Here is a 115,343-nt window from a genome sequence, read left to right on the forward strand (position 1 = left end):
TGCCAGCGGCTGGCGGGCCGCGCCAGCGCGACCGGCTCTGGCTGGCCCTGCACGGGCTGCGCGCCGGTGGGCGCTGGCCGGGCATGGACGCAGTGCGTCCGCTATGGGAACGCATCGCCGCACACACCCTGGTGCTGTCGATTGGCGACGGCTTCGACGAAGAACTGGTCGGCGCCCTGGAAAAACTCGCCGCCGCACGCCGCGAGGTGATGCAGCTGCAGGTGCTGACCTGCGACGAACGCGATTTCCCTTTCGACGGCGGGCATCGCTTCCGCGACCCGGAAACCGGCGAAGAACTGCTTGGCGATGGCGCTGCGATGCGCGCGGCGTATCTGCAACGCTTCGGCGCGGCCCAGCGCGCGCTGCAGGCACGCTGGCAGGCGGCCGGCATTGCGCACGCGGTGCATTATCTGGATGCGCCACCGGATGCGGCATTGCGCGCGTTGTTTGCGCACGGTGCGCGGCGATGAGCCGGCGCACCGGCGCGACCGCCGCAGCTGAGGGGGCGCAGCGGTGAACCTGCTCCTGCTGTTCCCCGCCGGCCTGGCCGCGTTGGCCGCGTTGCTGCTGCCGTTGCTGATCCATCTGGCCCGACGCAGCGAACACCGCCCCACCGACTTTGCCGCACTGCGCTGGCTGCGCGCGCTGCCGCGCCCCCGGCACCGCGTGCGTTTCGACGAATGGCCGCTGCTGCTGGTGCGCCTGCTGTTGCTGGCCGCCGTGGCGCTGCTGCTGGCCGAGCCGGCGTTGCGCGAGCACCGGCAGGCGCGCCCGCGCATCGCGGTCAGCCCCGGCGTGGATCTGGCCGCCGCCCGGGCACTCACCCACGCGGCCAACGCGCAGTGGCTCTGGCTGGCGCCGGGCTTCCCGCCGGTGGATGCCGATGCGGCACGCCCACCCGCCACGCCCGCCGGCACCGCGCCGCCGGTCGGCAGCCTGCTGCGCGAACTCGATGCCAGCCTGCCGCCGGAGACCGCGCTCAGCGTGATCGTGCCCAGCCAGTGGGGGCCGCTGGATGCGCAACGCCTGCAGCTGTCGCGCAACGTGCAGTGGCAGGTGCTGCCCGGCCAGTCGCCGGCGGCCGCTGCGGCGGCCGTTCCACCGTTGCGGCTGCAGGCCATCGCCGACGCTCCCGCCGACCCGGCCCTGCGTTATCTGCGCGCCGTCCATGCCGCCTGGGCACTGCCCGGCGCACTGCCCGGCGCACTGCCGGTGGGCACGCCCGCGGACGCCGCGCCGGCACGCTGGCCGGCCGGCACGGTGGTGGCCTGGCTGTCGCAGCGGCCACCGCCGGCGCCGGTCATCGCCTGGGTCGCCGCCGGCGGGCAACTTCTGCTCGCGGCGCAGACGCCGGCCCCACCGGCTCTCGCCAACCCGCTGCAACCGCTGCTGCAGGATGCACACGGCGCCCCGCTGATCGACGCCAGCGCTGTGGGCCGCGGTCGCCTGCTGCGCTGGGCCGCGCCACTGCAGCCGCAGCAGCTGCCCGCGCTGCTGGAGGCCGATTTTCCCACCCGCCTGCACGACGCGCTGCAGTCGGTACCCGCACCGCAGCGCGCGCTGGCGCAGACCCAGCAGCCGCAACGCGGCCCCGCCATCCGCCTGGCCAATGCCCCCCGACCGTTGGCGCCGTGGCTGATCGGCCTGGTGCTGCTGCTGTTTGCGGTCGAACGCTGGCTGGCCACCGCGCCACGCCGGGGCACCGCCGCATGAGCACGCCTGCCCTGCACCAGGCATGGCAGGCCGCGCGACGACGGCAGGCCGCAGGTGTGCTGCTGTGCGGGCTGCCGCTGGCCGTGCTGCCGGCGCTGCTGGCCTGGCGCGCCGGTGCGCAGCCGGCGCTCCTGCCGCTGCTGCTGGGCCTGCTGAGCCTGCTGATGCTGCTCGGCGTGGCAGTGCTGGCGGCACGCCGGCTCGACCAGGTCTGGCTGATCCGCCGGCTGGATCGCGATACGGATCTGGAAGACAGCAGCGACCTGCTGTTCGCCCCGCCCGGGCAGCTCGGCCCATTGCAGGCCCTGCAACGCCAGCGCCTGGAACAGCGCCTGCGCGGCACGCCGCGCGACCTGCGCCCGGCCTGGCCCTGGCGGCGCGGCTGGCCGTGGAGCCTGCTCGGCCTGCTCGCCTGCGCCGCCGTGCTGCTGTGGCCGCACTCCGCCCACCGGCCCACGGCAAGCAAGGACCGGATCGCCGCCGCCGGTGCCAACACCGGCGCCCCCACGCTGGGTCAGGCCCGGCTGCACAGCACCCCGCCCGCCTACACCGGCCTGCCGCCCACCCGCCTGCCCGGCCTGGATGCGCGCGTGCCCGCCGGCACCCGGCTGGATTGGCAGCTGCAGGTCAGCCCCGCCCCGCGCAGCGTGGCGCTGCGGCTGACCGACGGCCACCTCATCCCCCTGACCCGGCAGAGCGGCAGCGACCGGTGGCAGGGCCAATGGGTCGCCACGCGCGCCAGCCTGTACCGCATCCTCATCGACGGCACACCGGCCGACCGCCAATTGCACCGGCTGGACGTGCTGCCCGACCGCCCACCGCAGGTGCGCGTGCTCGCCCCCGAGCAGAGCCTGGTGCTGTGGACACCGGCCAATGGCGCCTGGGCATTGCGCTTCGAAGCCAGCGACGATTACGCCGTGGCCGCCAGCGCCGAGCTGCGCCTGACCCTGGCCCAGGGCAGCGGCGAGAACATCACCTTCACCACCCAGCGCCGCACGCTCACCGGCAGCGGCCCGGCCAACCACCGCAGCTTCGCCACCACGCTGCAGCCGCAGGCGCTGGGCATGGCCGCAGGCGACGACCTGATCGCCCAGCTCATCGTGCACGACACCCGCCAGCCCGGCCCGCAGGAAGGCCGCAGCGCCAGCGTGATCCTGCGTTGGCCGCCACCGGAACAGACCATAGCCGCCGGCCTGGAGGCCAGCGTCAAGCAGACCTTGCCGGCCTACTTCCGCAGCCAGCGCCAGATCATCATCGATGCTGAGGCGCTGCTGAAAGAAAAACCGCGCCTGGACGCGGCCACCTACCTCAAGCGCGCCGACGCCATCGGCGTGGACCAGCGGCTGCTGCGGCTGCGCTACGGCCAGTTCCTGGGCGAAGAAAGCGAAGGTGCGCCCAAGGGCCCGCCGACCGCCGACGCGCCGCCCACCAGCGACGCCCCGGCCGACGATCTGCCCACCGCCGACATGCCCACCGCGGATGCACCGGCCACCCCTGCGGCGGCGGCGCCCGCGCCCGCCCGGGACGAACACGGGCATGACGCGCACGACCACGCCGACGCCGCCGCATCCGAGGCCGGTGCCGCCGCGCTGGACAACCACGACCATGCGCACGGCGACGGCGGGCCCGAACGCCCCGGCTTCGGCCAGGCGCAGGATGTGCTGTCCGAGTTCGGGCACACCCACGACCATGCCGAAGCCGCCACCTTGCTCGACCCGCAGACCCGCGCGTTGCTGCGCGCCGCGCTGGACCAGATGTGGCAGTCCGAGGGCGAGCTGCGCCAGGGCCACCCCGAGCGTGCCCTGCCGTTTGCCAACAAGGCGCTGGGCTTCATCAAGCAGGTGCAGCAGGCCGAACGCATCTACCTGGCGCGGGTCGGCACGCAGTTGCCGCCGATCGACCCCGGCCGGCGCCTGAGCGGCGACCGCGCCGGCCTGGGCGACCGTGCCGCCGGCCTGGACACCCGCCCGGATCCGGATCCATCCGCGCTGCAGCTATGGGACGCGCTGGGCGAACAGGCGCCGGTCCCGGACGCCACCCTGGCCCGCTACGCGCAGTGGCTACAGACCCGGCAGGACCGCCTGCCCGATCCGCTGAGCCTGGCCGCCGCGGTGGAAACCCTGCGCGCCGAACCGGACTGCGCCAGCTGCCGCGCCCAGCTGCGCGCCCAGGTCTGGCGCACGCTCGTTGCCCCGCCGGCGCCGGTTCGCCGTCGCCCCACGCCGGACGCGCGCGGCCAGCGTTATCTGGATGCCCTGCGCCAGGAGCCGCCACCATGATGCTTTCGCTGCCCCGACAGACGACAGTCGCCGTTGCCTGGCGCACCGTCGCGCCACCTCCAGCGCGCCCTGGATATGGCGTACCTGAGGCCAAGTCATGAACCTCTCGCCACTTTTGCACGCCGGCAAGGCCCTGCGGTTGCCGCTGGCGATGGGGTGCTTGCGGCGGCCAGGTGGGCACGCCGCGCCGCCGCGTTGGGGTGGCCGGCGCTGTGCGGATGCACGCCGCCAGGAGCCGCAGCCATGACGCTTTCGCTGCCCTGGCTGGTCAGCAGTGCCTTGCTGCTGCTGGTGCTGCTGAGCTGGTGGCGGCTGCTGCGCGCGCACGCGCGGCAGCCCCATGCGCGCTTGCGGCTGTGGCTGTTGCTCGCCGCCCAGCCGCTGCTGGCCGGCTTGCTCTACCCGGTGTTGCTGCCACCGCCGCGCGCCGGCAGTGCAAGCGAGCTGCATGTCGCCACCGCCGGCACCCAGGCAGATCAGGTTCGCCCCAATGCCGCGCCGTGGGTCGCGCTGCCCGAGGCGCCCGCCTTGCCAGGCGTGACCCGCATGCCGGATCTGGCCACCGCGTTGCGGCGTGCGCCCGGTACCACCGCGCTGGTCGTGCATGGCAGCGGCCTGCCCGCACGCGACCGCGACACCCTGCGCATCCCGGTGCGGCTGGCGCTGACCCCGGCGCCGGCAGGCCTGGTCGCCGTCTCCACGCCGCCCCCGGTCGCACCCGGCGAACGCATCGCGATCAGCGCCCGCGTGCAGGGCCTGCCGGGCGCGCGGGTGGAGCTGCTGGATCCCTCCGGGCAGGTGGTCGACACCGCCACCGCCGATGCGCGCGGCCAGGTGCAGCTGCGTGGCCTGGCGCGCGCATCCGGGCAGGTGGTGTTCGCGCTGCGCCTGCGCGATGCCGCAGGCGCAGAACGCGGCCGCGTGCCGGTGCCGGTGCTGATCGCCGCGGTGCCGTCCGCACGCGTGCTGGTGCTGGCCGGCGCGCCGCAGCCGGAACTGAAATACCTGCGCCGTTGGGCCAGCGATGCCGGCATGCAGGTGCGCAGCCAGATCGCCGTCGGCCCGGGCGTGCAACTGGGCGAGGGCGCTGCACTGGATGCCGCCAGCCTGGATGCGCTGGACCTGCTGGTCATCGACCAGCGCCGCCTGCAGGCCCTGGGCAACGCGCAGCGCCAGGGCGTGCGCGCTGCGATCGGCCGCGGCCTGGGCGTGCTGGTGCGCACCGACGGCCCCGTGGATGCGGCCGCCCGCGCCGCGCTCGGCGCGCTGGGCCTGGCCGTGACAGGCGGCAGCAGCAGCGCCGCGGTCGCCGCGCCACTGGCGCTGGCAGCGCCCGGCGCCATTGATCCGGCCGCAGCGGCGGCCAACGCCACGCCCCTGCCGCCGCTGCAGCGCCGCGAGCTGCAAGCGCAGGACGCCGACGCGGTGATTGCCGCACGCGCAGACGACGGCAGCGCGTTGGGCTGGTGGCGCCAGCAAGGCCGCGGCCGCATCGGCATCGGCCTGGTCGAAGACAGCTTCGCCCTGGTGCTGGCCGGCCGCAGCGACCTGCATGCCGCGCTATGGGCGCAGCTGTTCGGTGCGGTCGCCCGCGCCGGCGGCACGGCGCCCGCTGCGGTGCAGACAGGCTGGTCGCACCAACGCATGGCGCTGTGCGACGTCGCCGCAGACGCGCATGTCACCGACTCCACCGGCCGCTCCCAGGCGCTGCTGATCGATGCCGCCAGCGGCGCCCGGGCCTGCGCCGGCGACTGGCCGACCAGCGCAGGCTGGCATCGCCTGCAGACCGGCACACAGCAGCGCTGGCTCTATGTGCGCGCGCCCGGCGATGCCTCCGCGCTGTACACCCAGCAAACCCGCGACGCCACCTTTGCGATGGCCGCCTTCGACGCGCGCGCAGGTATCGGCACGCCTACATCGCTACCCGGTACCCGCTGGCCCTGGCTGCTGGCCTGGCTCACGCTGGCCGCAGCCCTGTGGTGGCTGGAACGGCGCCGTCGCTGACTGCCGCAGCGCACCGCCCTCTCCGTGCATGATCGGGTGCAGTGCGCTTCCCGGTCCTGGCCCTTGCAATCCACTGCACTGGAAAACAGCGCCGCTGCCGCATCGGCAACGTGTCGGCGACACACTCACCGCGACTGCCGCGACCACACCCGGCAACAATTGTTCGCCGGCAACGCCACGTCGTCGATCAGCTGCAATCCCACCGACGCCGCCAGTGCGTCCACTGCTTCGGCATCGCGGATTCCCGACGCAGGGTCGCGCTCGCGCAACATCGCATCGAATGCGCGGTTGCTCTCGCTGGTGAATTGCCCATGCCGGTTGAACGGCCCATACACCACCAGCAGCGCATCCGGCGCCATCACCGCCGGCAACCCGGCAAACAAGGCCTGCACCTGCGGCCAGCCCATGATGTGCAAGGTGTTGGCGCTGTAGACCGCGTCGTAGCCGGCAGGCACACCGGACCGCGCGGGCGGCAATGGCGGTGTGGGCGCCAGGCCGGGCGTCGGCGTCAACACCGCCTGCAATGCAATCGGTGGCGGCGTGTTCGGCAGTGCCGCCTCGTCCAGCCACTGCGTCATTCCCGGCAGATGATCGGCATGGTCGCTGGCCTGCCAGCGCAGCCACGGCATCGCCGCCGCAAAGTGCACCGCGTGCTGCCCGGTTCCCGCACCGATTTCCAGCACGTGATGGTTATTGGCGAGGTGCCTGCGCAGCACCTGCAGAATCGGGTCGCGGTTGCGTGCGGACGCAGGTGAGAACGGTTTGGTCATGAGAAGCATCCAGAGAAAACGTCAGGACATCCCAGCAGTATGGATGCAAAACCTCCAACGAGCTCATCCTTTGCTTGGTGGCTGACACGCATGTGCAGTCCATCGATTTAGCGATAACCATCCCAAATGTCTCGCCACCGCTTGTGCATGATGGCGCGGGGACATACTCCAGAGGAAATATGCATGAACAAGGCCGTTGCTTTTTTGACCACGAGTTTCCTGGCGGTTGTTGCGAGTCTTTCCGCCGCACCGAGTGCAAATGCACAAGCTTCAACTGTCATACTCGACTGCACCGGCAGTGATTATTGCTGGGCAGGCGTAGACAGCCCGGGATCGCCGGCGCCATTCAAATATGCATGGAGTTTCAACAATACTGCTGGCGCCATTTTCCCCAGAAATTGCACCAACAGCGTGGACTGCAACTTTTACTGCCCGCGCAGCAGTACGTTCATCACCGCCAATGTCATGGTGAGCGACGCCAACAATCAGTTCATCGGCTCGGCGAGTGCGCGCGCACTCTGTACACCGCAACCGCTCTGAACTCAGGCAGGAACATCGTCTGCTGATCAGCTGAAAGTGGCACCGGATCGCAAGGATCTGTCCCCATCCTTGCGGGTCCGGTGCCTTATCACCGTTTAGCTGGTCAATTTCTCATACGCACGTCGCACCGCATCCTGGCCATACCGTCGCTCCAGGCGGCGCACGATGAAGTGCCCGCGCGCCATTGCCTGGAAGTGGCGCATGAACACCGTATTGAGCGTGGCGCCGCTGACCGCTCCGACCAGCGGCACGGCCTGCACGGCGAGTTTTTCGCCGACATTGACCGAGAACTTGGCCGCAACACGCGACACCAGCGATACCAGCACCGGCGCGCCCTTGCTGGCAAACCCGTGCGCGGCAACGTAATGCGCCGCGGCGCTGAGTTGTTGCGCCATCGCCGCGCGCACCGCGAAGTAGCCCGATTCGGCGCCGTCGTCGCCGACACTGCGCCCGCCATGCGCCAGCACTTCCAGGCAGGCCAATGCGGTCTCCGGATCGTGCAGCGATTCGCCCTCGGAACGGGCGATATCGGCGATGGAGCGCAGCATCACCGTGGTGGTCAGCGGCAGCTCCACCAACAGCCCAGGCAAGCCGAAGAATCCGCCCGCACCACCGGCGACGGCCACCGCCATGGTGTGCCGTGCGGTGGACGCGGGCTGTTGCGCATCGGTGCTGCCACGCAGGCTCAGTAATGCCGATTTCATCGCCACCTGCAGCGCGCGGCGGGTGACGCCATCGATGCTGCGGGTGACCAGTTTCGGTAGCCGCCGGGTCATCAGGTTTTCGATCGGTGCGCCCAACGCATTGGCCAGCTGGGCTGCCACACCGGGGTTTTCCAGCAGCGCGTGCGCGGTGACCAGATCGCGTTGCGCGGCAACGTCCATCACCGTTATCGGAAGCGTCGTCATGCCTGCTCTTCGTTGTTGGGCTCGCGCCGATGGTACCCAGCGCCATGTGAGCGCCGGACGAGCGAACCCGGCAGTCAGGAAAAAGCATTCTGCAATCGGCCGGCAAAATGCGCGATCATCGGGATCAGGCAGCCAATGCTGGTCAGATGAATCGTGAGATCCGCCACAGCATCGTCATCGCGGCCGCACCGGAAGTGGTCTGCGTCGCGTTGTCCGAGCCCATGCAGCTGGCCTGCTGGTGGACGCGCGAAGTAAGCCTGGTCGGGAACCGGGTGCGGCTGGAGTGGAGCCGGCAGGGCTGGCGGGTGGAGCTGAGCATCGACGACGGCGCCGACTACCGCCTGGTGCTGTGGCGCTGCCACGCCTCCAACATGCTCGACACCGATGCCTGGGAGGGCACGGTGATGCGCTTCGATCTGCATCCCACCAGCCAGGGCACACAGGTGGAGTTCGCACACTCCGGCTATCGCGACTCGCCCAGCAGGGACGCCTGCGTCCGCGGCTGGCGCTTCTTCCTGGGCAGCAGCCTCAAACGCTATGTGGAAACCGGCCAAGGCATGCCCTCGGCCGATATGCGCGACCCCGAGCCGCACGGCCGCGCGCCGCGCTAGCGGCGGCAACTGCAGGCACCCGGTGGCAGTGCGGTTGCACGGTCGCCACCGCTGCGCCGGACCACGCAGCCTTGCGTGCCAACCGCACAGGCGCACCGGTGACGCCCGGCCGCGCGCGCCGAGCCCGCCTACGCCGTGCGTGCCGGGCCGATGGACGGTGCCGTGCTGCCGGGCAGCTGCGCGTCCACCGTCACCGGGCTGTCGGCGCGTAGCAAGGCGCGTGCCTCGGCATCGCTGGCCACCGCCGGCGGCGAGCCACGCAGCGGCAGGCCGGCGGTTTCGCGCACGAACAGCATGGTCACCAGGCCGATCGCCGCCGCGCCCATCAGGTAGTACGCCGGCACCAGCGGGTCGCCGCTGCGCTCCACCAACCAGGCCGTCACCAGCGGCGTGGTGCCGCCGAACAACGACACCGACACGTTGAAGGCGATCGACAAAGCGCTGTAGCGCACCGGCGTGTAGAACAGCGCCGGCAGCGTGGACGGCATCGAACTGGTGAAGCACACCAGCGCCAGGCCGAGCAGCATCAGGCCGGCGAAGATCAGCCCGTCGTGGCCGCTGCCGATCAGCAGCAGGCAGGGGATGGCCAGCGCGAACAGCGCGATGCAGGCACCGATGATCATCGGCCGGCGCCCCAGCCTGTCGCTGAACAGGCCGCCGACGATGTTGAGCGGCATCATCACCAGCATCACCAGGATGATCAGCAACAGGCCCTTGCTCTCGGCATAGCCCATGGTGACGCTGAGGTAGCTGGGCATATAGGTCAGCAGCATGTAGTCGGTGACGTTGAAGACCAGCACCAGGCCCACGCACTTGAGCAGCTGCGGCCAATGCAGGCGCAGCATGGTCAGCAGGCCCTGCGCGGCGGTTTCCCGTTCGCGCTGTTCGGATTGCTCGGCATAGGCGCGAAATGCCGGGGTTTCTTCCAGCTTCATGCGCATGTACAGGCCCAGCAGCCCCAGCGGGCCGGCAATCAGGAACGGCACCCGCCAGCCCCAGTCGAGCATCTGCGCCGGGGTCACGGTCATGTGCAGCGCCGTCACCGTGGCCGCACCGGCGATGTAGCCGCCCAGGGTGCCGAATTCCAGCCAGCTGCCCATCAATCCGCGATTGCGGTCGGTGGCGTATTCGGCAATGAAGGTGGCCGCGCCACCGTATTCGCCACCGGTGGAAAACCCCTGCAGCAGCCGGGCCAGCAACAGCAGCGCCGGTGCCCACAGGCCGATCTTGGCGTAGGACGGAATCAGGCCGATGCTGAAGGTGCCCAGCGCCATCAGGATCATGGTCGCCGCCAGTACCTTCTGCCGCCCGTAGCGGTCGCCGAGCGGGCCGAACACCAGCCCGCCGATCGGCCGCACCAGAAACGCAACGGTGAACGTGGCAAAGGTGGCGATCAACTGCGCGGTGGGATTGCTGGCCGGGAAGAACACCTGCCCCAGCGTCACCGCCAGATAGCCGTACACGCCGAAGTCGAACCACTCCATCGCATTGCCCAGCGCCGCAGCGCCCACGGCCTTGCGCAGCATGCCGCGATCCACCACCGTGACCTCGTCCAGTTGCAGTTGACGGCGGCGCTTGAACCAACCGAAGTGCGAGGCAATTGCGCGCGTATCGTGCATATGTCGTGTCTCCAGGTGCGGCCATCGCTGCCCACTCGCCCTGGCAACGCACAGGACACGGCGCATCAGTCAGGCATGGCAATGGCACAGGCACTGGATGACGCCGGAGGCATTCCCGGACGGCCGCGTGAACTCAGCGACGCTGCGGGACAGACGACCAAGGGATGGGCAATGCCCAAGGGCTTGATCAGCCCGCTATGGTACTACAGCGCGCAGGTCGCTGCAGGCGGGATGCCGCCAGATGGCGAAAACCCGCTTGTTTCAAGGCATCTGGCGCAATGAGCGCCTGCATCGCATCATCGATGCGCAGGGCATCTGCATGCCATGGCGGGCCATCGATCAGGCGCGTTGCGCGCTAGACCGGCGCCTCGCCCAGCTGCGACAGCAGCGGCTGCAGGTCTTCGCGCGTCTGCGGGCGCACGGCGCGTGCGACTTCCACGCCGTCGCGCAGCAGGATGATGGTTGGCCATAATTTGACGCGAAACGAGCGGCCCAGGGGCCGCCCTTTTCCATCTTCGACCTTGCGGTAGTCCAACGCCGCAATGCCACCCAGCAACTTCTGCAGCAGCGGCTGCGCGGCGATGCAGTGGCCGCACCAGTCGGTGCCGAACTCCAGCACCTGCAGGCCGGCCTGTGCATCCACCTCGCTACGTTCGGGCGCCTGGGTGGCGTAGTCGCGAACAAACCCCATCGTCTCGCCGCTCCGCTGTGCTTACGACAATGCGCGCTGGATGTCTTCCAGCGGCAGGTTGGTCAGGTCCTTGGCCAGGTCGCCCACCAGGCGCTGTTGGGTTTCCTTGTGCAACAGCGGGCGCACGCGGCCCAGCGTGGTCGGGTCGGCCACCAAGACCAGATGCGTGTACTCGTGCTTCAGCGCGCCATCGTTCAGGGCATGCGAGAGCTGCTTGGCAAAGGTCATCTCGTCCATGTCCGCCTCGCTGAGATCCTGCGGCGCCTTGCCGGCCGGGCCATCGTCGTCGACGTTCTGCACATCGGTGCGCGCGTGCTGGCGCAGCACCACGTTGGCTTCGTTGCCGGTATTGGTGAACCAGCGTGCTTCGCCGCCATCGGCCACCACCACCAACGCACCCTGAGGAATTTGCAGACTCATTCGATTCTCCTGATCAACAGCGGCGTTGCATGTGCAACGCCAGTCGGTCTCAACCTAGGTTAGAGGATGTAAGCACCGCGCCTAGTCGGTGTCAGCGTGGCGTTAGCGTGGTGCGGCCAGCGGCGGTGGCGGCAGGCCCAGGTGCTTGCTGAAGAAACGCGCGGCCACTCGCAGCGCCTGCTGGCTTTCCGGCAGCGCGTTGGTGAGGTGGAAGGCGTGGCCCAGCCCGTCCCACACATGCAGATCCGATTCGCGGCCCAGATCCACCAGGCGCGCATGCGTGTAGGCGGCATTGCTCAGCTCGGCCGCACGCGTGGCGGTCAGAAACAGCGTTGGCGGGAACTGCTGCAGCACCGCATCGGAAAACACCGGCGACACCAGCGGATCGTGGAAGTCCACGTTGTCGCCGTAGTACAGGTCTTCCCAGATCGGCAACGCACCGGCCTTGTCCGGCAACAAGGCATCGTTCACTGCCGCCACCACGATGCGCGAATCGCCGCGGTAACGCGCATCGCCTGCGGCGCAGAACAGCCCGGCCGCTGCCGGCATCGGCAACTTTTCCTTGGCGAACCATGCCAGCGATTCGCCGGTGAGCACGCCGCCGGCCGAACACCCGAACAAGCCGATGCGCTCGGGCGCGTAGGTCGTGAGCGCGGCGCGATACACCGCCGCCACGTCCTCGCTGGCGGCCGGGAACTGGTGCTCGGGGCCCATCCGGTAATCCACCGCGACCACCGTCATGCCGGTCATTGCCGCCAGCGGAATGGCCTCCATCAACCCGAACGAGGCGGCGCTGCCCATCACGAAGCTACCGCCATGCAGTTCGATCAACATGCGCCTGGCCTGCTCGGGTGTGCGCGTGCGCGGCTCCACCCGCAGCACCGGCACGCCGTTCCAGGTCTCCGGCGTGATCTCCACCGCGTAGCGCGTGCGCAGCTGCGCAATCACGCCCTTGGCCCACCGTTCGGTGTCGGCACGGATGCCCGGCAGTTGCTTGAGCAAGGTGGCGTTGTCGGCCTTGTCCAACGGATCGGCGCGGGCCACCCCCTTGGCCATATGCGCACGTGCAGCCGGGCTCAGAAACTCCGACACCGGCAGGTCGAATGCAGGCACGTGCCGGATGCCATCCGGGGTGGATGCGGTGGCCGGTATGGCCGGCTCGGCGGCGGTTGCGTGCATGCTGCACGCGGTGCAGGCCAATGTGAGCGCTAGCGTTTTGTTCAACCAATGACGTGTCATGCGGTGCCCTCCCAGGCAAGTCGAACCGGCGAGGATAGCGCCAGCAGACGGCGCAGATGATGTGCTGGAAGTCGTGCAGACACGCACGTTGCATGTAACGACGCGATGTAACGCAAATGCGGCGACTACGCACATTGCAGCGCGCAATCAGGCCACCGCATCAAACGTACGCAAGCGGTCGGCATCGCAGGCAGCGCACGCGTCGCCCTGCATCCGCGCGAACATCGCGTTGCTGCAAGCATCAGCACCAACACTGCGCAGGCCGGTGCATCGCCGCCGGCACCGGGTCCTGCGGCATCGATGCGTTGCACTCAGGCGGCAGGTGCCGACGCCGCAGTTGGCAGATGCTGCAACGCCTGCAACGTGGAGGTGGTCAGCGGCGACGGCAGCGCGTCCAGCGCAAACCAGCCGATGTCGGCAATCGCCTCGGGCTCACGCCGCACGGCGTGCTCGCTGCCCTGGATCGCGGCCAGATACACCGGCGCGACCCAATGCTGCGGCGGCGCCAGGTCCGGCTCGAAGTAGCTGACGATGCACAGCACGGCCTGCAACTGCACGTGCAGGCCGGTTTCTTCCAGCACTTCGCGCACCACGGCATGTTCCACCGTTTCCATCCAGTCCACCTTGCCGCCGGGCAGGCCCCAATGGCCCTGCTCGGGCGCACGCCCGCGCTGCACCAGCAGCAGGCAACCATCGGCACGTCGGATGAACGCGCCGCATCCGACGCGTGGACGAAGATCGCTATCGATTGAACTGGACATAGGCATCCCGAAGGTGTGGCGCCGTAGTGTCCCAGATGTGCGGCAGGCAGGCGCCACCCCGATGATCGGCAGCGGGCTGACCGAAAGGATCGTGGGCGACGGTCTACCTTGCATCTGCGCCTTGCGCGCCGGTAGCGAGGGCCGAGAGATGCCAGCGCCGCTGCGCGATGCCGCCGGATCGGTGCAGTGCATCGCCTGCGGGTGTTGCGTGATGCGCAGGGCGGTCGCAATGCCGCCGCACTGCGTGCGTCACCGCCCCATCGCATCCGGACATCCACGCACCGCACGCCGGGAAACAGCGTTTGGCCATGCGCCTGCGCGGCCGATAACGCTGCCTTAGCGCCCTGTTGGCGAGGATGCGGGCAGTCCGCGCCGCGAGGGCGCGCCGTCTTGGAGGTTGGGATGTCTCGTATCGTGTTGATCGGCGGCCATGGCAAGGTCGCACGCCTGCTCACGCCGCTGCTGGTGCGCGGCGGGCATTCGGTCACTGCACTGTTTCGCAATCCTGCGCACGCAGACGATGTGATTGCCGACGGTGCTACCCCGCAGCTGTTCGATATCGAACAGGCCGACACCGACGCCATCGCCGCGCAGCTGGCCGGCCACGATGCGGTGGTGTGGTCGGCAGGCGCCGGTGGCGGCAATGCCGCGCGCACCTACGCGGTAGACCGCGATGCGGCGATCCGCTCGATGCACGCCGCCGAGCAGGCCCGTGTGCGCCGCTACGTGATGGTGTCCTACCTCGGTGCCGGGCTGGAACACGGCATCGGCCCGGACGATGCCTTCTTCGCCTACGCACAGGCCAAGGCCGCGGCCGATGCACACCTGCGCAACACCCCGCTGGACTGGACCGTGCTGGGGCCGGGGCGCCTCACCCAGGACCCGCCCTCTGGCCGCATCACCCGTGATCCGGGCGGCGATGCCGACGGCGGCGTGTCGCGTGCCAACGTCGCGCAGGTCATCGCAGCGGCATTGGCGCTGCCGGCCACCATCGGCAAGACGGTGGGCTTCATCGACGGGCAGACGCCGATCCAGCAGGCCTTGTCGCAGCTGGAATGAACGCCAGGCCTATCGCGATGCCTGCGCGGGGCGCACAGTGGGCCTGCCTAACGAATTCCTAAAGCCGGCCTCGGCATAGTCGCGGGCGCAGTCCTTGTGGAGGTCGCTCATGTCTGCAGTTGTCACCCCACGCCGTGCCGGCATCCTGCCGCCGTATCTGCTGGACCATGTGGCCAAGGCCGCACCCGAGCGTGCGCGGCAGTGCGCGCGGCTATCCCGGCAGATCACCGCCCAGCTGCGGCAGCAACGCGCGCTCGGCCTGCTTGCACGCACCCGGCCGCCGGCCGCCGATGCAGCGAGCGCGCCCACTGAGCAAGCAGTGCAGCGGCAGATCTACGACGCGCAACAGGGCACCGCACTGCCCGGCACCCTGGTCCGTGCCGAAGGCGCGGCCGCCACCGACGATGTGGCAGTGACCGAGGCCTACGACTATCTCGGCGCCACGCACGCCTTCTTCCAGACCGTGTACGCGCGCAATTCCATCGACGGCGACGGCATGCCGTTGATCGGCACCGTGCATTACGAGCGTGGCTACGACAACGCCTTCTGGAACGGCGAACAGATGGTGTTCGGCGATGGCGACGGCGAAATCTTCAACCGCTTCACCATCGCCATCGACGTGGTGGGCCACGAGCTGACCCACGGCGTCACCGAGCGCACCGCCAACCTGATCTACCAGGACCAGTCCGGTGCCTTGAACGAGTCGCTGTCGGATGTGTTCGGCGTGTTGATCAAGCAGTACACATTGCAGCAGCAGGCCAGCGAGGCGGACTGGATCATCGGGGCCGGCTTGCTGATGCCCGGCATCAACGGGGTGGGCCTGCGCTCGATGCGCGCACCCGGCACGGCCTACGACGACCCGGCGCTGGGCAAGGATCCGCAACCGGCCAGCATGGACGGCTTTGTCGACACCCAGGAGGACGATGGCGGCGTGCACTACAACTCCGGCATTCCCAACCACGCGTTCTATCGCGCTGCCGTGGCCATCGGTGGTTACGCGTGGGAGAAGACCGGCCGCATCTGGTACCGCGCGCTCACCGGCGGCGAGCTGGCCGCCGGCGCGGACTTCGCCACCTTTGCCGCGCTCACCGTCCGCATCGCCGGTGCGGACTATGGCGCCAGCGGTGCCGAGGCAACCGCGGTGCAACAGGCCTGGCGCGACGTGGGCGTGCTCACATGAGTGCACAACGTCCGCCGGTGGAGGCAGGCGTGATTTTGCGGCTGGCCCGCGAAGGCGGGGTGGCCGCCTTCCCCGCCATGCGGCGCGAACGGCAGCTGGTGATGGACGACCTGGACGATGCCCAGCGCCTGCAGCTGCGCAGCGTGCTGGACCAGTGCCTGGCGCATGCGCTGCCGCGCCCGCAGGCCGGTGGTGGCGATCGCCGCTATTTCAGCATTGCCTGGGACGGCGCCAGCGAGCCGCTGCGCATCCCCGAAGAACATGCGCCGGCCGCGATCGTGCGGCTGTGGAAACAGGGCACGCTGTAGCGCGGTGATACCGTGATGCACCGCCTGTGACATCGCGCGCGTGTGCCCGTCCCCGTGCACAAACGAAGACACCGCGCCATGCGCGGTGTCTTCGTATCGAAAGTGGTCCAACTGCGGATGCCTGCACCCTTTAAGCTGCCTAGATGCTCTAGGGCTGCACAGCTGGTGACGCATAGTGCTGCCTGCTGCGTTAGCGCCACGTGCAGCGCAGTGGTCAACTGGAAGACACGCCCCTCATCCCCGCAGTGCAGCATGGCAGTGCCGGTGTGCGGGTCTGCTTGCACCGCGCGCCACCGCACGCCTGCATTGCCGTCAACAGCGGCTTCGCGGATAGTCGCTGCACCGATCAGACGACCCCTGGACCTCCGTGATTGTGTTGCTGCTTGCTGCCGGACTGCTTGCCGGCCTGGGCTTGGCCGGCGTCATCGCATGGCTGCTGCTGCGCCAGCGCGCGCGCACCGCCAGCGCTGCGGCCGCGCCTGTCGCCACCGACACCGGCCTGCAGGACGCACCCGCGGCGCCCGCGGCCGCGGCCGTGCACACGCACGGGCAGGCACAGGCGCAGCGCGCGGCTACACCCCACCCCCTGCTGTGCGGGCCGCCGCCGATGCAGCCGCTGCTGCGCCGCATGTATGCCGCAGTGATGTCCAACCCATCGCTGGCCGAGGGACGCCTGCCCACCGACCCGGCCCAGGCCGCGGTGCTGGATGCGGTGGGCGCTGCGCTCGCCCATGTCGACCTGCGCCCGCAGCTGCTGCCACGCCGCCCGCAGTTGTTGCCGCAGCTGATGCGCGCGGTCAACGACCCGGATGCCTCCGGCCGCGGCATCGCCGCGATCATCGCGCAGGACCCGGCGCTGGCCGCCAACCTGCTGCGCATCGCCAACAGCGCGCTGTACCGCCCGCAGGGTGGTCCGCTGGAAAGCCTGGAGCGGGCCGTGGTGCATATAGGCACCGAGGGCGTGCGCCAGATCGTCGCTGCCGCCGTCATGCAGCCGGTGCTGAGCCTGGAGGGCGGCCTCTACGCGCGCCTGCCGGCCGCGGTATGGGATTACGCCCTGCGGACCGCCGCCGCCGCGGCTGCCTACATGCGCGAGCGCGCCGGCGATACCTTGGCGGCGCAGCTGGCCGGCCTGCTGCAAGGCCTGGGTGCGGTGGTGATCCTGCGCGTGCTGCGCGATGCCTACGCCGAGCGCCCCAGCGTGCCCTATAGCCTGGAGGTGGCCGCCGCGCTGGTCGAACGCCACACCGCCGCCGTCGCCAAGACCATCGCCACCACCTGGGAGCTGCCCGCCGCGCTGGGCACCGCGCTGGACGAGCAGCGCCCCGGCCACGACACCACCCTGCTCACCAGCTCGCTCGGCATGGCGCTGCGGTACGGCCGGCTGGCCGCCGCGCTGGCCATGCTCGCCCGCCACGGCGCCGAGCAGCAGGAACATGCACTGAGCGTGCTGTCCACGCTGGAGCCGGACCACGCCGCCAATGCCGCGCTATGGCAGCGGCTGGTCGCCGCCAGCGTGGAGTGAGGCCGGCGCGGTCGCCGCAGGCCGGGCACACGCACGCGCGCAGGCAAACGCCTGCACAGCACCGCACCACTCAGCACTCGCTGGCGATCATCTCCTTCACCCGCGTGGCGAGCACGCTCACGCTGAAGGGCTTGGCCAGCACCGCCATGCCCGGTTCCAGGTGGCCGTCGTTCAATTGCGCGTGTTCGGCAAAGCCGGTGACGAACAACACCTTGAGGTTGGGCCGGCCCACGCGCGCGGCGTCGGCCATCTGCCGGCCGTTCATGCCGCCGGGCAGGCCCACGTCGCTGATCAGCAGATCGATCCGCACCGGCGACTGCAGGATGCCCAGCCCCGCGGCGCTGTCGCCGGCCTCCAGCACGGTGTAGCCCAGCTCTTCCAGCACCTCGGTGAACAGCAGGCGGATGGACGGTTCGTCGTCCACGATCAACACCGTTTCCCCGGCCAGCGACGGCGCCAGTTCCAGCGCGGCGGTGCTGCCATCGCTGCTGTCATCGGCACCGGCGTGCCGCGGCAGGTAGATGCACACCGTCGAGCCCTTGCCCACTTCCGAGTGGATGCGCACCTGCCCGCCGGATTGCTTGGCAAACCCGTAGATCATCGACAGGCCCAACCCGGTGCCTTCGCCGATCGGCTTGGTGGTGAAGAACGGATCGAACGCGCGCGCCACCACCTCCGGCGGCATGCCGGTGCCGGTATCGCTCACGCACAACGACAGGTAGTGGCCTTCCGGCATGCCCAGTTGCTGGCCCATCTCGCGGTCGATCCAGCGGTTGCTGGTCTGCACGCGCAGGCGCCCGCCGTTGGGCATCGCATCGCGCGCGTTGATGCACAGGTTGAGCAGCGCGTTCTCCAGCTGCGGCGCATCCACCAGCGCCAGCCACAGTTCGGCGGCGACGACGTTTTCCACGCAGATCCCCGGGCCCACCGTGCGCTGGATCAGCTCCAGCATGTCCACCACCAGCCGGTTGACGTTGGTGGGCTTGGGCAACAGCGTCTGCCGCCGCGCAAACGCCAGCAAGCGGTGCGTCAGCGCCGCCGCGCGCGTGGTGGCGCCCTGCGCGGTGGCCACGTAACGCTCCAGTTCGCCGAAGCGGCCTTGCTCGATGCGCAGGCTCATCAATTCCAGCGCACCGGAAATGCCCGCCAACAGGTTGTTGAAGTCGTGCGCCAGCCCGCCGGTGAGCTGCCCCACCGCTTCCATCTTCTGCGATTGGCGCAGTGCTTCTTCCACCGTCATCAGCTCGCGCGTGCGCTCGATGACCCGCTGCTCCAGCGTGTCGCTCAACTCACGCAAGGCCGCCAGCGCGCGGTCGCGCTCTTCCGACAGCGCATGGCGCGCCTCGATGTCGAGCAACACGCCGGGAAACCGCAACGGCGTGCCATCGGCGGCCTTTTCGACCCGGCCATTGGCTTCCAGCCAGTAGTACTTTCCGTCGCGCCGTTTGACCCGGTACTGGTGCGCGTACGCACCGCCGCGGGCGATGGCTTCGCCGATGGCCGCGCGCAGCCCCTCGCGGTCGTCCGGGTGCACCGTCCGGATCACCTGTTCCAGCGTCAGGCCGTGGCGGCTGCTGGACGGATCGAAGCCGAAGTTCTGCGCAAAGGCCTCATCCACCGAAAACGCGTCGGTGGGCAGGTCCCAGATCCAGGTGCCGATGATCGCGCCGGCCGCCAGCGCCAGCTGCACCCGCTCGGCATTGCGGCGCGCCACGGTTTCGGCCTCCAGCGCACGATCGCGCTCGCTGGTGCGGTTGACCACCTCGTGCACCAGGTGCGTGTTTTCGTCGCTCAGCATCGCGTGCTGGAGGTCGCGGTTGCGCGCGTCCGCCACCTGCGCGGTGGTTTCGATGGCGATATTCATCAGCCCCACGATGCTGCCGTCTTCGCCGCGGATCGGCGAGGCGGTGGCATTCCAGTAGGTCATCTCGCTGATGCCGTTGCGCAGCATCGGCAAGGCGATGACCCCCTGGCCAAAGCCCTCACCGGTCTGCATCACCCGGTCGAAATCCTGCGCGATGGGCGCGTAGGTGTCCTTCCACACCTCGGTCACCGGCTGGCCCAGCGCGTGCGGATGACGCTCGCCCATCGACTGCACGTACACGTCGTTGTAGAACAGGCGCAGCTCCGGCCCCCACAGCACCGCACCGAGCAGTGTGGAATTGAGCACCACCGACAACGACGAGCGCAGCGACTGCGGCCAGGTCTCGGGCGCGCCCATCGGCGTGGCGGCCCAGTCGTGGGCGCGCATCAAGGCCCCCATCTCGCCGCCCCCCGCAAGAAACTCCAGGCCAAGGGGCTCGATGGCGGGGCGCACTGTGCTCACGTGACGGCATTGCCTGGCAAAAAAGTGCGCGCATTGTGGCACGCAGCGGTCTCAACAAGACGTGCAGAACAACGCCCTGCTCGCGCACAGGCCGCGCACGCGCCAGCGCAGCAGCAAACGTCCTGACGCGCGGATGACGGCATGCCCACGTCGCACTCACACCACCGGGGTCCAGACTGGCCTTCAACATCCCCAACCGTAAGAGGCACACCCATGGACAAGAACCGTATCGAAGGCACCGCGAAAGAGATCAAGGGCTCGATCAAGGAGACCGTCGGCCGTGTCACGGGCGACAAGAGCACCGAGCTGGAAGGCGCCACCGAAAAGAACGTCGGCAAGGTGCAGAACAAGGCTGGCCAGGTCGCCGACAAAGTGCGCGACGCCTCCAAGTAAGTCGATCGAAGCTGTCCACGCCGACTGCACTGCCCGCGGGTGTCACGCCCGCCGCGGCGAAGCAGTGGACTGGCCGGCAGCCGTAACGCACGACAGTGCGGACGGCAACGCCCACTTCGGCGAGATCGCACCAACGCCCCGACATGATCGGGGCGTTGGCGTTTTAGCCCCCAGCCAGAAGCCGCACTCTCACGATTTTCTGAAGGCCAAAGCGTCAGTGGTGCCCAAGTTGCGCAGCTCCGCAGCACATTAGTGAGCGATGCCAAGTTACAGGCTCAATTCGACCAGCAGGCCAGGCCAGGCCAGGCAGCTTCGGAGCTTTGCCAGACAAGCTGCAAACAGCACGCAGCCTAACTTAGCGGGCACTTACGACAAACACAGTCGAACCGTCACGCTACCAGCGGCAAGCCTGCAACCGACTGAGATAGCGAGCCTAACCCCGGCGTGCCGAGCAGATAGTTAGCGCACTGCGCCAGCGGTGCATGATGGCGAGAACAGGCGCGCTCACGACCTATGCACTCGGCGCATGGGCTAGCATGCTCGCTCACAGGGGAGACACCATGGACAGGATCACCATCGCGCGCCGTCTGGCGCTGGCACTGACAACGCTGTGCGTGCTTGCGTGCGGACAAGGCGTCTTTGCGCAGAACATGCGCTCAGCCACGGGCAAGGCGACGAGCAAGTACATCCCGCCAGCGCGGCAGCCGTACAACTCCATGGCGCGCGACACCACGCCCTTCAATTGCGAGCAATACCGCGCGCATCCGCACCCGGGCATGGTGCGTTACTGCCAGGGCATCGAGAACATGACCTTGCGCAACGAGGCGCATCGGCAAGGGCGGCCTGCTCCGTCGGATTCCATCATCGCGCTGCCCGGCCTGGGCACGGCAGAGGCCAAGCAGCTGGGCTATGCGTGCGTAGGCGGGCAGGCGATGAAGCGGCTGCACAATGGATGGGAGCAGGTGCCGGCCGCTGCGGGTGGGTGGCAGCGTTGTCAAGGTGGGTAAGCACCCCCGCCAACCCCCATCCCAGCTGGCAGGATTCTAGCTTCGAAGAGAAATTAGCCCTCCTCGCCTATTCCCTGCATGAAATAATAGCTCGTGCTTCTTTCACAAAGCCCTCTCCACAGCAGCTAGACACATCAATCCTGTCATCTAAATTTAATTGAAATTTAAATTTAAATAGTAAAATTTGTAGGATTGAGCATTTCGCACCGCGAGCGCGCGATTACCAGCCAGCGCCTTTGTTCCGGCATATGTATAACCTGAAGGGGCATCAATCGTCCCGTCTACGATTTCATCTGAAAAATGCGTGATTTCATGCAAAAATGTTCCCACTTGAGAAGATTCATCGTAAACCGTTGGAAACATGGGCGATTCAAAGAAACGTGGGCATAGATTAACTTGATATAGCATTCCAGGAGAGACCCAAGCTAAAGCATTCGGAGAAATGTTATTTTCCACTGGGTCGCATTGGCAAGTAATAGAAACCGGCGGCTTGGGGTTCGCAGAATCACTGGTTAATCGATACCATGTGGCGAATACCATATTATCGTTAAATTGATCATCTGGAAGATAGTCGTCAGGATCGCCATGGACGCCAAACCAAGTCGTAAATCGCGCAGTCGGTTCAAACGACATATCAACATATGGAGGTACGTCGAAGGTCTGTACTTTCGTCTGCTGCCCGTATTCAGTAAGGGTTTCGTAAGCAATTGCGGTCGATTGCGGTATTACGTTTTGTTCAACATGTTGGACCTGAGCTGCGCTACAGGATGCGAATTCCGACTCAATTGTCTTGCGAAGACGTTTCTCCGGCGATGTCAATCCAGCATCTAGCTGTTTGCCAGCAAAAATCCTGACGTCATTTGAGGACGCTTCAAGCCACGATGCCCGAAGTGAGTCCCGAGATGCGTTCTTGAAAGCCAGTTTAGGTCTATTTAAATAAAGAGAAGGGCTTCTCAAGCTGACCGTGTAATGCTGCCCTGGTTTGAGACGATAATTCAATTGAATATTTACGTCCACCGCCTTTTTCTGTTTTGGACCCACTTTGACATATACATCTTCTTGTGCGCCTTCCATGTTGACATAGATGCCAAAATATGGGGCTTCGCTTCCGTCATCTGCCAAGACACGGAAAACATTGTTCATCAACAGACCACTTCTGTTGGTCTTTGGAAAAGACTGGTCTAAAACTTCAATGTCCTGATCACCCAGATTGACAGCAATAACTCGTATACCCGTCTCACCCTGCTCATTACTTACTGGCTTATCGCTACTAACAGATTTAACTGCCCGCTCAATTTTTACATTCAATCGCCCCGCAGCCAATGCCGAGTGAGATAAGATTATTAATCCCGCTACTGCAATTACTCTCCATGCACGCATTGCCGACTCCTTGTTAGTAAAAAAACTTTGTCGATTATTTTTAATGTTGCGACGGTGCTTGAGCATAAAAGCACAGGTATGGCGTAGCGTCAACGGAGCCCGATTTATCCAGACACGATATTAGGTGGGCTCTGGTTGGAGAGCACAGAATTCTCTGCTACCTCGTGGATGACAACGGTTCTCCTCGTGGTCAGGCTGGCCGGTGTGATCGCCTAGTGCATTCATCAAACTGGTCGTGATGCACCGCCAACCTGCACAGTGCGATGCCCCGGCGTTACTCACCCACCGCCGCGCGGCAGGCGGCCAGGGCGCGGCTGATGTGTTTTTCCACCATCTTGACCGAGATGCCCATGACGGCGGCGACTTGCGGGTAGGTGAGGCCGTCGAAGCGGTTGAGCATGAAGGCCTGGCGGCATTTGGGCGGCAGCGCGGGCAGCGTGTGGGTGTGCAGGTGCTGCAGGGTGCGGCGGGCGTCCACCAGCTGGTCCACCGCCGTGCCGACGGCGGCGAGCGGTTCGCTGCCCTCCAGCGGCACGTGGCGGGCGGCGTGCCTGCGGTGGCGCGTGCGCCAGTGCTCCAGCACCACGTTGTGGGCAATGCGGTACAGCAGCAGCTTGTAGCTGTGGATGTCTGGCGTGTTGCGGTAGGCCAGCAGGCGCAGCAGCGTTTCCTGGGCGAGATCGGCGGCGGTGTGCGGGTCGCGCAGGCGCCGCCGCATGTAGGTGAGCAACTCCGCCTGCAGCTGCACCACGGCCTGGTCGAAGCGTTCCCTGGCCGGCGCGTGCTCCTCGCGCACGTGCCAGCGCATGGTGACGCGGCCAAGCGCGTAGATACCCGCCGCGGGCGCGCGGGCCGGCAACTCGCCCACGGCGTAGGCGCTGCGGTGGCGCCACGGGCGGCTGCCGTAGCGCTCAACCGGCACCGGGCTTGCGGCGTGCGTGCGCGCCGCGACCACCTGGCCGATGACACCGTGGCGGTCTGCACGCGACGCGCCGGTCATGCCCTCACTCATCATGCGACGTCTCCAGCAACGGGCCGGGCGCATGCGGTGCGCGCATGCGCTGCGGCGTGATCAATGTGGGTCTACAAGGCTGATGACCAGCTCGCCATCGCGCTGGCGGATGTGCAGCTTGCTGCCGATGGCAAAGCCCAATTGTTCCAGCCAGCGGCCGCGCAGGCGCAGGGTGGGAATGCGCTGGTGACTGTCGGGATAGTACCCATAGCCGACGGTGCACTGCTGCGGCGCACGCGGGCGGCCGGGCCGCCGTGGTGTGCGGGGTTCGGCACGGGTTTCGGGGATGGGCGTGCGCTCGAGGTAGCGCCGCGGCGGGATCGAAGGATCCAGCGAGCGCCAGACAACTTCGGTAGGCGGCGGCACCGTGGCGCGCGTGCGCGCAGACGTGGGGCGGGATGAGGATCGACGCATGGCAAAGCCCTCCTTGACGAACAAGCCCCGTCGCACGACGCGACGGGATGTCGGGAGGCTAGAAACCGCAGACAGACTTCAGAATTGTTTTCTCAAACAGCTTTGTATTAGCTGCATTCCGACATAGGCATCGCGTCGGCTGCACTCGTACAAAAAATCCAGGCACAAAAAACCCACCGGTTTGACGGAGGTGGGTACCGCTGTCTGAGGAGTTTCTAGGCTCCTTGCCACCGAGATTGCTACCTGTTTGGCAATGTGTCAACTGATAACTAGTGCGTCATTGCCGCCGCGCGTCCATTCGAAAGATTACGTGCAAAGTCGCACATGTGGGCACCGGACATCGCTTCAACTTGACCCAACTCACCGCCACACGCACACTTCCGCTCGGAGCCTAGAAACTCCACACAGACAGCGGTACCCGCCTCCGAGAATTTGGTGGGTTTTTTGTGCTCGGCCATCTGGCCTGGCACTGCTCGGCGTTCCTACGCCGGGAGGGCGGCGAATACAACACCCGCAAGGGGAATAAGCCCGCCGGCTGTCTGCGGTTTCTAGCCTCCCGGCATCCCGCTGCGTTGTGCAGCGGGAGCTGCCTCATGGCAAGGAGAGCGGCATGCACGAAGAACCCGGCTACTGGATGTCCGAAGGCACGCAATACCACCTGCTGCGCGTACGCGACCAACTGCGCCTGCTCGCCCCCCTGGCCGCACCACGCGCCCGCGACGAAGGCTTGCTCGGTGCACCAGCCATTCCACTCCAGCAGTGGGCGCATTGCCTGCAGCGCTTGGCCGAGCAGGTGGATGATGTGCTTGGAGATTTGAGCACCGCCCCCTAGAGCTGCGTTTGTCTCGGCCAGCGTGTCAGCTCTGCGGCCAATGGGCTGGCCGGTTGGGACGTGCGCGAGTACCTTTCCTCCTATCGACGCATCGCAACGGCAGAGCAAGACAATAATGACCAGCTTTCGCTCATTCACACTGCTGCTTTGTTTGGCACTTACCTCGGTGCTGTCGAGCGCGTGCACCCGCCCGCCTGAGCAAGCGAGCGATCTGGCTGCTGCGTCATCAGCTACCCCTACGGCGCGTTCTGTACCGGCAACCACGGAGCAGAATGCCGCTCTCAGCATCCAGCAGATTGAAGCCGGGCTTTTGAGATTTGCAGCGTCGCTAAAACAACCCAGTGACATGAGCCACAAGCAGCTAGAGGGGATGCTGGGCATCAAACTCGACCCGCCGAAGGATCTTGCGGTGTCACGGCGTGTGCTGCGGAGTCTTCCGCTGGCGAACGGCTATACGTTGTATGTGTCGCACAACCCGGAAAGGAAGGGATTTTCTTTCATCAATCTCTTGGTCGGGCTGCCGGACAAACGCGACCCGACGCGCGTGCCCGATGCCGCATGCGTGTGGGATGCGGCGGATCTTTCAGCCAAGCTTGAAGCCATGGGGTACACGCGCGGCGGGCAGCGCCCATTCCAGGGCGGTACGCTTCGGCAACATTGGCGCGCCATCCAAGATGGAGCACAAGGTTTTTCGGTTGCCTTGCTGATCTACGAGACCACCGCCAGTGGCGCAAGGCGCGAGTGTGTGTATGGCGCTCAGATTGATGGAGGTGATGCGTGACACCTGTTGACCCGCGGATTGAACCGTTGCTCCTGCAGATGCGGAAGGACCCCAACCTTCCTGAAGGAGCTGAGGCGTCCCTCAGACAAGCCATCTCTGAATCGCCTTACCTGTCCAACCTATTGGGGAATGCGATCGAGAGCGGGCAGATTGGCGCCATCGCCGTCTCTCATGGCCAACACAATGCTGGTCACTTTCAGGATGGTAAGGATGGCAAGGCGGGCACGCTCAACGTCAGCGAATCGCTGTTTCAGGATTGGCACGGCCGCGCTCGGATCGACCATCTCACAGAGGTATTGGGCCACGAAACGATGCATGGCGTGCTGGCACAACACCGCGCCAACGCACTGGCAGAGTTCGGCAGGACCATGGGCGACAAGATGCAGGATGCCCACGCGCAGCGAGAGACGCAGGTAGACCTCACAGAGCCGACACGTATCTATCTGGACAAGACGCGGCAAGACGAAGCCCTGGCAGAAATCTCGGCGCTGCGGGCGCTCAACAGCCGCATCAAGCACGAGAACCCAGGTATTTCCGCGCAGGATGCCGAGGGGATGCTGCTGGACCGCTCTGTCACACGCTGCGTCGACAAGCATGTGACACCGCCAGCGTTTGCCCAGGGCCTTAGCTATGAGGCGCTGACCACACATGATCAGGCGCGAGGAAAACCGCTCACCCGTGCCGTGGAGCAATGCTTCTACGAGAGCAGAGGCACGCTTGGCCCGCATGGCGATTCCGATTACCGCAACTATTACGGTGTCGGCGCGATCAGCCACATTGCCAAGAGCTACGCGCATCTTGCGCATGATCGGCAACCCCCTGAGGTGCGCGTCGACCTCAAGTCGCTAGGACTGGAACCAAGGCAGCTGGAGCGCAACGGGCTGGATCTAGGCTCAGCACCGGCATTCAATCTTATCGACATGGGCAAGGACGGCTATGGCATGGTCCAGCTCAAGGAAACCGGCGCACGCAGCAACAATGCACCAAACCTGGCAACACCAGTTGCGCCTAGCCCCTCACTGACGCCCACAGATGCAGGCCACCCAGACCACGCGATGCATCAACAGATTCGCAGCAAGGTTGAACAACTGGATGCCACCAACGGCCGCACCTTCGATGCAACCAGTGAGCGAATGACGGCCAGACTGCTGACGTTGGCCAAGGACAATGGCCTGACGCGCGTTGACCACGTGTTACTCAGCGACAGAACCAGAGACTTGCCAGCAGCCCAGAACCTGTTCGTGGTGCAAGGCGAACTGCATAACCCAGCCATGCTGCGCGCACATATGCCAACGTCGGAGGCAGCTCAGCGGCCGGTGCAAGAGAGCTTCGCTCAGCTGGAGACGGTCAACCAGCGCTTGGCTCAGGAGCGTACACAGGAACAATCTTTGGAACAGCAAGTTTTGCAAGAGCCGCGACCGCGCGGCCCAGTACCGACTTTGTAAGGCAACAGGCGTAGGACTTCATTTTTTATTTCACATAGATGCCTGCAGTTACAGATCAGCACCAAGAAACTTGATAAATTCGCTTGCTGTTAATGAGGAAGAGATAACTGAATATGACTCCATTATTTCAATTGAAGAGCATGGCACCTTCCGAATGCACTCATTTCAAGAAAAATAATTTGGCTTTTAATGTCGATCTCCAACTGTAATAAACTCAGCACCAAGGCCCGTAACCACTTGCTTTGCATTTACCAAGAGCGTATTTAGCTGCAAACACTGCTTCGTATAAGCGCCCTTTCGATAATGTGTGCGGCGGGTGTGCGGCTGAAGCACAACTACTTTCGTTAGAACCTGACCCGTAATTCCATTTAGAAAATTAGAAAAATCATCTTTTCCGCAAGGTAGTTGAGGATGCCATATCTTTTTTTTCTTTGAAAATCTTTTCAAAATATCATTTTTGAGAGTACCGACATCAATAGACCTGATGTTTTTTATTGCTTGGCCCAGGACCACCTCATAAGCTGAACAGGAAACTTTTCGAGATTCGCTTTTGGAGTTTGCTGCCTTGACGTGAATGAATGTTATTGACGTTCGGCCTTTTTCTCTCCCAAAATGTATAAAATCTGCTATCTCCCCTGCGCCATCATCACAGATCAACCAGTCTTCAGCCTCAGAAAGGCTTAAAGAGAAATTCTTTTTCTTTTTCCTTATTATTGCGTTTAACACCCATGAAAATAGAGAGTCGTCTGCTCCGATAGCGGATAAGTCTGCTGTTCCATTTAGATAAATTGGTTTTTCTTTTTCTATGTCGTAGCCCTTGAAATCAGACCAAATAAAATCACTAAAATCTACATCTTTATAGCTTTGTTGAAAACACTGCCCACCAGTTATTACGTGGCCACTCTCATATCGCACTACCCAAAGCTCCGGCTTAGAGAGCGATTTTGTAAATTCGTCTAACTGACCCTTTCTTTTCTTTTCAGGCTGAGACGTTACGACAAATGATACTTTTCCCGCCATGTTGATGGCTGGGACTACATCAACAGTCCCGATATAGAAAGGATGATCTCCAGGATCTATATGAGTCACCCGCCATTGCCAGCCAGCTACATCTCCACCAGAATGAGGTAGAATTTCTAAAACAAACTTGCCGGACACTGCGCTCATCATTTTTATAACTGAAGGAGCCAAGGAGTTATTTGGCACTGAATCCACATCTACAAAATGAACTTCATATACGTCGGATACACCCGACAAATTGCGCACTGGGTGAGAAAGAGTTTTAAGAGGGCTTTCTACTGGATCTTTGACCCACTCTATTTCGTCGCTTAGCACATTCGTTATTGAAGTCAGCTCAGTCCAATCTGCAAGTTTTCTCATCCAGAAAAAAGAGTTAGATAAGTTAACTCCCATACTGATTTTTCCGCCTCCCAAATCGACGCTGATGCGAGTAGCGTTATATGCGTAAGATTGATCAGACAACGGATCTATCGCAGCCTTTAAATTTTCACCGGTAATAAATTTTGTGTCTGGCTTACTTATATTTCTTCGATGTATGCCCTGTAGCCATATAGCTTTTAGCTCAGCGTCACCTGTAAGCACTAGGGCATTTATTATTGCTCGACTGACAGGAGCAAAACCTATTAAATTGCATTCATCTAAAAGTGGATCGCGAACGTCACTGTCTGAGAAATGGAATACATAACGTCCACCTGCAGCTCTCACCACAGTAAAGTAATGGTGGTTCTTGTCACTAACCTCAGCGTCTTCTGGTATAGAACTTTTGAGCCAGGTGGGCGCGCGCATCTCTGAGAAGAAAAAAGTTAGGAACAAATTCTCTCCTTTTCGGTCAGAGTCGACACCGAGCCATTCCACCTTGGAAAAATGCGCATTGACTCTTCTCTTCAGCTTGGCTGCAACAGGATACAAATGAAGGTCTGCTGCGTCGCCTCTTTCCATGAAATGCACGCCGAGATATGGTGAGATACATTCCGTGGTTAGCCCCATAATCCCCTCCACTGGCTAAAATTCTTCTTGCCTAATCTACTGGCATCTATTTTATTTAAAATTAAATATTTTTTATTTTTTCGAAGAGAGCCAACATAATTTCCGAAAAAATCAGCTGGGCGTTTGCACAACTAAATCTTCCGAGCGTAATTTTCGCGGACATGCCGGTTAATGTAGGCGTTGAGTCCATCTCCGCTTTCAGCAAGTCGTTTCATTTCTTCGATACAGCTCTGACCTGCACTTGCATAGGTGTATATATAAGAGCCCCCGCGCCTGAAGTGGACCGTTATGGAACCTTCGCCAATTTCATACGATTGGACACCGGAATCCCCATTGATATCCCTGTACTGCGGCATAAAATCCCCCTTTTCTGTGAAATTACGGTGTACTACGGCAGTGATATTAACTTTTATTGACTAAAGAAATTTTCAAGAAGGGTCAGGTGATCGATTGGTTAGAGTCCTCTGTGCATAAGACTTCGACAGCCGTTATATAGAATCAGGTCTATGCCGCTGCATAGACTTGGCAGCAAAAAGACTTGTTCCAAAAGTGGTTCAAATTGGCTAGGGCTGTTGGCGAACAAGCTCGCTATGGTGGTCCTGGGTGCTAGCAACCTGTGGCGCTGATAGCTGCCAACAAACAAAGCGAGCGCGGCCATCCCACGTATGCCCAGCACCACCCACGCAATCGATGCGAGCGCCACATTGATGCCTTGATTGAAGTCTTGTGGGATTAAACCGCGTTTGTACGGCAGCGCCCCCGGTACGTCGTCACGTATGGCGGAGAAAGTGCCAACTCCCACAGCGAGCCCAAGCGGCCATGGTAATGACCGCGCAGCGGTAAACCCGGTACTTCCCCATCTGCTTCCCATGCATGAAACCCCCGTTCCAGCCTGCACCCTACCGTTATGTAGAGGTTTTGTCAGCGGGGTACCCGGCATTTTGTACCAGCGGTGTCATCGGATGTGACTCTATGCGCTGAAATCACTCGGGTAAAAGGCGCTCGTGCTTGGTCGAGCGCCTTCACCGATTTACTGCAGCGCTCGCTTATTTACTGCAGTGTTCGCTTAATTACTTCTTCTTTTTCTTGTCCGGCGCTTGACTTAAAGCGGACGCGGCCGCTGTTTTTGAATCCTTGCCGGTGCTGCCACTTTTTCAGGACCTTGCTAGCCGCCTTTGCCGCTTTGGGGCCGGTTTTCTCGTTGGTCGCCATGCGTGTGACCTCCTCGCCACCCGAATGGTGGCGTGGCGAAACTAGGCCGATTATCTTGGCCGCACAAGTCTGGTTGCAGCGCGCGCGACGGCAGAGTCTGCAAGACCGCCGGTGCGTTATCTGGGTCAGTTCTCTGGCGATACAGGCGGTGCTGTGCGCCTGCTGTTTTAAGGCCGGCGTGCACAGCAGTGCGCCAAGCGTTTACTGCGACGACGTGTCGGGCAACGGCTGCCGCGCCTGGCCCCAGGTGAGCATTGCATCGAGCGCAGGGCACAGGGCCTGGCCCCATGGAGTAAGGCGATAATCCACTTGCGGCGGTACTTGCGCGTAGACGGTGCGCAGCACCAGGCCGTCGCGTTCTAGCTGGCGCAGCTGCTGGGCCAGCATCTTCTGCGAGATGGCGGGAATCAGCCGCTCCAGGTCCGAGTAGCGCTGCACCTTGCCGTCGAACAGGTGGAACAGCAGCAGCAGTTTCCAGCGGCCTTCGATGAGTTTGAGCAGGGCTTCGACATCGCACGCGGCGGTGTCCGGGGTGTGCGGCTTTCCCATGGGTGCGTGACTTACCTTTGCGTGCGTTCTTGCGGCAGGTGATGCCGCTGCTGATCATGGCATACCGTTTCTACCGGACCGCCACCATGTCGCTAGCCCTGCCCGCCGCCATTGCCTGCTTTTTTACCGCCAGCAATGCCGGCGATGCCGCGGTGCTGCTGCCGCACCTGGCCGACGATGCGGTGGTGCACGACGAGCACCGCCAGCACCGCGGCGCTGCCGCCATTGCGGCCTGGCTGGCGCAGACGCAGGCCACCACGCCGTATCGTGCGGTGCCGGTTGGCGTGCACACCCAGGGCGAGCAAGTGAGTGTCACCGCGCAGGTGTCTGGCGATTTCCCGCAGAGCCCGCTGCAGCTGGAGCATGTGTTCCAGCTGGTGGGCGGCAAGATTGCGGCGTTACAGATTCATTGACGCGGCATGCCGGCGTGTTGCGTTGGTAGCACGTGCCCGGGTGCGGACCTTCCACAGCCGCATGACGCAACTGGCGCGCGGTTAGTGAGCGGTTGCTTGGTATCTCGACGCGCGTTGCGCCTCTGAGCAAATGTAGGGCGGCGCCTAGTCGCCTTCTGCCTGAAGTCGAAACACCCTGCCGCCCTGTTCCGTCTCTTCGCCGAAGGTGACTGTGACCGTCGCGCCTGGTGGCGGTTACTCGGAGCTTCCTGTCCCGATGGAAATAGCCTGGCCCGCACTAACATCGAAGTAATCACGCCAGGCAACACGTTAGGCGAGATTTCGGCCTCTATGTGCTCCTGCTGCTTTTCGAGCTAGGCGCCGCATAGGGGCTTTGCGGGGGGGAAAGTGCAGGAGCGTCGCAGCGGGCAAGGTCTCATCACCCATATCCCCGGTCCGCCACAGGACAGCCTTGAAAGGGAAAGCGCAGCCCATGGGCTGCGCTCTTCGTCGTGGGCTGATCGTAGCTATCACAGCTACGCGTATTTCGCCTTACTTCACTCTCCGCACTTCGGTCGCGGCAGGCAACAGCACGGACCCATCGTTGGCCTGTGGCGCCATGCGCGCAATCGGCTTGCGCGTACGCTTGTCGATCAGCACCGAATGGCGTTCGCCAGGCGCAAACAGGTGCTGCTCCCCCCACTGGCGCAGCGCTACCACTACGGAAAACAGGCTCTCGCCCTGCGGCGTCAGCACATATTCCTGATAGGCCGTGCCATCCGAGGCATCCTGGGTCTCGAGAATGCCCTGCTCTACCAGCTTGCGAAGACGGTCAGACAGGATGTTGCGCGCCATGCCCAGGCTGCGCTGAAAGTCGCTGAAGCGGCGCGTGCCATCGAACGCATCGCGCACGATCAGCAGCGACCAGCGATCTCCGACCACATCGACGGCGCGCGCAACGGGACAGGGTTCGTCGTTGATAGAACGGCGCGGCATGACTTCTCCAGACAGATAGCAACAACCAGAATTTCTGGTTGCATTTTAAAACTACGTGCCCTAGCCTTCAATGAGTTTTGTTTTGAAACCAGATTGCATGGATCGTGGCGCATGAAGTCATCCCGAACTGCCGATATGCCGCGCGGCCTGGTGCTGCTGTTTGCCGCCGCCAGTGGCGTGAGCGTGGCGAATGTGTACTACGCACAACCCCTGCTGGATGCGCTGGCCCGCGACTTCGACATCAGTCATGCCGCCGTGGGAGGCGTGGTGACGGCCACCCAGATCGGCTGCGCCCTGGCCCTGCTGTTGCTGGTGCCACTGGGGGATCGGGTAGATCGTCGCCGATTGATGGCGGTGCAACTGCTGGGCCTGGTGGTGGCATTGGCGACGGTCGGCATGGCGCAGTCTGCATCTGTCTGCTGGCCGGCATGCTGGCGGTGGGGCTGCTGGGCACGGCGATGACCCAGGGGCTGATCGCCTATGCGGCCAGTGCTGCCGCGCCCCATGAACAAGGGCGGGTTGTCGGGACGGCGCAGAGTGGCGTGTTCATCGGTCTGCTGCTCGCGCGCGTGTTCGCAGGGGGCGTCAGCGATCTGGCAGGTTGGCGCGGCGTGTACTTCTGCGCCGCCGCGCTGATGCTGGTGATCGCGCTGCCGCTGTGGCGGCGGCTGCCAGTCTTGCCGTTGGCAGCCAATCCCATGCCTTACCCGCGTCTGATCACCTCCATGCTGACGCTACTGCGGGAAGAAAAGGTGCTGCAAGTGCGCGGCATGCTGGCGTTGTTGATGTTCGCCGCGTTCAACATTTTCTGGAGCGCGCTGGTGCTTCCGTTAAGCGCGCCGCCGTACAGCTTTTCGCACACCGTCATCGGTGCATTTGGCTTGGTCGGTGTGGTGGGCGCCTTGGCGGCCGCGCGTGCCGGGCAGTGGGCCGACCGTGGCCATGCCCAGCGCACCAGCGCGGCGGCGCTGGCCGTATTGCTGCTGGCTTGGTGGCCGCTGTCGCTGATGGAATGGTCGTTGTGGGCACTGGTGATCGGCATCGTGCTGCTCGACCTGGGTGGCCAGGCGCTACATGTCGCCAACCAGAGCCTGATCTTCCGCACGCGCCCCGAAACCCACAGCCGGATGGTCGGCCTCTACATGCTGTTCTATGCGGTCGGCAGCGGGCTGGGTGCCATCAGCACCACCGTCACCTATGCCCATGCGGGCTGGCAAGGTGTGTGCCTGCTGGGCGCGCTGGTCAGCGCGCTTGCGCTGTTGTTCTGGTGGCTGACGCGGCGGGTGACTCCGTAGGCTGCGGCTCAGGCCTGGCAAGCCCTTGGCACTGAGGGTTAGTTGCTAGGGCAGGCACGTGACGCGGCCAGCCCTGCACGTTGGCATTGGCTGCTTACGCCGGCACAAGCACCGCCTCTGCCAGCAGGGCGCGCTGCCTGTGCAGATGCTGCTGGAAGCGGCTGGCGTAATCCTGCGCCACCGCGCCGATGACGCTGGGCCGGGCGGCCAGGGCGGCGCGCCATGCGCCGATGCGCGGCAGCCCTTCAAAGAGGGGTGCACAGACATCGGCGGGCAGCAGGCCGAAGTAGCGCAGCAGCGGGGCGAACACCACATCGACCATGCCGAACGTGGGGCCGGCGAAATACGGGCCCTGGCCCAGCGCCTGCTCGAGCTTTTGCAGCTTGCCGCGGAAGGCGGCGCTGGCGGTGTCGGCGCTGGCCTGGTCGCTGGCATTGAGAAACTGCCAGGCGTCGGCAAAGGTGGGCGCGGCAAACTCGATCCAGGCGCGTTGCTGCGCACGTTGCAGCGGGTCGCGCGGGTACAGGCTGGTGCTGCCGCTGGTCTCGTCGAGGTAGTCGCAGATCACCACGCTCTCGAACAGGGTGGCCACGCTGCCATCCGGCTGGCCGATGCGCAGCAGCGGCACCTTGCCGGTGGGCGACAGGGCCAGGAACCAGTCCGGCTTGGCGTGCAGGTCGATATCCACGCGCTCGAAGGCGACATCGTGTTCCAGCAGCACGATGGCGGCGCGTTGCACGAACGGGCACAGCGGGTGGCTGATCAGGGTGAGTGTGTTGGGCATGGGCAATGGCTCGCGTTGCGAAAGGGGGGGGTGCCAGGGCAGCCGTGGGCCGGCCTTGCCTGCATGGCAGAAAACGCCTGCGCATCGCCATGCAACCGGTGCATGGCGATGCGCAGGCGAAGGTGGGTGCCGGCAGGGCGGCGATGCGCGCCGCCTGCCGGCGCCTGGCGGGGGGCCGCCAGGCTCAGCCGTTGAGCAGGCGCCCGCCGTCGACCACGATTTCCGACCCCACCGTCCAGCTGGATTCGTCCGAGGCCAGGTACAGCACGGCCTTGGCCACCTCTTCCGGGGTGCCGAAGCGGCCCATCGGGATGCTGGCGGCGATTTCCTCGTTGAGCTTTGCACGGTAGGCGTCGGGCACGCCGAGCTTGTCGTACAGCGGGGTTTCCACCGGGCCGGGGCTGACGGCGTTGACGCGGATGCCGCGGCCCAGCAGTTCGCTGGACAGGGTCTTGGTCATGCTGAGGAAGGCGGCCTTGGTGGCGGCATACACCGACGAGCGGGCCATGCCGGCATGCACGTTGACGGAGGTGTTGAGCACCACCGAGGCGGGGTTGGCCAGCACCGGCAGTAGCGCCTGCAGCAGGAAGTACGGGCCCTTGACGTTGATGGCGAATGAGGCGTCGAAGGCCTGCTCGGTCCACTCCTCGATCGGCACCCAGACCGAGACGCCGGCGTTGAGGAAGACGACATCGAGCTGGCCGTAATGGGCCTGCACCGCCTGCGCCAGCTCCTGCTGGGCGGCAACGCTGGCCGAGTCGGCGCGCAGCACCGGCACGTCGGGCCCCAGGATGGCCTGGGCCTTGGCGATGGAGTCGGGGTTGACGCCGGTGACGATGACGCGGGCGCCTTCGGCGAGGAACTGCTTGGCGGTTTCCAGGCCAATGCCGGTGGTGCCGCCGGTGATGAGGGTACGTTTGCCTGCAAGACGTGACATGGTGTGCTCCTGATGGTGCGGTGCCCGGCCGCCGTATGGCGGCCTTCGATGCGGCATCTTCGCCCCATGCGCCGGCTGCTATAAGATCCTGCGGGAACATAACCTTCATGCGCTGTGCGCATGAATCGAGGACGCATGGACCGGTTTCTGCTGATGACCTGCTTTGCCCGCGCGGTGGAGACGGGCAGCTTTTCCGCCGCCGGGCGCGACCTGGGGCTGGGCCAGCCCAATGTCAGCCGGCATGTGGCGGCGCTGGAACAACACCTGCAGACCCGGCTGCTCAACCGCTCCACCCGCAAGCTGGTGCTCACCCCGGAGGGCGAGCGCTATTACGCGGAGGTGCGCCGCATCCTGGATGCGGTGGGCGAGTCTGAAATGGCGCTGCGCGACGATGTGCAGCCATCCGGGCTGCTGCGGGTGGCCTGCCCCACGGCGTTGTCGCACACCTTCGTACTGCCACTGGTGCCGGCGTTCTTGCAGCGGTTTCCGGCACTGGAGCTGGACCTGCAGATCAACGACCGCTACGTGAACCTGCTCGACGAAGGCGCGGAGCTGGCCATCCGCATCGGCCACCTGGACAGCAGCGCGCTGCGCGCACGCCGCATCGGCGCGTTCACGCGGGTGACGGTGGCCAGCCGCGCCTACCTGGACAGGCGCGGGGTGCCGGCCGTGCCCGAGGACCTGCGCCACCACGACTGCGTGCTGTATACGCTGCTCAGCACGGGGGCGAGCTGGCGTTTCCGCGATACCGACGTGCCGGTGTCCGGCCGGTTCCGGGTCAACTCGCCCGAGGCCGCGCGCGCGGCGGTCAGCGCCGGGCTCGGCATCGGCCTGGGCCCGGCGTGGCTGTACGAAGAGGGCCTGGCCTCGGGCGAACTGCAGACCGTGCTGGATGCCTTTGCGCCGCCGCCGGCGCCGATGCAGATTGTCTACGCCGCCAACCGGCTGGTGCCCAAGCGCGCGCTCGTGTTCATGGATTTCATTGCCGAGGCGTTTGCGAAGATTCCGCAGCTCAATCGTTAGCGCCACCTGCGCTGCGGTGGTGCCGGCGCTGGTGCGCCGCCGGCGCTTCGCTTTCCTGCACGCATGTGCCGCTGCGGACGCGGGAATGCTCAACTTTGTTCGCCCGGGCGCAGCCTGCGCGCAAGGCTCGCCTAAGCTCGCGGCACCTTCCCCATGCACGGCTGCCACGCCCATGTTGAGCAGACACAGTCTCGCGCTTGCCACCTTCATGGCATTGAGCGGTTGCAAGCAGGCCAGCGAGCAAGCGACCGCGCCCACCGCACCCACGCCTGCGGCGGCAACCACCGCGGCGGCACCGGCGCTGGATATCAACGAACTGGATCCAGGTGCCGACGCCTGCCAGGATCTGAATGCCTTTGCCAACGGCAAGGCGCTGGCCAGGGGCATCCCCGACGACGAGGTGGGCATCGGCACCTCGTATGACGTCTACAACGCCAGCTATCGGGATCAGCACGCCATTGCAGAGGCCTTGCTGAAGACGCAGCCGGCCAGCGGCTCGGTGGAGCAGCTGGTCAGGACGTTCTACGCCTCGGGCATGGACGAGGCGGGCATCGAGCGCCTGGGCGCGGCGCCCATCCAGCCGCGGCTGGCGGCGATCGATGCCTTGAAAGATGCGGGCGATATTGCCGGCTTCATCACCCAGCGCCACGCCGAGGGCGCCAACGTGCTGTTCCAGTTCGTTGCCCAGCCCGACGCGCAGAGCGTGTCGAAGATGGTGGGCTATGCCCTGGTCGAAGGCATGACGCTGCCCGCAAAAAATTATTATGTGGACGCGCAGTACGCTCCCATCCGCAAGGCCTACCTTGCGTATATCCAGCGCACGTTCGTCCTGGCCGGCGTGCCAGCCGAGCAAGCGGCCGTGCAGGCCGGGCAGGTGCTGCAGCTGGAAAGCCGCCTGGCCGCCGCGCTGCTCACGCCGGCCGAGCAGCGCGAGCCGAAGAACATGTACCACTGGCTCACCACCGCGCAGGCCAATGCGCTGACGCCGCACTTCGCCTGGGACCGCTTCATGGCCGCGCAAGGTGTCGAAGGGGAAAGCGGCCTGGCGCTGTCGCAGCTGGCGTTCTTCAAGGCATTCGATGCGCAGTTGCAGCGCGCGCCGTTGGCGCAGTGGAAAGCCTACCTGCGCTTCCGCACCATCGACGATGCGGCACCGGCACTGAGCAAGCCGTTCGCGCAGAACCACTTCGCGTTCCACTCCACAACGCTGGAGGGCCGGCAGGTGCAGCAGCCGCGCTGGAAACAGGTGATCACCACATTGAACCAGACGATCGCCGAGGCAATGGGCCAGCTGTATGTCGCCCAGAAATTTCCCCCGGCCTCCAAGCAGCAGGTGCTGGCGCTGGTGGAGAATGTGCGCGCCGCCATGAAGCTGCGCATCACGCACGCCGACTGGATGAGCCCTGCGACCAAGGCCAAGGCATTGGACAAGCTGGCCAACATGATGCCGAAGATCGGGTATCCGGACACCTGGCGGGCGTGGTCGGGCCTGCAGCTGGACACCGGCACCTACCTGCAGAACATCGAACGGGCGGCAGCGTTCAATCACCGCGCCGAGATGGCCAAGGTCGGCAAGCCCGTGGACCGCAAGAGCTGGGGCGATGTGGCGCCGCAGACCGTGAATGCCTTCTACGCACCACGCGAAAACAGCATCTACTTTCCCGCGGTGATCCTGCAGCCGCCGCTGTTTGCGGCAACGGCCGACGATGGCCTCAACTATGGCGGAATCGGCGGGTTCATCGGCCACGAGATCAGCCACGGCTTCGATGACGAGGGCAGCCAGTTCGATGCCATCGGTGCCAACCGGAACTGGTGGCTGCCGGCGGACCGGGCGGCCTTCGAGGCGCGCACCGGCAAGATCAAGCAGCTGGTGAGCCGCTACGTGCCGCTCAAGAGCAGGCCGGACCTGCACGTCAACGGGCAGCTGGTGCTGGGCGAAAGCATCGCCGACTTCACCGGGGTCACCATCGCCTACGACGCGCTGATGCTGGATCTGCAACAACACCCCGAGCGCAATGTCGCCGTGGACGGCTACACGCCCGAGCAACGCTTCTTCATCAACTGGGCCCGGCTGTATCGCAATGCGCGCCGGGAAGAAGTGCAGGTGAAGGCGCTCAACGCCGACCCGCATCCGCCCAGCGTGGTACGCGTCAACGCCGGGCCGTCCAACATGTCGCAGTACGCCAAGGCGTTCTCGTGCAAGGCCGGCGATGCGATGGTGCGCTCCGAGCAGGAGCGTGCACAGGTCTGGTGAGGCGGGCGTTTTGCCGCGTGGCGGGTTGGTGGCCGTGGATGCATGGATGGCATTGCAGCGGCATGTGCGAACAGTCTGCAGCGCATGGTGGCATCGCGTCCTTGACGCGGGCCGTGATGCGGTCGTCGTGACGGCACCACTTCGTTTTTGCGCATGCTGGCCGCTGATCGCGTTGGGGGAATGCTCAACTTTGTTCGTCTGCGCGCAGCCTGCGCCAAGCGCTCGACTAAGCTCGCTGCACTCCCCCATGTACGGCTGCCACGACCATGTTGAGCAGGAACCTTCTCGCGCTTGCGGCCTTCATGGCATTGAGCGGTTGCAAGCAGGCCAGCGAGCAGGCAATCAACGCCAAACCTGCAGCGCCGGTTCCGATGGCCACTGCCGCTGCACCGGCGTTGGATATCAACGAACTGGATCCCGCTGCCGACCCCTGCCAGGATCTGAATGCATTTGCCAACGGCAAGGCGCTTGCCAAAGGCATCCCTGACGACGAGGTTGGCATTGGTACCTCGTTTGATTTCTACAACCGCGCCTATCGGGATCAGCACGCCATTGTAGAGGCGTTGCTGCAGTCGCAGCCGACAGCCGGTTCGATCGAGCAGCTGGTCAGGACGTTCTACGCCTCGGGTATGGACGAGGCGGGCATCGAGCGCCTGGGCGCGGCGCCCATCCGGCAACGGCTCGCCGAGATCGATGCGCTGAAGGATGCGCGCGCCATTGCCGGCTTCATTACCCAACGTCATGCCCAAGGCACCACGGTGCTGTTTCAGTTTGTTGCGCATCCGGATGAAAAGGACGTTTCGACGATGGTGGCCTATGCCAACGTCGAAGGCATGACGCTCCCCTCCAAGGATTACTATGCCGATGCGCAATATGCCGGCATTCGCAAAGCCTACCTGGCGTATATCGCGCGGTCGTTCGTGCAGGCGGGAACACCGGCCGCACAGGCATCGGTGCAGGCAGCGCAGGTGCTGCAACTGGAAAGCCGCCTGGCCGCCGCGCTGCTGACGCCGGCCCAGATGCGCGAGCCCAGCAACACCTACCACTGGCTCACCACGGCACAGGCCAATGCGCTGACGCCGCATTTTGCCTGGGACCGCTTCATGGCCGCGCAAGGTGTCGAAGGGGAAAGCGGCCTGGCGCTGTCGCAGCTGGCGTTCTTCAAGGCATTCGATGCGCAGTTGCAGCGCGCGCCGGTGGCGCAGTGGAAAGCCTACCTGCGCTTCCGCGCCATCGACGATGCGGCACCGGCCCTGAGCAAGCCGTTCGTGGAGAACCATTTCGCGTTTTACGCCAAGACGCTGGAGGGCCGGCAGGTGCAGCCGCCACGCTGGAAGCGGGTGATCGATGCGTTGAACACGACGATCGCCGAGGCGATGGGCCAGCTCTATGTGGCCCGCCACTTCTCTCCTGCCTCCAAGCAGCAGGCGCTGGCGCTGGTGGAAAACGTGCGTGCCGCCATGAAGCTGCGCATCACGCATGCCGACTGGCTGAGCGCTCCGACTAAGGCCAAGGCATTGGACAAGCTGGCCAACATCGTTCCCAAGATCGGGTATCCGGACCGGTGGCAGGATTGGTCGGGCTTGCGGCTGGAAGAGGGCGCCTATCTCGGCAATATCGAACGTGCGACCGCTTTCAACCACCGCGCCGACATGGCCAGGATCGGCAAGCCGGCCGATCGGATGAGCTGGGACGATGTGGCGCCGCAGACCGTAAATGCCTTCTACGCGCCGCGCCAGAACAGCATCTTCTTTCCTGCGGTGATCCTGCAGCCGCTGTTGTTCAGTGCCACTGCCGACGATGGCCTCAACTATGGCGGGATCGGCACCATGATCGGTCACGAGATCAGCCATGCCTTCGATGACGAGGGCAGGCAATTCGATGCCATCGGCGCCACACGCAATTGGTGGTTGCCCGCGGATGTTGCCGCGTTCGACACCCGCACCGACAGGATCAAGCAGCAGATGAGCAGCTACGTGCCGCTCAAGAACCGCCCGAACCTGCACGTCAACGGGCAGCTGGTGCTGGGCGAGAGCATCGCCGACTTCACCGGGGTCGGCACCGCCTACGATGCGTTGATGCTGGATCTGCAACAGCACCCCGAGCGCAACGTCGCCATCGATGGGTATACGCCCGAGCAGCGCTTCTTCATCAACTGGGCGCGGAAGCACCGCAGTGCGCGCCGGGAAGAAGCACAGGTGAAGGCGCTCAACGCCGACCCGCACCCGCCCAGCGTGGTACGCGTCAACGCCGGGCCGTCCAACATGCCGCAGTACGCCAAGGCGTTCTCGTGCAAGGCCGGCGATGCGATGGTGCGCTCCGAGCAGGAGCGTGCACAGGTCTGGTGAGGCGGGCGTTGGGCGGTGTGGCGGCCGCGCAGGCCGCCGTGCTGCGTTGACGGCCTGCCGGGCCGTGCCCGGTGAGGCGCCGGGCTGCTGCAGCTGCGCCGGCGGTGCCTCCTGCACGGCCGTGCGTTTGGCCCGCGCACCGCACGCTTACTCGAGCGGTCTGGGCGAGGGGCGCTGGTTGTTGGAAAAGCTCGTGTAGAGCGCTGCGGCGCGCTCGTCGGCAACGGCGTTTTCGACGCCGCTGAGTCCTTTCGCCGCGATGGCGCGCGCGGCTTTGCCATCACCCAGCAGGTACGCCAGGCGCAGGTAGGCCAGGCTGTCGACCAGGTTCTTGTGCTGAGTGTCGCTGGCATACACCTCCGACAGGCCGTAGTAGGCATACAGGTTGCCGGCCAGTGCGGCCCGCCGCAGGATGCCGATGCCGGCGGAGAAGCGGCCGGCAACTGCGGTCTTGATGCCGTAGACCACCGTGGCGGCCTGGTTGCCTGCTTGCGACGCTGCGTTGAGCTGGTCCAGGTGCAAGGTATCCAGGCGTGCGCGCTCGCTCTCGGTGGGGTAGCCGTGGGTGAGCAGCCACTGTGCTTCTGCCTCGGAGTCGGCCACCAATGGCCCACTGGCCTTGCACGCGCCCGGACCCTGCGGGCAGAGGTAGCGCCGTACCTGCTGGCTCACTCCCTGGGAGAGGGCGGTTGTTCGATCCGGCGACGGCGCTGCTGCGCCGGGGCCTGCCGTGGGTGTGGCCGCTGCAGGCGTGGCCGCTGACGCTTGGTCGGTAGGCGCTGGCCGGCCTGTGTCTGTGCAGGCGGCGAGCGCACTGCACAGGGCGGCCAGGGCCAGGACGTGGGTTGTGCGCATGGGTCACTCCATTCCGTTGAAGACGGCGGCATGGTGCGCGATGTCGGCGCGCCATGCGACTGCGGCCTGTGCCTGGGCCTGTGGGCATGGGAAGCAGGCACTACCCCGAGGGGGGCGGGCAGCGAGCTTCCTGCCGTTGGCCCCTTCGCTCAGGCGCCTGCCCCGTTGATCGCCCACTGCGCCGCAACGGCGCGTTGGTAGGCCGGGCGGCGTTCGGCGCGGGCGACATAGGCCAGCAGTTCGGGGAAGGCGTCCAGCAGGCCGAAGTGCCCGATGCGCAGCAGCACCGACGCCATCAGCAGGTCGCCGACGCTGAAGTCGCCATCGAGCCAGGCGTTGCTGCCCAGGTGCGCGGTGAGGTGCTGCAGGCGCCGGCGGATGCGCTTTTGCAGCAGCGGCATGCGCTCTGCGGTCCAGGGTTTGTCGGCTTCCAGCAGCGTGGCGGTGGCCAGCTCCAGGCTGGGCGGCTCCACCGTGTTGAGCGCGGCAAACATCCAGGCGATGGCACGGGCGCGGGCGTTGGGGTCGGCCGGCAGCAGGCCGGGATAACGCTCGGCGATGTGCAGGACGATGGCGCCGGTTTCGAACAGCACCAGCGCGCCCTGTTCGAAGGTGGGGATCTGGCCGAACGGGTGCAGGGCCAGATGCGCGGGTTGCTTCAGCGCGACGAAGGGCAGCCGCCGCACCTGGTAGGGCTGGCCCACCTCTTCCAGCGCCCAGCGCACGCGCAGATCGCGCACCAGGCCCTTGCCGCCGTCGGGCGAGCGTTCGAAGGCGGTGATGGTGATGGTCATGCAGACGGCTCCGTTGAGGTGAGCGGGCTACGGTGCCGGTTGCCGCCGGTGCGTGCAAAGGGCGGACCGGGCCATGCCGCGGCCGGCCCGGTGGCCGAAGGGTGCCACGCCCCGGCCTGGCCGGGCCTGGCCCTGCCCGGCGGCGCAGCGCAGCGGACCGGGCCATGTCGGGCGCTGGCAGCCCCTTGGGGCGCCAGGTCGTTGGCTGGAGGCGGCCGGCCGGGGCGCGAAAGCGACCTGATTCAGGCCGGCAGGCGGTTTGAGACAAATTGCTCCCCTGGTCTCACCTTTTCCGTATATCGTGCGCTACGTCACAATAAAATGTGACTGGTGTCGCACTTTATTAGCGGATCAAGGATTTCCACATGACCGACAACATGCTGGCGCTCACCACGCCGTTGGTGGGCGGGCGCGGTGCGCCAGCGCAAGGATGGTTGGCCATGCCGCCGCCGTTGATGGCCTCGTTCGACGAGCGCTGCGCGGCCCCGGCACCGCAGCTGCCCGCACCGGCCTCGGACATGCCGGGCCTCACGCGCCTGCTGCGCAAAGGCGCGCGCGGCCTGCTGCGTACCCTGCCCTGGCGGCACCAGGACCGGCTGTATTACCTGCACACCTTCGGGCGGCTGCCGGACCTGTATGCGCCCAAGTGCTTCAACGAGAAGATCCTCTACCGCAAGTGCGTGCACGGCGATTACCCGCTGTACCAGCGGCTGGCGGACAAGTTTGCGGTGCGCCCGTATGTAGCGGCCAGGATCGGCGAGGCGCACCTGATCCCGCTGCTGCTGGACAGCACCGACCCGCAGGAGCTGTTGCGCCTGCCGCAGTGGCGGCAGACCGTGATCAAGGCCAACCACGGCGCGGCGATGGTGGAGGTGGTGCGCGAGGAGCCGGACGCGGTGCAGAAACGGCGCATCATCGAGCGGTGCGGCCAGTGGCTGCGCACCGACTTCTCCGACATGGTGCGCGAGATCCATTACCGCGATATTCCGCCGCGGATCCTGGTGGAGGAGTACATCGGCGATGCGCAGCAGGTGCCGGTGGACTACAAGTTCCACATGTTCCGCCAGGCCGACGGCAGTTTTCAGTACGTGCTGCAGGTGATCTACGGGCGCTTCGACACGCCCAAGCTGGCGATGACCTTCTTCGTGAATAACCTGCACACGGCCTTCCACCGCATCCGCGACGACGGGCGCACGCCGCCCAGCCCGCCGGCGCTGCTGGAACAGGCGCTGGAACTGAGCAAGCGGCTGGCGGGCGATGTCGATTACGTGCGGGTGGACTGGTACATCCAGCGCGGGCAGATCTACTTCGGCGAGCTGACCTTCACCCCGGGTGCGGGGCTGGTCACCGGCCTGGACCGCGGGCTGGACCGGATGATGGGCGACATGTGGGTGCAGCGGCGGGCGCCGCTGGACCCGTCCTTTGCGACGGACGGCATCCGCATGCGGGTGCCGACGCGGTGAGGTGAGTACGGCCGCGGTACGGCCGCGGCACGCCACGCGGCTGCGGGCAAGGGAAACGTGCATCGCGCCGTCGCGCCGCGGCCGGCCACAGCGCGCCTGGCGCGCCAGCCGGCAGCGGCGGATACTCCACGGCCGCCGATGCGCCCGCATCCGGCGCACCGCCGACCGCGGTGCCGCACTTGCCCCCTTGCATGGACGCCCCCTTGCCGAACCTTCGCCTACACCGCTGCCTCCCACTCGGCCTGCTCTGCGCGTTGTGCGCCTGTACCGGCGCCGGCACCCCCGGCGCGCCGCGCCCGGAAGCCGAGCACTTCACCCTTGCCGAGCTGCAGCAGCTTGGCTGCACGGTCACCGCCACGCCCAAGCGCACCATGCACAAGATCCCGCTGATGGGCGAGGTCGATGGCTATGGCGTGACCAGCACCACCGACTGCGCGACGCACCTGATCAGCCTGCTGCAGCCGATGACCTACGAGGACGCGGTGTGGGAAGGCGCACGTACCGCCGCCGGCAACTTTGCCAAGGAGCACGGCTTCGAGCGCGAAAGTTACGAAGGCCGGCACGGCGAGTACAGCGAGATCGAGGTGTTCAGCCACGGCGGCACGCCGGTGGGCTTCGAGTACAACGTACAGGCCCGGGGCACGCTGCATTCGGTGATCGTGCTGTCCGACAGCATCGCGCCGGACGCGGCCTTCGAGGCGGTGTTGAAGACCAAGTTGTAGGGGGGGGGCGCTGTCAGCGCGAAAGACGATTTCTCCGGAGTAACCGCTCCGAGCGCATCACGTGAACCACGACGACGCGCTGCCCATCCACACGGTAGAACACGCGGCACGGTGGTTCGACGATTTGACGGTAGCGGGAGCGCTTGAGCTCCTGCGGGCGGCTCCCGCTCTCCGGGTGCTCGGCCAATTGCTCGACATGCGCAACCACCCGTCTCACCAGTGCCGCTGCGGCGGCTGCGTCCTCAAGTGCAATGTAGTCGGCAATCGCGTCCAGGTCGGCCACCGCCGGCTCCGACCAGACTATTTCAGCCATCGCGCCAGGCGTTGTTTGGCCTGCTCGTGGCTCAGGCTGCGGCCTTCCGCTACCGCCATTTCACCACGGGCGATACCTTCGAGGATCGCCATCCGCTGCTGCAGGCGCTCATAGCTGGTGACATCGACCAGATATGCGCTGGGCAGACCATGCTGGGTAATCAGGATCGGCTCCTTGTCGCGCTCGACATCAGCGAGGAGTTCGGTGGCCTGACGCTTGAGCGTGGTGACAAGTTCTGTGCGCATGGAGTGACACTAAAGTATCACTCAGGGTGAGGCAAGTCGGCTGCGCCGGGCGAGGCGGCCGACCTGGCTACACCCCACCCAACGGCCGCAGGCACAACCAGATGGCGCACCAGTGCGACAGCGCGCCGCCCAGCACGTGGGCGTGCCAGATGGCGCGGTTGTAAACCAGCGACTTGCGCACGTAGAAGGTGACGCCCACGGTGTAGAACGCGCCGCCGGCGGCGATCAGCCACAGTACGGTGCTGTCCAGGCCGGCGACGAATGGCTTGATCACCACAATGCCGGCCCAGCCCAGCAGCAGGTAGATCGCCACCCAGAAGCCCTTGGCGATGCCGGGCAGGAACAGCTTGGCAAACACGCCGAACAAGGCCACGCCCCACACGCCCAGGATCATCGCCCAGCGCCAGGTGCCGTCCAGGGCGACCAGCAGGAACGGCGTGTAGGAGCCGGCGATCATCACGAAGATGCCGGCGTGGTCGAACTTGCGCAGCATCGGCTGGCGCTGCGGCGGGGCGAAGTTGTAGGCCGCCGAGCAGCCGAACATCACCAGCAGGCCCAGCGCGTACACGCAGGTGGCCAGCAGCATGGTCTGGTTGGCATGGGCGCGCCAGACCATCCAGGCACCGCCGACGATGGCCAGGAACAGGCCGGCCGCATGCACGATCACATCGGCACGGCGGGCGGAGCGGGTCTTGTAGTGCGGGGCGGTGATGCTGGGGGAAACGGGCACGGCGGTTCTTCGAGAGGGGGGAGCCCACGCCGTGCAGGCAACGGTGACGCGGCGGGGGCAACAGAATACCCGGCTTGCTGAATCCGCTCAGTGACACAGGCTCGCCGGTTTGGCCCCGGTCTCATACCCTGAGACACCTCCCCTGTCTCATGCCCCTCTTTGGGAGCCGCCGTATGCCTCCGTTTGCCCTCGCTCCCCGCACCGAAACCGCCGAACGCGCGCTGGCCACCACCGATGGCCGGCCCAGCCGCGATGGCGCACTGCTCACCGAACGCCTGGAACGGCGTTACCACGACCGCATCACCGGCAGCTTCACCCTGCCCGGCCGCGAGGGCCGCTATGCGCCGATCCCGGACGATGTGCCGGCCGCGCTAGCCGACGCCTTGCGCGCGCGCGGCATCGACCGGCTCTACAGCCACCAGGCCGACGCCTGGGCGGCCACCCAGCGCGGCGAGCATGTGGCGATCGTGACGCCCACCGCCTCGGGCAAGTCGCTGTGCTACACGTTGCCGGTGGTGAGCGCGGCGATGACCTCCGGCGCCAAGGCGCTGTACCTGTTCCCGACCAAGGCGCTGGCACAGGACCAGGTGGCCGAGTTGCTGGAATTGAACCGCGCCGGCGCGCTGGGGGTGAAGGCCTTCACCTTCGACGGCGATACGCCGGGCGATGCGCGCCAGGCGATCCGCCTGCATGGCGACATCGTGGTGAGCAACCCGGACATGCTGCACCAGGCGATCCTGCCGCATCACACCAAGTGGGCACAGTTCTTCGAGAACCTGCGCTATGTGGTGATCGACGAGATCCACACCTACCGCGGGGTGTTCGGCAGCCACGTCACCAACGTGCTGCGCCGGCTCAAGCGCATCTGCGCGTTCTACGGTGCCAACCCGCAGTTCATCCTGTGCTCGGCCACCATCGGCAACCCGCATGCGCACGCGCAGGCCTTGATCGAAGAGCAGGTGCACGCGATCACCGAGTCCGGCGCGCCCACCGGCGACAAGCACGTGCTGCTGTGGAACCCGCCGGTGGTCAATGCCGACCTGGGGCTGCGCGCGTCGGCACGCTCGCAGAGCAACCGCATCGCGCGCATCGCGATCAAGAGCGGGCTGAAGACGCTGGTGTTCGCGCAGACGCGGCTGATGGTGGAAGTGCTGACCAAATACCTCAAAGACATCTTCGACCACGACCCGCGCAAGCCGCCACGCATCCGTGCCTACCGCGGCGGCTACCTGCCCACCGAACGGCGCGAGGTGGAGCGCGCGATGCGCGCGGGCAATATCGACGGCATCATTTCCACCTCGGCACTGGAGCTGGGCGTGGATATCGGCGCGCTGGATGTGGTGATCCTCAACGGCTACCCCGGCAGCGTGGCGGCGACCTGGCAGCGCTTCGGCCGTGCCGGGCGGCGCCAGCAGCCGGCGCTGGGCGTGCTGGTGGCCAGCTCGCAGCCGCTGGACCAGTACGTGGTGCGGCACCCGGATTTCTTCGCCGATGCCTCGCCCGAGCACGCACGCATCGCGCCGGACCAGCCGCTGATCCTGTTCGACCATATCCGCTGCGCGGCGTTCGAGCTGCCATTCATTGCCAGCGAACCGTTCGGGCCGATCGACCCGCTGGTGTTTTTGGAAGCGCTGGCCGAAAGCGAGGTGATTCACCAGGAAGGCGACCGCTGGGAATGGATCGCCGACAGCTACCCGGCCAATGCGGTGAGCCTGCGCTCGGTGGCCGACGGCAACTTCGTGGTGGTGGACAAGAGCGACGGCAAGCAGCAGATCATTGCCGAGGTGGATTACTCGGCCGCTGCGCTGACCTTGTACGAAGGCGCCATCCACATGGTGCAGAGCACGCCGTACCAGGTGGAGCGGCTGGACTGGGAAGGCCGCAAGGCCTATGTCACGCGCACCCACGTGGACTACTACACCGACAGCATCGACTACACCAAGCTCAAGGTGCTGGACCGCTTCGACGGCGGCGTGGCCGGGCGCGGCGATTCGCATCACGGCGAGGTGCATGTGGTGCGGCGCGTGTCCGGCTACAAGAAGATCCGCTACTACACGCACGAGAACATCGGCTACGGGCCGGTCAATCTGCCCGACCAGGAACTGCACACCACTGCGGTGTGGTGGCAGCTGCCGCAGGCCACCCTGGGCAAGGCGTTTGCGTCCAAGCAGGATGCGCTGGATGGATTCCTGGGCGCCGCCTATGCGCTGCACGTGGTGGCCACGGTGGCGGTGATGGCCGATGCGCGCGACTTGCAGAAGGCCGTGGGCAATGGCGACGGTGCGTGGTTCGCGGTAGCCGACCAGACCGGGCGCGGGCAGCTGCGCGGCGTGGACGAGGGTGAAGAAGGCGCGGTGGAATTGCAGCAGGCGTTCGTGCCCACGGTGTATCTGTACGACAACTTTCCTGGCGGGGTGGGCCTGAGCGAGCCGCTGTGGCTGCGCCAGGCCGAGCTGCTGCAGCGCGCCGACGAGCTGGTGCGGCGGTGCGATTGCAGCGCCGGCTGCCCGGCCTGCGTGGGCCCGGTGCTGGCCGCGCATGAGGAAGGCAAGGGCGAGTCGCCCAAGTCGCTGGCATTGACCGTGCTGGCGCTGTTGTTCGACGCGGATGCGCCGTTGCGGCATGCCACCCAGGTGGACGAGGACCTGGCGCTGGACGTGCTTGCATGAGTGTGAGTGCGGACCGGCTGCGGCTGTTGCGGCGCCAGGCCGGGCATGCCGATGTACGTGCGCCGGTGGCGGATGCAGACGGCGATGCACCGCATGGCGCGCAGGCAGCGCCTGTGGTTGATGCGGATGCCGGAATTCTTGGTGGAGTGCCCCAACTGCATTCCAATGCAGGCGCGCCTATTGCGCCGCATGCAGCTATGGCACGCGCAGTCGTGGATCCTGCTCCTACTAGCGAGTTTGCCGCGCGTGAGGTGCGTCGTGGTGCATCTTCGCCCTGCGATGCGCCGGCGATGGCGCAGACCGGCGTGGACGATGAAACCTCAGCGTTCGCGACCGAATGCATGATGCTCTCGCCTGCACAACAGATGCACTCCGCAGTGGTCGGACGAACATCTGGTGAAGCAGTTGTTGTGGGCGATGCGCGCACGCGTGCCGCAAGTGAAATGTCTGCAACCGCACAGCCGACGCGTGCGCCGGCAGCACCGGTGCCTGGCAGCGACCCTGGCGTGAGCGCAGAACGTCTGCGCCTGCTACGCCGTCAGGTCGGCGGGCTGACGCCTGCACCGCGCAGGGACGATGCGGTGATGCCCACGCGTGCCCAACGTCAGCCTGCACCGGGTGCGGCTGCGTCTGCGTCACGCGCCCTGCCGCGCGGTGCGATTGCGCCAAGCGCGCAGCCCGGCAGCGCAGAGGCTGTCCGTGCGCCCCGTCCCCAGCCCGCCGCAGCGGCGATGACGCGCCGCGCCCTGCAGGCGCCGGTTGCGGCGCCGCCTGCGCGCGATACCTCGGCGTTTGCCTGGGTGGAGCACGAGGTGCGCCACAAGCCGGCAGGCGCGGCGGCCGATGCGGCAGCGCGCGTGCCGGCGGTGCATGCGGCACCTGCTGCGCCCACTGCCAGCCCGGCACCGCAGCGACGTGCCGATATCGCCGGGCTGCGCCGGATGATCGGCCTGCGCGAGCGCGCGGTCTCGACGCACGCGCCGCTGCGTGCGGCCTCCACCGACCGGCAGCTGCCCGGCAACGAGATCGCGCCCGGCCTGCACCTGATCGAAGCCTTCCTGCCGCAGGCGATTCCGCACCAGGCGCTGTCGCTGGCCTTCGCCAAGCGCGAGGACGCGGTGGACCCGATGGACCTGCTGTTCTTCGACACCGAGACCACCGGCCTGGCCGGCGGCACCGGCACGCGCGCCTTCATGATCGGCGTGGCCGATTGGCACATCGACGCTGCGCAGGGCAGCGGGCTGCGCGTGCGCCAGCTGATGATGTCCACGATGGCGGCCGAAAGCGCGATGCTGGACCTGTTCCGCAGCTGGCTGTCGCCGCAGACGGTGCTGTCCAGCTACAACGGGCGCTGCTACGACGCGCCGTTGTTGAAGACGCGCTACCGGCTGGCGCGCCGCGGCGACCCGATCTCCGCACTGGACCATGTGGACCTGCTGTTCCCCACGCGCCGGCGTTACCGCGGCACCTGGGAGAACTGCAAGCTGGCCACCATCGAACGGCAGCTGCTGCGCGTGGTGCGCGAGGACGACCTGCCCGGCTCCGAAGCCCCGGCGGCATGGCTGAGCTACCTGCGCGGCGGCAGCGCGCGCAACCTGCGCCGCGTGGCCGAGCACAACCACCAGGACGTGGTGACCTTGTCGCTGCTGCTGCAGCGCCTGGTGGCGGTGGAGGCACAGGACCGCGAGGTGATTCCGTTGATGGACGCGCCTTGAGGTCGATGCGCGATCGGTCGCGCAATCAGCGCAGCATCGGCCCGTGATTGCGATGCTGGATGCACCATGGAGCGCTCCCGACCGCCTTGCAGTGCGCACGTGAGAGCGACGCCCAGCCGAAAGCGCGGTGTGCCCGGAGCCGGTACCGCTGCGGCAATGCCATCGGAAAAGACGGCCGCGTTGGCGACGGGAAACATGCTGCGCCGCGCCGCGGCTTGCCGTGATCAGCCCTCGGTCTGCGTGGCCAGCCCCTGTGCGATCGCCTCGCGCATGAGGCGCCGGGCTTCCTTGGACTGTGCGGCGGAGTTAACGACTGCTATCGGCTTCAGGCATCGTTTCCTGCACTTCGTCGTCCCCCAGCCCACTTCGTCGGATCGCGTGCCCTATCGTGAGCCTGCTCAGCTATCGTGTGGCGGGATTTGCAAACGCGTTGCAGATAGGCCTCAGATCAAGACCTACAGGGAAGTGCGGATACATGAAACGCTGGCTGTTTGTCGCTTTGCTCACCCTTTCGTTCGCGGCGCAAGGGGTTGTCATCCGCGCCGATGTTGACGACTAAGAATATCGCATCGATCAATCAGCATTTCCGGCGCTGGCAGACATGCCAGGCGAAGGGCATGGCGTGCTCATCGCGCCGAAGTGGGTCATCACCGCCGCACACGCGGCTCCCATGGAAGGCATGGATGCGGAGGTGGCCATCAACGGGAACGTTTACAAAGTTGCTCGGGTATTCGTCCATCCTGGCTACAAGCACATGCCCGACGCATTGGGCCAAGACGCGTTGAAGTCGGGCGATCCGTCCAGGATTCACGCCTTTCTGGCAGGTTCGGATGACATCGCGTTGATCGCGTTGGATGCGCCTGTTGAGCAGGTTGCACCGGTCGCTCTCTATCGAGGCAGCGATGAGGTCACGGAAGTCGCCATGTTTGTAGGAAAGGGGGCAACCGGCAATGGCATTGAAGGGCAGATTCCCAACTCTCCACATCGTGGCGCGCTGAGGCGGGCGTACAACGCCATTACTGGCGCCAACGACCGCTACCTCTGGTATCGATTCGATCCCCCCGCACAAGGCCTGCCACTCGAAGGTGTGTTGGGAAGCGGTGACAGCGGCGGCCCCCTCGTTGTGCAAGGTCAGGGCACTTGGCGACTCATCGGGCTGGGATCGTGGATCACGGCAGTTCCGGAACACGCGCTAGAGGCTGGCTTTTATGGGCAAATGGTCTACAACGTGCGCATCTCGCGATATGTCAGCTGGATCAATGGCGTGATGTGTGCGGCAGATGGAGCCTCCTGTGCGGGCAATTAGCCAACGCGGCTGCCTCTAGCGCGCGCCAGGAAGAAACCATCGCGATGAAGCGGCCTGCCTTCACATGCGCCACCGGGCCAGCGCGCATGATCACAACCTCTAGCGGCGCACCTGCTGCACAGGTCATGTCTCGATGCCGCTACAGCGGAAGGCTTCTGCGTTCTCCCTCTGGTGGCAGTCGATCACGCAGCCAGCCGCAACACTGCAACAGTCCCCGGTCGATCCAGCGCCGCAAGGCGCGGCCCTGTTCGGCGACGAACAGATGCAAGCGCTGGGACAGGCGCTGGCGCAAGCCCATGTGCTGCATACCGGGCCCACGCGCGAGCTGCTGCTGGCGCAGCTCAAATCCAACCAGCGCTCGCTTGGCAGCACTGCTGCACGATTGAGCGAGATGGCGGCCGATGGCGTGCAGCTGCACCCGGCCGGCGAATGGTTGCTGGACAATTATTATCTGGTCGAAGAACAGATGCGCCTGGCGCGCCAGCATCTTCCGCCCGGTTACAGCCGGCAATTGCCGCGTCTGCGCACGCCCACCTCGGTGGGCCTGCCGCGCGTGTATGAGCTGGGCTTGCAGGTGGTGGCGCATGGCGACGGGCGCGTGGATGTCATCACGCTGAGCCGTTTCATCGCTGCCTACCAGCAGGTGGTGCCACTCAAGCTCGGCGAGTTGTGGGCGATTCCGATCATGTTGCGGCTGGCGCTGATCGACAACCTGCGCCGCATTGCCGACGACATCATGCACGATGGACGCGACAGCAGCCTGGCGGCGCATTGGGCGGCATTGCTCAACACCACTGCCGCCACCCAGCCCAAGGATGTGGTGGTGGTGGTGGCCGACCTGGCACGCTCGCAGCCGCCGGCCACCGGTGCATTCGTGGCCGAGCTGACGCGCGGCATCCAGGGCCGCGGGCCGGTGTTGTCGATGGCCAGCGCCTGGGTGGAGCAATGGCTGGCAAGCGAGGGCCACAGTGTGGAAGCGCTGGTGCACGCCGAAAGCCAGCGCCAGGCAGCCGAGCAGGTGTCGATCAGCAACAGCATCGGTAGCCTGCGGTTCCTGGACGAGATGGATTGGCGCGACTTCGTCGAGGCCATGAGCGTGGTCGAGCAGAGCCTGCGCAAGGATCCGGCCGACGTCTACGCACGCATGGATTTTCATACCCGCGATAGCTACCGGCATGTGGTGGAACAGCTGGCGCAGCGCCTGGAGCGCGACGAGCCGGCCGTGGCCGAGGCGGTGCTGCAGCTGGCCGCGCACGCCGATGCCGCCACGCCGGTGGCCAGCCACGTGGGCTATTACCTGGTGGATGCGGGATTGCCGCGGCTGCGTGCCGCGCTGCGCGACCCAGCCGCATCAGGCACGCCGGCGCCGCTGCGCCCACGCGCGCGTCGCGTTGCGCTGCCGGTCTACCTGTTGCCTATCGCAGCGGTCGCGTTGCTATGGACCGGCGTGCTGCTGCAGGGCGTGAGTGCAGCGCCGCCAATGCTGCGGTGGATCACCGCCGGCATCGCGCTGCTGGCCGCCAGCGAGCTGGGCATTGCGCTGGTCAACTGGGTGGCAACGCTGTGGGTGCGCCCGCGTCCGTTGCCACGCATGGACCTGCGCGCCGGCATTACGCCCGACTGCCGCACGCTGGTGGTGATGCCGAGCATGCTGGCCAACCACGAGGCCATCGACGAGCTGGTCGGCGCGCTGGAGGTGCACTACCTGGCCAACCGCGACGCGCAGCTGTACTTCGCGCTGCTCACCGATTTCCTCGATGCCGGGCAGGCGGTGCTGCCCACAGACATGGCGCTGGTGGCGCATGCGGCGCAGCACATCGACCGGCTCAACGCGGCCTATGCCGATGCGCACGGCGACCGTTTCTTCCTGCTGCACCGCGCACGCCAGTGGAACGCTGGCGAGGGCTGCTGGATGGGCGCAGAGCGCAAGCGCGGCAAGCTGGAGGCGCTCAACCGCCTGCTGTGCGCCGACGACGCGCGGCTGCAGGCAGCCAGCGAATTCCTGCAGGTGCAGGGCGATGTGGCCGCGCTGGTGCAGGTGCGCTATGTGATCACGCTCGACAGCGACACCCACCTGCCGCGGGATGCGGCACGCGCGCTGGTCGGGGCGATGTCGCATCCGTTGAATGTGCCGCGCATGGATGCGTCCGGGCAGATCGTCGAGGCCGGTTACGGCATTCTGCAGCCCGGCCTGGGCACCGGCATGAGCGAGGGCGGCGAATCGCGGTTTGCGCGCATGTTCGGCATCGAGCCGGGCATCGACCCGTACACCCGCGTGGTGTCGGACGTGTATCAGGATCTGTTCGGCGAAGGCTCCTTCATCGGCAAGGGCATCTATGCGGTGGCCACCTTCGAGCAGGTGCTGGCCGGCCGCTTCCCCGACAACCGTGTGCTCAGCCATGACCTGCTGGAAGGCTGCTACGTGCGCGCCGGCTTGCTCAGCGACGTGCGGTTGTACGAACGGCATCCGCAACGCTATGCCACCGATGCCAAGCGGCGCGCACGCTGGGTGCGTGGCGACTGGCAGTTGTTGCCATGGCTGTTGCCGTGGGTGCCCGACCGTGGCGGCCGACGCGCGCGCAATCCGCTGTCATGGTTATCGCGCGGCAAGTTGCTGGACAACCTGCGCCGCAGCCTGGTGGCACCGGCCGCCTTGGGCTTGTTGGTGATCGGCTGGCTGGTCTCGCCCACCCCGTTGCGCTGGACGCTGTGGCTGCTGGTGCTGTGGTTGCTGCCGGGGCTGTGTTCGGCGCTGTATGCGCTGGCGCATCCGCCCGAGGGCCTGGGACTGCGCCATCACGCGCGCCAGGTCGGGATGGGGCTGCGTCAGCACCTGCTGCGCACCGGCGTGGTGCTGGCCTGCCTGCCATTCGAAGCGGGGCTGCAGCTGTCGGCAATCGCCCGCACGCTGGTGCGGATGGCGATCACCCGGCGCCACCTGTTGCAGTGGGCGCCCTCCAGCGAAGTGGAGCGCAGCGCGCGCAGCGGCAATGCCGAGCAACAGCTGATGGCCGGCGCCGCCTGCAGTGCGGCCTTGGTGATCGCCGCGGTGGCCTGGTGGTCGCCGCTGGCCCTGTGGGCGGCATTGCCGCTGGGGCTGGCGTGGATGGGCGCGCCCTGGTTGATGGCCTGGCTGGGCGAGCAGCCCGCCGCGCCGGTGGCACAGCTGTCGCAGGAGCAGCGCGCCTTCCTGGGTGGATTGTCGCGGCAAACCTGGGCGTTCTTCGAGAGCCATTGCACGGCGCAGCATCATTGGCTGCCGCCGGACAACGTGCAGGAATATCCGGTCACGGTGGTGGCCAACCGCACCTCGCCGACCAATATCGGCCTGGGCCTGCTGGCCAATCTGGCCGCCTACGATCTGGGCTACCTGACGGTGGCCGGCGCGATGACCCGCGTGGCCGATACCCTGGCCACGCTGGAAACGTTGCCGCGCTACCGCGGCCATTTCTACAACTGGTACGACACCGAAACGCTGGTGCCGTTGTTGCCGCGCTACGTCTCCACCGTGGACAGCGGCAACCTGGTCGGGCATCTGTTGACGCTGCGGCAAGGGCTGCTGGCGCTGGTGGATGCACCGGCGGTGTCGATGGCCGTATTCGATGGCCTGGCCGACATCCTGGGCCTGCTGGCATCGCCAGCACGCACACGCAGCGACGCCGCCACCGAGGCGCTGGACGCAATGGCGCAGAGCGCGCAGCGCATCCGCAGCCAGCCCGCGCCGAACCTGCACCAGGCCGAGCAGGCGCTGGCCCTGCTGCTGGCGCAGAGCCACACGCTCCTGGCGCTGATGCCGGGCAGCGACGACGACGAGCCGTGGCCGCAACGCTTGATCGACAGCTGTGCGGCCGCCCTGGCCGAGGTGGTCCATTGTGCAGGCACGCCTGCCGATACCGATGCGCACGCAACGCAGACGCCTGGCGCCGCCGTCGCCACGCTGCGCCAACTCGCCGCCGGCCACCACACACCTGGCGTACAGACCTGGGCCGCCGCACGCGTGCAGGAGCTGCAACGGCTTGCGCATATCGCCGGGCAACTGGCGCAGATGGACTACGACTTCCTCTACACCCCCGCCCAGCAGTTGCTCTCGATCGGCTACAACGTCGACGACCACCGCCTGGACAGCGGGCATTACGATCTGCTCGCCTCCGAGGCACGCTTAGGGATCTTCGTGGCCATTGCCCAGGGCAAGCTGCCGCAGGACAGCTGGTTCGCACTCGGGCGCACGCTCACCGACACCGGCGCCGAACCGACGCTGCTGTCATGGAGCGGCTCGATGTTCGAGTACCTGATGCCCGATCTGGTGATGCCCAGCTACCCGCAGACGCTGCTGAGCCGCTCGATGCGCGGCGCGGTGCAGGCGCAGATCCGCTACGGCGCCGCGCGCGCGGTGCCGTGGGGCGTGTCCGAATCGGGCTACAACACGGTCGATACGCGGCGCAATTACCAGTACCGCGCCTTTGGCGTGCCCGGCCTGGGGCTCAAGCGCGGCCTGGGCCAGGACCTGGTGATCGCCCCATATGCCAGCGCCATGGCACTGATGGTCGAACCGGATGCGGCCTGCCGCAACCTGCAGCAGCTGCAGGCGCTGGGATTTGGCGGGCGCTTCGGCTTGTACGAGGCGATCGACTACACCCCGTCGCGGGTGCCGCGTGGCGAACACCACGCGCTGGTGCGCTCGTTCATGTCGCATCACCAGGGCATGGCGCTGCTGGCGCTGGACCACGTGTTGCGCGATGCGCCGATGCAGCGGCGCTTTGTCGCCGACCCGCAGTTCCAGGCCACGCTATTGCTGCTGCAGGAGCGTGCACCGCGCGCCGGCGTCTACGTCAAAGGCCTGGCCGACGCGGCGCAACGCCCGGTGGCCGCCGAGGCGGGCATGGCCTTGCGCATCCATCGCGACCCCAGCCTGGCCCAGCCGGCGCTGCAGTTGCTGTCCAACGGGCGCTACCACGGCATGCTGACCTCGGCCGGCGGTGGCTACAGCCGCGCGCGCGACATGGCGGTGACGCGCTGGCGCGAGGACGGCACCCGCGATCACTGGGGCACGTTCTGCTACCTGCGCGATGTGGACAGCGGCATGGTGTGGTCGGCCGCGCACCAGCCCACCTGCGTGCCGGTGGAGCGCTACGAGGCGATCTTTTCCGAGGCCAAGGCTGAGTTCAAGGGCAGCCACCAGCGTTACGACAGCCATCTGGAAATCGCCATTTCCGCCGAGGACGACGTGGAACTGCGCCGGCTGCGCATCCGCAACCGCTCGCGGCAGACGCGCGTGATCGAAATCACCACCTATGCCGAAGTGGTGCTGGCACCGGCGCAGGCCGACGAGGCACATCCGGCCTTCAGCAACCTGTTCGTGCAGACCGAGATCCTGGCCGACAAACAGGCGCTGCTGTGCACACGGCGCCCGCGCGGGCATGACGAGGCGCAGCCGTGGATGCTGCACCTGGTGGCCGTGCACGATGCCGATGTGGCGTCGATCTCCTACGAGACCGACCGCGCCGCGTTTGTCGGGCGCGGGCGCAGCACCCGCGATCCGCTGGCGCTGCACGGTCAGGCCAGCCTGTCCGGCGCAGCCGGCTCGGTGCTGGACCCGATCGTGGCGATCCGCTGCCGTATTTCGCTGGCACCGGACCAACAGGCGCAGGTGGACATGGTCTACGGCGTCGGCACACAGCGCGCGGCCTGCACCGCGTTGATCGACAAGTACCGCGACCGCCGTCTGGCCGATCGCGTGTTCGACCTGGCGCTGACCCAGAGCCAGGTCACCCGCCGGCAGATCAATGCCTCGCTGGACGATGCGATGCGCTACGAGCGGCTGGCCGCGCGCGTGCTGTTCGTGGACCCGCAACTGCGCGCCGACAACGAGGTGCTGCTGCACAACCATCGCGGCCAGTCGGCGTTGTGGAGTCACGCCATCTCCGGCGACCTGCCGATCGTGCTGTTGCGCATCACCGACCCGGACAATCTGGAGCTGGTGCGCCAGCTGGTGCAGGCGCACGCGTACTGGCGCCTGAAAGGCCTGCGCGCGGATCTGGTGATCTGGAACGAAAGCCAGTCCGGCTATCGGCAATCGCTGCAGGACGCCATCCTGGGCCTGATCGCCGCCGACCCCGAGGCCAATGTGCTCGACCGCCCCGGCGGCATCTTCGTGCGCGCCATCGAACACATCTCGCAGGAAGACCGCGTGCTGCTGCAGACCGTGGCGCGCGCGATCCTCAGCGATGCCAACGGCAGCCTGGACGCGCAGCTGCAACGCCACCCCAGCGCACGCGCGCTGCCGCCGGCGCTGGAACCCATCCAGCAACTGGACAGCGCCGATTATCCAAGCAGCACGCACGCCGCCTACCTGGACACCACCCTGCAGGCCGCAGCCGAAGAAGCGGTGGTATTCGACAACGGCCTGGGCGCGTTCGCTGCCGACGGCCGCGAATACCGCATCACCCTGGACCCGGGCACGGCCACGCCGGCGCCCTGGTGCAACGTGATGGCCAATGCGCACTTCGGCACGGTGGTCAGCGACAGCAGCCCCGGTTACAGCTGGGCCGAGAACGCGCACGAATTCCGGCTTACGCCGTGGCACAACGACCCGGTCGGCGATGCCTCCAGCGAGGCGTTCTACCTGCGCGACGAAGACACCGGCCAGGTCTGGTCGCCGATGGCGCTACCGTGTCGCGGCAACGCGCGCTACACGGTGCGCCACGGGTTCGGTTACAGCGTCTACAGCCATATCGAACACGGCATCGGCAGCGAGCTATGGGTGTTCGTCGATGTGGAACGGCCGATCAAGTTCAGCCATCTGCGGCTGAAGAATCTGTCCGGGCGCCCGCGCCGGCTCAGCGTGACCGGCTATGTGGAATGGGTGCTGGGCGACATCCGCACACGCTCGCAGCTGCATGTGGTCAGCGAGGTGGACCTGGGCAGCAGCGTGCTGACCGCGCGCAACCCGTACAACACCGAGTTCGACGGGCGCGTGGCATTCTTCGATGCCGATGCGCCCAGCCGCAGCATCACCGCAGACCGCAGCGAATTCATCGGGCGCAACGGCAGCCTGGCCGCGCCTGCTGCACTCAGCCGGCAGCGCCTGTCCGGGCGCGTGGGTGCCGGCCTGGACCCGTGCGCGGCGATCCAGATTCCGGTGACGCTGGCGGCCGAACAGAGCTTTGAAACGGTGTTTCGCCTGGGCGCGGCGGTGGATCGCGACACCGCGCTGGCACTGGCACGTCAGAGCCGCGGCGTCGCTGCCGCGCAGGCCGCCTTGCTGGCGGTGCGCGCGCACTGGCAGCAGGTGCTGGGCAGCGTGCAGGTGCGCACGCCCGACCCGGCGGTGGACCTGCTGGCCAACGGCTGGCTGCTCTACCAGACCATTGCCTGCCGGTTCCTGGCGCGCAGCGGCTACTACCAGTCCGGTGGCGCCTACGGGTTCCGCGACCAGCTGCAGGACAGCATGGCGATGGTGCACGCGCAGCCGGCGCTGGCCCGCGCGCATCTGCTGCGCTGTGCTGCGCATCAGTTTGCGCAGGGCGATGTGCAGCATTGGTGGCATCCGCCGCAGGACCGCGGCGTGCGCACGCAGTGCTCGGACGATTTTCTGTGGTTGCCGCAGGCGCTGTGCCGTTATCTGGAGGTCACCGCAGATGCCAGCGTGCTGGACGAGCGGGTGAGCTTCATCGACGGGCGCGCCCTCAAGCCCGACGAGGAATCGTATTACGACCTGCCGCAGATCACCGGCAACGTGCAGTCGCTATACGCGCACTGCGTGCTCGCCCTGCAGCGCGGCATGGCACGGCTGGGCGAGCGCGGCCTGCCGCTGATCGGCAGTGGCGACTGGAACGACGGCATGAACCGGGTCGGCAAGGACGGCAAGGGCGAAAGCGTGTGGCTGGGCTTTTTCCTCTACGACGCCTTGTTGCGCTTTTCCGCCGTGGCCACACAGCGCGACGATGCAGCCTTCGCGGCAACCTGCCGCACGCAGGCGCAGGCGTTGCGCACCGCGCTGGAGCAGCACGCCTGGGACGGGCAGTGGTACCGGCGGGCCTGGTTCGACGACGGCACGCCGCTGGGTTCGAGCGATTCGGACGAATGCCGCATCGATTCGCTGTCGCAGAGCTGGGCGGTGCTGTCCGGGGCGATGGATCCGGCACGCAGTGCACAGGCGATGGACGCGATGCACCAGCAGCTGGTGGATGCCGACGCCGGCATCGTCAAGCTGCTGGTGCCCCCGTTCGACCGCACCGGGCACGACCCCGGCTATATCCGTGGTTACGTCCCCGGCGTGCGCGAGAACGGTGGCCAGTACACGCATGCGGCGGTGTGGGCGACGATGGCCTTTGCCCACCGCGGCGACAGCGCGCGCGCCTGGCAACTGGCCGGCCTGATCAACCCGATCCACCACGCCCGCGACGCGGCCGGCATGCAACGCTACAAGGCCGAGCCCTATGTGCTAGCCGCTGATGTCTACGCGGTGGCACCGCACGCCGGCCGCGGCGGCTGGAGCTGGTATACCGGCGCGGCCGGCTGGATGTACCGGCTGCTGACCGAATCGCTGCTCGGCCTGCAGCGCCACGGCGAGCGCATGCACATCGTGCCGTGCATCCCGGCCGGCTGGCCGGGCTACCAGCTGCGCTATCGCTTCGGCAGCAGCACCTATGTCATCGACGTCACCCAACGCCCGGGCATCGAGGCACGGCTGGAGATCGACGGCGTGACCCAGGCCGAGCTGGCTTTCACCCTGGTTGACGACGGCGCGGTTCACGCTGTGGCACTGGACTGGCCGGCGGACGCGACATGAGCACACGCAGACATACCCATACCAGCCATCAACTCGCCGACCTGGGCAAGATGCTGTCGGTCTGGCCGCAGCGGGTGCGCGACCCCAGCCAGTTCTGGCCGCAATTCGATGCCTTGGCCAAAGGCATTCTCGACGAGGCGGACCAGGCGGACCTGCAGCGGGTGCAGCGCCGCCTGCGGCAGCTGCTGCACCGTCACGGACTGACGCGCGCGCAATAAGCGCGGCGGCAATCTCCACGGCGGCGGCTCGGTGGCGGCATCCATGCCGCCACACGGTCCCGCAACCGGCAAGGACACCGCACCAGACAGTTGGTCGGCGCTCATCTGAAAGCTGTCTCTCGTGCGGTGTGCATCAGACGTGGAGCCGATGCTTCACGATTGAACAAGGCGCACCCAGCACTGCTCTTACTTTGCGTATCGACCCTCTCGACGGGTCCTTGCCCGCTCACCGTCGCGGGACCCTGAGCGGCATGGATGCCGCGCCGGAGCCTACAAGGACGTACTTGCGGCGTGTCCTGCGATGGTGGGCGGGCAAGGGCCCTGCAGCCACAGCTGCCGCATACAGCACTCGATGCCGTCATGATCGACTGCGCGCAGCCAGCACGCTTAGACTCCGCGTTTGCACCTGCCAAGGCCGCTGGTGATCGATCTCAATGACATTGCGCTGTACGTGCAGGTCGTGCGCAGCGGCAGTTTTGCCGAGGCCGCGCGCCGCCTGGGCACCGCGCCCAACAGCGTCAGCCGGCGCGTGCAGCAGCTGGAAGCGCAGCTGGACACGCGCCTGATGCAACGCTCCACCCGCAAGCTCACCCTGACCGATGCCGGGCAGGCCTTTTACGAACGTTGCGCCGACGCGGTGGACGGGCTGACCTCTGCCGGGCAGAGCCTGGTGGCAGGTGGCGAGGAAGCGGCCGGCCTGGTGCGGGTGGCGGCGCCGGCGGATTTCCTGGATTTCTTTCGCGTTGAATGGGTGGGCGAATTTCTCGCCGCGCATCCGCGCGTGCGCCTGGAGTTCGTGCTCAGCGACGCCAAGGCCGACCTGATCGCCGAGCGCATCGATGTGGCCTTCCGGGGCGGTGTGGTGACGGACCTGGGCTATGTCGGCCGCCAGATCCTGGCCGACACCAACGATGTGCTGGTGGCCAGCCCTGGCTACCTGCAGGCACGCGGCAGGCCGCTGCGGCTGGATGAATTGCCGCGGCACGACTGCCTCAGTTTCCCGCATCCGAGCGGGTACGCCACCTGGACCCTGGTCGGCCCGTCCGGGCTTGCCGAAGACGTCCAGGTGCAGGCGCGCATGGCTGCCACCACCGCGCGCGCGCTGCGGCTTGCGGCGGTGGCCGGGCTCGGCATCGCGTTGTTGCCGCAGGCGCTCACCTGGCCCGATATCCACGAAGGTCGCCTGACCGTGGTGTTGCCGGATTTTCAACGCAAGGGCCAGAGCCTGTATGCGCTGTATCCAAGCCGGCACCATCTGCCGCGCGCGGTGTCGGCGTTCATCCAGGCCGTGACGACGCGATTGAATGCGGCTGAATGCAAAGAGGTGACTGGCTTGGCGAACAGCGTCGCCATGCCGGGCGTGCGGTGAGCGTGGCGATGCGGAGTGCAGCGGTTTCAACGCCTTGATTCGATCCAGTCTTCGCACCGAGCATGCGCGCGAAATGTGGTCCATCCAGCGGCACGCTGTCCGCTCGTGCAGTGTCGGCACGTGTGAAAGATCGGCACCGCGCAAACCGATGACATGATCGCCAGCGCGGGCGATGCCCCCGGCACGCATCGCCCGCCACATCACTCAGGCAGCAAGCCCATCGATCTGCTGCTGGGCGCTGGCAATCCCCGCCTGGCGGGCGTCTGCGCCAGTGGCCAGGCCTTCGGCCACGATGACCTCGGGGGCGTGCACGCCGACAAAGCCCAGCGCGGTGCGCATGTAGCTCTCTGCATGCTCCAGCGATGCCATCGGCGAGCCGGCGCCATAGAAGCCGCCACGCGCCACCAGCAGGATCACGCGCTTGTTGCCGGCCAGCCCTTCGGGCACGCCCTGCGCGTTGTAGCGGAAGGTCTTGCCGGCCACCAGCACCCGATCGATCCAGGCCTTGAGCTGGGTCGGGATGGTGAAGTTGTACAGCGCCACGCCGATCACCACGGTGTCGGCGTCCAGGAACTCCTGCAGCACCGCCGCACTGGTGGCAAGTTCAGCGGCCAGTGCCGGGCTCTGGTCGCCGGTGGGATTCTGCTGGGCCGCCAGATGCGCGCCGGACAGATGCGCCAGCGGCTCGGCGGCCAGATCGCGGTAGGTCACCGCGATATCGCTGTCGCCGGACCGCAACCTTGCGACGGTGGCCGCCGAGAGCTGACGGCTGGCCGAGTAAGCGCCGAGGATGCTGGAATCGAGATGGAGCAGTTTCATGTCGGTACCTTTGGAAACGTGTGGGAAGTGAGGGGTCCGGCGACGCGTGGCGCAGGCGCACACGCATCGACGTGGTGGAGGTGGTGATTGAGATGAACTGCCGAAGGCGCGCCGGTTGGGAGGTCTACCGCCCTGGGAAGCGTCGGCAGTGCGCCGGTGTGGCTGGCAACCGGCGCGCTGTGCGCCGGCCACACGGCAGCATGCATGGCCGGCCGCTGGCGTCGGGCTCAGGCCAGGCGGCCGCGCGCGCGCAACTGCTCGCCGATGCGGCGGATTTCCGCCTCCCCCTGCGCCAGCGTGGCCTCGCTGGTGTGCACCGAGTAGTGGCCCATCACCAGCGCGTGCGGATGCTTGACCGCCGAGCCCAGTACGAAGGAGGTCGCCCCCACCGCCGCCACCTCGATGGCCTGCTCGGCATCCTTGAACACCGCCATCTGGCCGCTGCCGATGGTCTCGGCCGCTTCCAGCTGGCCGCCGTGCACCGCGATCCAGGCCACCGTGTGACCGGCCGGCGGCACATAGCGCCAGGTCTCGCCGCCGCGCAGCTGCACGCCCAGGTAGGTCATGTCGGCCGGCGCCGGGATCCTGCTTTCCAGCGCGCCGTAGCGACCTAGCAGCACCCGCACCGGGCCGGCCACCGGCACATCGTCGGGCGACAGATACAGGCTTTGCGCCGGGGCATTTTCTTCGCTGGCGGGCAAGGCGACCCACAGCTGGAAGCCCTTAACCGTGGCCTGGCCGGCCAGCCCGCCGTCATGCCAGACGCCGTTGCCGGCACGCATCCACTCCACCCCGCCGGTCGGCAGGATGCCCTGTTCGCCGGTGGAATCTTCGTAGCCCAGCTGGCCACTCATCAGGTAGGTGAGCGTGGCAATGCCCGAATGCGGGTGCATCCCCATCGGCGCACCGCCGATCGACGGCTCGACGGTGAACAGGTCCAGGAACACGAACGGCTTGACCAGCTGGCCCAGGTCGCCCGGGCTCATCAGCCGGGTGATCGGGCCGCGGCTGCTGCCGCGGGTGCGGAACACCACCGGGCGCGGCGCGCCCAGCACGCTAGGCGTGTGCTGCGGCTGAGCGGTGTCGGCGGTCGCCAGTTGTGCGTGCATGCCAGATCTCCTTGCGGCGGGTGGTGGGGCGCGGCCCCGTGAGGCACACAGTAAAGATCCGCCGATTGATGGACTAGCCGGAAGATGTGGAGTGGAGTCGTCCAGAAATCGAAGTAATCGCAGGCGAGCACTGTGGGTCACGCAAGAACGGCCCGGCGCAGCGCCCCGGGCAGCGGCAGGCATGGTGCGTCTGGCACCGCGCCTGCGGCGCAGTCTTCATGCCACGCCAACAACGGCTTCTTCACGCTTGCCACATTCTTCCGCTGGAGACCCCCGATGATCCGCACCCTTGCCCCGCTCGCTGCCGTGTTGTTGCTCTCGGCCTGTGCCTCCAACCAGGTTGCGCAGGTGCAGCCCATCGACGGGGCCATCTCCGGCCAGTGCCATATCGACAAGGTGCGCGGCGCTGTCGGCCTGGCCGCAGCAGCGCAGACCATCGAACGGGCGCGTGTGGACAGCGACAGCCTGCAGGTCAGCGTGCGCCGCGGCGAGCGCGCCACCGGCGGCACCACTGCCAGCGGCCTGGCTGACCCGGCCCAGGGCGCCAGCGAAAGCGGCGGCGATCACCTCACCGTCGAGACCGGCCCGAACAACAACATCACCGCGATCTACTGCGGCTGAGACTGGCCCCCGGCATCGTGGCCGCCCCACCTCGGGCGGCCACGCGTAGGGCGCAGGCACCACGTTGCCTGCAACTGCCGGACCACGCCCAGACCCCACGCTGGCGAACCGGCCAACCGCGCCGCTGGGCGCTATCCCATGGGCTGACGGAACTGGCGTTGGCCCCAGCCGCCGGTGCGGCAGGTGGCAGCATGTCGCCATTCGTCGCCACGGTGCTGATCAAGCTTTAGTGGATCAGCAACATGTTCGATGCGGCGGCCGGATGCAGGCATCTGCCTTGGTCGGCGCCATGACAGCTCCCCAGGGATCGGCGCTCAGCGCGATCGCGCTGCCGGCCGTGGCGGCTGATCTCGCCCGGCCTGCTGTCCATTGCCAGCACCGCACGCCGGATGACGACGCCAGACCATCGTGCGATGGCACGCGTCAATTGGACAGTGCGTGCAAATCGCCTGGATGCGCGCGTGCCTGCACACCCGAGCATGACCTGCCAGTTGTCCGGCGTGCACACGCAACGATGCGCCATCGTTGCTGTCGGTGCGCAGCGTCTGCACGATTGACGCGCTGTGCCCACCGCGCAGTTTGGCTGTCGCCCACCTGTGCAATGCAGGCGTTCGTGCAAGCGCGGCGCGCTGCACCAGGCCATCGCCTGCAGCGACGATCGCCCAGACACCTGCTCTTTGATGACGTCATCAGTGCAGTGCCAACGTGGCCTTGCCATGGCGCCAATGCTGATAAGAACCTGAACTCTCGTGGCCGATTCGCAGTCAGGACAGACGGCGGACAGCGTCTTGCTTTAGCCTTGTTTTTCGCACGATCGCGCATTTGCACCGATATGCGCAGCTACGGTTTGAACGAACTCTTTCAATGTTGTGAGGATAGATGGCTCGTTCGTATATGACGTCGTTTTTTCGCGAATGGCTCACCGCACCCTGCTCCGTTGCCGCGATACTCCCCTCCGGACGCGCACTCGCCTCCGTCATCACATCCGAGTTGTCGGAACAGACCGGCCGCGTTCTCGAACTCGGGCCGGGCACCGGCGTGTTCACTCAGGCAATGATCGACAAGGGCGTGCGGGAAAAGAACCTCATCCTGCTCGAATACAACGCCACCTTCTCCGCGTTGCTCAGGCAGCGCTTTCCACACGCACGCTTGCTGCAGATGGATGTTGCCGATCTCGAATCGGTACCCCGCATCGATGGAGCCTGCGTCGATGCCGTGGTCTGCGGCCTTGGCTTGTTGAACATGCCGGCGCATCAGGTGGCCGCGATCCTGCGTGGCGCCTTCCAGCAGTTGAAGCCCGGCGGCCGGCTGTACTTGTTTACCTACGGATTCAAGTGCTCGGTTCCGGCGCAGATACTCGACGCGCTGGATCTGGAGGCCGTCAGGATCGGGCGCACCTACCGTAACGTGCCGCCTGCGACGACCTACCGCATCCAGCATCGCGCCTGTCGGCGATAGCCTCAGGCCGATGCTGCACGGCGCGGGCGCGCCCCGGCCGCCTTGCGGGGTTTGCTGCTGGTCTTGCCTGGCTTGCTGCGCGAGTCGGTCAGAAAGCGCAGCGTGGCCGCTTCCCACTGGCGCTCGCCGCGCACGCCGGTGGCCATGGCCTGCAAGTGGCCGGCACGCCAGCCTTCGAACACGCATGGGTCGATGTAGGCCTTGCGGCATACCGAGGGCGTGTTGCCCAGCGCGTTGGCCACTTCGCGGATGACATCGTTCTGCACCTGGGTCAGCGCGCGTTCGCTCATGCGCTCGGGCAGCGGCAGGCGCGCCAGCCGTTGCAGCGCGGCCAGCGTGCCGCCCCAGGTGCGGAAATCCTTGGCGGTGAAATCCTCGCCCATCGCCTCGCGCAGGTAGTCGTTGACCTCGCCCGAATCCACCGGCTGCAGCTGGCCGTCGTCATCGCGGTACTGGAACAGCGATTGCCCCGGCAATTGCTGGCATTCGCGGATTAGTTTGACCAGCTGCTTGTCGTCCACTTCGATATCGTGATCCTGGCCGCTCTTGCCGCGGAACTTCAGCCGCGCACGCCCGCCGCGCAGGAATTCCATATGCCGGTTGCGCAACGTGGTCAGCCCGTAGGAACGATTGCTGCGCGCATATTCGGCGTTGCCCACGCGCACCAGGGTGTCGGCCAGCAACGCCACCACGATCGCCAGCACCTTCTCGCGCGGAAAGCCCGGCAGGACCAGATCGCGACGCAGCCGGCGGCGCAGCTTGGGCAACGCCTGGCCGAAAGCGATCACCCGTTCGAACTTGCCTTCGCCACGCACCTGCGCCCAATCGGCGTGGTAGCGGTACTGCTTGCGCCGGCGCGCATCGCGCCCGGTGGCCTGCAGATGGCCGTTGGGCTTGGCGCAGATCCACACCTCGGTATATGCCGGCGGAATGGCCAGGGCGCGGATGCGCTGCAAGGTCTCCGCATCGGCCACGCGCTGCCCGTCTGCGCTGCGGTAACTGAAGCTCTTGCCGGCCTTGCGGCGGCTGATGCCGGGCTGCTGATCGTTGACGTAGGTGAGCCCGGCCGCGCGCGCGGTGGCCTTGGCCTGCGCGACCGCGGCCACGCTCGCCACCGCGGCCGTGGCGGCCACCGCGCCGGCGGCAACGGAGGCCAGCTTGCCGGCCGCACTGGCGGTGGCTGCGGCATTGCGAAGAACACGTTTGGCTTTCATTGCGCACGGATCGAAGGACAGGCACCGATTGTTGGGCCGGGCGGGACTAGGCCGCGTCAACGCTGCGACAACGCCATGTGGGCAAGCGATGCCCGCGAGCAGGTTTTCTGCTTATGCTTGGGCTTCCCCTCACTGTGCTGGAGTTATCGATGCGCGCTGTCCTGCCTACCGCCCGCCTGGCTTGTACCTTGGTCGTGCTGGCGGCATTGAGTGCCTGCGGCTCGCCGCAACCGGACGAGCAGGAAGCCGTCTCCGCCAAGGCGCAGCAAGCCGCCGAACAAGCCGCCGCACCGGCACCGGCCGCCGCGCCCGAGGCACCGCCGATCGGCAGCTGCGATGCCACCCAGGTGCAGTCGCTGGTGGGCCAGGCGCTGACCGATGCGGTGAGCGAACAGGCCCGCACCGATGCCGGCGCCAAATCGGTGCGCGTGCTCAAACCCGGCCAGATGACCACGATGGAGTTCAACGGCGAGCGGCTCAACCTGGAAGTGGATGCCAAGAACGTGATCGCCTCGGTGCGTTGCGGCTGAGCGCCACCTGGCGCCTGTTGGCGAACAGGCGCCGAGCCAGCTGGCACAAGGCCTCGCGGCCGCCCTCGTTGCAGCTGTAACGGTGTATTGCGGCACCGCATCAACTGTGGTCTAGTCGATCATCCGGTGACCTCTTCGAAACGCTCCACGGATCGAGCGCTGCAACGTCGTCGCCGCTCTCCCAGATCGCAAAGAGGCAGACATGGCCCCCCGCACTCGCCAAGGGCTCAACGACTACGGTCTCTACAACAGCGCGCGCGATGAGCGCGACGCCTGTGGTTTTGGCATGGTCGCCCAGTTGGACGACCAACCATCCCGCTCGCTGGTGGACACCGCGATTGCGGCACTCTCGCGCATGACCCACCGCGGCGGCGTGGCGGCCGACGGACTCACCGGCGATGGCTGCGGTCTGCTGATCCGCAAACCCGATGCGTTCCTGCGCGGGCTGGCGCGCGACGCCGGCATCACCGTGGGCACGCGCTACGCGGCCGGCGTGGTGTTCCTGCCGCTGGACGAGAGCGATGCGGCGCGCTGCCGTGCCGAACTGGAAACCCAGCTGCACGCCGCCGGCGTGCACTTCCGCGGCTGGCGCGTAGTACCCACCGACGACAGCGTGTGCGGCCAGCTGGCGCGCGACACCTTGCCGCGCATCGAGCAGGTCTTTGTCGATGCCGGTGCCGAGCAGAGCGAGGACGGCTTCACCCTGGCGCTGTTTCTGGCGCGCCGCCGCGCCGAGCAGGTGCTGCGCGAGGTGGCGGACTTCTATGTCACCACCCTGTCGCCCAATGGCATCAGCTACAAGGGCATGGTGCTGCCGGACAAGCTGAGCACGTTCTACCCGGACCTGCAGCGCAGCGACCTGTCCTCCAGCGCAATCGTGTTCCACCAGCGCTTTTCCACCAATACGCTGCCGCGCTGGCCGCTGGCGCATCCGTTCCGGCTGCTCGCCCACAACGGCGAGATCAACACCATCGAAGGCAATCGCCGCTGGGCGCAGGCGCGCAGCAAGGTGTGGCAGACCCCGCGCTTCGATATCGCGCAGTTCGACCCGGTGATCTCCATGCACGGCTCCGATTCGCAGAGCCTGGACAACATGCTGGAGCTGCTGATCGCCGGTGGCATGGACCTGCTGCAGGCGCTGCGCATCCTGGTGCCGCCGGCGACCCAGTCGCTGGAGTTCAAGGACGCCGACCTGGCCGCCTTCTACGAGTTCTACGGCCTCAACACCGAGCCCTGGGATGGCCCGGCCGGCATCGTCGCCTGCGACGGCCGCTATGCCGCCTGCATGCTCGACCGCAACGGGCTGCGCCCGGCGCGCTGGATGCTGACCTCCGACCGCCATTTCCTGGTGGCCTCCGAGGCCGGCGTGTGGGAACTGCCGGCCGAGCGCATCACCCGCAAGGGCAAGCTGGGCCCGGGCGAGATGATGGCGATCGATCTCAAGCGCGGCGACCTGCTCGATTCGGACGCCATCGACCGCATCAACCGTGCGCGCGCACCCTACAAGCAATGGCTGCAGCAGGGCGTGACCTACCTGCAGACCGAACTGATCGACCCCTCGCTGGTGGAAGAACCCTTCAGCGAGCAGACCCTGCGCAGCTACCACAAGCTGTTCCAGCTCAGCACCGAGGAAGTGGAGCAGATCCTGCGCCCGCTGGCCGAGACCGAGCAGGAAGCCACCGGCTCGATGGGCGACGACACCCCGATGGCGGTGCTCAGCCGCCAGACCCGGCCGCTGTACGACTACTTCCGCCAGGCCTTCGCGCAGGTCACCAACCCGCCGATCGACCCGCTGCGCGAAGGCATCGCGATGTCGCTCACCACCCAGCTCGGCAAGGAAACCAACATCTTCCATGCCGGCGCGGAGACGGTGAACCACGTCATCCTCAACTCGCCGGTACTCAGCCAGCGCAAGCTGCGCCAGCTGCTGAAGATGGAGCAGTACGTCGAGCGCAACCGCCTGATCGACCTGTCCTACAGCGTGGAGGAAGGCCTCAAGGCCGGCCTGGAACGCATCTGCCAGGAAGTGGAAGCGGCCGCGCGCGCCGGTGCGGTGATGCTGTTGCTGTCGGACCGCTACCCGGTGCCGGACCGGCCAATGGCGCATGCGCTGCTGGCCACCGGCGCAGTGCATCACCACCTGTGCAAGGTGGGCCTGCGCTGCGACGTCAACCTGATCATCGAGACCGGCACCGCGCGCGATGCGCACCACATGGCCTGCCTGCTCGGCTTCGGCGCCACCGCGGTGTATCCGTACCTGGCCTACCAGACGCTGTTCGACCTGGGCCGGCGCGGCATCCTGCAGCTGAGCAAGGGCGGCGAGCAGTCGCAGATCGGCCGCCGCTACCGCAAGGGCATCTACAAGGGCCTGTCCAAGATCATCTCCAAGATGGGCATCTGCACCATCGCCAGCTACCGCGGCGCGCAGTTGTTCGAGATCGTCGGGCTGGACCCGGACGTGGTGGAGCTGTGCTTTGCCGAGACGCCCGCGCGCATCGGCGGCGTGGGCCTGTCACGGCTGGATACCGAGGCGCGCGAGCTCACCGCACGCGCCTGGAACGACCAGCTCAAGCCGGAAGTGGGCGGCCTGCTCAAGTACGTGCACGGCGGCGAGTACCACATGTACAACCCCGACGTGGTCATGACGCTGCAGCGCGCCACCCGCACCGGCGATGCCGGCGACTGGCAGAAGTACGTCGACGCGGTGCATGCGCGCCCGGCCTCCACGCTGCGCGACCTGGTCCAGCTCAAGCGTGCCGCGACCCCGACCCCGCTGGACGAGGTCGCCCCCGCGGCCGATGTGCTGCGCCGCTTCGACACCGCCGCGATCAGCCTGGGCGCGCTGTCGCCCGAGGCGCACGAAGCACTGGCCATTGCGATGAACCGTCTGGGCGGGCGCAGCAATTCCGGCGAAGGCGGCGAAGACCCGGCCCGCTACGGCACCGAGAAGCGCTCCAAGATCAAGCAGGTGGCCTCGGGCCGTTTCGGCGTGACCCCGGAATACCTGGTCAACGCCGAAGTGCTGCAGATCAAGGTCGCCCAGGGCGCCAAGCCCGGCGAAGGCGGCCAGCTGCCCGGCCACAAGGTCAACGAACTGATCGCGCGGCTGCGCTACGCCAAGCCCGGCATCGGCCTGATCAGCCCGCCGCCGCACCACGACATCTACTCGATCGAGGACCTGGCCCAGCTGATCTACGACCTCAAGCAGGTCAATCCGACCGCGCTGGTGTCGGTGAAGCTGGTGGCGCATGCCGGCGTCGGCACGATTGCCGCCGGTGTGGTCAAGGCCGGCGCCGACCTGATCACCGTGTCCGGCCATGACGGCGGCACCGGCGCCAGCCCGGTCAGCTCGATCCGCTATGCCGGCGTGCCGTGGGAACTGGGCGTGGCCGAGTCGCACCAGGCGCTGGTGGCCAACGACCTGCGCGAGCGCACCATCCTGCAGACCGACGGCGGCCTGAAGACCGGCCTGGACGTGGTCAAGGCCGCGCTGCTGGGTGCGGACAGCTTTGGCTTCGGCACCGCGCCGATGATCGTGCTGGGCTGCAAGTACCTGCGCATCTGCCACCTCAACAACTGCGCCACCGGCGTGGCCACCCAGGACGAGCGCCTGCGCGCGAACTACTTCACCGGCCTGCCCGAGCGCGTGGAGCATTTCTTCCGTCTGCTGGCCGAGGAAGTGCGCCAGTGGCTGTCCTACCTGGGCGTGCGGTCGCTGGACGACATCGTCGGCCGCACCGACCTGCTCGAACAGCTGGAGGTCTCGCCGCGTGCCGGGGTCAAGGTCGATCTGTCGCGCCTGCTCACCCATGCGCGCTACGACGGCAGCCATTGCGCGGCCCAGCGCCTGTACGAATCGCCCGACAGCCTGGCCACGCAGATGGATGGCCTGCTGGCCGATGCGATCGCCAACAAGACCGGCGGCGACCATCGCTTCCTGATCCACAACACCGACCGCTCGATCGGCGCGCGCCTGTCCGGCGCCATTGCGCGCGTGCACGGCAACCACGGCATGAGCGATGCGCCGTTGAACCTGCGCTTCCGCGGCACCGCCGGGCAGAGCTTTGGCGCATTCAACGCCGGTGGCCTGCAGCTGGAGCTGGAAGGCGAGGCCAACGACTACGTGGGCAAGGGCATGGCCGGCGGCCGGCTGGTGGTGCGTCCGCCGCGCGGTGCGCGCTTCGAGGCGCGCAGCACGCCGATCGTGGGCAACACCTGCCTGTACGGCGCCACCGGCGGCGAGCTGTTCGCGGCCGGCCGCGCCGGCGAGCGCTTTGCGGTGCGCAACTCCGGTGCGCTGGCGGTGGTGGAAGGCGCAGGCGACCACTGCTGCGAATACATGACCGACGGCGTGGTGCTGGTGCTGGGCAAGGTGGGCCTGAACTTCGGCGCCGGCTTCACCGGCGGGCTGGCCTATGTGCTGGATATCGAACGCGACTTCGTGGACCGCTACAACCACGAGCTGATCGACATCCACCGCGTCTCCGCCGAGGGCTTCGAGAACCATCGCCAGCACCTGCACACCCTGATCAGCCGCCACCGCGAGCTGACCGGCAGCATCTGGGCGCAGCAGATCCTGGACGAGTTCCGCGACTACATCGGCAAGTTCTGGCTGGTCAAACCCAAGGCCGCCAGCATCGAGTCGCTGACTGAGTCGCTGCGGCGCGCCGCCTAGTCGTGCTCCCTTCTCCCGCTCGCGGGAGAGGGGTCGGGGGTGAGGGCCGGTGGCCCGCAACCCTCATCCGCCCCTTCGGGGCACCTTCTCCCGCACGCGGGAGAAGGGAATCAGCCACGGATTTCTTTTATGAGCCGCAAGCAAGCCTTCCAATTCCTCGACCTGCCCAGGACCATGCCCACGCGCATTCCCGTGGAGCTGCGTACCTCCGGTGACTGGGGCGAGCTGTACGGCAAGTTCGACAAGGCCGACGCGCAGTACCAGTCCGGCCGTTGCCTGGACTGCGGCAATCCGTATTGCAGCTGGAAATGCCCGGTGCACAACGCGATTCCGCAGTGGCTGCAGCTGGTGCAGGAAAACCGCATCGAAGAAGCCGCCGCGCTGTGCCACTCCACCAATCCGCTGCCGGAAGTGTGCGGGCGGGTGTGTCCGCAGGATCGCCTGTGCGAAGGCAGCTGCACGCTGGAGGAATTCGGCGCGGTCACCATCGGCGCGGTGGAAAAATACATCGTCGATACCGCGTTCAAGATGGGCTGGCGCCCGGACCTGGGCAATGTGCAGCCGAGCGGCTGGCGGGTGGCGGTGATCGGCGCAGGCCCGGCCGGCCTGTCCTGCGCGGACCGCCTGGTGCGTGCCGGGATCGAGGCGGTGGTCTACGACCGCTACGAGCAGATCGGCGGGCTGCTGCAGTTCGGCATCCCCAGCTTCAAGCTGGACAAGTCGGTGATCGGCAAGCGCCGCGAGATCCTCGAAGGCATGGGCGTGCAGTTCCGCCTGGGCGTGGAAGTGGGCCGCGACATCAGCATCGAGCAGTTGCTGGGCGAATACGACGCGGTGTTCCTGGGCACCGGCGCCTACCGCTACACCGATGGCGGGCTGCCCGGGCAGGACCTGAAGAACGTGCTGCCGGCGTTGCCGTTCCTGGTGCAGAACAGCCGCATCGTCAGCGGCAACGACCCGCACGGCCGGCCGATCGCCGGCTGGGAAGACCAGATGGCGCTGCCCGATCTCAACGGCAAGCGGGTGGTGGTGCTGGGCGGCGGCGACACCGGCATGGACTGCGTGCGCAGCGCGATCCGCCTGGGCGCGGCCAAGGTCACCTGCGCGTACCGCCGCGACGAGGCCAGCATGCCGGGCTCGGCGCGCGAGGTCGCCAACGCGCGCGAGGAAGGCGTGCGTTTCCTGTTCAACCGTCAGCCGCTGTCGATCGAATCCGGCGCCGACGACGAGGCCATCGGCGTCACCGTGGTGGAGACCAGGCTCGGCGACCCCGATGCCAGCGGGCGTCGCAACGCGGTGCCGGTGGAAGGCAGCGAATCGCTGCTGGAAGCGGACGTGGTGATCATCGCGTTCGGCTTCTCGCCGACCCTGCCCGACTGGCTGGCCTCGCAGGGCGTGGAAGCCGGCAGCAACGGCCGCATCGTCGCACCGGCCGATGACAACGGCCGCCTGCCCTACCAGACCAGCAACCCGCGCCTGTTCGCCGGTGGCGACTGCGTGCGTGGCGCCGACCTGGTGGTCACCGCCGTGGCCGAAGGCCGCGACGCGGCCGGCAGCATCGTGCAGCTGCTGGGCGTCAAGGCGCAGGTCAAGGAACCGGCCGCCGCCTGAGCGTGGGCTCGGTGCCCGGCGCTGGCTGTCGCGTTGCCTGCAGGCAAGCCACATGCGGCCTGCGCGGCAAGACTGGATAACGCTGCTCGTTGCAGCGTATCCACGGCGCGGGAAAGCGCCCGCATGCGCGACGCAGTAATCGCCTGCGCCTGGCGCAAGGCCAGGCGCGCACCTGCCTGCCACGCCGCCGGACGCCTCTAGGCGCCTCCAGGCGCAAGCCAGCTTCGCCTCCGCACGGGCGTGTCCGGTCCAACCCGCAGCGCGCGACGAACACACCACGTGGCTCCGCCATTGGCCCTGCGCTCAACACGCGCCGGCCGGTGCGCGGTGGCGGCAGACGCAAGCGTCTGGCCGCCATTTGACGCGCTGCACGCACGCCAGCGCCCGCAATCGGCATGCCCGCAGGGCTGTCGCGATCTGCAGCCTCGACGATTGCACCCCCTATGGAAGTGTGATTTAAGTCACATATCTTCTGTCGCCATGTAGCACCGGCCAATCAATCCCCCCCGACGCGCAGGACGTTCTGCGCCGACCTGGAGGTGCCGGGCAGTGACGGCAGTCGGTTCCATCCCGGGTGCGGGCAACGCCGCCGCCGTGGACTCCAGACCTCGTTCACGTGTCGCCGCGCCACGCGGCGGCGAAGCCGTGGGCCTCACCAAGGAAGCAACCTCATGACGCAGCAACTCGCTACCAGCCAACATGGACGCGACGACTGGGTGGACTGGCTCCGCGGCGCCAGCGTATTGATGGTGATCGTGCTGCACGCCTATGGCTTCGCCTTCGATGCCTACCCGGAACTGCGCAGCGGCGCGACCGAGCAAGCCAGTGCCCTGATGCTGTCCATCGAGCACCTCAACCGCTCGCTGGCACCGCTGCGCATGCAGCTGATGTTCCTGCTGTCGGGCCTGTTCGTCGCGCGTGGGCTGGACAAGGGCATCGCGCCCTACCTTGGCGGCAAGCTGCGGCACGTGCTGTACCCGTACCTGCTCTGGTCGGTGCTGATCTTCGCCCTGCGCGAGGCGGGCTCGGTGCTGGCCAAGGCCGAACCCATCGCCTGGCTGGATCTGGGCAAGATCGCGGTCGGCAACGTGGCGCTGACCTGGTTCCTGTTCTACCTGTTCGTGTTCCTGGTGCTGATGCCCTTGCTGCGTCGGCTGCCGCCGCCATTGGTGCTGGCCGCGACCGTGCTGGGCTCGGTCTGCCTGGGTCCGCTGCTGCGCCAGGGCGCAGATCCGTTCTATTACTTTGCGTTCTTCTACATCGGCACGCTGCTGGCCGGCCGGGTGCCGGCACTGCTGCGGCAGGCGCCGCGCTGGATCTGGCCGCTGTCGTGCCTGAGCCTGTGCGCCATCGTGCTGATCGCCAATCTCACCGCGCTGCATGGCATCTGGATCGGCTACCTGCCGCTGGTGGTGATCGCGCTGCCACTGCTGGTCGCTGTGGCGATGTGGGCGAACCGGCAACCGGCCGCGCAGGCGATCCGCTATGTGGGCCGCAACTCGGTGGTGTTCTACCTGAGCCACTTTCCGCCCTTCATCGTGCTGGCCTATCTGCTGCCGCGCTGGATCGACGAGGGAGCGGTGCTGTTCTTTGCCTTGTCGGGGGTCGGCGTACTGGTCCCGGCCGTGCTGTGCCTGCTGCGCGCGCCCGGCCGCCTGCCTGCGCTGAACCTGCTGTTCTCCGCACCGATGCCGGTCCGCCGCCCACGCAGCGCGTTGCCTGCCGTCGGCACGCTGCACGGCTCACCGGTGTCCGCCTAGTGGGCCTGCGTGCCGATGGTGCCGCTCACCGGCGCCATCGATCCAACTGATTACGACCGATGTCGTACGGTCACGCACCACCTGCGGTGCAAGACCCCAGGTGATGCGCGCGAGCATCACCTGGGCCGAGCGCAGCGCCGGCGACGCCCTGCCGCCCTGTGACAAGGCGGCAGGTCGGGCCATCAGGCCGCCTTGTCCAGCGTGGCCATGTCGATCACGAAGCGGTACTTCACGTCGCTCTTGAGCATGCGCTCATAGGCCTCGTTGATCTGATCGGCGCGGATGGTTTCGATGTCCGAGACGATGTTGTGCTTGGCGCAGAAATCCAGCATCTCCTGGGTCTGGCGAATGCCGCCGATCAATGAACCGGCCAGCGTGCGGCGCTTCATGATCAGGTTGAACACGCTCGGCGACGGGTGCGATTCCTCGGGCACGCCCACCAGCACCATCGCCCCGTCGCGCTTGAGCGCATTGAGGAACGGGTCCAGGTTGTGCGGCGCGGCCACGGTGTTGAGGATGAAGTCCAGCGTGTTGGTCTGCGCAGCCATCTGCGCCTCGTCCCGGGAGATCACCACTTCGCTGGCGCCCAGGCGCAGCGCATCGGCACGCTTGCTCTCGGAGGTGGTGAACAGCACCACCGTGGCGCCCATCGCCTTGGCGATCTTCACCGCCATGTGGCCCAGGCCGCCCAGACCGACCACGCCCACCTTTTGACCGGGACCGACCTTCCAGTGCGCCAGTGGCGAATAGGTGGTGATGCCGGCGCACAGCAACGGGGCCACGGCGGCCAGGTTGTCGCTGTGCGAGATGCGCAGCACGTACTTCTGATCGACCACGATGTGGTCCGAATAGCCGCCGTATGTGTTCTCGCCACCCCCGAACATCGGACCGTTATAGGTGCCGGTGAAGCCCTGCTCGCAATACTGCTCTTCGCCTTCCTGGCAGGACGCGCAGCTGCGGCAGCTGTCGACCATGCAGCCGACACCGGCCAGGTCGCCGACCTTGAAGCCGGTGACCGCATCGCCAACCGCAGTGACGCGGCCGACGATCTCGTGGCCGGGCACCGACGGGTAGCGTGTGCTCTGCCATTCGTTACGTGCAGTATGCAGATCCGAGTGACACACGCCGCAGTAGGCAATATCGATCTGCACATCGTTGGGGCCGGGCGCGCGTCGTTCGAACACGAATGGTGCAAGCGGCTGATCGGCAGTGTGTGCGGCGTAAGCGTGGGCTTGACTCATGGGAAAGACTCCGGGATGTGACGTCCCCCGCGACAGTGCGGACGACAAAAGAAATCGTGTTGTAGCTTAAGTCAGGTGCCTGTCGCACTCCTGCGACAGTGCGTCTTGCCTGTCAGGTTGCGGACGCGACCGCAGCGGCATGGTGCGCCCTGCAGGTGTTTGTACGCGATCAAATCGCCGTTGCCGGCGTGAATGGTGCGCTAACGCCGGAGCTTCTACGCTGACCAACCACCGTCCTGACCTGCACCATCCCTGCTGGCCGTGCCCTCCCCCTGCGGCCGCCTACGTCGATGCCGAAGGAGGCTTCCATGTTCCGTTCTCCCCCCACGTTCCCATCCTTGCGCAGCGCTGCACTCGCACTGACCCTGCTGGCCGCGATGCCGCTGGCGCACGCCAAGGAGCCTGGCCATCCTGACAGGCAGTCCAGCGGCCTGAAGTATGTCGGCGTCAATCTGTCCGGTGCCGAGTTCAACTCACGCAAGAAACCCGGCACCCTGTTCAAGGACTATACCTACCCGTCTGCAGCAGATTTCAGCTACTTCGCCGGCAAGGGCATGAATACGATTCGCCTGCCGTTTTTGTGGGAGCGCCTGCAACCGCAGCTCAGCGGCGACCTGGACCCGGCACAACTGGCGCTGCTGAAGAAAGCGGTGGCGGCAGCCAAGGCCAACAAGCAGTACCTGATCCTGGATGTGCACAACTACGCCAAGTACAACGGCAAGCGCATCGGCAGCAGCGAGGTGCCCACCGCGGCGGTCGCGGACCTGTGGCGCCGGCTCGCGCTCGAATTCAAGGACGACGCGTCGGTGATCTTCGGGCTGATGAATGAGCCCAACGGCATTTCCGCCACCGATTGGGCAACCGCGGCGCAGGGCGCGATCAACGCGATCCGCAAGACCGGCGCCAGGAACCTGATCCTGGTGCCGGGCACCGCCTACAGCGGCGCACACAGCTGGCGCAGCGCCAGCTACGGCGTCTCCAATGCCAAGGCCCTGGAAATCCTCAAGGACCCGGGCAACAACCTGGCCTTCGAAGCGCATCAGTACCTGGACAACGACTACAGCGGCACCAAGCCGGTGTGCACCAGCGCCACGGTCGGCGAAGAAAAGCTGCGCGGCTTCACCGCCTGGCTGCGCGAGAACAAGCAGAAGGGCTTCCTGGGCGAATTCGGCACCGCCAACAACCCGGTCTGTGACCAGGCACTGGAAGGCATGCTGACCTACATGGAAAAGAACAGCGACGTGTGGCTGGGCTGGACCTGGTGGGCCGCTGGCGCATGGTGGAAGCCGGAGTACTTCTTCACCGTGCAGCCGGGCAAGGACGGCAGCGACAAGCCGCAGATGTCGATTCTGAGCAAGTACGCACGCCGCGCGACCAAGTAGCCCACGCGGGCGGGCCGCTCACGGTGGTCGCGGCCTGTGCTGCGGCCACCGTTTTTTTTTGCGCCATCGTCCATGTCCTGCCACGGAGAAGCGATGGGATCCGCCGACGATTGCCTGCTGCGCGCTGCATCGCTGGCAGACACCAGCGCACTCAGCGTGTCGCAGGATGCGCATTGGCGGTCCGCTGCCGGACGCATGGCGCAGCCCACAACGCACGCGCTGCACATGGCACATACCAAGTTCCGCGATCGCAGCAGGTGATAGTTGCGCGTGCCGGCGTGCTGATCCCAGCGCGTCGCACCGCGGCCGCGCGCGCCGCGCTTTTGCGTTCCGACGATCGCCCTGCGCAGGGCAGCGCGTCGCGACTGCGATCTGCGTGGCCGCCACGCGCGACGTCATCACCTGCAGCATTGCGATCGCACAACAGCCGCCTCCAGGCAGGCCGGATGCACGGTGTTTCCGCAGCCGTGCGGCGCAGAGTGCACCCGGCCTGCAATGGGCGTGACTGCGTGGCGTCGCTTTACCACAACAAAGCGTGTGCATGTTTGGCAATAACTGCGGAGTGGCTCACAGCTCGAATTAAGTGATATCTCGCATTCGTAGTTTGAATGTCCGGATGCGCTTAGGGTGAAGCGCGATGCAGTGTCTTCATGCCCGTGGCAGGTTCGCCGGGCCATGCATCTCCCCCGCGAATGCTTCAGGAGTCACCCATGTTGCCCTCCCCCACTCCGACGCGCTGGCTGTCCAGCCGTGCGTTGTCATTGCTGCTGCTTGCCAGCGTGCTGCTTGCAGGCGTGCCCTTGGCACATGCACAGAACCGCCTGAAGTACGCAGGCGTCAATCTGTCCGGTGCCGAAATCAAATCCTCGCAAAAGCCCGGGGTGCTCAACGTCGACTACCTGTATCCGGCCGCCAGCGATTACCGCTACTTCGCCGGCAAGCACATGAACATCATTCGGCTGCCGATCCTATGGGAACGCCTGCAACCCAAGGCCGGCGGCGAGCTGGATGCAGCGCAGCTTGCGCTGATCCGCCAGGCCGTGGCCAACGCCAAGGCCGCCAAGGTCTACCTGATCCTGGATATCCACAACTACGCCAGGTATTACGGCAACAAGATCGGCAGTGCACGCGTGCCGATCAGCACCTTCAACGATCTGTGGCGACGCCTGGCAATCGCCTTCAAGAACGACAACAGCGTGATCTTCGGGCTGATGAACGAGCCTTACGACATCAATCCGCAATCCTGGGCCAACGCGGCGCAGGCCTCGATCGACACCATCCGCAAAACCGGCGCCAACAATCTGATCCTGGTGCCCGGTGCGCTATGGAGTGGCGCGCACAGCTGGTACTCCACCGTTGCCGGCCAGTCCAACGCAGTGGCGCTGGCTTCCATTCGCGACCCGCTCAATCGCTACGCCATCGAAGTGCATCAATACCTGGACACGGACTCCAGCGGCACCAGCGCCGGGTGTGTCAGCAGCACTGTCGGTGCCGAGCGCCTGCGCAGCTTTACCCAATGGCTGCGCATCAATCACAAGCAGGGATTTCTCGGCGAGTTCGGCACCGGCAACAACGCCACCTGCAACAGCGCACTCAACGGCATGCTGGGGTATCTGGAGACCAACCGCGACGTGTGGCTGGGCTGGACCTGGTGGGCCGCCGGCGCGTGGTGGAACCGCACCTACCCCTTCAACGTGCATCCCGATGCGCAGGGCCGCGACAAGCCGCAGATGTCGATCCTGAGCGCGCGCGCAAAACGCATCACCCACTAGTCGAAGCACGCCGCGAGCGAGGGTCACCCGTCGCACGCGGCGCAGCAGGCACCCGGCATCGGCATGCACGCGCAGTGCGTGCCGATGCCAGACAGCAACCGTGCCCGGCCGCGGTGAGCACAGTCCTTCCGCAATAAAACGCCAGCACACGGCGCGCGCTAGCGCTCGCCATGTGTGCGCGCGCAACAACGCTGCCGCGTCAGTGACCCGACGTCGCAGCGTTGACGGCGAGCGCATCCATTCGCCGATTTTTCGACAGCGCCATGCATGCGATGGCGGTGCCGACAAGCGTGCGCGACCGCTTTTCAACGCGGCGCGTTACAGCGTGCTGTTCCAGAACGTGACCCCTGCGGTAAGTGACTGCGACCCAGCCAACACATTTAATTCACACGCGATGTGGTAGGCAATTAGGCACGGCAGATGCATTGGTTACGACAGGTGTGGCGCACCTCGCGCAGATCGCACGCAACCCGCTGCGACACACCATCCCCGTCGTCTAAGGAGTTGTTTTATGTCTGCTGTCTCTCAAACGCTGCGCACCATTTTCCGCTGCGCCCTGCTCTGCGTCCTGTTCGGCACATTCGCACCCGTTTACGCACAAACCCGCGCACTGAAATATGCCGGCGTCAATTTATCCGGCGCCGAATTTGCATCGTCCAAGAAACCCGGTGTCCTCAACAAGGACTATATGTATGCCCCGGCCAGCGATTACACCTATTTCGCCGGCGTTGGCATGAATACGATCCGCCTGCCGGTGCTGTGGGAACGCCTGCAGCCGAGTGCACGCGGCGAACTGGATCCGACCCAACTGGCTCTGGTAAAGCAAGCCGTGGCACGCGCCAAGGCATCGGGCATGTACCTGGTGCTGGACATCCACAATTACGGCAAATACTACGGCTACAAGATTGGCGGTGACCAGGTGTCGAACGCCACCTTCGCCGACCTGTGGCGCCGCCTTGCGCTGGTATTTCCCAGCGACAACGCCGTGATCTTCGGGCTGATGAATGAGCCCAATGGCGTATCGGCCAGCGGCTGGGCAGCCACTGCACAGGCAGGCATCGATGCGATTCGCGCCACCGGTGCGAACAATCTGATCCTGGTGCCGGGCGCATTGTGGACCGGTGCGCACAGCTGGTATTCGCCCACCAACGATGGTTACTCCAACGCAACTGCATTGGTCTCGATCTACGATCCGCTCAATCGCTACGCGTTCGAGGTGCATCAGTACCTGGACGCCGACTCCAGTGGCACCACCAATGTCTGCGTCAGTGCCACCATCGGTGTCGAGCGCCTGCGCAGCTTCACCGAGTGGTTGCGCACCAACCACAAGCGCGGATTCCTGGGCGAATTCGGCACCGGCAACAACCCGGTCTGCAATGAAGCGCTGCGCGGCATGCTCCGCTATATCGATGCCAATGCAGATGTGTGGACGGGCTGGACGTGGTGGGCTGCCGGCTCGTGGTGGAATGTCAGTTACGAGTACAGCGTGCATCCCAACAAGGACGGCACCGACAGGCCGCAGATGTCCATCCTCTCGCCCCAGGCCGTTCGCGCCACACGCGCCATTCCGTAAGGTGAGGCAGAGGGTTGTAGGTCAATCTCGAGCCGCCGCGAGGCGGCTCGCTTTTTTGCGTCCTTCGCACGGATCGCATGTCGTTGGACAGTGCGAATGATGCGGTTGCGGTAGCGCAACGTGCCACTGCGCAACGCCCTCTTACGACCGTGCGTGCCACCGTATGCAGCGCGGGCGCATCATCACCAAAGCTTGAGCTCACTGAACTTTCGCAACGCGTTTGAAGTGGCTTTCACCTGACAGCAATAAGGCCGCGTCCAGCATGGGCGCACTTCACTGCAGGAGCATCACATGGCATATCGACTGATGAAGACCGCGCTGATCGGCGCACTGGCAGTGGCGGCGCAGGGCGCATTTGCGCAAGCGGCCGCCGACAAGCCGGCCAAGGCACTGACCTCCAGCGAGGTCACCAGCATGCTGACCGGCAAGGGCTACACCAAGGTGCACGACGTCAAGTTCGAGCATGGCGTGTGGACCGCTGACGCGCGTAGCGGCGACGGCAAGGACGTGGACGTCCGCATCGATCCGGTCACCGGCCGCGTCTATGGCGACCAGACCACCTCCAAGCTGAGCGAGGCCGATATCCGCGCCGCGCTGTCGACCGGCGGCTATTCCAACGTGCACGACCTCAAGTTCGAAGACGGCTTGTGGAGCGCCGATGCCGAGCGTGGCGGGCAGAAGGTGGAGCTGCATGTCGATCCGGAAGACGGGCACGTGGTCAGCGTGGACAACGATTGACCAAGACGCCAGAAGCCGGTGGCGTAGATGATGCCGCTGGCTTGATGGCAGCGCGTGGCCGGAAGCACGGCTAAAGGCATCGCGTAGTGCATCGATGCATTATTCATCGCAGCACTATCGCGACCGTGCTGCATCGACAACAAGCGTGATCTGGTCCGCAACCGTCACGACGCACCCAACGCAAGGGGCCTCCACCAGGAGGCCCTTTGCGTTTTGATCGATACGCGTCTGATCGATGCGCGCCGCATTGCTGCTGCCCTTGCAGACCGCATCACCCCGCCATGCACCGGCTGCATGACGCGTGCCGTCCCGGCACCGGTCAACGCGTCGGTGCTGCCTTTTTGCCCTCTTCGCCGGCGTCTTTTCCGGTATCGGGCGCCTCGCCCGTAGCGGGCTTGCCGGCCATCATGCGGTCGCGCGCCGCCTTGAACGGGTTGCCGGCATACCAGTTGGGCCAGCGCTGCCCGACGGCCACCTCCTTGCCCACGCCATACACCGCCTGCAGGTCTTCGATGGTGCCATCGAGCTTCCAGGTGGCCGCATCGTATTCGTCGCCAGGGGCGTGATAGCGATTGCGCCCGTAGTCCTCGGCGGCCGCGCGGCCGGCCGCGGTGCCGCCCTCGCGCAGGTCTTCGCCGCCATCGGCATACAGCGCCGGCACGCCGGCCTTGGCGAAGTTGAAGTGATCCGAGCGGAAATACGAGCCGCTTTGCGGCGTGGCCTCGGCATGCAGGGTGCGGCCCTGCATCGCGGCAATCGGCTTGAGGATGTCTTCCAGCTCCGAACTGCCCATGCCCACCACGGTGACATCGCGTGCGCGCCCGGCCACCGACATCGCATCCAGGTTGATCACCGCCGCGATCTTGTCCAGTGGAAAGCTCGGGTTGGCCACGTAGTACTTGGAACCGAGCAGGCCCGATTCCTCCAGCGTCACCGCCACGAACACCACCGAGCGCGCCGGCTTGGGATCCTGATGCGCGAACGCGTCGGCAATTTCGAGAATGCCGGCCACGCCGGTGGCGTTGTCCACCGCGCCGTTGTAGATGTTGTCGCCACTTTCGCCCGGATGCTTGCCCAGGTGGTCCCAGTGCGCCATGTACAGCACCGCCTCGTCGGCGTGGCTGGTGCCCGGCAACACGCCGACCACGTTGCGCGAGGTCTTTTCGGCGATGCTGCTCTTCAGGTCCACCGACCAGCTGGCCTTCAACGGCACCGGCTTGAAGCCACGCTTGCTGGCGTCCTTGTAGGCCTGTGCTAGGTCCAGCCCGGCATTGGCGAACAGCTGCTTGGCGGTCTCGGCGCTGATCCAGCCCTGCACCGGCAGGCGCGGATCGGGATCGTCCTTGGCCGGCAGGTCGTATTGCGGGCCGGCCCAGGAGTTCTTCACCACGTCCCAGCCATAGCTGGCGCCCGGGGTGTCGTGCACGATCAGCGCAGCGGCCGCGCCCTTGCGGGCGGCCTCTTCGAACTTGTAGGTCCAGCGCCCGTAATAGGTCATGCGCTTGCCGTCGAACAGCGTGGCATCGCCGGTCTGGAAGCCCGGGTCGTTGACGAACATCACCACCGTCTTGCCCTTCCAGTCCTGGCCGGCGTAATCGTTCCACTGCTGTTCGGGCGCATCCACGCCGTAGCCGACGAACACCAGCTCGCTGTTGTCCAGCTTGACCTCGGCCTGGCCGGTACGCGTGCCGACCACGATGTCGGTGCCGAAGGCCAGGGTACGGGTCTGCTCGCCGCTGCGCAGGGTCGGCGCGGTGGCCGCATCGGCGGTGGTTTCCACCATCGGCACGTCCTGGAACCAGCCGTCGCCGTTGCCCGGCTGCAGGCCGATGCGCTGCATCTGGTCGCGGATGTAGGTGACGGTCTTCTCTTCGCCGGGAGTCCCGGGGCCGCGCCCTTCGAAGTCGTCCGAGGCCAGCGTCTTGACCAGCTCGGCGAAGTCGCCGGGCGTCAGCTCCGGCGAGAAGGCGTGGCGACTGACCGGGGCACTGGGCGCGCTGTCGGCCGGCACCTGCGCGGCGGGTGCGCTCGGCGCATCGGCGGGTTCACGCTTGCAGCCGGCCAGGGCCAGCGTCGCGGCCAGGCACAACAGGATCTTGCGGGGCATCGGGACTCCTCGTGCGGCGAAGGTCCCCCGATTCTAGGCGCTGGCCCCGTGGTGGGGGCGTCAGTCCCTGGGTGCCACGTCGCTGTCGAAGCTGCGCGCGGTGGCGCCGGTCACTGCGCCGATCTTCGCGGTGCGGTGCACGTACAGGCTGACCTCGCGCTCGAACTCCAGCGGGCCATCGACCACCGCATCCGGGCCGATCACCACCCGCGGCTTGCGCGCAGGCTTGAACGAGAAGCTGAAATTCGGCTTGGTGACCTCGATCCCGCCACGCACATGCGAGCGCACCCCGACGGTGATGTCGCCGTTGACGGTCTCGATGCCCTTGCCCAGCTCGGTTTCCACCAGGCCGATACTGCCGTTGACCGTTTCCACGCCGCCGCTGATCCGGCTGCCGCGTTCCACCAGCACGCTGCCGTTGACCGTCTCCAGCCCGCCGGACACCACCACCTTCTGGCCCAGCGTGATCGCGCCATTGACCGTGGAGACATCGCCGGTACGGGCGTTGTCGCCGATCTGGATGCTGCCGTTGACCGTTTCCACGCTGCGGGTCTGCGCGCCGGCGCCGATCTCGATGGAACCGTTGACGGTATCCAGCCCGCCATAGACCTTGCCGGCCTCGGCGCTGATGCGGCCGTTGACCTTGCTGATGTCCTCGTCGGCCCAGGCACTTGCGCAGACCAGGGACAACGCCAGAACGAGATGCTGGGCTTTCATGCTGAACCTTGCGCGGCGGCGGCTGTCTTGGGCGTGGCGGCGATCACACCATGCTTGGCTACAATCGCGCACCTGCCTGAAGTCATTGGACCTTTCGTTGCCCCTGTCGCCCGCACCGCGATCGCGCCTGCCGCTTGCCCCCGCCACCGGCCGCCCACGCGCGTGGCTGGCGGTGACCGTGCTGGCCTGTGCGCTGCTGGGCAGCACCGGGGCGGGCGCGCAGAGCCAGCGCGAGGCCGAGCGCAAATTGCAGCAGCTGCGCGAGGAACTCAAGACCATCAGCGCCGACCGCCGCGCGCTGGAAGGCAAGCGCGGCAATGCCGCCCAGCAGTTGCGCCAGGCCGATGAGAAGGTGGCCAGGACCTCGCGTGCATTGAGCGAGACCGAATCGGCGATGCGCGAGCAGGAACAGCATCTGGGCAAGCTGCAGCAGGACCGTGCGCAGTTGCAGCGCGGCCTGCAGAACCAGCGCGTGCAGCTGGCCGCGTTGTTGCGCGCCGCCGACCAGGTCGGCCGCAACGCGCCGTTGAAGGTGCTGTTGTCGCAGGACACCGTCGGCGATGCCACGCGCATGCTGGCCGATCACCGCTATGTGCAGAACGCACGTGCGCAGCGCATCCAGGCGTTGACCACGCAGCTGGATGCGCTGGCCAAGGTGGAGCAGGACATCGCCAGCCGGCGCCAGGCGCTGGATGCGGCACGTGCGCAGCAAAAGGCGCAGGCCGCCTTGCTGCAGAAGGATCGCTCGCAACAGGCGGCGACCGTCGCGCAGCTGGACGACCGCTACAAACAACGCGCCGAACGCGAAAAAGCCCTGGGCCAGGACGCCAGGTCGCTGGAGCAGCTGCTCGCCAATCTGCGCGCGGCCGCCGCCAAGGCCGAGGCCGAACGGCGCGCCGCCGCCAAGCGCGCCGCCGCCGAAGCCGCCGCGCAGGCAAAGCGTGGCAATACGGAGCGCCCCGAGCGTCCCGGCAAGACCCCGCCCAAGGTCATCGCCAGCGCGCCGGCCCCCAAGGTCGGCGGCCTGAGCTGGCCGGTGTCGGGCAACCTGCTGGCGCGCTTCAATGCCCCCTTGCCGGACGGCCATACCAGCAAGGGCGTGCTGATCGGCGCGCCCAAGGGCAGCACGGTCACCGCGGTGGCCGATGGCACGGTGGTGTTCTCCGACTGGATGACCGGCTACGGCATGATCCTGATCGTAGACCACGGCAACGGCTATATGAGCCTGTACGCGCACAACGACACGCTGTTGCGCGACGCCGGCGCGTCGATCAAGCGCGGCGAGGCGGTGGCCAAGGTCGGCAGCTCGGGCGGGCAGGGCGTGCCGGCGCTGTACTTCGAACTGCGGCGCAACGGGCAGCCGGTGGATCCGTCGAGCTGGTTGCAGCGCCGTTGAGCCCCACCCAGGCCACGCGCGCGCCGGTGCATGACCGTCGCCCGACCTGGCCCTGCCAAGTCAACGCGGATTTACCGCCGCTTCGCGCATAATCCAGGCCGCTCCGTTGCGGGGCGTCTTATCTCTTTGTCGGAGTGCTTCATGCGCGTAGCCGTCCTGTCCGTTGCCCTGTCGCTGGCGTTGTTCGCCTCACCCGGTTGGGCGCAGAAAGCCAGTCCCGCCGCCGCCCAGGCCACTGCGGACGATCCGGAAGCCAACGAAGCCGCCGTGTCCAAGGTGCCGCTGGACGAGATCCGCCGCTTCGTGGCGGTGTACAACGCGGTCAAGCAGGCCTACGTCGACCCGGTCGAAGACAAGAAGCTGATGCACGCGGCGGTGCGCGGCCTGCTCTCGGGCCTGGACCCGCACAGCACCTATTTCGACAAGGAAGATGCCGAAGCCTTCGACGAGCAGGCCACCGGCGCCTACGACGGCATCGGCGTGGAATTGCTGCAGCAGCAGGACAACACGCTCAAGGTGATTGCGCCGATCGACGACACCCCGGCCGCGCGTGCCGGCATCCGCGCCGGCGACGTCATCGTGGCCATCGACGGCAAGCCGATCGACGCCAGCAAGGCGATGGAACCACTGCGTGGCGAGTCCGGCAGCAAGGTCGTGCTGACCATCGTGCGCGACAAGGCGCCCAAGCCGTTCGACGTCACCCTGCAGCGCGAGACCATCCGCGTGGCCAGCGTGCGCAGCAAGCTGCTGGAACCGGGCTATGGCTACATCCGCATCAGCACCTTCCAGGCCGACACCGGTGCCGATTTCCGGAAGAACCTCAAGCAGCTGCAGGCCGGCGGCAAGTTGCGCGGCCTGGTGCTGGACCTGCGCAGCAACCCCGGCGGCCTGCTGACCTCGGCGGTGCAGGTGGCCGACGATCTGCTCGACAAGGGCAACATCGTCAGCACGCGCGGGCGCATCTCCATCAGCGATGCCAAGTTCGATGCCACCCCGGGCGATCTGCTCGGCGGCGCACCGGTGGTGGTGCTGGTGGACGCCGGCTCGGCCAGCGCGTCGGAAGTGCTGGCCGGTGCGCTGCGCGACAACCAGCGCGCGCGCATCATCGGCAGCCGCACCTTCGGCAAGGGCTCGGTGCAGACCGTGCTGCCGCTGGACAACGGCGACTCGGTCAAGCTGACCACCGCGCGCTATTACACGCCCAGCGGCAAGTCGATCCAGGCCAGCGGCATCGTGCCGGAAGTGCTGCTCACCCCGGAACCGCAACCGGGCGACGCCGATGTGCCTGCCAGCCTGACCGACTTCAGCGAAGCCACGCTGCCGGGCCATCTGCGCGGCGATGCCGAAGGCGAGGAGGGCTACAGCGCCGGCGACGTCTTGCCGGGCGATGGCCCGATCGCCGCCGCGCTGGCCGAGCTCAAGCAGCCCGGCTCGGCGGCCAAGGCGCAAGCCGCGCTCAAGGCCAAGGCGCAGGCAGCGCAGAAGGCCAAGGCCGCCAAGCCCGCGGCCGACCCCAAGCCGCCTGCCGCGCGCCCGGCAGCGGCCGACAAGCCCAAGCCTGCCGAGAAGCCGAGCGAACCGGCGGAAAAGGCCAAGCCGGCCACGCCGGCCGAACCGACCCAACCGGCTGCGCCTGCGGACAAGCCCAAACCGGCCGAACCGGTCAAGTAATCCGGCCACAGCGCAGCGGGTGCATCGCCCGCTGCGCACGCCCGGTGCGGTCGATAGGCGCGGCCCTGCAACGCATTTGCACGCCTTCCTCGATCATCCATTTGCCACAGCGCTGGCCGGGTCTGACGTCGACCCTGGGCCCTGCCGCAGCGAGGCACTATCGAGCGCCAATGCTTTTGTAGGAGCGACCCCGGTCGCGATAAGCCTTCCCGAACACGCGATCACCACGTCAAACCAGCGTTACCGCGCTACCGCCAGCGCCTCGGGATTGACCAGATTGCGCGGCGTCCCTGCGGCAAAGGCCAGCACGTTGTCGAACGCCGCCTCGAAGTACAGCGCGTAGCTGTCGCTTTCCACATAGCCCAGATGCGGCGTCGCCAGCACGCGCGGATGCTGCAGCAACGGATCGCGCGGATCCAGCACCGGCTCGCGCTCGAACACATCCACCGCCGCCTGTGCCGGCCGGCCCGCATCCAGCGCGGCCAGCAAGGCGCCGGGCGCGATCAGCTCGGCGCGGCTGGTGTTGACCAGCAACGCATCCGGGCGCATCCGCGCCAGATCCTGCGCACCGACCTGGTGGCGTGTTTGCGCGGTCAGGCGCCGATGCAGCGACAGCACATCGCTGCGTTCGAACAGTTCCTCGCGGCTGCCGGCGATGGCGAAGCCGTCGCGCGCGGCCTGTGCGCACGAGGCGTCGCCGCCCCAGACCAGCACCTGCATGCCGAATGCACGCCCGAAGCCGGCCACGCGCTGGCCGATCCGCCCATAACTCCAGATGCCCAGGGTGCGCCCGTGCACTCCGCGTCCCAGGCCGGGATCGCCCAGCGCCTGCCAGCGGCCCTGGTGCAACGCGCGCTGGTACTCGCTCAGGCGCCGGCTGGCCGACAGGATCAGGGCCCAGGTCAGTTCGGCCGGCGCCACCGGCGAGCCGACGCCTTCGGCCACCGCCACCCCGAACTCGGTGCACGCGGCCACGTCCACGTGCGCGCCGATGCGGCCGGTCTGGCTGATCAACTTCAGGCGCGGCAGCCGCCGCAACAGCGTGGCGTCCACGCGGGTGCGCTCACGGATCAGCACCAGCGCATCGGCTTCGACCAGCCGCTCGGCCCATTCGTTGGGATCGGTGGCCAGCGCGCCCAGCACCTGCACATCGTGGCCGTGCAGGCGCTGCAGGCAGGGCAGGTGACGCACGGCGCCCTGGTAATCGTCGGGCACCAGGATGCGCATCAGCGCGGCTTGGTCGGTAACGGGAACGGCGTGACCACCTTGTCGCCGGTGGTGGCGTCGCGGATCACCGACTGGCCCTTCTTCTCGACTTCCTCGATGCGCACGATGCTCTGCATCGGCAGGTGCAGCGTCTTGGTGTTGCCGAACTCTTCGCGCAGGCGCTCTTCGGTGGGATCGACCACCAGCCCGTCGTGCACGTCGAACACCAGCTCGCCGATCTGGTTGAACCCCCACAGATGGCTGCCGGTGACCTGGCGGGCGTAGAGCTCGTAGACCTTGCCGTGATTGAGGAAGGTGACTTTGTACAGAGGCTTGGACATGCGGCGATTATAGGCGCGCCACTACGCAGCGCGCGGCCCGCGCAGCGCTGCGCCCGGGGGCGCCTTGCCCCGTTGGCGCCGCGCTAGAAGCCGTGGCGCTTGCGCAGCCGCCGCGCGATCGCCGCGCGCACGTACAGCCCGTAGACGATGCCGAACACGAACCCGGCGATATGCGCCGACCACGCCACCATGCCGAAGGCCGGGCCGATGTAGGCGAACACCACCTGCAGCAGCGCCCAGGCGCCGATCAGCAACGGCGCCGGCACGCGGATGAATTCCAGAAACACCCCCAGCGGCAGCACCACGCCCAGCTTGGCGCCGGGAAACAGCGCCAGATAGGTGCCGATCAATGCCGACACCGCGCCGGAGGCACCGATGATCACCCGGTCCGGCGTGCCGATCGCGAAGATCGCCGCCAGGTTGGAGGCCGCGCCGCCGACCAGGAACAGCAGCAACAGGCGCCATGGCCCGAGAATGCGCTCGGCCGGCAGCCCGAAGATCAGCAGGAATACCAGGTTGCCGAGCAGGTGCGACCAGTCGGCGTGCAGGAACAACGCGGTGAACAGCCGCAGCACGCTGCCGTCGCGCAGCGTCGCCCACCAGTCGCCCAGGTTGGACACGCCGCTGGACAGCGCGCCCCAGTCCAGCCACAGCGTGTTGCGCGCCTCACCGGGCCGGCTGATCGACCACAGATAGGCCAGCCAGACGGTGGCGAACAGCAACGGCACCGCCCAGCGCGGGGTGGGTTTCTTGCGGGAGGGGAGGGAGACGAACATCGGAGTGGCACTCTAGCGGGTTCACGCTCCTGAACCCAGCCCTAACCTGTCCGCCCGATCAATATGCGCTTCGTTATTGTTCGGTTAATTGTGGTGGGTATACTGCGTACGGCGTCGTATGTCGGGGGGGGGTCTCCGGCGCGCTCCAGCAGCCACTTGGCGCTGGGCGCGGGCGCTGTACCGACCACTGCAGTCTTTATCCGGAGAGCACCATCTTATGTCTACCGCTTCCACTCTCAGCCGCGCCACCCTGTTGGCCGTCGGTATCGCCGGCGTCTTGGCCGTTGGCCAGGCCCACGGCGCCGCCTTCCAGCTGAAGGAAAACAGCGCCAAGGGTCTTGGCCGCGCCTTCGCCGGTTCGGGCAGTGCCCCGGACGATGCCTCGATCATCGCCAATAACCCGGCCGGCATGCGTCAGCTAGACGGTCGCCTGTTCCAGGCCGACGTCAGCGCCATCAGCTTCTCGGCCAAGTATCAGCCAGGCACCGCCACCTACGCCAATGGCGCCCCGGTCTCCGGCGGCAATGGCGGCGACGCCGGCATGATCGCGCCGGTCCCGGCGATGTACTTCCACGTGCCGTTCGGCGAGAACGACAACATGCACCTGGGTACCTCGCTGACCGTGCCGTTCGGCTTCAAGACCGAATACGACCGCGATTGGGTCGGCCGCTATCACGGCACCAAGACCGAACTGCAGGCGATCGACTTCAATGTCGCGTTCTCCTACGACGTGAACCCGTACGTGTCCTTCGGCGCCTCGGTGTTCGCCGAGCGGCTGGATATCGATCTGGCCAATGCGGTCGACTTCGGCAGCGTGCTGGCCGCGCGCCGCGTGCCGGGCTTCGCACCGGGCAGCGCCGATGGCTACTCGCGCATCAAGGGCGACAGCACCGAAGTGGGCTTCACCCTCGGCGGCTTGTTCAGCATCGACGAGAATACCCATATCGGCTTCAGCTACCGCTCGGAAGTGGAGCACAAGATCACCGATGGCGATGCGGACTTCACGGTCCCGGGTGGCCCGGCCGCGGTTCTGGCCGCCGCCGCGCCCGGCACGTTCATCGACACCAGGGGCCGCGCCACCGTCAAGCTGCCGGCCAGCGCCACCGCCAGCTTCACCCACAACGTGAACGAGCAGTGGTCGATCATGGCCGACGTCACCCGCACCGCCTGGAGCAAGTTCGACCAGGTGACCGTGGACTTCGCCTCCAACCAGCCCGACAGCGTGCTGGACTTCTCCTACCGCGACACCACCTTCGCCTCGATCGGTGCCGACTACCGCATGAGCGAGACGCTGACCCTGCGTGGCGGCCTGGCCTACGACCAGACCCCGACCACCGCCGAGCACCGCGACGTGCGCGTGCCCGATGCGAGCCGCAAGTGGGTCTCGCTGGGTCTGAGCTGGCGTCCGTCGCAGCAGGCCGAATACAACTTCGGTTACACCCATCTGTTCACCAGCGACCCGACCAGCGACACCGTCAGCGCCACCGGCGACCGTCTGGCGGGCAGCTACAAGGTGAAGGGCGACGTGCTGGCCGCTTCGGTCAACTACAAGTTCTGATCGACGCCTCCCGGTACGCGTGAAGAAAAACCCCGCCTCGGCGGGGTTTTTCTTTTTACTCCCTGCGACCGATATCTTTACACGACGCCCCCATTGATGCCGATGACTTGACCGTTAATATAGCCTGCGAGTTCGGAACATAAAAAAGACACCAATGCAGCAACTTCGTCCGGCGTACCGGCGCGGCCGGCAGGTGTCATTTGCCTTAAGTACTGCGGAGTGAAATTCTGATCCTGCGCCATTTTTCCTGAGATCAAACCTGGCGCAACGACATTTGCAGTGATTCCGTGCACACCCATTTCTCGCGCTAGCGACTTAGTTGCTCCATGCAATGCGGACTTCGCAGCTGCATAGTTCACCTGCCCACGATTTCCCAGCATTGCTGCCACACTAGAAATATTGACTATCCTGCCCCAGCGAGAGCGTGCCATCGGCAAAAGAAGAGGCTGAGTGACATGAAAGAAACCATGCAGCGAGACATCTATGACGTGTTTCCAACTTGTATACGACATACCCGCCATAGGTGCATCATCATGCACACCTGCATTATTGACAACAATCTGGATAGGGCCCCCGACCGACAGAGCGTCAATTGACCTACGCGCCGCATCCGAATCGGTAACATCGAAAGCCACCGCACTAGCACTCATGCCTCGCGCGATAATCTCCTCCACAACCGCATCGGCGGCCTTGCGATGATGACCCGCATGAACAATCACGTGGCATCCAGCAGATGCCAGATGCTTGCATATCGCGCTTCCGATGTCGCCACTCCCACCCGTCACCAACGCACGTTTTAGCATCGCATCCATTTGGCGAGCATCCTATAAACTTAGTATCTGACACGGTTCAGAAAACGCTTCTTGAGATTATTGATCATATTTTTAACCTGATTCGCGCAAACTTGCCGCGCGCAGCTCTAAATATTCTTTAGATTTTTCCGCCAATGAAACCTCTGTTCCTTGCGCGACGAGCCTGCCATTTTCCAGCACTAAAATCTCGTCAAAGTACTTGAGGAGATCTAGCCGATGAACTGAAGCAATCAAACACATATCGGAAAAATGCTTGAATAAGTTGCGATAAACAATCAGTTCTGTAGGAGCGTCTAGATTAGACGTCGGCTCGTCAAACAATACCATCGAACTGCCGCGTGCGGCCAATATACCTCGTGCCAGGGCAACGCGCGCGCGTTGACCACCAGACCAGTTGGAGGCATTCTCGGCGATCAATACCTGCATCGGATCTGCATCGGACGCTAGAAATTCAGACACGACTGCCAACTCAAGTGCAAGCCGAAAATCGTCGAACACCGGCTGACCATCGAGTGATTCGCACATTTCCAAGTTGCTTGCGAGAGAAGCTTCAAAAAGCTGAGCTTCTTGAGGGATCAGGGTTGTGGAGCCGCGCAGCAGCCTCGCCGCGTCTGCGGGCGAGGCGGACGGATCCGCATCTCCTCGGTCCAGTTTGATTTGATCGGCGACGTACAACCCCGCAAGGATGCGCAGAAGAGTGGTCTTTCCCGCCCCGCTTTTGCCTATCAATGCGTAACGCTTGCCGCGCTGCAGTGACAAGTGGATATCGGTGAGGATAGGGGCAACGCTACGCTCGCCTTTGAAACGAAACAAGACATCGCGGATCTCACAATGTTCCCAAGTAACGTATGGCACTGGCTGCCTGTCGACCTCACTGACTGGGATTTCCCGGATGACATCAGCGCTCTGATAATTCGCGTACTGGGTAGCGAAAACTTGGAAATTCATTGCCACCGACGCAACTACCGTTCCAGCCTGGAGTGCGTATTCCCACACCATGTAGACATCTCCCAACATCAACGGCTTTTCTCCTGCCGATGAACGGAGTGCAAGCCAGGCATACAAGCCCACCAGACAACAACTTAGCAACCTGCTTGCAATATCGACCACGCACCATTTGCCCTCATTGATCATGATCATTCGCTTGAAAGGCTCGACCAAGGCCTCCACGCGCTGTTGCAGCAATCGCACAAACGGGCGGGTCTGTCGCAGCGCCTGCATGGTCGTCGCATTACCCAGCGCATCGGCCAGCGTTGCACTGTAGCGGCGCTCGGCATCGTTCGCGCGGATAGCAAGCCGCAGCATGGCGCGATCAAAACCCACAACGGAAATACAGATCGCCAGCAGGCCAATCGCGGCAACGACGCCTACCAGCGGATGGATGATCAGCAGCAAACCAATCGGGCCGACTAGTTTGATGGCGCTGCCCAAGTAAATGAACTGACTTTCGGCAAAGGTTCCCAGCGCTGCACTGCTTTGTTGCACACGGTGCGTACTGGCCACCGAATGGTGCTCGTCGTGCCAGGAAAGCGGGAAGGCGAGGAGTCGCTCTGTTAACGCGGCGGCGACACGCTTGCGCACCTCAAGTGCCACATTGCGCTCGATAATGCGTGCCGGGCCATGGATCAGCCAGCTGGCAAGCGTCGCGCCTAACATGGCAAGCAACCAGAGTGCTGCATGCCAGGCACCGGCTTCACCCGTCATCTGTAGGACATTGAACGCCCGTCCGACCAGATAGGGAGCCAACAGCAGCACCAACTGCGCAGCGACCAGCAACAGCATCGCGGCCACGAGAAGGCTCCGACGTCCTTCCGACTGCTTCCAGAGTTCGCGGTAGAGTAGCAGTACCGGGTTTCCTTGCCTGCCCGACTTTGAGTCGTCACTGTCCATGCGATTCCGGCGAGCCACGGGATACGAGCGCGTACTGTAATACAGTGCGGGTAGAACACAATCTGCATCAACGGATCCAATGGCAGTTCAGGCCCGTGTTGCCGGTATGACTGTTGACTAGGATTTTGGCGAAGTCGCCTACCGCGCCGCAACATCCTGAACGAATGCGACGATGCAGTTTGGCGGTGCGCGACGGCCCTCCGGCATTGCTTTGCTCAACTGTTTGCGCTATGAAGTGCCAGATGGTGGAAAGGAATTCATCGGACGGCGGAGAGAAATGATGTCGCAAAAATCCATGATTGATGGTTATGACACGGCCATGCAAGGCGCGGTAATCGAGTCGTATTATGGCTCCAGTGATTTCTATAACTTCGGCTTCTGGACCTCCGATGATCAGAGCCAATCCGAAGCATCCGAGAACCTAGTTGCGCGTTTGCTTGATTTGATTCCAGTCCAGGAAAGGACTGGCCGCATTCTTGACGTCGCATGCGGCCTGGGGGCCTCGACTCGCCACCTCCTGCGTCATTATGCTGCAGATCAGGTCGTTGCCATCAACGTCTCGGAACAACAGCTTGAGCGCGCGCGCCACAACGCTCCCGGTTGTCATTTCATGCTGATGGACGCTACGCGGCTTGCATTTCCGGATGCATCCTTCGACAACATTCTCTGCGTCGAGGCCGCCTTTCACTTTGACACGCGTGCTACATTCTTGCGCGAGGCAAAACGCGTATTGAAGCCGGGTGGCAGGCTGGTTCATTCAGACGCTCTCATGACCCCGCTCCCTGCTGCCACCGTGAAGCGCACGCATATCCCCGACGCCAATGCAGTTGCGAGTCCCGCAGAACTGAAAGACATCATCCTCGACGCCGGTTTCGCGAGCGCCGATGTCATCGATGTGACGGAGCAGTGCTGGAAGCCGTTCCTTCGCTCGGTCCGCAGGTTCAAGGCGCTCCACAGGCAACCGGTAAACGCCGCGCAGGCACATGGATCGCGGTCCAGAAAGCCGATCTTCTTCGGCCCTGAGTATTTCGCGCGTTTCATCCACCACTACGTGTTGGCCTGTTCACGCAAGGCACCGGATTGAAAATACGTCGCACGCTTTACGTGGGTCACCGGCCCGAGCCGCAGCGCGCGACTTATCTCGACGCACCGCAGACCTCGTGGCAATGAACCAAAAAAGGCATGAAAGCGCCTTAACCGTGGGGCAGGTGGGCATCAACTGTCTCCGCCGCCGTGAGGGTGCCCACATGGGTTGACGCTTGATGGCTAGTTGGTGAAGTATCCGCTGCTGGAGTTGTCTCTTACCACATGCGCACCATCATCTTGCCAAGGTCAACTGGCAGGCATAAGTGGAGGTCTTTGGATGGACTTGGACGTTGCTGTCGAAAGCCCTGCGGCCTTGGGGGAGGATATCGACGCGGTTCTCCGGCGAGACCCGATGGGCGTGTATGCCCAAATGGACCAACGCTCTCGCGGTGATTATCAAGCGCGCGTCGCGTCCTGGGCGCAACGCTCAGGACGCCAGCCGGTGTCGGTCGCGCACGTTGCGATAGACCTCGCGCTCCAGTCCCGCCAGCGCCATGGCGCGACCGATCGCCGCTCCCATGTCGGCTATTTCCTGACCGATGGCGGTATCGCAACACTCGCTCGCACACTAGGCACAACACTCAGCTTGCAGGAGCGCATGCGCACGCGCAGCCTGCCTGGCTTGGTGCTCGGGTACTGCGCATTGGCCTTTTTGTTGTGCGCCACGTATGGCGTGCTCTCGGTCTGGCTGCTCAAGATAGCCTTGCCCTGGCCAGGCCAGATGCTGCTAGCCATGGCGGTGACGTTCTACGCACACTGCATCATCCCCGGCTGGTTCAATATGCTGCTATCGCGCCGCCTGCGTCCACGCCGAATGCCGCGAATGGACTTCAGCACCGGTGTTCCGGTCTCGGCCAAGACCCTGGTCGTCATTCCCTGCCTGCTCACTTCACGCGAGGGCATCGACAAGCTCATCCAATCGCTGGAACGCTTGTACCGTAACAACCGCGACGCCAACGCAGGCTATGCGTTGCTCTCCGACTTCACCGACGCACCGACGGCCCGGCAGGAAGGGGACACAAGCCTGCTTGATGAAGCCTGTGCACGGATCTCGGCAATGAACGAACGGCACGGCGGTGGGTTCGTCTTGCTGCATCGTCCTCGCCGTTGGAATCCGGGTGAGGGAATGTGGATGGGCTGGGAACGCAAGCGCGGCAAGCTGGAGGAGTTGAATGCCTACCTGGTGGGAGCGGCATCGCCCTTTCAGACGATGCACGGCGATTTGGATAAGGTCTCCGGGACGCGATACGTGTTGACGGTGGATGACGATAACGCCCAATTGACGCAGGGCGCGGTCAGCGAACTGGCAGCAGTACTGAGTCACCCGCTGAATCGTCCTGTTCTCAGCCAGGACGGCACGCGGATCGAAGCGGGTTTTGTGATCATCCAGCCTCGCGGCATGATTGCCTTGCCGGACAATGCCGCACCCAGCCGACTTGAGAGATTCCTGCATTCGACCGTCGAGATCGAGACCAGCAATGCGATCCGCACGGAACAACCGGTGGTCGATGTGGACCAGGATGTCTTCGGCCAGGCGGTCTATGTCGGAAAGGGCATTTACGATGTGGAGATATTCCATCGGCTGACACATGGGCTCATTGCCGAGAACACGATTCTCAGCCACGACGTGCTCGAGGGTGGCATCGTGAGAGCCGCTGTCGCGACCGATATCATTTTGCATGAAACCTTCGCACCCACCTTCTATGCCGCCGCGCGCCGTACCCACCGATGGCATCGTGGCGACTGGCAATCGATACCATGGCTGTTTCCTCGGGTGCGCAACGCGTCCGCAACGCTGATCAAGAATCCGCTATCGCCTTTCGGACGTTGGAAGATCTTCCATAACGTGGTTCGGATGCTCTTTCCGATCGTGTCGCTTGTGTGTTTCGTCGCCGGCTGGCTCGCCTCGGCGGTTCCAGGCCTGTGGACACTCAATCTATTGATGATTGCCTGGTTCCCGCCGCTGGTGGGACTCATGATCGGAGTGGTAAGGAACCTGTTGTCGGGCAACTTTGGGCTGATGGCACGCGGATTTTGGTCGTCGCTGTGGATGCGCTCTTCGCCTTTCATATTCAGTGTCGATAATGCAATGAACGCGTTCGATGCCGCGGCCCGCGCAACATTCAGAATGCTGATCTCTCGCAGGCACCTGCTGGAGTGGACAGCATCCATCATCGTCTTCACCGGGCGCGGGCACACGCTGCGGCAGTACCTCGAGATGATGTGGATCTCGCCGGCATTCGCGCTAGTGACCGTCGTGCTCGTCGCCTACCTCAACCCTGCTGCTTTGAGTAGTGCGATACCGTTTGCGCTGCTTTGGATATCGGCACCCATCGTTGCCTGGTGGTGGAGCCAGCAGCAGGAAGAACACGTCTGTACCGCCCAGCCGTCTGGCTCCTAGCGATGCGCTCCAAGGATTGGATCTGCATTGAATCTCCATATGCCTTAGGAGCGGCACCGTCAATGACGGCTGTTCCCGCTCCAAGCGCCGGTCATGTGCAACCTTCTAGCAAGGACTACAAGCTCATATGTTGATACTAGGCTTTTACGGCGGCCCAAATACCGAGTTCGAGATCGATTCGCCGACACAGACGCACGACGGCTCTGCCGTTCTCCTAAAAGACGGCAAGGTGGTTGCCGCGATCGAGGAAGAGCGACTCAACCGCATCAAACATTCGTATACGGCGCCGCTCCAGGCGGCCAAACGCGTGCTTGCCCAGGGCGGTGTCACCCTTGCTGACGTGGACTACATCGCCATCCCCTATGGCCCCCAGTTCGCCGAACGCCTGCTGCGCCGGATATACCTTGCCAACCCGTCCGCTACGCATACGCTGGACGTCATCGATGCGCTACGGGCACAGTGGCACCTGCATCTGGGAGTGGACGTACCGCGTGAGAAAGTTCGCTTCGTCCCTCACCATATCGCCCATGCCACAGCGACATTCGAGATGTCAGGCCTGGACGAGGCGCTCGTGATGACGATCGACGGGCAGGGCGAGACCGAGTCAGGGCTCGTCCTGAAGGGTGGGCCCGCTGGCCTTGAGTTGCTGCATCGAGTTCCGATTCCAGAGTCGCTGGGACATTTCTACTGGCATGCCATTGGCTTCCTTGGCTATCAGTTGTTTGACGAGTACAAGGTAATGGGGCTTGCACCCTACGGTGATCCGGCACGATTCCGTGCGCGCTTCGATGCTATGTGCGAGCTCCTTCCAGAGGGCAGCTGGCAGCTGCGTCCGCAGTTGCTCGAGACGATGTTCGAGACGCTGATGCCACGCCGCAAGGGCGAACCGATAGAGCAGATCCACATGGACTTCGCCGCTGCGTTGCAGGAAATGCTGGAACGGGCGGTCTTCCACGCATTGAAGCACTTCAGGGCTTCCACTGGATTGCGAAGCCTCTGCCTAGGTGGCGGAGTGGCGCACAACTGTACGATGAACGGCAATATCCTGCGCTCGGGTTTGTTTGACACGGTATTTGTGCATCCTGCGGCGCATGACGGCGGCAATGCGCTTGGCGCCGCGCTCAGCGTCCATCGCTCGGTCGGCGGCTCTCTGTCTCCACAGCGACTTCGCAGTGTCAGTTGGGGTACTGACATCGGTGGCAACAGGGAGATTGAAACCGTGCTGGGCGAGTGGTCGGATTTCCTCGAAATCACACTGAGTAGCGATGTGGAAGACGATACCGCTGAATTGATTGCCGCCGGGCAGGTTGTAGGCTGGGTCCAGGGGCGCTCCGAGTTCGGGCCGCGCGCATTGGGCTACCGCAGCATTCTTGCTGATCCCAGGCCTGCGGACAACAAGCGCCTGATCAACAGGATGATCAAAACGCGGGAGTCATTCCGTCCTTTCGCACCTGCGGTCCTGCAGGAAGAAGCCGCAGACTACTTCGAGTTGCCGCAAGGCGAAACCCGGTTCCCTTTCATGACGTTCGTGTTGAACGTGCAACCAGACAAGCAGGAGCTTTTGGGTGCGGTCACCCATGTGGACGGCACCGCACGTGTACAGACCGTATCCCGTGACGATAACCCGCGTTTCTGGCGACTGATCGACGCATTTCGGCGGCGGACCGGCGTACCGGTCGTGCTGAATACGTCGTTCAACAATAATGTTGAGCCCATCGTCGATTCGATTGACGATGCCATTGCCTGCTTTTTGACGACCGGCCTGCAAGCACTGGTCGTTGGCGATTTTATCCTCACGCGCAAACACGCGGCCAATCGCGCGTCGCTCATCCCGCAGTTGTTGAACCATGTCCGGCTGGTCGAGCGTCGGCAACGGCAGCCGGACGGGACCATTGCCGATCACTGCGAAATCAGGCGGGCGACCTGGAACGGCGAGGCCAGCAAGGTACTGACTCCTCCACTGTTTGCGCTGCTCAGGCAGGTAGGGGACGGCGCTTCCATCGAACAACTTGCCAACGCAGCAGGTATGGCCCCTGAGATCGTACTGTCGACCATGGAAGAGCTTTGGGCAGAACGCTACCTGAGCTTGAGTCCCCGTTTTACCGGCCATTGAACGTCAGAGATCGATATGTTTAAGCAAGGACGGGACAGCCGTACACAGATCGGCAGGGTTGACCCCCTCATTTGCGAATCGATAGCCAAAGTAGACGAGCCTTGCGAATCGCCGCAGGTTCACCTAAGGAGATACCAGCAATGAAGCCTTATACCCTCATTTCCGTAGATGGACACGCCGGACTGCCGACAGCTCAGTATCGCGACTATCTTGAGCGGAAATACCACGCGGCATTTGACGACGAAGTCCAGCAGTTGGCAGCGCTGCGTGGACGCTTCCTGGTGGCCGGAAAGAACGCCACCGAGGTACCGCTGATGTACGAGGCACACATGCACCGTTATTCGGACCCGGACAATGCGGAGATGCAGGAACGCATCCGCGGTGCATGGGATATCGATGTGCGGTTGAAGGAGCTCGATGCCGAGGGCGTCGTGGGAGAGGTGCTGTTTCCGGATGGGCAAGGGTTCAATTCGTTCCCCTTCGATGGCTTCTTTGGTGAGCACCCGAAACCGATTCGCGACCCCGAGCTCCGCTCGGCCGGTGCGCGGGCGCATAACCGCTGGCTGGCGGAATTCTGCGCGGCGGGCGGCGGAAGACTGCAAGGCGTTGCGATGATCATGCCTTACGACATTCTGCAGGCGGTAGCCGACGTTCGCGCGGCCTTTGCGTCCGGACTTCGCGGCATCGTGTTACCTCCGCCGGACGATATCTATCTGCCCTACCACGAGAGTGTCTATGACCCTTTATGGGCGGTCTGCGCCGAGCTGGGCATGGCAGTCCATTCGCACGGCGGTGATCCGCCGAAGATCTACGGCAGCAGCGTCGCGTCGCAGACGCTGGCCATCCTTGAGTTGGGCTTCTTCCGGCGTCGGATTCTTGCCCAGCTGATTTTCGGCGGGGTTTTCGTACGACACCCGAAGCTACGATTCGTCTACACCGAAGTGGGCATCGATTGGCTGCCGAACTTCGTGGAATTGCTGGAGCATGTCTACCATAACGACTGGCTGCGGATGGGAAGGGCACCGAAGAAGTGGTTGTCCCTGTCTCCCAAAGATGCATGGGCGCAGAACTGCGCTGCGGCAGCGACTGCGGCGACGTACGAGGAAATCCAGGAGGCGCGCCGGCTGGGTGTCGATACGGTGATGTGGGGAGCCGACTATCCCCACGTGGAGGGCGGCTGGCCACACTCGTGGCAGGAGATCCGACAGGCATTCGCTACTGTCGACGATGTCGATCGCCGCAAGATGATCGGTGAGACCGCAGCGGAGTTCTATCGCTTCGATCCCAAGGTTGTTGAAGCGCAGGTCGCGCGAATCGGCCCACCTGCCGGCACGTTTGTCAGTGATGAGGCGCCTGCACGAACGGAATACACCGTGCATGACTTCACCAACGGTTGGGTCAATACGTACGGCGGCTTCGCACGCAACATGCGTTGGTCACTGGAGTCGTAGTCGTATCGTGGTTGGCAGTCTAGCCGGGGCCTCGGCCGACACATCCAGCCAGGGCACTCGGCTACCACACCGACTATTCTCAGGTGATCGATGAAAGTTTCGATGTTCCATTTAATGCCGTTGCGCGACCTGCCCGCGGACTTCGAGCACCGTTATCGCTCCGTGTGGGTGGATGTGCCCTGGCATCAACTGACGACCCCGCAGCGGGTCGGTCAGTTCTACAACCAGTCGCTGGATGAGTTGCTCTATGCAGCGCAATGCGGCATCGACGGCATCTGCGTCAACGAGCACCATCAAAATGCCTACGGCATGATCGCGAGCCCGAATCTGATGGGATCGATCCTGGCGCGGCAGACTGCCGGGCTGGATGTGGCCTGCATCCAGCTCGGTGCCACGCTGCCCAATACCCATCCGCCTACCCGCATTGCCGAAGAGTACGCGATGCTCGATTGCATCAGTGATGGACGGATCGTGGCCGGCATGCCGCTGGGCACACCGTTCGACGTGAACTATTGCTATGGAATCACCCCGCTGGAGCAACGCGAACGCTACTACGAGGCGCATGATCTGATCCTGCGTGCCTGGAGCGAGCGTGAGCCGTTCGCCTGGAACGGCAAGTACACGCAGCTACCCATGGTCAATCTCTGGCCGCGCCCGGTCCAGGCTCCGCACCCACCCATTTGGGTTCCCGGCAGTGGCAGCCTCAGTACCTGGGAGTTCACCGCGCGACACGATTACTGCTACTGCTTCCTGTCCTACCATGGCATCCGCTTCGGCAAGAGCGTGATGGACCGCTACTGGGAGTTCGTCAGCAAGAACGGGCACGACGCCAATCCTTATCGGACCGGGTTTCTGCAGCTTGTCGCTGTATCCGAGACCGATGAGCAGGCAGAACAGGACTACTACGAACACATACGTTACTTCTACGACAAGACCCAGCACGTTGCTCCGGAGTTCACGCCACCGGGCCATCAGGACTACGCCTCCATGGTGAACACCATTCGCAGCCAGGTGTCACAGGTGCAAAGCGTGCGATCGAAGATCCCTCAGTTCAAGTTTCGCGATTTCGTCGATAACCAGTTGGTCATCTCGGGCAGCCCGGCCACTGTGCGCGAGCAGCTTGCCGAGTCGGTGCGCTCACTACGCGTAGGCAACCTGATGGTATTGCTACAGATCGGCTCGATGTCGCACGAATTGACGCTCAAGAATATTCGACTTTTCTGCACCGAGGTCCTTCCGTACCTGCGCGATATCTGGGACGACCAAGGATGGGAGAACCACTGGTGGCCGGAGAAACTGCGGGCAACGCGTCGGCCGCCGTTTGATCGCCCCTCCCCTGCAGGAAGAAGCGCATGACCATCGAGCAACGCGTGGTGCTGGCCTGGAATGGCCGGATCCAGACTCGTGTCGATGTGCAGGGGGACGGTCCGCCAGTGCTGTTCCTGCATGGCGAGACTGGTCACTGGGATCCCTTCCTGGAACGTCTCGCACGTCGATTCACTGTTTACGCACCGGACTTTCCGGGTACCAGTCCCGGCTCCGAGGCCGCAATCAACGAACTGCGCGACGTCTGGGACTTGACCCTGTACTTGGAGGAGCTGATCGACGCGCTGCAGCTGGACTCGGTCGCTGTTGTCGGTCATTCGGTCGGCGGTATGTTCGCTGCGGAGCTGGCAGCCCAGTGCCGCCGGCGTATCCGACGCCTCGTCTTGATCGCTCCTGCCGGGCTTTGGCGAGACGATCACCCCATCCCGAACTGGTGGTCGATTCCGACCGAAGAGCTTCCCGCACGGACACTCGCCCAGCCATACGGCCTGGTGGGGAAGATCATGTTTTCGCCGCCTACCGACCGCGAAGAAGCGCTACAAGCCGTAATCCGGCAAACCTGGGCCAAGGCCTGCGTCAGCAAGTTCACATGGCCCATCCCCGAGAAAGGGCTCTGTCGCAGGATGCACCGCATCTGCGCTCCCAGCCTGGTGGTATGGGGAAAGCAGGATCGCCTGATTCCCCCGCTTTACGCGCAGGAGTTTGTAGGCCGCATCGCCGATGCGTCGGCCTTGCTTGTCGAAGATGCAGGACATATCCCCCAACTTGAGCAACTGGATATCGTCTCCGAGGCAGTCGTGCGCTTTCTCGCTTGAGATGCCGCTCTACACGATCGGGAACCCGTTGATTTTTCCGGCGCCCTGCGATGCGCTACCGTCACAGGGCACCGGCCGGGTCAACCGGCATCTTCCAGATTGATCCCGGGCTCGCCGTAAATCGTGGGCGGCTGACCGCCGGCAAGCATCATCAAGATGCTGAGCTGGCCACGGTGATGGGCCTCGTGCCGGAACATCAGGTGCATTAATTCCACGCGTTTCCACGGCTTTCCATAGAAATTCACCGTCTCGCCCATCCACGCCTCCTGCTTGCCGAGCGTCGCTTCCAGCAGGGAAGCATGTGATGTACGGAATGCCGCCGTCATTTCTGCAACCGTTGGCGGCGGCGCATCCATCGGCACCGGATTCTCTCCCGCAGGGACGGCACCCATGATGTCTGCACAGAACCAGCGCTCGGTGATGCAGATGTGCCAGATCAGTCCTCCCAGCGTCCAGCCTTTCTGCGCAACAGCCGTTTGATCGTTGTGCCCTTCCGGTATCGCCGCCAGCACCTCCAGCGTGGTCCGGTGCTCGTAGTCCCAGGTTCCCAACAGATCTTCAATCTGTGTACTCATCGGCGCCTGTGCTCGCTTTCGGGCGGCCCCCTGGGCCGCCGACGCTACGTCATGTCTACCTTGGGCTACAGCGCCGCACCAGGCGATCGCATGTACACCATGAACTGTACGGCCTCGGTCTTGGTCAGGCTGTCCAGCGTGAGCTTGCCGAGCCGGTTCCATAACAGGTGGGAAAGAACTGCGCCGGAATAACCCAGCCTTGCCGCGGTACGTTCAATTGTCTGCTTTTGCACGGGGCTGATCGCACCGACAGGGCGGGAGCGAGCGGCCAATGTCGGCTCGACATAGCGTGCGGTTTCCCCGATGTCTGCAATGATCTTGTCCACTTCCTGGCCTTCCAGCTGTGGCGGACAGAACTGGGACGAGGCCGTGTCCGGCAGCAGCTCTGCACAGGCGCTGCGAAGCACCGTGCGCATCCCGATCACCTTCTCTCTGAGCGTCGCGCGCGGCCGCACGTATTCCGCTTCGATCTCCGGCATCAGCCTGGCGTAGCCTGAATGATGATGCGATCCGGCAAGCCGCGAACCGAGGTTCTGGATGTACGAATCGCGATGGACATTGTCCACGCAGAGAAAACGACCGAATCTATTGCGTTTGAAGCGCAAATTAAACGACATCGCATCGTCGATGTAGCCAAGATAATGCCAGATCAAGGCCGGCATATAGATGGTCTCGCCGGGCTGCAGCACCGCGTGGTAACCGCCCACCTCGGCGACGAAGTCCAGTTGCTCTTGCGGGGACATCCTCTCCAGGTAGACGCCCGAGGACCAGGGCGATCCGGCTGCGGTCCTCAAGTGGATGCAGGTCTCTGGCTGGAATAGCAGGACCCGCTTTCGGCCGAACAATTGATGCAACAGGACTTGCCGATGGTCGCCATCGAAGTGCAGGTGGGCACGGTTGCCCTGATTGGCCACGAAAATGTTCGCGCACAGGTCGTGATCTCCGTACTTTCGCGGCATGTCCAGGACCTCCGGCTCATGCAGATCGTCGGCGAGGCACAACTCCGGGAGCCGGAACATCTGCATGATCTTCGCGGGAATTTCGTACTCGGTGGACAGCAAGGCAGTATCGGGATGCTCCCGCACATGCGCCCAATACTGGTCGAACGTCATCGTCGTTTCGACGGCGGTCTCAGGAGAGCTCGCCGCCACTGCGTATTCGGTCTGTACGTGCAGAGGGACGCTACCGAAAGCGGCACTGGCGTCCGCCTTGGTACGTATCGTGTCGATGCGCTCCCCCGCAAACAGGTCCGTGATGATCACCGGTGTGCGCGTCTGAACATAGTCACGCAAGAACAGCGCAGCATCAGGCCTGGAGATTCTCGCAATTTCCTTCGCTTCCATAGCGTCTCCCGATTCTCAAATGGCTCGCAGGTCGTCGACGACCTGGCTCTTTATCGATCGCACGGCTGGAACCAGGCCGCCAAGAACCCCGATCAGCAGTGCAGCGCATAATCCTTTCAGTACCACTGACGGCGTCAGTACCACATTGAACACCAGTTGGCGCAGATCACCGCCAACGGCAGTACTGACGGTGCTGCCGTTCGCTACCAGCCAGGCCATCGCCGCACCCAGTACGCCACCCACCAGCGCAAGCAATGCGGCCTCCACCAGGATCGACGCTACGACGACAACCGGCGGAAAGCCGATGGCGCGCAAGGTGGCGATCTCCCTTCGCCGATCGTCGATACTGGAGTACATCGCATTGATCGCGACAAATGTCGCACCCAACGCCATGATGCCACCCATCACGTAGGCCATGAAGCGCAACATGCGGTTCAAACTCTGGGTTTCCCGCTGGAGGAACTCCGGTTCGGTGAATACATCCATTGCCAGGCTCGGGTTGGCCGCCAACGCCTTCTTGAAACGTGTGAATGCCTCTGCGCCGGGCAGCACGACCGTGATGTTCTGGAACATGGGGCGATGGCTGACGCTCATGATGGTATTCACATCGGCCATCAACTCGGATTCGCGAATGCTGCGGCCTGCTGAGTAGATCCCGACGACCTTCCACGTTGTGCCATAAGCGACCAGATCGCTTCCCGGCGCCAGACCACGGAACTGCTCCAAGGCCTTGCGCCCGACCACGATCTCAAACTTGCCGGGTTCGAACATGCGGCCTTGGACGATCTTGATTTCCGGACGCAGCGCCATGATTTCCGTTCCAACGCCACGGATGGTGCCGTTGACCTCCATGCCGCTGCCACGCTCGATCAAGGTCAGCGGCGCAACCGCCTCCCCAGTGATCAATGGCGTCCCATCCGCGCTCCGCCGCACGTCGGCGGAGTTGGCGATCATGTTCCGCTCCTCGTGCGAGATCGCACTTGCAATCTCGACGGTGGAGCCGGCACGCAGCACGATGACGCGATCGGACCGGCCGGCGTCGCGCATGGCCTCGTCGAGCCCGGCATTCATCGCCAGAACGCCGGAGAAAACCGCCACGACACCCGCGATGCTGACGATCATGACCAACGCATTGACGCGCCTGCCCGCAAGGCCATGCAAATTCATCACCACGGCCGAGACGATCAGTTTGAACGATGGCATGAGGCCTCCTAGCGCCCGGACAAGGCAGCGACGATGCTGAATCGCATCGCTCGAAGAATCGGCAGCACCGCGCTGACCACGGCGATGCCGACCGCGATGAGCAGCACATAGACCATGGCTGCCGGCTGCAGCCGCATGGCACCGAACAGCTCGGCAACGTAAGGAAATACCAGTGTTGTCAGACCGATCCCCGCCGCCGCCGCCAACAGGCACAGCAACAATGACTCTGCGAGGATCAACAGGGCAATACGCAGCGGGGTAAAACCCAGCGTCATCAGCAGGGCGAGCTCCGGGAAGCGTTGGCGCACCGACTGCATCATGGTGCTGGCACTGACCACGATCAGGGTGAACAAGACGGTCCCGATAATGAAGTTGCTGACCTTGCGCAGATCGTTGATCTGTCGCCACTGCACGGCGGCGTACGCGTTCTCGGTGCGGGTACGGGTCTGGAACGCGGAATTTTCCGCCATGTCATCGATCGTCTTGGCGATCGCTCCGCTCTGTCGCTCGTCCTGCACGCGGACGATCATCAGGTGGACCGAGCCGGCCCCATAGGCACGAGCCTCGTCGAAGTACTCCAGATTGATGAAGAACAGGTCATTGAGTGCGGGAGATGCCTCAATTGGCTCGTAAATGCCGACGATGTCGAAGTACCACACATCGCTCCCATCCTTGCGCGGCCAAAGCGAGGACTTGATCGGTATCCTGTCGCCAGGCTTCCAGTTGAAGCGCTTTGCCAGGTTGCGGCTGATGATCGCCCCGGACCTGATGCGAAGCATGTCCTGTACCTTCTCGGCAGGCAGGCGCAGCTCGGGATACATGCGGAACATTCGCTGGACATCGGCGGCGACGATCGGCAACTGCACCGTAGGCCGCTGGTAATAGCCGACGAAGTAGGCCCAGTAAGCGACATCCGCTACTCCAGGGATCTTTTGTATCTGTTCTGCGAATGGCAACCCCAGTGGGTGATACATGCTGATGCGGTTCATCACGTACAGGCGGTCCAGATGGAACCGTTCAGTGACCGTGTTCAACCCCTGGTTGATGCCGCTGAGCAGTCCGAACAACAGGAACGCCACGGTCATCGAAGCGAAAGTCAGGCCGGTACGCACCGGCTTTCTCCATAGTCCTTTCCAGACCAGCAACAGATGATTCATTGAATAGCCACTCTCGGCGTCAACTCGATGGATGCTGGGTTCATTCGGCGCTTTCCTGAGATGGGAGTAGCAGATCTATCGGCGACCTGGCGTCATTCGGATGACCTGAGCGAGCGTGCGAACGGTTCGATACTTGCCGGATACGGCATGCGCGGCGCTGTCGCTGCATCAAGCAACGTCATCTGTGCCGGCGAAGGCTGGAGCCGGCCCGACGGCACCAGGACTCCAGGCGCCTTGCTGAAGATCGCTCACCCTTTTCTGTCAGCGCTCCCCGTGCGAGAGGACTCCAGGCAAGAACACCGATACCCTTCTGCAAACACATCGGCAGCAGATCGACCTCGATGTCCCGATTGCGCAGATTGTAGAGCGCCTGTATGCAGCAGTAGCTGGTGCAATTGCGTATCAGCGCGATCCACAGCGCCTTGTTGAGGCGCCATGCCGTGTAGTTGGACACCCCCACGTACAACACCTTTCCCTGCCTGACGAGCTGGTCGAAGGCGCTCAGCGTCTCCTCGATCGGTGTCAGGAAATCGTCCGAGTGCGCCAGGTACACATCGATATAGTCGGTCTTGAGGCGACGCAGCGACACCTCGCATGCCTGGACGATATGCTTGCGCGAAAGTCCCGCATCATTCACTCCGGGACCGGTCTGGCGGAATACCTTGGTCGAAATCACCAATGCTTGGCGCTTTTCGTGCGCGAAGGCTCCCAGCAAGGCCTCACTTTCGGGGGCGGCATCAGCCGTGTCGAAGAGATTGATTCCGGCATCGATAGATCGATTCCAGATCAGCTGCGACACATCCGGCGGTATGCGCGTACCGAAATCGGCCATGCCCAGGCACAGCTGCGAGATCCGCAACCCCGTCTCTCCCAGAAAAACATAGCGCATGGCGAGCCGGCTCAGTGAACCGCAGGGGCGTCGATGTTACGCCCCTTGTCCAGATGCAACTGGCGCGTCGCACGCGCTGCGGCCAACGGGTCATGGGTGACCATGACGATCGTCTTGCCGTGCTCGCGATTGAGCGCGCCAAGCAACGCAAGCACCTCATCGGCGCTAGTGCGATCGAGGTCGCCGGTCGGCTCGTCGCAGGCCAGCAGTGGCGCATCGGTGACGATGGCGCGTGCGATGGCGACGCGTTGTTGTTGTCCTCCTGAAAGCTGCGACGGCTTGTGATGGACGCGGTGCGAAAGCCCCACCAGATCCATGGCGATATGAACCTGCTGCCTGCGCCGCACCGCGCCCAGGCGTGTCAACAGCAGCGGCACTTCGACATTCTGCGCCGCGGTCAACGCCGGCATCAGATTGTAGAGCTGGAATACGAAGCCGATCTGGCGTGCCCGCCAATGCGCGAGCTGCGTGGTGTTCATGCGTGAAATATCCTCGTCCGCAACCCGCACTTCGCCCGAGGTCGGCTTGTCCAGTCCGGCAATGATATTGAGCAGGGTGGACTTGCCCGAGCCGGAGGGACCCATCAGCGCCAGGAATTCACCCTGCGCAATGTCCAGATCCAGACCATGCAGCACGTCAACGCAATGCTCCGCAGGGCCGTAGGACTTCCTCAACGCGCGTAGCGAGACCAGGCTCATGCTCGCTCACGCGGCCGCGGGGCCAACGCCTCTGCACTGAACAAGGCCTCCAGACGCAAGCGCAGGTCGTCTCCCGAACGGATCCCAAGACGCGGTAGCACCAGTGAATGGTGCTCCACAGACGCAGCCAGGTTGCCGGTGGTGACCGCCACGGTGAAACCCGCCTGTGCCGTAAATTCGACCGTCTCCTGGTCGAATCCGCCGTGCGGGTAGGAGAGGGTCGCAACCTCCTGCTCGAGCACCGCTTCCAACCGCCGTTTACCGAGCACGATCTCGCGTTCCTTGGTCGTGGCCGGCTGCGCGGGAAGCAATAGGTGGTTTTCGGTGTGCGCACCGATCTCCATGCCTGGCAGGCGACTCAGCGCACGCAGTTCATCGGGGTTCAACGCCCGGACATGTGTCGCGTTCGTCGATGACGGCAAACCGCTCCATTGCAAAAGTTCGCGGATGCGCGCCTGGCGTACTTCGAGGGGCAACGGGTAGAAGGCTGCCCGGACCGCGTCAAACGCAGCCCGCCGCTCTTGGCGTGTTCTGGTCGGCATCTCGCTGACCCCGTCAGGCAGTGCCTTGTCGATAGACGGAGGAAGGTCTGACTGTGCAAACACGCGCTCGAGCGTTTCCCACCAGAACTCGCCTGGTCCATCGAGCGTGGAGGAGATGGCGAAAAACGTCGCCGGGAAGCCGAACTCCTGCAGGACCGGCGCGGCGTGCGTGAGGGCATCCAGATACCCGTCATCGAAGGTGATCGCAACGCTGCGCTCGGGCAGGGCACCGCTTTTCAATCCTGCAGCCAGTGTCCGCAGCGGAAGCACGCGATATCCAGCATCGTCCAGAAAGGCCAGATGATCCCGAAACTCGGCGGGGGAAACGCACAGATCGGTGCCATCATCGGCAATGCGGTGGTACATCAGGATGACGGCGGCCTGGCCTCGAGGCATGGTGTCCATTTTTCCTTCCCGGGTCTCAGTGGGTAACGACAGGCGAGGGGCCGCTCACGCGGATCTGCGAGATCAAACGGGTCAGGACGCTCCCCGGGCCGGCTTCCTCGAACGAAGTGGTGCCGACCTTCAGCATGCTCTCCACGCACTTGACCCAGAGCACCGGCCGCACCATCTGCCGGACCAGAAGCGATGCAATGACTGCGCTAGACGCCTGGGCCGGATAGAACGTCCCCGTCACGTTGGAGATGACGGGTATCTGCGGGCGAAGAAAGACCACATCTTCGATGAAATCGGCAAATGCACGAGCTGCGTTCGCCATGCCACGGGAATGGAACGCTCCGCTGACGGGCAGACGAATGCATGCCGCCGCGCCAGCCAGTTCGAACGCGCGCGCGGCATTCTCCACCTCGGCGGCCGGACCGGAAATGACGGTCTGCGTGGGTGCGTTGTAGTTGGCGACATCGATGGCCTCCAATCCCTCGGCCATCATGATCTCGATGATCCTGGCCGAACTCAGTCCGAGCACGGCGGTCATCGCTCCACCCTGCGCCTTTGCCATCAGTTCACCGCGCTTGGCCACCAGGCGCAGTCCTGTCATCAGATCGAAGACGCCTGCCGCCTGTAGTGCGTTGTACTCGCCGAGGCTATGCCCGGCGACGCAAGCGACCGCCATGCCGCTATCTAGCGCGCGAATACCGTGCAAGGCGTTGACCATGTACAGGCACGGCTGGGTGATGCGGGTGTCGGTCAGCGCTTGCGCGTTATCGAGACACATCCGACGCAACGAGTAGCCCAGCAGTGCGTCGACCTGTTGCTCGATCTCGGTGTAGTCGCGCAGGTCGAATAGCTCGCCACCCATACCGGATTTCTGAGAACCCTGTCCCGGGAAGATCATCGCGCGCATCGTGCTCTCCTTGTCGTCCATCGGCCTATCGCGCTCATGCTCGGGCAAAACGCCAGCTCGCCCATGCCAGCAGGCGTAGTCGCGGCCACAGCGGAATCGGCCTGGACCAGAGCTCTGCAAGCAAACTGCGGTAGATGCGAGGTTGCTTGGCGAAGCTGCGGGCCTTGCGCTGAAATTCTCCCAGGTCGATGGGCACACCTGGAAAATCTGCTGCTCCTTGCACCGGCACGCGGTCGGATTTTGGCTCGAACAAGCGGAGGACCTGGTCATTGCCGAAGTGGTTGCTGACGACAAATGGCTCGACCACATCGCTCATATCGACAAAGCGCAGGAGCCGGTCATTGGGGGCGACCGTGGTCTCATCGTAGCCGGCAACACGGCCGCTGAAGTCATCCATGCGACCTGCGATGAAGGCGGTCGCCTCGACCGCACGTTCATCGGGCAGCGACCAGCGTTCCTGAAGCAGCTGCATCAGCGCAGGACCGCGTTCCGGCCGGTACCACAGGTCCGCTACCTGGTGGTGGATCGCAAGCACCGTCACGTCATGTTGCGGCCACCGACACAATAGCGAGAGTCCGGTGGACAGAACCCAATTGCCGCGATGCCAGGTGCATTGATAGCCGAGTGGTGCTCGCCGGCTATGCAGCAACTCCCATTGCCGGCTCTTTCTGCTCGCCAACGTCGCCACGGGAGCAAGCTCGCTGCTTCGCTCGGTGATCACGCGCTGCATCTGTTCAATGAAGTTCGATGGCAGCGCATCGTCGTCGTCCAGCAGTGTCGTCACCAACAGACTTGCCTGCGGCGGCGCATGCTGGCTCAGCCACTGTGTTCCGCTCAGGTCCTCGCCGGGATCGTAGTCGTGCAGATGGGTGCGTGCCCGGGCGGCCACCAGGGTCTGTAGCCGCTCACGCCATGGCTGCGGCAGGTCCGGATCCACGATGATGAACCAGTCGAAGTTCTGCTCGGTCTGGGCCAGCAGCGATGGCAAACAGGTCAGCTCGAACAGTCGATAGCGAAACGCTAGGCGTTCGGGCTGCAAGGGATCGCGGCGAAGTACCGAAACCAGCACGCCGTTCAGACCGGCTCGCGTGGTCGAATGGCGATAGCTGAAACGCGTAATGACAGCATGCCAAAGCATCGTTCAGCCCAGTTGATCGAGGTGAAACGGCGGAGCGCCGTGGGAATCCAGCCAATGGGAGACATAATGGCGGACCAATGCATTGAAGCGTACCGGGTTATCCAACATGACCGCATGGCCAGCCCTGTCCACCGCTTCGACGGTCGCATGCGGTATACGAGCGAGAAAGTCCTCGGTCCAGCGCTTGGAGCATAACGCCGATACGGCGCCACGCACCAGCAATAGCGGAACCATGATGCGTTCTAGCGCATCCCACAACGTCTGCTCAAGCCTGGGACACGGCTCCTGATAGCCGAGCGCGCGATCCGCCTTGAGCCGGAACTCTGCAGGCCCCAGCGCTTGCAACGCATCACTGGCGATGGCATGCAGCAGCGATGTTGCCGCCAGTGGCATCGATGCCTGCAGGTGCTCCTGGTATTCGGCAATGGAGTGATAACGGAACTTCGAGCGAAGGAATTCGTCGCGGATATAGGCTGACGCCGACACACTCAAGCCAGGGCCACCGTCGATCAATACGACCGCACGCGGAGGGCAGGGCAAGCGCTCGGCAGCCAGAATCGAAACCGCCGCACCCAACGAATGCCCGATCAAAACATAGTCCCGCAGCTCGAGCGCACGCGCTACCGTGACGACGTCCTCGACATGCGATACCACCGAATAATGTCGCATACGATCACGGTCTGAATCGCCATGACCGCGCAAATCGACGGCTGCGATCCCACACTCTGGCATCGAGTGTGCGAGCGCACGCCAGACGAAGCCACCTTGTCCAAAGCCGTGGACCAACAGCAACTTGATCGGTGGTGGCCCCCAGATGCGCACATGCAGCGCCACATCCTCGGCCACGCGGATGCGTATCGATGCCTCGCTCATTGCGCGCTGCCGCTGCCGGATGCGTTTTCCTGCAACGCCAGCCGGACGCTGCGCGGCGTGAGGTCTGTCCACACCTCATCGACATAGTCCAGGCATGCCTGCTTGGTCGACGGGCCGTGCACCACCCGCCACCCTGCGGGGACGTCGATGGAACATGACCAAAGCGAGTACTGCTCCTCGTCATTGATCAACACGATGAAATCCTCGGACGTATCTTGCTCAGACATCTTCACCTCCGGCTTTGGCAGGACGATATCCCGCGCTGTTGGGTGGATCGACGACGCCAGGAGATAAATGCCAGCCACTGACGGCACCAATGGCGTCGTTCGGTACGACTTGCGCCAACAAGACTGGTCCTGGACGCTGATCGGTTCATATCGTGTAGCTCAAGGGTTGGGGGCGTGTTTTTCCAGGCGTGGTCAGCGATACCGATGTCGTCGAGGCGTCGGCGACTAAGCGCTCATGTTCCTCGCGCCCCTCCATGATGTGCCGCAGCAATGCATCCAGGGTCGGATGGTCGAATGGACTGGTCGTGGTCAGCTCTAACTGCAGCGACTGGTTCAAACGCTCCACCCATTGCACGGCGAGCATGGAATCCAGGCCGTAGTCGGCGAACGGGAGCTGCGCGTCGAAGTCGCCAGCATCAATGTCCAGCACGGCACACAGTTCCTGCACCAGACGCTGACGCAGGCCATTACGGGAAACCGATTCGACGTCGGTGGCCGGGTGTCCGATGCCGGTCGTGGCCGGTGTGGCCGGCGCAGCATCTACTCCGGGAAGGAGCGCACCGATATGCAGGACCAGTGCATCGATGGTCGGATGGTCGAACAAGACCGTGCTGGTCAACTCGATCTCGAAGCTCTGGTTCAACACCTCGACGATCTGAACCGCCAGCATCGAATCGATGCCGTAGTCCACGAACTGCGCATCGGAACGTATGTCACTACGCTCGATACCGGCAACTTCGATCAAGGTCCGAACAATCGCCTGTGTGAGGCGATCCGTGGACGCTGGTGGCGCAGCCGTAGATGCCGTTACCGTTGTCGGTGCGGGGCTGGATGGAAGCGATGTGGGCACGGTCCCGCCAATCCTTTGGATATGCGCCACGATGGCGTCCACGGTCGGATAGTCGAACAGGCTGGTCGTGGTCAAGCTGGTGTCCGCCTGGGTGTTGAGTACCTCTACCGCCTGCACTGCCAGCATCGAATCCAGGCCGTAGTCCGAGAGCTGGATGTCGTCACGGATGTCG

Annotated in this window: 91 protein-coding genes and 2 pseudogenes (2 of these 93 cut by a window edge); 48 read left to right on the top strand and 45 right to left on the bottom strand. The window is 65.1% G+C overall.

The genetic code is table 11. The features are described 5' to 3' along the window. From EO170_RS01355 to EO170_RS01370, 4 genes are all read left to right on the top strand, one after another. Positions 1-470, top strand: partial view of a DUF58 domain-containing protein gene (locus EO170_RS01355; RefSeq protein ID WP_126941952.1) — the 3' portion only. It extends 427 nt beyond the left edge of the window; the window shows 470 of its 897 coding nt (coding positions 428-897); the start codon falls outside the window, past its left edge; it ends in the stop codon at positions 468-470. 43 nt (positions 471-513) lie between these two features. Then, positions 514-1,713 carry a BatA domain-containing protein gene (locus EO170_RS01360; RefSeq protein WP_126941954.1) on the top strand — a complete coding sequence of 400 codons (1,200 nt, stop codon included), beginning with the start codon at positions 514-516 and terminating at the stop codon, positions 1,711-1,713. Continuing rightward, on the top strand, positions 1,710-3,992 hold the full coding sequence (locus EO170_RS01365) for a DUF4175 domain-containing protein (RefSeq protein WP_164740864.1): 2,283 nt from the start codon (positions 1,710-1,712) through the stop codon (positions 3,990-3,992). Before EO170_RS01360 ends, EO170_RS01365 begins: the two co-directional genes overlap by 4 nt. A gap of 243 nt (positions 3,993-4,235) precedes the next feature. Further along, entirely contained in the window at positions 4,236-5,996 is a 1,761-nt protein-coding gene (locus EO170_RS01370; RefSeq protein ID WP_126941958.1) for a carboxypeptidase regulatory-like domain-containing protein, read from the top strand. A 125-nt stretch (positions 5,997-6,121) separates the two neighbouring features. On the opposite strand, the gene EO170_RS01375 is transcribed toward EO170_RS01370, so the two are convergent. Further along, entirely contained in the window at positions 6,122-6,766 is a 645-nt protein-coding gene (locus tag EO170_RS01375; protein ID WP_126941961.1) for a DUF938 domain-containing protein, read from the bottom strand. Between the two features lie 183 nt (positions 6,767-6,949). Between EO170_RS01375 and EO170_RS01380 the strand changes: the two genes are divergently transcribed. After that, a complete protein-coding gene (locus EO170_RS01380; protein WP_126941963.1) occupies positions 6,950-7,306 on the top strand; it encodes a hypothetical protein in 357 nt (118 codons plus the stop codon). Positions 7,307-7,401: 95 nt separating this feature from the next. Here EO170_RS01380 and EO170_RS01385 read toward each other — a convergent pair whose 3' ends face one another. After that, positions 7,402-8,190: an EcsC family protein gene (locus EO170_RS01385; protein WP_126942079.1), complete on the bottom strand. Its 789-nt coding sequence runs from the start codon at positions 8,188-8,190 to the stop codon at positions 7,402-7,404. A 170-nt stretch (positions 8,191-8,360) separates the two neighbouring features. On the opposite strand from EO170_RS01385, the gene EO170_RS01390 reads away from it, so the two are divergent. Next, positions 8,361-8,825 (top strand): SRPBCC domain-containing protein, encoded by a 465-nt coding sequence (locus tag EO170_RS01390; protein WP_126941965.1) that lies wholly within the window; start codon positions 8,361-8,363, stop codon positions 8,823-8,825. A gap of 128 nt (positions 8,826-8,953) precedes the next feature. Here EO170_RS01390 and proP read toward each other — a convergent pair whose 3' ends face one another. From proP to EO170_RS01420, 5 genes are all read right to left on the bottom strand, one after another. Next, entirely contained in the window at positions 8,954-10,444 is a 1,491-nt protein-coding gene (proP, locus tag EO170_RS01395) for a glycine betaine/L-proline transporter ProP (protein WP_104586093.1), read from the bottom strand. A gap of 355 nt (positions 10,445-10,799) precedes the next feature. After that, positions 10,800-11,135, bottom strand: coding sequence for a thioredoxin family protein (locus EO170_RS01405; protein ID WP_104586095.1), 336 nt, complete (start codon positions 11,133-11,135; stop codon positions 10,800-10,802). A gap of 21 nt (positions 11,136-11,156) precedes the next feature. Beyond that, positions 11,157-11,555 (bottom strand): host attachment family protein, encoded by a 399-nt coding sequence (locus EO170_RS01410; protein ID WP_104586097.1) that lies wholly within the window; start codon positions 11,553-11,555, stop codon positions 11,157-11,159. Between the two features lie 102 nt (positions 11,556-11,657). Beyond that, positions 11,658-12,734, bottom strand: coding sequence for an alpha/beta hydrolase (locus EO170_RS01415; protein WP_206513962.1), 1,077 nt, complete (start codon positions 12,732-12,734; stop codon positions 11,658-11,660). A 371-nt stretch (positions 12,735-13,105) separates the two neighbouring features. Then, positions 13,106-13,561, bottom strand: coding sequence for an NUDIX domain-containing protein (locus EO170_RS01420; protein ID WP_126941968.1), 456 nt, complete (start codon positions 13,559-13,561; stop codon positions 13,106-13,108). A gap of 396 nt (positions 13,562-13,957) precedes the next feature. Here EO170_RS01420 and EO170_RS01425 point away from each other — a divergent pair, with 396 nt between their 5' ends. The 4 genes from EO170_RS01425 (at position 13,958) to EO170_RS01440 (ending at position 17,627) form a co-directional block, all read left to right on the top strand. Continuing rightward, positions 13,958-14,614: an SDR family oxidoreductase gene (locus EO170_RS01425; protein WP_126941970.1), complete on the top strand. Its 657-nt coding sequence runs from the start codon at positions 13,958-13,960 to the stop codon at positions 14,612-14,614. 109 nt (positions 14,615-14,723) lie between these two features. After that, the gene (locus EO170_RS01430; RefSeq protein WP_126941972.1) at positions 14,724-15,794 is read left to right on the top strand and encodes a M4 family metallopeptidase; all 1,071 of its coding nucleotides are present in this window, start codon (positions 14,724-14,726) and stop codon (positions 15,792-15,794) included. Further along, positions 15,791-16,102: a protealysin inhibitor emfourin gene (locus tag EO170_RS01435; protein WP_126941974.1), complete on the top strand. Its 312-nt coding sequence runs from the start codon at positions 15,791-15,793 to the stop codon at positions 16,100-16,102. Before EO170_RS01430 ends, EO170_RS01435 begins: the two co-directional genes overlap by 4 nt. A gap of 367 nt (positions 16,103-16,469) precedes the next feature. After that, positions 16,470-17,627, top strand: coding sequence for an HDOD domain-containing protein (locus tag EO170_RS01440; protein ID WP_164740866.1), 1,158 nt, complete (start codon positions 16,470-16,472; stop codon positions 17,625-17,627). A gap of 70 nt (positions 17,628-17,697) precedes the next feature. On the opposite strand, the gene EO170_RS01445 is transcribed toward EO170_RS01440, so the two are convergent. After that, positions 17,698-19,953 carry an ATP-binding protein gene (locus EO170_RS01445; RefSeq protein WP_126941976.1) on the bottom strand — a complete coding sequence of 752 codons (2,256 nt, stop codon included), beginning with the start codon at positions 19,951-19,953 and terminating at the stop codon, positions 17,698-17,700. 213 nt (positions 19,954-20,166) lie between these two features. On the opposite strand from EO170_RS01445, the gene EO170_RS01450 reads away from it, so the two are divergent. After that, complete coding sequence (locus EO170_RS01450) at positions 20,167-20,346, top strand: CsbD family protein (protein WP_102580081.1); 180 nt, start codon at positions 20,167-20,169, stop codon at positions 20,344-20,346. Positions 20,347-20,906: 560 nt separating this feature from the next. Then, the gene (locus tag EO170_RS01455; protein ID WP_126941978.1) at positions 20,907-21,353 is read left to right on the top strand and encodes a hypothetical protein; all 447 of its coding nucleotides are present in this window, start codon (positions 20,907-20,909) and stop codon (positions 21,351-21,353) included. A gap of 153 nt (positions 21,354-21,506) precedes the next feature. Here EO170_RS01455 and EO170_RS01460 read toward each other — a convergent pair whose 3' ends face one another. The 3 genes from EO170_RS01460 to EO170_RS01470 all read right to left on the bottom strand — a co-directional run bounded on the left by EO170_RS01460 (position 21,507) and on the right by EO170_RS01470 (position 24,159). Then, on the bottom strand, positions 21,507-22,799 hold the full coding sequence (locus tag EO170_RS01460; RefSeq protein WP_126941980.1) for a M35 family metallo-endopeptidase: 1,293 nt from the start codon (positions 22,797-22,799) through the stop codon (positions 21,507-21,509). Between the two features lie 208 nt (positions 22,800-23,007). Then, positions 23,008-23,733, bottom strand: a complete 726-nt coding sequence (locus EO170_RS01465; protein WP_126941982.1) for an RNA polymerase sigma factor — start codon at positions 23,731-23,733, stop codon at positions 23,008-23,010. A 72-nt stretch (positions 23,734-23,805) separates the two neighbouring features. Beyond that, positions 23,806-24,159, bottom strand: a complete 354-nt coding sequence (locus tag EO170_RS01470; RefSeq protein ID WP_126941984.1) for a SymE family type I addiction module toxin — start codon at positions 24,157-24,159, stop codon at positions 23,806-23,808. 610 nt (positions 24,160-24,769) lie between these two features. Between EO170_RS01470 and EO170_RS01475 the strand changes: the two genes are divergently transcribed. The 3 genes from EO170_RS01475 to EO170_RS01485 all read left to right on the top strand — a co-directional run bounded on the left by EO170_RS01475 (position 24,770) and on the right by EO170_RS01485 (position 27,217). Beyond that, complete coding sequence (locus tag EO170_RS01475) at positions 24,770-24,991, top strand: hypothetical protein (RefSeq protein ID WP_164740867.1); 222 nt, start codon at positions 24,770-24,772, stop codon at positions 24,989-24,991. A 115-nt stretch (positions 24,992-25,106) separates the two neighbouring features. Then, complete coding sequence (locus EO170_RS01480; protein ID WP_126941988.1) at positions 25,107-25,772, top strand: hypothetical protein; 666 nt, start codon at positions 25,107-25,109, stop codon at positions 25,770-25,772. Then, entirely contained in the window at positions 25,769-27,217 is a 1,449-nt protein-coding gene (locus EO170_RS01485; RefSeq protein WP_241239368.1) for an XVIPCD domain-containing protein, read from the top strand. Before EO170_RS01480 ends, EO170_RS01485 begins: the two co-directional genes overlap by 4 nt. A 186-nt stretch (positions 27,218-27,403) precedes the next feature. Here EO170_RS01485 and EO170_RS01490 read toward each other — a convergent pair whose 3' ends face one another. From EO170_RS01490 to EO170_RS01500, 3 genes are all read right to left on the bottom strand, one after another. Further along, positions 27,404-29,224 (bottom strand): hypothetical protein, encoded by a 1,821-nt coding sequence (locus EO170_RS01490; protein ID WP_126941990.1) that lies wholly within the window; start codon positions 29,222-29,224, stop codon positions 27,404-27,406. Positions 29,225-30,274: 1,050 nt separating this feature from the next. Next, positions 30,275-30,436, bottom strand: coding sequence for a hypothetical protein (locus EO170_RS21405; RefSeq protein WP_164740860.1), 162 nt, complete (start codon positions 30,434-30,436; stop codon positions 30,275-30,277). A 201-nt stretch (positions 30,437-30,637) separates the two neighbouring features. After that, on the bottom strand, positions 30,638-30,985 hold the full coding sequence (locus tag EO170_RS01500) for a helix-turn-helix domain-containing protein (protein ID WP_054591763.1): 348 nt from the start codon (positions 30,983-30,985) through the stop codon (positions 30,638-30,640). An 86-nt stretch (positions 30,986-31,071) separates the two neighbouring features. Here EO170_RS01500 and EO170_RS01505 point away from each other — a divergent pair, with 86 nt between their 5' ends. Continuing rightward, positions 31,072-31,398 carry a nuclear transport factor 2 family protein gene (locus EO170_RS01505; protein ID WP_126941994.1) on the top strand — a complete coding sequence of 109 codons (327 nt, stop codon included), beginning with the start codon at positions 31,072-31,074 and terminating at the stop codon, positions 31,396-31,398. A 531-nt stretch (positions 31,399-31,929) separates the two neighbouring features. On the opposite strand, the gene EO170_RS01510 is transcribed toward EO170_RS01505, so the two are convergent. After that, positions 31,930-32,373, bottom strand: coding sequence for a helix-turn-helix domain-containing protein (locus tag EO170_RS01510; RefSeq protein WP_126941996.1), 444 nt, complete (start codon positions 32,371-32,373; stop codon positions 31,930-31,932). 111 nt (positions 32,374-32,484) lie between these two features. Here EO170_RS01510 and EO170_RS21670 point away from each other — a divergent pair, with 111 nt between their 5' ends. After that, on the top strand, positions 32,485-32,835 hold the full coding sequence (locus tag EO170_RS21670) for an MFS transporter (protein WP_241239369.1): 351 nt from the start codon (positions 32,485-32,487) through the stop codon (positions 32,833-32,835). Next, complete coding sequence (locus EO170_RS01515; RefSeq protein WP_241239370.1) at positions 32,802-33,668, top strand: MFS transporter; 867 nt, start codon at positions 32,802-32,804, stop codon at positions 33,666-33,668. The genes EO170_RS21670 and EO170_RS01515 overlap by 34 nt, the downstream gene beginning before the upstream one ends. A 94-nt stretch (positions 33,669-33,762) precedes the next feature. Here the strand turns inward: EO170_RS01515 and EO170_RS01520 are convergent, their stop codons facing one another. After that, on the bottom strand, positions 33,763-34,452 hold the full coding sequence (locus tag EO170_RS01520) for a glutathione S-transferase family protein (RefSeq protein ID WP_126941998.1): 690 nt from the start codon (positions 34,450-34,452) through the stop codon (positions 33,763-33,765). 184 nt (positions 34,453-34,636) lie between these two features. Continuing rightward, positions 34,637-35,389, bottom strand: coding sequence for an SDR family oxidoreductase (locus tag EO170_RS01525; protein WP_039518017.1), 753 nt, complete (start codon positions 35,387-35,389; stop codon positions 34,637-34,639). Between the two features lie 135 nt (positions 35,390-35,524). On the opposite strand from EO170_RS01525, the gene EO170_RS01530 reads away from it, so the two are divergent. The 3 genes from EO170_RS01530 (at position 35,525) to EO170_RS01540 (ending at position 41,014) form a co-directional block, all read left to right on the top strand. Continuing rightward, on the top strand, positions 35,525-36,412 hold the full coding sequence (locus tag EO170_RS01530; RefSeq protein ID WP_126942000.1) for a LysR family transcriptional regulator: 888 nt from the start codon (positions 35,525-35,527) through the stop codon (positions 36,410-36,412). Positions 36,413-36,584: 172 nt separating this feature from the next. Continuing rightward, the gene (locus EO170_RS01535) at positions 36,585-38,666 is read left to right on the top strand and encodes a M13 family metallopeptidase (RefSeq protein ID WP_126942002.1); all 2,082 of its coding nucleotides are present in this window, start codon (positions 36,585-36,587) and stop codon (positions 38,664-38,666) included. A 266-nt stretch (positions 38,667-38,932) separates the two neighbouring features. Then, positions 38,933-41,014, top strand: coding sequence for a M13 family metallopeptidase (locus EO170_RS01540; protein WP_126942004.1), 2,082 nt, complete (start codon positions 38,933-38,935; stop codon positions 41,012-41,014). Positions 41,015-41,161: 147 nt separating this feature from the next. On the opposite strand, the gene EO170_RS01545 is transcribed toward EO170_RS01540, so the two are convergent. Both EO170_RS01545 and EO170_RS01550 read right to left on the bottom strand, forming a co-directional pair. Further along, positions 41,162-41,869 (bottom strand): hypothetical protein, encoded by a 708-nt coding sequence (locus tag EO170_RS01545; protein WP_126942006.1) that lies wholly within the window; start codon positions 41,867-41,869, stop codon positions 41,162-41,164. A 149-nt stretch (positions 41,870-42,018) separates the two neighbouring features. After that, a complete protein-coding gene (locus EO170_RS01550; RefSeq protein WP_126942008.1) occupies positions 42,019-42,663 on the bottom strand; it encodes a glutathione S-transferase family protein in 645 nt (214 codons plus the stop codon). 365 nt (positions 42,664-43,028) lie between these two features. On the opposite strand from EO170_RS01550, the gene EO170_RS01555 reads away from it, so the two are divergent. Next, positions 43,029-44,126: an ATP-grasp fold amidoligase family protein gene (locus EO170_RS01555; protein WP_241239371.1), complete on the top strand. Its 1,098-nt coding sequence runs from the start codon at positions 43,029-43,031 to the stop codon at positions 44,124-44,126. 203 nt (positions 44,127-44,329) lie between these two features. Beyond that, positions 44,330-44,848, top strand: a complete 519-nt coding sequence (locus EO170_RS01560; protein WP_241239372.1) for a hypothetical protein — start codon at positions 44,330-44,332, stop codon at positions 44,846-44,848. 13 nt (positions 44,849-44,861) lie between these two features. Here the strand turns inward: EO170_RS01560 and EO170_RS01565 are convergent, their stop codons facing one another. The 3 genes from EO170_RS01565 to EO170_RS01575 form a co-directional block, all read right to left on the bottom strand. Beyond that, positions 44,862-45,161 (bottom strand): type II toxin-antitoxin system RelE/ParE family toxin, encoded by a 300-nt coding sequence (locus EO170_RS01565; RefSeq protein ID WP_104585946.1) that lies wholly within the window; start codon positions 45,159-45,161, stop codon positions 44,862-44,864. Next, a complete protein-coding gene (locus EO170_RS01570; protein ID WP_104585948.1) occupies positions 45,149-45,406 on the bottom strand; it encodes a type II toxin-antitoxin system Phd/YefM family antitoxin in 258 nt (85 codons plus the stop codon). Before EO170_RS01570 ends, EO170_RS01565 begins: the two co-directional genes overlap by 13 nt. 67 nt (positions 45,407-45,473) lie before the next feature. Next, positions 45,474-46,136, bottom strand: a complete 663-nt coding sequence (locus EO170_RS01575) for a hemolysin III family protein (RefSeq protein WP_104585950.1) — start codon at positions 46,134-46,136, stop codon at positions 45,474-45,476. A gap of 173 nt (positions 46,137-46,309) precedes the next feature. On the opposite strand from EO170_RS01575, the gene EO170_RS01580 reads away from it, so the two are divergent. From EO170_RS01580 to EO170_RS01610, 6 genes and pseudogenes are all read left to right on the top strand, one after another. After that, on the top strand, positions 46,310-48,805 hold the full coding sequence (locus tag EO170_RS01580) for a DEAD/DEAH box helicase (RefSeq protein ID WP_164740868.1): 2,496 nt from the start codon (positions 46,310-46,312) through the stop codon (positions 48,803-48,805). Then, a complete protein-coding gene (locus EO170_RS01585; protein WP_206513964.1) occupies positions 48,802-50,520 on the top strand; it encodes a ribonuclease H-like domain-containing protein in 1,719 nt (572 codons plus the stop codon). The genes EO170_RS01580 and EO170_RS01585 overlap by 4 nt, the downstream gene beginning before the upstream one ends. A gap of 475 nt (positions 50,521-50,995) precedes the next feature. After that, positions 50,996-51,826, top strand: a pseudogene (locus EO170_RS01590) (trypsin-like serine protease). A gap of 262 nt (positions 51,827-52,088) precedes the next feature. Then, positions 52,089-60,617 carry a glucoamylase family protein gene (locus EO170_RS01595; protein ID WP_206513965.1) on the top strand — a complete coding sequence of 2,843 codons (8,529 nt, stop codon included), beginning with the start codon at positions 52,089-52,091 and terminating at the stop codon, positions 60,615-60,617. Further along, positions 60,614-60,835 carry a hypothetical protein gene (locus tag EO170_RS01600; RefSeq protein WP_104585956.1) on the top strand — a complete coding sequence of 74 codons (222 nt, stop codon included), beginning with the start codon at positions 60,614-60,616 and terminating at the stop codon, positions 60,833-60,835. The genes EO170_RS01595 and EO170_RS01600 overlap by 4 nt, the downstream gene beginning before the upstream one ends. A gap of 421 nt (positions 60,836-61,256) precedes the next feature. Beyond that, the gene (locus EO170_RS01610; RefSeq protein ID WP_104650095.1) at positions 61,257-62,204 is read left to right on the top strand and encodes a LysR family transcriptional regulator; all 948 of its coding nucleotides are present in this window, start codon (positions 61,257-61,259) and stop codon (positions 62,202-62,204) included. Positions 62,205-62,408: 204 nt separating this feature from the next. Here EO170_RS01610 and EO170_RS01615 read toward each other — a convergent pair whose 3' ends face one another. Together EO170_RS01615 and EO170_RS01620 are read right to left on the bottom strand one after the other, a co-directional pair. Continuing rightward, on the bottom strand, positions 62,409-63,023 hold the full coding sequence (locus EO170_RS01615; RefSeq protein ID WP_126942014.1) for an NAD(P)H-dependent oxidoreductase: 615 nt from the start codon (positions 63,021-63,023) through the stop codon (positions 62,409-62,411). Positions 63,024-63,250: 227 nt separating this feature from the next. Further along, on the bottom strand, positions 63,251-64,132 hold the full coding sequence (locus EO170_RS01620) for a pirin family protein (protein WP_104586233.1): 882 nt from the start codon (positions 64,130-64,132) through the stop codon (positions 63,251-63,253). A gap of 276 nt (positions 64,133-64,408) precedes the next feature. On the opposite strand from EO170_RS01620, the gene EO170_RS01625 reads away from it, so the two are divergent. Then, complete coding sequence (locus tag EO170_RS01625; RefSeq protein ID WP_016901594.1) at positions 64,409-64,753, top strand: hypothetical protein; 345 nt, start codon at positions 64,409-64,411, stop codon at positions 64,751-64,753. An 894-nt stretch (positions 64,754-65,647) separates the two neighbouring features. Further along, positions 65,648-66,211 carry a methyltransferase domain-containing protein gene (locus EO170_RS01630; RefSeq protein ID WP_241239373.1) on the top strand — a complete coding sequence of 188 codons (564 nt, stop codon included), beginning with the start codon at positions 65,648-65,650 and terminating at the stop codon, positions 66,209-66,211. 2 nt (positions 66,212-66,213) lie between these two features. Here the strand turns inward: EO170_RS01630 and EO170_RS01635 are convergent, their stop codons facing one another. Continuing rightward, positions 66,214-67,515 (bottom strand): DNA topoisomerase IB, encoded by a 1,302-nt coding sequence (locus EO170_RS01635; RefSeq protein ID WP_241236711.1) that lies wholly within the window; start codon positions 67,513-67,515, stop codon positions 66,214-66,216. 59 nt (positions 67,516-67,574) lie between these two features. Between EO170_RS01635 and EO170_RS01640 the strand changes: the two genes are divergently transcribed. From EO170_RS01640 to EO170_RS01655, 4 genes are all read left to right on the top strand, one after another. Beyond that, positions 67,575-67,955, top strand: coding sequence for an I78 family peptidase inhibitor (locus EO170_RS01640; RefSeq protein ID WP_104586236.1), 381 nt, complete (start codon positions 67,575-67,577; stop codon positions 67,953-67,955). A 202-nt stretch (positions 67,956-68,157) separates the two neighbouring features. Further along, a complete protein-coding gene (gltB, locus tag EO170_RS01645; RefSeq protein ID WP_126942018.1) occupies positions 68,158-72,630 on the top strand; it encodes a glutamate synthase large subunit in 4,473 nt (1,490 codons plus the stop codon). A 129-nt stretch (positions 72,631-72,759) separates the two neighbouring features. Further along, the gene (locus tag EO170_RS01650) at positions 72,760-74,241 is read left to right on the top strand and encodes an FAD-dependent oxidoreductase (protein WP_115675515.1); all 1,482 of its coding nucleotides are present in this window, start codon (positions 72,760-72,762) and stop codon (positions 74,239-74,241) included. A gap of 671 nt (positions 74,242-74,912) precedes the next feature. Next, positions 74,913-76,001: an acyltransferase gene (locus tag EO170_RS01655; protein ID WP_126942020.1), complete on the top strand. Its 1,089-nt coding sequence runs from the start codon at positions 74,913-74,915 to the stop codon at positions 75,999-76,001. A gap of 182 nt (positions 76,002-76,183) precedes the next feature. Here EO170_RS01655 and EO170_RS01660 read toward each other — a convergent pair whose 3' ends face one another. After that, positions 76,184-77,242 (bottom strand): NAD(P)-dependent alcohol dehydrogenase, encoded by a 1,059-nt coding sequence (locus EO170_RS01660; protein WP_126942022.1) that lies wholly within the window; start codon positions 77,240-77,242, stop codon positions 76,184-76,186. Positions 77,243-77,550: 308 nt separating this feature from the next. Between EO170_RS01660 and EO170_RS01665 the strand changes: the two genes are divergently transcribed. The 4 genes from EO170_RS01665 (at position 77,551) to EO170_RS01680 (ending at position 82,707) form a co-directional block, all read left to right on the top strand. Then, the gene (locus EO170_RS01665; protein WP_126942024.1) at positions 77,551-78,624 is read left to right on the top strand and encodes a glycoside hydrolase family 5 protein; all 1,074 of its coding nucleotides are present in this window, start codon (positions 77,551-77,553) and stop codon (positions 78,622-78,624) included. Positions 78,625-79,406: 782 nt separating this feature from the next. Further along, on the top strand, positions 79,407-80,396 hold the full coding sequence (locus tag EO170_RS01670; RefSeq protein WP_181116652.1) for a glycoside hydrolase family 5 protein: 990 nt from the start codon (positions 79,407-79,409) through the stop codon (positions 80,394-80,396). A gap of 511 nt (positions 80,397-80,907) precedes the next feature. Further along, positions 80,908-81,969: a glycoside hydrolase family 5 protein gene (locus EO170_RS01675; protein ID WP_104536613.1), complete on the top strand. Its 1,062-nt coding sequence runs from the start codon at positions 80,908-80,910 to the stop codon at positions 81,967-81,969. Positions 81,970-82,260: 291 nt separating this feature from the next. After that, positions 82,261-82,707 (top strand): PepSY domain-containing protein, encoded by a 447-nt coding sequence (locus EO170_RS01680; RefSeq protein WP_164739720.1) that lies wholly within the window; start codon positions 82,261-82,263, stop codon positions 82,705-82,707. A gap of 391 nt (positions 82,708-83,098) precedes the next feature. Here the strand turns inward: EO170_RS01680 and EO170_RS01685 are convergent. Together EO170_RS01685 and EO170_RS01690 are read right to left on the bottom strand one after the other, a co-directional pair. Beyond that, positions 83,099-84,814 (bottom strand): annotated as a pseudogene (locus EO170_RS01685) (M28 family metallopeptidase); the annotation flags it as partial. Positions 84,815-84,874: 60 nt separating this feature from the next. Further along, positions 84,875-85,531 (bottom strand): hypothetical protein, encoded by a 657-nt coding sequence (locus EO170_RS01690; RefSeq protein ID WP_104586254.1) that lies wholly within the window; start codon positions 85,529-85,531, stop codon positions 84,875-84,877. A gap of 97 nt (positions 85,532-85,628) precedes the next feature. On the opposite strand from EO170_RS01690, the gene EO170_RS01695 reads away from it, so the two are divergent. Together EO170_RS01695 and EO170_RS01700 are read left to right on the top strand one after the other, a co-directional pair. Further along, positions 85,629-86,927 carry a peptidoglycan DD-metalloendopeptidase family protein gene (locus EO170_RS01695; RefSeq protein WP_180707973.1) on the top strand — a complete coding sequence of 433 codons (1,299 nt, stop codon included), beginning with the start codon at positions 85,629-85,631 and terminating at the stop codon, positions 86,925-86,927. 141 nt (positions 86,928-87,068) lie between these two features. Then, positions 87,069-88,598, top strand: coding sequence for a S41 family peptidase (locus EO170_RS01700; protein WP_126942030.1), 1,530 nt, complete (start codon positions 87,069-87,071; stop codon positions 88,596-88,598). A 240-nt stretch (positions 88,599-88,838) separates the two neighbouring features. On the opposite strand, the gene EO170_RS01705 is transcribed toward EO170_RS01700, so the two are convergent. From EO170_RS01705 to EO170_RS01715, 3 genes are all read right to left on the bottom strand, one after another. After that, positions 88,839-89,825: a D-2-hydroxyacid dehydrogenase family protein gene (locus tag EO170_RS01705; RefSeq protein WP_126942032.1), complete on the bottom strand. Its 987-nt coding sequence runs from the start codon at positions 89,823-89,825 to the stop codon at positions 88,839-88,841. Beyond that, entirely contained in the window at positions 89,825-90,145 is a 321-nt protein-coding gene (locus EO170_RS01710) for a DUF1820 family protein (RefSeq protein ID WP_016901574.1), read from the bottom strand. Before EO170_RS01710 ends, EO170_RS01705 begins: the two co-directional genes overlap by 1 nt. 83 nt (positions 90,146-90,228) lie before the next feature. Further along, positions 90,229-90,921, bottom strand: coding sequence for a rhomboid family intramembrane serine protease (locus EO170_RS01715; RefSeq protein ID WP_003482177.1), 693 nt, complete (start codon positions 90,919-90,921; stop codon positions 90,229-90,231). A 217-nt stretch (positions 90,922-91,138) separates the two neighbouring features. Here EO170_RS01715 and EO170_RS01720 point away from each other — a divergent pair, with 217 nt between their 5' ends. Next, the gene (locus tag EO170_RS01720; protein ID WP_126942034.1) at positions 91,139-92,479 is read left to right on the top strand and encodes an outer membrane protein transport protein; all 1,341 of its coding nucleotides are present in this window, start codon (positions 91,139-91,141) and stop codon (positions 92,477-92,479) included. A gap of 77 nt (positions 92,480-92,556) precedes the next feature. On the opposite strand, the gene fabG is transcribed toward EO170_RS01720, so the two are convergent. Together fabG and EO170_RS01730 are read right to left on the bottom strand one after the other, a co-directional pair. After that, complete coding sequence (fabG, locus tag EO170_RS01725) at positions 92,557-93,291, bottom strand: 3-oxoacyl-ACP reductase FabG (RefSeq protein ID WP_126942036.1); 735 nt, start codon at positions 93,289-93,291, stop codon at positions 92,557-92,559. Positions 93,292-93,363: 72 nt separating this feature from the next. Continuing rightward, complete coding sequence (locus EO170_RS01730) at positions 93,364-95,181, bottom strand: ABC transporter ATP-binding protein (protein ID WP_126942038.1); 1,818 nt, start codon at positions 95,179-95,181, stop codon at positions 93,364-93,366. A gap of 172 nt (positions 95,182-95,353) precedes the next feature. On the opposite strand from EO170_RS01730, the gene EO170_RS01735 reads away from it, so the two are divergent. The 6 genes from EO170_RS01735 to EO170_RS01760 all read left to right on the top strand — a co-directional run bounded on the left by EO170_RS01735 (position 95,354) and on the right by EO170_RS01760 (position 104,373). Next, positions 95,354-96,265, top strand: coding sequence for a class I SAM-dependent methyltransferase (locus EO170_RS01735; RefSeq protein WP_126942040.1), 912 nt, complete (start codon positions 95,354-95,356; stop codon positions 96,263-96,265). A 279-nt stretch (positions 96,266-96,544) separates the two neighbouring features. Beyond that, positions 96,545-98,668 (top strand): hypothetical protein, encoded by a 2,124-nt coding sequence (locus EO170_RS01740; RefSeq protein WP_126942042.1) that lies wholly within the window; start codon positions 96,545-96,547, stop codon positions 98,666-98,668. 127 nt (positions 98,669-98,795) lie between these two features. Then, positions 98,796-100,781, top strand: a complete 1,986-nt coding sequence (locus EO170_RS01745) for a carbamoyltransferase C-terminal domain-containing protein (protein ID WP_126942044.1) — start codon at positions 98,796-98,798, stop codon at positions 100,779-100,781. A 140-nt stretch (positions 100,782-100,921) separates the two neighbouring features. Beyond that, complete coding sequence (locus EO170_RS01750; RefSeq protein WP_126942046.1) at positions 100,922-102,232, top strand: amidohydrolase family protein; 1,311 nt, start codon at positions 100,922-100,924, stop codon at positions 102,230-102,232. A gap of 90 nt (positions 102,233-102,322) precedes the next feature. After that, positions 102,323-103,588, top strand: a complete 1,266-nt coding sequence (locus tag EO170_RS01755) for an LLM class flavin-dependent oxidoreductase (protein ID WP_126942048.1) — start codon at positions 102,323-102,325, stop codon at positions 103,586-103,588. Further along, entirely contained in the window at positions 103,585-104,373 is a 789-nt protein-coding gene (locus EO170_RS01760) for an alpha/beta hydrolase (RefSeq protein WP_126942050.1), read from the top strand. Before EO170_RS01755 ends, EO170_RS01760 begins: the two co-directional genes overlap by 4 nt. Before the next feature lie 80 nt (positions 104,374-104,453). Here the strand turns inward: EO170_RS01760 and EO170_RS01765 are convergent, their stop codons facing one another. From EO170_RS01765 to EO170_RS01820, 12 genes are all read right to left on the bottom strand, one after another. Beyond that, a complete protein-coding gene (locus tag EO170_RS01765) occupies positions 104,454-104,948 on the bottom strand; it encodes a DinB family protein (protein WP_164740869.1) in 495 nt (164 codons plus the stop codon). Between the two features lie 65 nt (positions 104,949-105,013). Beyond that, the gene (locus EO170_RS01770; RefSeq protein ID WP_126942054.1) at positions 105,014-106,291 is read right to left on the bottom strand and encodes a cupin-like domain-containing protein; all 1,278 of its coding nucleotides are present in this window, start codon (positions 106,289-106,291) and stop codon (positions 105,014-105,016) included. A 15-nt stretch (positions 106,292-106,306) separates the two neighbouring features. Continuing rightward, positions 106,307-107,494 (bottom strand): FtsX-like permease family protein, encoded by a 1,188-nt coding sequence (locus tag EO170_RS01775; RefSeq protein ID WP_126942056.1) that lies wholly within the window; start codon positions 107,492-107,494, stop codon positions 106,307-106,309. A gap of 8 nt (positions 107,495-107,502) precedes the next feature. Next, positions 107,503-108,651: an ABC transporter permease gene (locus tag EO170_RS01780; RefSeq protein ID WP_126942058.1), complete on the bottom strand. Its 1,149-nt coding sequence runs from the start codon at positions 108,649-108,651 to the stop codon at positions 107,503-107,505. 178 nt (positions 108,652-108,829) lie between these two features. After that, positions 108,830-109,540 carry an aldo/keto reductase gene (locus EO170_RS01785; RefSeq protein ID WP_126942059.1) on the bottom strand — a complete coding sequence of 237 codons (711 nt, stop codon included), beginning with the start codon at positions 109,538-109,540 and terminating at the stop codon, positions 108,830-108,832. Between the two features lie 11 nt (positions 109,541-109,551). Continuing rightward, positions 109,552-110,238: an ABC transporter ATP-binding protein gene (locus EO170_RS01790; protein WP_126942061.1), complete on the bottom strand. Its 687-nt coding sequence runs from the start codon at positions 110,236-110,238 to the stop codon at positions 109,552-109,554. Next, the gene (locus EO170_RS01795) at positions 110,235-111,185 is read right to left on the bottom strand and encodes a polysaccharide deacetylase family protein (RefSeq protein WP_126942063.1); all 951 of its coding nucleotides are present in this window, start codon (positions 111,183-111,185) and stop codon (positions 110,235-110,237) included. Before EO170_RS01795 ends, EO170_RS01790 begins: the two co-directional genes overlap by 4 nt. A gap of 16 nt (positions 111,186-111,201) precedes the next feature. After that, positions 111,202-112,104 carry an ACP S-malonyltransferase gene (fabD, locus tag EO170_RS01800; protein ID WP_206513966.1) on the bottom strand — a complete coding sequence of 301 codons (903 nt, stop codon included), beginning with the start codon at positions 112,102-112,104 and terminating at the stop codon, positions 111,202-111,204. 13 nt (positions 112,105-112,117) lie between these two features. Then, the gene (locus EO170_RS01805; protein ID WP_126942065.1) at positions 112,118-113,221 is read right to left on the bottom strand and encodes a glycosyltransferase; all 1,104 of its coding nucleotides are present in this window, start codon (positions 113,219-113,221) and stop codon (positions 112,118-112,120) included. A 3-nt stretch (positions 113,222-113,224) separates the two neighbouring features. Continuing rightward, the gene (locus EO170_RS01810) at positions 113,225-114,094 is read right to left on the bottom strand and encodes an alpha/beta hydrolase (protein ID WP_126942067.1); all 870 of its coding nucleotides are present in this window, start codon (positions 114,092-114,094) and stop codon (positions 113,225-113,227) included. Next, positions 114,091-114,321 carry an MbtH family NRPS accessory protein gene (locus EO170_RS01815; protein WP_126942069.1) on the bottom strand — a complete coding sequence of 77 codons (231 nt, stop codon included), beginning with the start codon at positions 114,319-114,321 and terminating at the stop codon, positions 114,091-114,093. The genes EO170_RS01810 and EO170_RS01815 overlap by 4 nt, the downstream gene beginning before the upstream one ends. Before the next feature lie 145 nt (positions 114,322-114,466). Beyond that, positions 114,467-115,343: the 3' end of an SDR family NAD(P)-dependent oxidoreductase gene (locus EO170_RS01820; protein WP_126942071.1), read on the bottom strand. Its footprint extends 9,329 nt past the window's final position; 877 of the gene's 10,206 nt are visible here — the last part of the coding sequence; the start codon falls outside the window, past its right edge; its stop codon occupies positions 114,467-114,469.

The sequence above is a fragment of the Xanthomonas sp. BRIP62409 genome (assembly GCF_003992965.1).
Classification (GTDB): Bacteria; Pseudomonadota; Gammaproteobacteria; order Xanthomonadales; family Xanthomonadaceae; genus Xanthomonas; species Xanthomonas euroxanthea.

Bases quoted from the DNA above. Each gene is read 5' to 3' on its own strand.
- EO170_RS01365 (WP_164740864.1), top strand. From the start codon at position 1,710: ATGAGCACGCCTGCCCTGCACCAGGCATGGCAGGCCGCGCGACGACGG.
- EO170_RS01370 (WP_126941958.1), top strand. From the start codon at position 4,236: ATGACGCTTTCGCTGCCCTGGCTGGTCAGCAGTGCCTTGCTGCTGCTG.
- EO170_RS01375 (WP_126941961.1), bottom strand. From the start codon at position 6,766: ATGACCAAACCGTTCTCACCTGCGTCCGCACGCAACCGCGACCCGATT.
- EO170_RS01380 (WP_126941963.1), top strand. From the start codon at position 6,950: ATGAACAAGGCCGTTGCTTTTTTGACCACGAGTTTCCTGGCGGTTGTT.
- EO170_RS01385 (WP_126942079.1), bottom strand. From the start codon at position 8,190: ATGGACGTTGCCGCGCAACGCGATCTGGTCACCGCGCACGCGCTGCTG.
- EO170_RS01390 (WP_126941965.1), top strand. From the start codon at position 8,361: ATGAATCGTGAGATCCGCCACAGCATCGTCATCGCGGCCGCACCGGAA.
- proP (WP_104586093.1), bottom strand. From the start codon at position 10,444: ATGCACGATACGCGCGCAATTGCCTCGCACTTCGGTTGGTTCAAGCGC.
- EO170_RS01405 (WP_104586095.1), bottom strand. From the start codon at position 11,135: ATGGGGTTTGTTCGCGACTACGCCACCCAGGCGCCCGAACGTAGCGAG.
- EO170_RS01410 (WP_104586097.1), bottom strand. From the start codon at position 11,555: ATGAGTCTGCAAATTCCTCAGGGTGCGTTGGTGGTGGTGGCCGATGGC.
- EO170_RS01415 (WP_206513962.1), bottom strand. From the start codon at position 12,734: ATGCACGCAACCGCCGCCGAGCCGGCCATACCGGCCACCGCATCCACC.
- EO170_RS01420 (WP_126941968.1), bottom strand. From the start codon at position 13,561: ATGCCTATGTCCAGTTCAATCGATAGCGATCTTCGTCCACGCGTCGGA.
- EO170_RS01425 (WP_126941970.1), top strand. From the start codon at position 13,958: ATGTCTCGTATCGTGTTGATCGGCGGCCATGGCAAGGTCGCACGCCTG.
- EO170_RS01430 (WP_126941972.1), top strand. From the start codon at position 14,724: ATGTCTGCAGTTGTCACCCCACGCCGTGCCGGCATCCTGCCGCCGTAT.
- EO170_RS01435 (WP_126941974.1), top strand. From the start codon at position 15,791: ATGAGTGCACAACGTCCGCCGGTGGAGGCAGGCGTGATTTTGCGGCTG.
- EO170_RS01450 (WP_102580081.1), top strand. From the start codon at position 20,167: ATGGACAAGAACCGTATCGAAGGCACCGCGAAAGAGATCAAGGGCTCG.
- EO170_RS01455 (WP_126941978.1), top strand. From the start codon at position 20,907: ATGGACAGGATCACCATCGCGCGCCGTCTGGCGCTGGCACTGACAACG.
- EO170_RS01460 (WP_126941980.1), bottom strand. From the start codon at position 22,799: ATGCTCAAGCACCGTCGCAACATTAAAAATAATCGACAAAGTTTTTTT.
- EO170_RS01465 (WP_126941982.1), bottom strand. From the start codon at position 23,733: ATGACCGGCGCGTCGCGTGCAGACCGCCACGGTGTCATCGGCCAGGTG.
- EO170_RS01470 (WP_126941984.1), bottom strand. From the start codon at position 24,159: ATGCGTCGATCCTCATCCCGCCCCACGTCTGCGCGCACGCGCGCCACG.
- EO170_RS01475 (WP_164740867.1), top strand. From the start codon at position 24,770: ATGCACGAAGAACCCGGCTACTGGATGTCCGAAGGCACGCAATACCAC.
- EO170_RS01480 (WP_126941988.1), top strand. From the start codon at position 25,107: ATGACCAGCTTTCGCTCATTCACACTGCTGCTTTGTTTGGCACTTACC.
- EO170_RS01490 (WP_126941990.1), bottom strand. From the start codon at position 29,224: ATGGGGCTAACCACGGAATGTATCTCACCATATCTCGGCGTGCATTTC.
- EO170_RS21405 (WP_164740860.1), bottom strand. From the start codon at position 30,436: ATGGCGACCAACGAGAAAACCGGCCCCAAAGCGGCAAAGGCGGCTAGC.
- EO170_RS01500 (WP_054591763.1), bottom strand. From the start codon at position 30,985: ATGGGAAAGCCGCACACCCCGGACACCGCCGCGTGCGATGTCGAAGCC.
- EO170_RS01505 (WP_126941994.1), top strand. From the start codon at position 31,072: ATGTCGCTAGCCCTGCCCGCCGCCATTGCCTGCTTTTTTACCGCCAGC.
- EO170_RS01510 (WP_126941996.1), bottom strand. From the start codon at position 32,373: ATGCCGCGCCGTTCTATCAACGACGAACCCTGTCCCGTTGCGCGCGCC.
- EO170_RS21670 (WP_241239369.1), top strand. From the start codon at position 32,485: ATGAAGTCATCCCGAACTGCCGATATGCCGCGCGGCCTGGTGCTGCTG.
- EO170_RS01515 (WP_241239370.1), top strand. From the start codon at position 32,802: ATGCTGGCGGTGGGGCTGCTGGGCACGGCGATGACCCAGGGGCTGATC.
- EO170_RS01520 (WP_126941998.1), bottom strand. From the start codon at position 34,452: ATGCCCAACACACTCACCCTGATCAGCCACCCGCTGTGCCCGTTCGTG.
- EO170_RS01525 (WP_039518017.1), bottom strand. From the start codon at position 35,389: ATGTCACGTCTTGCAGGCAAACGTACCCTCATCACCGGCGGCACCACC.
- EO170_RS01530 (WP_126942000.1), top strand. From the start codon at position 35,525: ATGGACCGGTTTCTGCTGATGACCTGCTTTGCCCGCGCGGTGGAGACG.
- EO170_RS01535 (WP_126942002.1), top strand. From the start codon at position 36,585: ATGTTGAGCAGACACAGTCTCGCGCTTGCCACCTTCATGGCATTGAGC.
- EO170_RS01540 (WP_126942004.1), top strand. From the start codon at position 38,933: ATGTTGAGCAGGAACCTTCTCGCGCTTGCGGCCTTCATGGCATTGAGC.
- EO170_RS01545 (WP_126942006.1), bottom strand. From the start codon at position 41,869: ATGCGCACAACCCACGTCCTGGCCCTGGCCGCCCTGTGCAGTGCGCTC.
- EO170_RS01550 (WP_126942008.1), bottom strand. From the start codon at position 42,663: ATGACCATCACCATCACCGCCTTCGAACGCTCGCCCGACGGCGGCAAG.
- EO170_RS01555 (WP_241239371.1), top strand. From the start codon at position 43,029: ATGACCGACAACATGCTGGCGCTCACCACGCCGTTGGTGGGCGGGCGC.
- EO170_RS01565 (WP_104585946.1), bottom strand. From the start codon at position 45,161: ATGGCTGAAATAGTCTGGTCGGAGCCGGCGGTGGCCGACCTGGACGCG.
- EO170_RS01570 (WP_104585948.1), bottom strand. From the start codon at position 45,406: ATGCGCACAGAACTTGTCACCACGCTCAAGCGTCAGGCCACCGAACTC.
- EO170_RS01580 (WP_164740868.1), top strand. From the start codon at position 46,310: ATGCCTCCGTTTGCCCTCGCTCCCCGCACCGAAACCGCCGAACGCGCG.
- EO170_RS01585 (WP_206513964.1), top strand. From the start codon at position 48,802: ATGAGTGTGAGTGCGGACCGGCTGCGGCTGTTGCGGCGCCAGGCCGGG.
- EO170_RS01595 (WP_206513965.1), top strand. From the start codon at position 52,089: ATGCAAGCGCTGGGACAGGCGCTGGCGCAAGCCCATGTGCTGCATACC.
- EO170_RS01600 (WP_104585956.1), top strand. From the start codon at position 60,614: ATGAGCACACGCAGACATACCCATACCAGCCATCAACTCGCCGACCTG.
- EO170_RS01615 (WP_126942014.1), bottom strand. From the start codon at position 63,023: ATGAAACTGCTCCATCTCGATTCCAGCATCCTCGGCGCTTACTCGGCC.
- EO170_RS01620 (WP_104586233.1), bottom strand. From the start codon at position 64,132: ATGCACGCACAACTGGCGACCGCCGACACCGCTCAGCCGCAGCACACG.
- EO170_RS01625 (WP_016901594.1), top strand. From the start codon at position 64,409: ATGATCCGCACCCTTGCCCCGCTCGCTGCCGTGTTGTTGCTCTCGGCC.
- EO170_RS01630 (WP_241239373.1), top strand. From the start codon at position 65,648: ATGACGTCGTTTTTTCGCGAATGGCTCACCGCACCCTGCTCCGTTGCC.
- EO170_RS01640 (WP_104586236.1), top strand. From the start codon at position 67,575: ATGCGCGCTGTCCTGCCTACCGCCCGCCTGGCTTGTACCTTGGTCGTG.
- gltB (WP_126942018.1), top strand. From the start codon at position 68,158: ATGGCCCCCCGCACTCGCCAAGGGCTCAACGACTACGGTCTCTACAAC.
- EO170_RS01650 (WP_115675515.1), top strand. From the start codon at position 72,760: ATGAGCCGCAAGCAAGCCTTCCAATTCCTCGACCTGCCCAGGACCATG.
- EO170_RS01655 (WP_126942020.1), top strand. From the start codon at position 74,913: ATGACGCAGCAACTCGCTACCAGCCAACATGGACGCGACGACTGGGTG.
- EO170_RS01660 (WP_126942022.1), bottom strand. From the start codon at position 77,242: ATGAGTCAAGCCCACGCTTACGCCGCACACACTGCCGATCAGCCGCTT.
- EO170_RS01665 (WP_126942024.1), top strand. From the start codon at position 77,551: ATGTTCCGTTCTCCCCCCACGTTCCCATCCTTGCGCAGCGCTGCACTC.
- EO170_RS01675 (WP_104536613.1), top strand. From the start codon at position 80,908: ATGTCTGCTGTCTCTCAAACGCTGCGCACCATTTTCCGCTGCGCCCTG.
- EO170_RS01680 (WP_164739720.1), top strand. From the start codon at position 82,261: ATGGCATATCGACTGATGAAGACCGCGCTGATCGGCGCACTGGCAGTG.
- EO170_RS01690 (WP_104586254.1), bottom strand. From the start codon at position 85,531: ATGAAAGCCCAGCATCTCGTTCTGGCGTTGTCCCTGGTCTGCGCAAGT.
- EO170_RS01700 (WP_126942030.1), top strand. From the start codon at position 87,069: ATGCGCGTAGCCGTCCTGTCCGTTGCCCTGTCGCTGGCGTTGTTCGCC.
- EO170_RS01705 (WP_126942032.1), bottom strand. From the start codon at position 89,825: ATGCGCATCCTGGTGCCCGACGATTACCAGGGCGCCGTGCGTCACCTG.
- EO170_RS01710 (WP_016901574.1), bottom strand. From the start codon at position 90,145: ATGTCCAAGCCTCTGTACAAAGTCACCTTCCTCAATCACGGCAAGGTC.
- EO170_RS01715 (WP_003482177.1), bottom strand. From the start codon at position 90,921: ATGTTCGTCTCCCTCCCCTCCCGCAAGAAACCCACCCCGCGCTGGGCG.
- EO170_RS01720 (WP_126942034.1), top strand. From the start codon at position 91,139: ATGTCTACCGCTTCCACTCTCAGCCGCGCCACCCTGTTGGCCGTCGGT.
- fabG (WP_126942036.1), bottom strand. From the start codon at position 93,291: ATGGATGCGATGCTAAAACGTGCGTTGGTGACGGGTGGGAGTGGCGAC.
- EO170_RS01730 (WP_126942038.1), bottom strand. From the start codon at position 95,181: ATGGACAGTGACGACTCAAAGTCGGGCAGGCAAGGAAACCCGGTACTG.
- EO170_RS01735 (WP_126942040.1), top strand. From the start codon at position 95,354: ATGCAGTTTGGCGGTGCGCGACGGCCCTCCGGCATTGCTTTGCTCAAC.
- EO170_RS01740 (WP_126942042.1), top strand. From the start codon at position 96,545: ATGGACTTGGACGTTGCTGTCGAAAGCCCTGCGGCCTTGGGGGAGGAT.
- EO170_RS01745 (WP_126942044.1), top strand. From the start codon at position 98,796: ATGTTGATACTAGGCTTTTACGGCGGCCCAAATACCGAGTTCGAGATC.
- EO170_RS01750 (WP_126942046.1), top strand. From the start codon at position 100,922: ATGAAGCCTTATACCCTCATTTCCGTAGATGGACACGCCGGACTGCCG.
- EO170_RS01755 (WP_126942048.1), top strand. From the start codon at position 102,323: ATGAAAGTTTCGATGTTCCATTTAATGCCGTTGCGCGACCTGCCCGCG.
- EO170_RS01760 (WP_126942050.1), top strand. From the start codon at position 103,585: ATGACCATCGAGCAACGCGTGGTGCTGGCCTGGAATGGCCGGATCCAG.
- EO170_RS01765 (WP_164740869.1), bottom strand. From the start codon at position 104,948: ATGAGTACACAGATTGAAGATCTGTTGGGAACCTGGGACTACGAGCAC.
- EO170_RS01770 (WP_126942054.1), bottom strand. From the start codon at position 106,291: ATGGAAGCGAAGGAAATTGCGAGAATCTCCAGGCCTGATGCTGCGCTG.
- EO170_RS01775 (WP_126942056.1), bottom strand. From the start codon at position 107,494: ATGCCATCGTTCAAACTGATCGTCTCGGCCGTGGTGATGAATTTGCAT.
- EO170_RS01780 (WP_126942058.1), bottom strand. From the start codon at position 108,651: ATGAATCATCTGTTGCTGGTCTGGAAAGGACTATGGAGAAAGCCGGTG.
- EO170_RS01785 (WP_126942059.1), bottom strand. From the start codon at position 109,540: ATGCGCTATGTTTTTCTGGGAGAGACGGGGTTGCGGATCTCGCAGCTG.
- EO170_RS01790 (WP_126942061.1), bottom strand. From the start codon at position 110,238: ATGAGCCTGGTCTCGCTACGCGCGTTGAGGAAGTCCTACGGCCCTGCG.
- EO170_RS01795 (WP_126942063.1), bottom strand. From the start codon at position 111,185: ATGGACACCATGCCTCGAGGCCAGGCCGCCGTCATCCTGATGTACCAC.
- fabD (WP_206513966.1), bottom strand. From the start codon at position 112,104: ATGGACGACAAGGAGAGCACGATGCGCGCGATGATCTTCCCGGGACAG.
- EO170_RS01805 (WP_126942065.1), bottom strand. From the start codon at position 113,221: ATGCTTTGGCATGCTGTCATTACGCGTTTCAGCTATCGCCATTCGACC.
- EO170_RS01810 (WP_126942067.1), bottom strand. From the start codon at position 114,094: ATGAGCGAGGCATCGATACGCATCCGCGTGGCCGAGGATGTGGCGCTG.
- EO170_RS01815 (WP_126942069.1), bottom strand. From the start codon at position 114,321: ATGTCTGAGCAAGATACGTCCGAGGATTTCATCGTGTTGATCAATGAC.